The organism is Bradyrhizobium sp. R2.2-H (assembly GCF_004346455.1).
In the GTDB taxonomy this organism is placed as follows: domain Bacteria; phylum Pseudomonadota; class Alphaproteobacteria; order Rhizobiales; family Xanthobacteraceae; genus Bradyrhizobium; species Bradyrhizobium diversitatis.
The window spans coordinates 56401-151863 of the sequence record NZ_SMBR01000018.1 but is presented as its reverse complement, the minus strand read 5'-3'; the positions used below and the strand labels follow the sequence as shown (position 1 = coordinate 151863).

Annotated in this window: 74 protein-coding genes and 1 tRNA gene; 51 read left to right on the top strand and 24 right to left on the bottom strand. The window is 63.4% G+C overall.

Annotated elements, in window-relative coordinates; all coding sequences use genetic code 11:
* Window positions 1–116: 116 nt before the first annotated feature.
* Complete coding sequence (locus tag EDE08_RS38735) at window positions 117–1007, top strand: recombinase family protein (protein WP_165936319.1); 891 nt, start codon at window positions 117–119, stop codon at window positions 1005–1007.
* 214 nt (window positions 1008–1221) lie between these two features.
* On the opposite strand, the gene EDE08_RS33795 is transcribed toward EDE08_RS38735, so the two are convergent.
* The 6 genes from EDE08_RS33795 to EDE08_RS33775 all read right to left on the bottom strand — a co-directional run bounded on the left by EDE08_RS33795 (window position 1222) and on the right by EDE08_RS33775 (window position 7338).
* Complete coding sequence (locus tag EDE08_RS33795) at window positions 1222–3375, bottom strand: exonuclease domain-containing protein (RefSeq protein ID WP_131873596.1); 2154 nt, start codon at window positions 3373–3375, stop codon at window positions 1222–1224.
* A 74-nt stretch (window positions 3376–3449) separates the two neighbouring features.
* Window positions 3450–4169, bottom strand: a complete 720-nt coding sequence (locus EDE08_RS33790) for an SOS response-associated peptidase (protein WP_131873598.1) — start codon at window positions 4167–4169, stop codon at window positions 3450–3452.
* Between the two features lie 118 nt (window positions 4170–4287).
* Window positions 4288–4488, bottom strand: a complete 201-nt coding sequence (locus tag EDE08_RS39440; RefSeq protein ID WP_283810587.1) for a hypothetical protein — start codon at window positions 4486–4488, stop codon at window positions 4288–4290.
* A gap of 7 nt (window positions 4489–4495) precedes the next feature.
* Complete coding sequence (locus EDE08_RS33785) at window positions 4496–5188, bottom strand: tyrosine-type recombinase/integrase (RefSeq protein WP_283810585.1); 693 nt, start codon at window positions 5186–5188, stop codon at window positions 4496–4498.
* Window positions 5189–5194: 6 nt separating this feature from the next.
* On the bottom strand, window positions 5195–6118 hold the full coding sequence (locus EDE08_RS33780; RefSeq protein ID WP_131873600.1) for a tyrosine-type recombinase/integrase: 924 nt from the start codon (window positions 6116–6118) through the stop codon (window positions 5195–5197).
* A complete protein-coding gene (locus EDE08_RS33775) occupies window positions 6115–7338 on the bottom strand; it encodes a site-specific integrase (protein WP_131873602.1) in 1224 nt (407 codons plus the stop codon). The genes EDE08_RS33780 and EDE08_RS33775 overlap by 4 nt, the downstream gene beginning before the upstream one ends.
* 291 nt (window positions 7339–7629) lie before the next feature.
* On the opposite strand from EDE08_RS33775, the gene EDE08_RS33770 reads away from it, so the two are divergent.
* The 9 genes from EDE08_RS33770 to EDE08_RS33725 all read left to right on the top strand — a co-directional run bounded on the left by EDE08_RS33770 (window position 7630) and on the right by EDE08_RS33725 (window position 16910).
* Window positions 7630–8184: a sigma-70 family RNA polymerase sigma factor gene (locus EDE08_RS33770; RefSeq protein WP_165936318.1), complete on the top strand. Its 555-nt coding sequence runs from the start codon at window positions 7630–7632 to the stop codon at window positions 8182–8184.
* Window positions 8181–8822 (top strand): NrsF family protein, encoded by a 642-nt coding sequence (locus tag EDE08_RS33765; RefSeq protein WP_131873606.1) that lies wholly within the window; start codon window positions 8181–8183, stop codon window positions 8820–8822. Before EDE08_RS33770 ends, EDE08_RS33765 begins: the two co-directional genes overlap by 4 nt.
* Window positions 8823–9274: 452 nt before the next feature.
* Window positions 9275–9772, top strand: a complete 498-nt coding sequence (locus EDE08_RS33755; protein WP_131873610.1) for a DUF411 domain-containing protein — start codon at window positions 9275–9277, stop codon at window positions 9770–9772.
* Between the two features lie 544 nt (window positions 9773–10316).
* A complete protein-coding gene (locus EDE08_RS33745) occupies window positions 10317–10724 on the top strand; it encodes a FixH family protein (protein ID WP_131873614.1) in 408 nt (135 codons plus the stop codon).
* Window positions 10721–12163, top strand: a complete 1443-nt coding sequence (locus EDE08_RS33740) for an efflux RND transporter periplasmic adaptor subunit (protein ID WP_131873616.1) — start codon at window positions 10721–10723, stop codon at window positions 12161–12163. Before EDE08_RS33745 ends, EDE08_RS33740 begins: the two co-directional genes overlap by 4 nt.
* Complete coding sequence (locus EDE08_RS33735) at window positions 12160–15345, top strand: efflux RND transporter permease subunit (protein ID WP_131873618.1); 3186 nt, start codon at window positions 12160–12162, stop codon at window positions 15343–15345. Before EDE08_RS33740 ends, EDE08_RS33735 begins: the two co-directional genes overlap by 4 nt.
* 9 nt (window positions 15346–15354) lie before the next feature.
* Window positions 15355–15483, top strand: a complete 129-nt coding sequence (locus tag EDE08_RS39435; RefSeq protein WP_283810586.1) for a hypothetical protein — start codon at window positions 15355–15357, stop codon at window positions 15481–15483.
* 185 nt (window positions 15484–15668) lie between these two features.
* Window positions 15669–16202: a c-type cytochrome gene (locus tag EDE08_RS33730; protein ID WP_502700662.1), complete on the top strand. Its 534-nt coding sequence runs from the start codon at window positions 15669–15671 to the stop codon at window positions 16200–16202.
* 96 nt (window positions 16203–16298) lie between these two features.
* Window positions 16299–16910: a class I SAM-dependent methyltransferase gene (locus tag EDE08_RS33725; RefSeq protein ID WP_131873620.1), complete on the top strand. Its 612-nt coding sequence runs from the start codon at window positions 16299–16301 to the stop codon at window positions 16908–16910.
* A 373-nt stretch (window positions 16911–17283) separates the two neighbouring features.
* Here the strand turns inward: EDE08_RS33725 and EDE08_RS33720 are convergent, their stop codons facing one another.
* Window positions 17284–17733 carry a hypothetical protein gene (locus EDE08_RS33720; protein WP_131873622.1) on the bottom strand — a complete coding sequence of 150 codons (450 nt, stop codon included), beginning with the start codon at window positions 17731–17733 and terminating at the stop codon, window positions 17284–17286.
* Window positions 17734–17741: 8 nt separating this feature from the next.
* Window positions 17742–18119, bottom strand: a complete 378-nt coding sequence (locus EDE08_RS33715) for a hypothetical protein (protein WP_245524973.1) — start codon at window positions 18117–18119, stop codon at window positions 17742–17744.
* 650 nt (window positions 18120–18769) lie between these two features.
* Between EDE08_RS33715 and EDE08_RS33710 the strand changes: the two genes are divergently transcribed.
* From EDE08_RS33710 to EDE08_RS33660, 10 genes are all read left to right on the top strand, one after another.
* A complete protein-coding gene (locus EDE08_RS33710; protein ID WP_245524972.1) occupies window positions 18770–21121 on the top strand; it encodes a TerB N-terminal domain-containing protein in 2352 nt (783 codons plus the stop codon).
* A complete protein-coding gene (locus EDE08_RS33705; protein ID WP_131873628.1) occupies window positions 21118–22449 on the top strand; it encodes an ATP-binding protein in 1332 nt (443 codons plus the stop codon). The genes EDE08_RS33710 and EDE08_RS33705 overlap by 4 nt, the downstream gene beginning before the upstream one ends.
* Window positions 22418–24655 (top strand): DEAD/DEAH box helicase, encoded by a 2238-nt coding sequence (locus tag EDE08_RS33700; RefSeq protein ID WP_131873630.1) that lies wholly within the window; start codon window positions 22418–22420, stop codon window positions 24653–24655. Before EDE08_RS33705 ends, EDE08_RS33700 begins: the two co-directional genes overlap by 32 nt.
* A 222-nt stretch (window positions 24656–24877) precedes the next feature.
* The gene (locus EDE08_RS33695) at window positions 24878–27526 is read left to right on the top strand and encodes a PD-(D/E)XK nuclease family protein (RefSeq protein ID WP_245524971.1); all 2649 of its coding nucleotides are present in this window, start codon (window positions 24878–24880) and stop codon (window positions 27524–27526) included.
* Window positions 27523–30858 (top strand): UvrD-helicase domain-containing protein, encoded by a 3336-nt coding sequence (locus EDE08_RS33690; RefSeq protein WP_131873634.1) that lies wholly within the window; start codon window positions 27523–27525, stop codon window positions 30856–30858. The genes EDE08_RS33695 and EDE08_RS33690 overlap by 4 nt, the downstream gene beginning before the upstream one ends.
* Window positions 30859–31071: 213 nt before the next feature.
* On the top strand, window positions 31072–32487 hold the full coding sequence (locus EDE08_RS38730) for a Wadjet anti-phage system protein JetA family protein (RefSeq protein WP_165936317.1): 1416 nt from the start codon (window positions 31072–31074) through the stop codon (window positions 32485–32487).
* Window positions 32477–33118: a DUF4194 domain-containing protein gene (locus tag EDE08_RS33675; protein ID WP_131873636.1), complete on the top strand. Its 642-nt coding sequence runs from the start codon at window positions 32477–32479 to the stop codon at window positions 33116–33118. The genes EDE08_RS38730 and EDE08_RS33675 overlap by 11 nt, the downstream gene beginning before the upstream one ends.
* Entirely contained in the window at window positions 33115–36615 is a 3501-nt protein-coding gene (locus tag EDE08_RS33670; RefSeq protein ID WP_131873638.1) for an SbcC/MukB-like Walker B domain-containing protein, read from the top strand. The genes EDE08_RS33675 and EDE08_RS33670 overlap by 4 nt, the downstream gene beginning before the upstream one ends.
* Entirely contained in the window at window positions 36612–37889 is a 1278-nt protein-coding gene (locus EDE08_RS33665; RefSeq protein ID WP_131873640.1) for a Wadjet anti-phage system protein JetD domain-containing protein, read from the top strand. Before EDE08_RS33670 ends, EDE08_RS33665 begins: the two co-directional genes overlap by 4 nt.
* Window positions 37890–37910: 21 nt before the next feature.
* Window positions 37911–38834 carry a DUF3800 domain-containing protein gene (locus tag EDE08_RS33660; protein ID WP_131873642.1) on the top strand — a complete coding sequence of 308 codons (924 nt, stop codon included), beginning with the start codon at window positions 37911–37913 and terminating at the stop codon, window positions 38832–38834.
* A 167-nt stretch (window positions 38835–39001) separates the two neighbouring features.
* Here the strand turns inward: EDE08_RS33660 and EDE08_RS33655 are convergent, their stop codons facing one another.
* The 3 genes from EDE08_RS33655 to EDE08_RS33645 form a co-directional block, all read right to left on the bottom strand.
* Complete coding sequence (locus EDE08_RS33655) at window positions 39002–39904, bottom strand: hypothetical protein (protein WP_131873644.1); 903 nt, start codon at window positions 39902–39904, stop codon at window positions 39002–39004.
* Between the two features lie 140 nt (window positions 39905–40044).
* Window positions 40045–40560: a hypothetical protein gene (locus EDE08_RS38725; protein WP_165936316.1), complete on the bottom strand. Its 516-nt coding sequence runs from the start codon at window positions 40558–40560 to the stop codon at window positions 40045–40047.
* Window positions 40561–41003: 443 nt separating this feature from the next.
* Complete coding sequence (locus tag EDE08_RS33645) at window positions 41004–41195, bottom strand: hypothetical protein (RefSeq protein WP_131873646.1); 192 nt, start codon at window positions 41193–41195, stop codon at window positions 41004–41006.
* A 1216-nt stretch (window positions 41196–42411) separates the two neighbouring features.
* Between EDE08_RS33645 and EDE08_RS33640 the strand changes: the two genes are divergently transcribed.
* The 6 genes from EDE08_RS33640 to EDE08_RS33615 all read left to right on the top strand — a co-directional run bounded on the left by EDE08_RS33640 (window position 42412) and on the right by EDE08_RS33615 (window position 50744).
* Window positions 42412–42765, top strand: a complete 354-nt coding sequence (locus EDE08_RS33640) for a hypothetical protein (RefSeq protein WP_131873648.1) — start codon at window positions 42412–42414, stop codon at window positions 42763–42765.
* Window positions 42766–43715: 950 nt separating this feature from the next.
* Window positions 43716–44552 carry a hypothetical protein gene (locus tag EDE08_RS38720; RefSeq protein WP_165936315.1) on the top strand — a complete coding sequence of 279 codons (837 nt, stop codon included), beginning with the start codon at window positions 43716–43718 and terminating at the stop codon, window positions 44550–44552.
* A gap of 32 nt (window positions 44553–44584) precedes the next feature.
* Complete coding sequence (locus tag EDE08_RS33630) at window positions 44585–44857, top strand: hypothetical protein (protein WP_131873652.1); 273 nt, start codon at window positions 44585–44587, stop codon at window positions 44855–44857.
* Window positions 44854–47286, top strand: coding sequence for an integrase catalytic domain-containing protein (locus EDE08_RS33625; RefSeq protein WP_131873654.1), 2433 nt, complete (start codon window positions 44854–44856; stop codon window positions 47284–47286). The genes EDE08_RS33630 and EDE08_RS33625 overlap by 4 nt, the downstream gene beginning before the upstream one ends.
* 6 nt (window positions 47287–47292) lie before the next feature.
* On the top strand, window positions 47293–48252 hold the full coding sequence (locus EDE08_RS33620; protein WP_131873655.1) for an ATP-binding protein: 960 nt from the start codon (window positions 47293–47295) through the stop codon (window positions 48250–48252).
* 5 nt (window positions 48253–48257) lie between these two features.
* Window positions 48258–50744, top strand: a complete 2487-nt coding sequence (locus EDE08_RS33615) for a hypothetical protein (RefSeq protein ID WP_131873657.1) — start codon at window positions 48258–48260, stop codon at window positions 50742–50744.
* Window positions 50745–51149: 405 nt separating this feature from the next.
* On the opposite strand, the gene EDE08_RS33610 is transcribed toward EDE08_RS33615, so the two are convergent.
* Both EDE08_RS33610 and EDE08_RS33605 read right to left on the bottom strand, forming a co-directional pair.
* A tRNA-Ile gene (locus EDE08_RS33610) sits at window positions 51150–51225 on the bottom strand.
* A 360-nt stretch (window positions 51226–51585) separates the two neighbouring features.
* Window positions 51586–52560, bottom strand: a complete 975-nt coding sequence (locus EDE08_RS33605) for a Bug family tripartite tricarboxylate transporter substrate binding protein (RefSeq protein ID WP_131873659.1) — start codon at window positions 52558–52560, stop codon at window positions 51586–51588.
* 106 nt (window positions 52561–52666) lie between these two features.
* Between EDE08_RS33605 and EDE08_RS33600 the strand changes: the two genes are divergently transcribed.
* A complete protein-coding gene (locus EDE08_RS33600) occupies window positions 52667–53641 on the top strand; it encodes a TAXI family TRAP transporter solute-binding subunit (RefSeq protein WP_131873661.1) in 975 nt (324 codons plus the stop codon).
* 128 nt (window positions 53642–53769) lie between these two features.
* On the opposite strand, the gene EDE08_RS33590 is transcribed toward EDE08_RS33600, so the two are convergent.
* From EDE08_RS33590 to EDE08_RS33580, 3 genes are all read right to left on the bottom strand, one after another.
* Entirely contained in the window at window positions 53770–54984 is a 1215-nt protein-coding gene (locus EDE08_RS33590) for an ABC transporter substrate-binding protein (protein ID WP_131873665.1), read from the bottom strand.
* Between the two features lie 99 nt (window positions 54985–55083).
* A complete protein-coding gene (locus EDE08_RS33585) occupies window positions 55084–55977 on the bottom strand; it encodes a substrate-binding domain-containing protein (protein ID WP_131873667.1) in 894 nt (297 codons plus the stop codon).
* Window positions 55978–55995: 18 nt separating this feature from the next.
* Complete coding sequence (locus EDE08_RS33580; RefSeq protein ID WP_131873669.1) at window positions 55996–56232, bottom strand: hypothetical protein; 237 nt, start codon at window positions 56230–56232, stop codon at window positions 55996–55998.
* Window positions 56233–56262: 30 nt separating this feature from the next.
* Between EDE08_RS33580 and EDE08_RS33575 the strand changes: the two genes are divergently transcribed.
* The 4 genes from EDE08_RS33575 (at window position 56263) to EDE08_RS33560 (ending at window position 60669) form a co-directional block, all read left to right on the top strand.
* Complete coding sequence (locus EDE08_RS33575) at window positions 56263–57090, top strand: ABC transporter substrate-binding protein (protein ID WP_131873671.1); 828 nt, start codon at window positions 56263–56265, stop codon at window positions 57088–57090.
* A 54-nt stretch (window positions 57091–57144) separates the two neighbouring features.
* The gene (locus tag EDE08_RS33570) at window positions 57145–58251 is read left to right on the top strand and encodes a molybdopterin-binding protein (RefSeq protein ID WP_131873673.1); all 1107 of its coding nucleotides are present in this window, start codon (window positions 57145–57147) and stop codon (window positions 58249–58251) included.
* A 12-nt stretch (window positions 58252–58263) separates the two neighbouring features.
* Complete coding sequence (locus EDE08_RS33565; RefSeq protein ID WP_131873675.1) at window positions 58264–60216, top strand: molybdopterin biosynthesis protein; 1953 nt, start codon at window positions 58264–58266, stop codon at window positions 60214–60216.
* A 153-nt stretch (window positions 60217–60369) separates the two neighbouring features.
* Complete coding sequence (locus tag EDE08_RS33560; protein ID WP_131873677.1) at window positions 60370–60669, top strand: hypothetical protein; 300 nt, start codon at window positions 60370–60372, stop codon at window positions 60667–60669.
* A gap of 5 nt (window positions 60670–60674) precedes the next feature.
* On the opposite strand, the gene mobA is transcribed toward EDE08_RS33560, so the two are convergent.
* Both mobA and EDE08_RS33550 read right to left on the bottom strand, forming a co-directional pair.
* Window positions 60675–61331 carry a molybdenum cofactor guanylyltransferase MobA gene (gene mobA, locus EDE08_RS33555; RefSeq protein WP_207913166.1) on the bottom strand — a complete coding sequence of 219 codons (657 nt, stop codon included), beginning with the start codon at window positions 61329–61331 and terminating at the stop codon, window positions 60675–60677.
* Window positions 61312–62202, bottom strand: coding sequence for a formate dehydrogenase accessory sulfurtransferase FdhD (locus tag EDE08_RS33550; protein WP_131873679.1), 891 nt, complete (start codon window positions 62200–62202; stop codon window positions 61312–61314). The genes mobA and EDE08_RS33550 overlap by 20 nt, the downstream gene beginning before the upstream one ends.
* Before the next feature lie 209 nt (window positions 62203–62411).
* Here EDE08_RS33550 and mobB point away from each other — a divergent pair, with 209 nt between their 5' ends.
* The 15 genes from mobB to EDE08_RS33475 all read left to right on the top strand — a co-directional run bounded on the left by mobB (window position 62412) and on the right by EDE08_RS33475 (window position 81068).
* Window positions 62412–62939, top strand: coding sequence for a molybdopterin-guanine dinucleotide biosynthesis protein B (gene mobB, locus EDE08_RS33545; RefSeq protein WP_131873681.1), 528 nt, complete (start codon window positions 62412–62414; stop codon window positions 62937–62939).
* A 9-nt stretch (window positions 62940–62948) separates the two neighbouring features.
* Window positions 62949–64205 (top strand): molybdopterin molybdotransferase MoeA, encoded by a 1257-nt coding sequence (locus EDE08_RS33540; RefSeq protein WP_131873682.1) that lies wholly within the window; start codon window positions 62949–62951, stop codon window positions 64203–64205.
* Between the two features lie 46 nt (window positions 64206–64251).
* Entirely contained in the window at window positions 64252–64485 is a 234-nt protein-coding gene (locus tag EDE08_RS33535; protein ID WP_061024365.1) for a sulfurtransferase TusA family protein, read from the top strand.
* Between the two features lie 142 nt (window positions 64486–64627).
* Complete coding sequence (locus EDE08_RS33530) at window positions 64628–66061, top strand: sigma-54-dependent transcriptional regulator (protein ID WP_131873685.1); 1434 nt, start codon at window positions 64628–64630, stop codon at window positions 66059–66061.
* Complete coding sequence (locus tag EDE08_RS33525; protein WP_131873687.1) at window positions 66054–68078, top strand: sensor histidine kinase; 2025 nt, start codon at window positions 66054–66056, stop codon at window positions 68076–68078. The genes EDE08_RS33530 and EDE08_RS33525 overlap by 8 nt, the downstream gene beginning before the upstream one ends.
* Before the next feature lie 340 nt (window positions 68079–68418).
* Entirely contained in the window at window positions 68419–70071 is a 1653-nt protein-coding gene (locus tag EDE08_RS33520) for an OFA family MFS transporter (RefSeq protein WP_131873689.1), read from the top strand.
* A 311-nt stretch (window positions 70072–70382) separates the two neighbouring features.
* Window positions 70383–72086, top strand: coding sequence for an NADH-ubiquinone oxidoreductase-F iron-sulfur binding region domain-containing protein (locus EDE08_RS33515; protein WP_131873691.1), 1704 nt, complete (start codon window positions 70383–70385; stop codon window positions 72084–72086).
* A complete protein-coding gene (gene fdhF / locus EDE08_RS33510) occupies window positions 72083–74851 on the top strand; it encodes a formate dehydrogenase subunit alpha (protein WP_131873693.1) in 2769 nt (922 codons plus the stop codon). The genes EDE08_RS33515 and fdhF overlap by 4 nt, the downstream gene beginning before the upstream one ends.
* A 250-nt stretch (window positions 74852–75101) precedes the next feature.
* Entirely contained in the window at window positions 75102–75575 is a 474-nt protein-coding gene (gene ybaK / locus EDE08_RS33505) for a Cys-tRNA(Pro) deacylase (protein WP_131873695.1), read from the top strand.
* A 12-nt stretch (window positions 75576–75587) separates the two neighbouring features.
* Entirely contained in the window at window positions 75588–76673 is a 1086-nt protein-coding gene (locus EDE08_RS33500; protein WP_131873697.1) for a HupE/UreJ family protein, read from the top strand.
* Window positions 76674–76849: 176 nt separating this feature from the next.
* Window positions 76850–77293, top strand: coding sequence for a hypothetical protein (locus EDE08_RS33495; protein WP_131873699.1), 444 nt, complete (start codon window positions 76850–76852; stop codon window positions 77291–77293).
* Entirely contained in the window at window positions 77290–78147 is an 858-nt protein-coding gene (locus EDE08_RS33490) for an alpha/beta fold hydrolase (RefSeq protein ID WP_131873701.1), read from the top strand. Before EDE08_RS33495 ends, EDE08_RS33490 begins: the two co-directional genes overlap by 4 nt.
* A gap of 16 nt (window positions 78148–78163) precedes the next feature.
* On the top strand, window positions 78164–79360 hold the full coding sequence (locus EDE08_RS33485; protein ID WP_131873703.1) for an ABC transporter substrate-binding protein: 1197 nt from the start codon (window positions 78164–78166) through the stop codon (window positions 79358–79360).
* A gap of 62 nt (window positions 79361–79422) precedes the next feature.
* Window positions 79423–80304: an NAD(P)-dependent oxidoreductase gene (locus EDE08_RS33480; RefSeq protein WP_131873705.1), complete on the top strand. Its 882-nt coding sequence runs from the start codon at window positions 79423–79425 to the stop codon at window positions 80302–80304.
* 8 nt (window positions 80305–80312) lie between these two features.
* On the top strand, window positions 80313–81068 hold the full coding sequence (locus EDE08_RS33475; RefSeq protein ID WP_131873707.1) for an IclR family transcriptional regulator: 756 nt from the start codon (window positions 80313–80315) through the stop codon (window positions 81066–81068).
* 5 nt (window positions 81069–81073) lie between these two features.
* On the opposite strand, the gene EDE08_RS33470 is transcribed toward EDE08_RS33475, so the two are convergent.
* The gene (locus EDE08_RS33470) at window positions 81074–81757 is read right to left on the bottom strand and encodes a GntR family transcriptional regulator (RefSeq protein ID WP_131873708.1); all 684 of its coding nucleotides are present in this window, start codon (window positions 81755–81757) and stop codon (window positions 81074–81076) included.
* A gap of 150 nt (window positions 81758–81907) precedes the next feature.
* Between EDE08_RS33470 and tcuA the strand changes: the two genes are divergently transcribed.
* Together tcuA and tcuB are read left to right on the top strand one after the other, a co-directional pair.
* Window positions 81908–83299, top strand: a complete 1392-nt coding sequence (gene tcuA, locus EDE08_RS33465) for an FAD-dependent tricarballylate dehydrogenase TcuA (RefSeq protein ID WP_131873809.1) — start codon at window positions 81908–81910, stop codon at window positions 83297–83299.
* Window positions 83286–84386 (top strand): tricarballylate utilization 4Fe-4S protein TcuB, encoded by a 1101-nt coding sequence (gene tcuB, locus EDE08_RS33460; RefSeq protein ID WP_131873710.1) that lies wholly within the window; start codon window positions 83286–83288, stop codon window positions 84384–84386. The genes tcuA and tcuB overlap by 14 nt, the downstream gene beginning before the upstream one ends.
* A gap of 168 nt (window positions 84387–84554) precedes the next feature.
* Here the strand turns inward: tcuB and EDE08_RS33455 are convergent, their stop codons facing one another.
* The gene (locus tag EDE08_RS33455; protein ID WP_131873712.1) at window positions 84555–87959 is read right to left on the bottom strand and encodes an acyl-[ACP]--phospholipid O-acyltransferase; all 3405 of its coding nucleotides are present in this window, start codon (window positions 87957–87959) and stop codon (window positions 84555–84557) included.
* A 679-nt stretch (window positions 87960–88638) separates the two neighbouring features.
* Here EDE08_RS33455 and EDE08_RS38710 point away from each other — a divergent pair.
* Entirely contained in the window at window positions 88639–89259 is a 621-nt protein-coding gene (locus EDE08_RS38710; protein WP_207913170.1) for a TetR/AcrR family transcriptional regulator, read from the top strand.
* 15 nt (window positions 89260–89274) lie between these two features.
* On the opposite strand, the gene EDE08_RS33445 is transcribed toward EDE08_RS38710, so the two are convergent.
* The 3 genes from EDE08_RS33445 to EDE08_RS33435 all read right to left on the bottom strand — a co-directional run bounded on the left by EDE08_RS33445 (window position 89275) and on the right by EDE08_RS33435 (window position 93128).
* Window positions 89275–90579, bottom strand: a complete 1305-nt coding sequence (locus EDE08_RS33445; RefSeq protein ID WP_131873716.1) for a GGDEF domain-containing protein — start codon at window positions 90577–90579, stop codon at window positions 89275–89277.
* Window positions 90580–90817: 238 nt separating this feature from the next.
* Window positions 90818–92122: a nicotinate phosphoribosyltransferase gene (gene pncB / locus EDE08_RS33440; RefSeq protein ID WP_028178239.1), complete on the bottom strand. Its 1305-nt coding sequence runs from the start codon at window positions 92120–92122 to the stop codon at window positions 90818–90820.
* Between the two features lie 79 nt (window positions 92123–92201).
* A complete protein-coding gene (locus tag EDE08_RS33435) occupies window positions 92202–93128 on the bottom strand; it encodes a LysR family transcriptional regulator (RefSeq protein WP_165936313.1) in 927 nt (308 codons plus the stop codon).
* A 95-nt stretch (window positions 93129–93223) separates the two neighbouring features.
* On the opposite strand from EDE08_RS33435, the gene pcaH reads away from it, so the two are divergent.
* Complete coding sequence (gene pcaH, locus EDE08_RS33430; RefSeq protein WP_131873719.1) at window positions 93224–94012, top strand: protocatechuate 3,4-dioxygenase subunit beta; 789 nt, start codon at window positions 93224–93226, stop codon at window positions 94010–94012.
* A gap of 3 nt (window positions 94013–94015) precedes the next feature.
* A complete protein-coding gene (gene pcaG / locus EDE08_RS33425; protein ID WP_131873721.1) occupies window positions 94016–94642 on the top strand; it encodes a protocatechuate 3,4-dioxygenase subunit alpha in 627 nt (208 codons plus the stop codon).
* A gap of 22 nt (window positions 94643–94664) precedes the next feature.
* Here the strand turns inward: pcaG and EDE08_RS33420 are convergent, their stop codons facing one another.
* On the bottom strand, window positions 94665–95276 hold the full coding sequence (locus tag EDE08_RS33420) for a LabA-like NYN domain-containing protein (RefSeq protein WP_131873811.1): 612 nt from the start codon (window positions 95274–95276) through the stop codon (window positions 94665–94667).
* Window positions 95277–95463: the final 187 nt, after the last annotated feature.

Genomic DNA, 95463 nt, shown 5'->3' with positions numbered 1-95463 from the left:
TCTTTCCCGCCATAGACGCCACCGAACCAATTCGATGGCATCGACCCAATCATCGGCGAGAAGTTGTCCAGTAACATTCTGGGTGAGGCAATGCGAGGGTCTAGTTTAGACGCCGATTGACAAACTACATCGGCAAGACGATCTACAATCGCACCTCGCGACGCTTGGGGCAGAAGCTGGTCAAGAATCCGGATCATGCCTGGGTCCGGGGCGCTGCGCAGATCGAGCCTATCGTGGACCCCGGCATCTTCGCACGCGCACAGAAACTGCTGGCCGAACGGCGCGTGGAGATTCCCGAAAATGAGATGTTGTTGCGCCTGCGCCTCACGCTGCGCCGGCGCGGAAAGCTCAACTCGCGCATCATCAATACGACGCTCGGTCTCAATCACGTCTCGGCGTACGTGAAGCATTTCGGATCGCTGCGGAAGGCGTATGCGCTGATCGGATACGAGTCGCCGCGCGACTGCGACTGGATCGACACCCGGGAGTTTTGGGCTGCCGAACAGGCGAAGCTCGCAACCGAGCTCGCGGAGGTGTTGCGAAACGACCTTGGTCTTCGGCCGGAGCTCGCTCCGGACGGGATCGGCGTCGATGTCGAAGGCAGGCGGGTAGTTTCGTTTCTCGTCGCGAGACGGCTGGCGCGACGGGGAGAGGATCACGCTGCGCAATGGAAGGCCTATCGAAGGCAGATTTCATCGGGCCTCCTTGCCGTGATGCGGTTGGATGCGGCAAATCGCGAGATCGAGGATTACGTTCTACTGCCTGGCTCGCTGAGGTTGGGACGCTACGTCTGGCTCTCATCAGGCTCCCTTCGCCGCCATCGCGGGCGCTTTACAGGGGAAAGGGGGGCACTGTTCGCCGCCATCAAAGCAACGCTGGCAAAGACCACCCGTGCCGCCCTAACCAGCTCAGCACCGCCGAAAAAGCGATCGAGATCAGGCCAGCCCAAAGCCAAGGGCTTCGGCGGGCGGCGCTCACGGTGCGGAGGTACAAAATCGCACCGATGAGAGTGCCGTAATTCCTTCGGAAGTCACCGTTCAGTTTCGCGATCTTGGACAATTCCGAGGAGGTGTCCACGTCATTCGCCATCGGGCTGGCTCCTTCGTCTCGCTAGGACCAGCGTCTTATGAACCACTGTTTTGCCCGACGGAGCAAGACAAATTTCGTCTTATCGGAATTTTTTCCGGAGCCGTTTCCAAGCCACCCCATCGGCTTGAACCCCTAGGCGGCCTCGCCGATATATCTCTCCTCACTCCGCTTCTGATTGATGAGGTTCAACAACTGGGCGGAGGCCCGCGCGTCGCATAGGGCGCGATGGTGATTGTCGAGCAATATGCCGTAGATCTCGCAGAGCTTTCCTAGTCCGTAGGATTTGTGTCCCGGAAAGCGCCGCCGCATCCCGGCACATGTGCAGAGCTTCGGAAATCTGAAGCGACGCCCGATCCGCTCGAATTCGTAGGAGAGGAAACCGTAGTCGAAGCTGACGTTATGGGCGACGAAGATGCCGTCGGCCATGAACTGCATGAAGGAATCCGCGACTTCGGCGAACAAAGGCGCGTCGCGAACCATCTCGTTCGTGATGCCGGTCAGCTGGACGATCTTGGCGGGAATGGAACGCTGCGGGTTGAGGAGAGAGTGCCACTCGTCCACGACCTGGTGGTTGCGGACCTTCACCGCGCCGATCTCGGTGATGCGGTCGCCGTTCGACCATGAGCCGGTGGTCTCGATGTCGACCACCACGTAATCCTGCTCGGGGTCGAAGCGGTAGTCGACCCGACCGATCTCGGCCACAATGCCGGCGTCGCCGAGTTGGCGGAGGCGAGTCAGCTGGTTGCGGCGGATCACGTCCCCTTCGGCCTTGACCTCCATGAAGGACGCCTTGCCGTCCTGAACCAACATGAGGTCGGGAAAGCCGTCTCGCATCCCGCGGAAATCGTCGCACATGCTGCGGACGATAATGGCGATACCGGCCGGATCGGATCCCTCGAGCAGCGCGCGCAGCGCCTCCACTTGCACGTGATCCCAGCTGAAGATCCCGTTCGGGCGGCCCCATCTCGCTGCGACGGTGCGGAGGATCAGCGGGAGGGCGGATCCGGACGCGATGGCCGCTATTTTCTCGTCGATCGTCGCGGCGAACAGCCGACGGAAGCTGCGGTCCTTCAGGCAGTGAGGTAGCCAATCGAACCCGCTGGGCATCCGGGTGCTCTCGAAGAGCTCGTCCCAGAAGAGCAGGCCGAACAGGGTGTGCCACAGCACATTCTCGGTGAAGTAGACCTTCGTGCCTTCGCGCCGCAGCACGCCGGCGACGCCCGCTTCGGGATTGCCGCGATGGGTGTCGTCGACGGTGATCGTGCGGCCGGACCGCAGAAGTTCGGTGTAGAGCCCTGTACGCCAGCCGCCGAACTTGCGGGCATAAAAGTCCGTAGCGAAGAGGTGTTCGCCATCGCTGGCGGGATCGTCGATCATCCGCTGCAGCAGTGCTTCGGCCTCTGTCTTCTCACCCGTGTTGTAGAGCAGGCGAACCAAGCGCTCGTTGCAGTCCGGCGACGGCCCTGCACGGTAGAGCTGCCGAGCGAGATCGCTCTCGCCCGTCTCGAAGAAAAGCCCAGTTTGATACGCGGCTCGGCTGCGGAGATCGGCGGCGAACTCGGTCGTGCAGGCGGGTCCGCCGAGCACGTCGATGGCCGCCCGTCTGTGGGCAGCCTCCGATCCGTCCTCCAGACTGTCCAGAACCTGGCTGTAATGGAACGAGGCCAGCGCCTCCACGGCATCGGTGAAGCGCGCGCTGAACGAGGTCTCTCGGTTGGTGCGTAGGATTCCCAAATCGCGCAGCGCGAAGTTCTTCAGGCTCACCTCGGTCTTACCGAAGTAGAGGTAGAGCAGGAACTCGATCGGTCGCGTCCCGTCGAGCGCGATGAAGTTCCGGGCCCCGCAGTGCTGCGCGGCGACCGAAAAGGGGATGCGCTCCAGATAGTAGTCGATGAACTTCGGCTTCGACCAGGATTTGCGCACATCACCTCGGCCAGCAGCTTGCGCCCCAGTGACGAGGACGTCCTTCGACAGACACGAGACGAAGGCCGCATAGTCGGTCTCGCCAAGCGCGCGGGCGTGACCGGCCGCGGTCAGATCCGATGCCGCCCGCTCGACGTCATCGATCTCGGGGTAGTTGAACAGCGATCGGTTGAATATGGCACCGCGCCGGTTGATCATGCGGACCAACAGGCATCTCGCATCCATCGAAAGCCCCTCGAACCGCCCTATGAAGGCGTGATGCTCCGGACCAAGCACGGGGGCGTACGTCCGCCGCACGAACCCTAGCATTTCGGCGAAGTGGTCGAGATAATAGTAGGGGGGCAGTTGCGGCAATTTGGCCAAGCGGACCTTCGGGGCAGAATCGTTCGTTCTATTTTTGTTCGAGGGCCACCCTCAGAGTCAAGCGCCTCGACAGGCTACGGGTGACAAGAGCCGTCCATCGGCGCCGTGGCTTCCTTCACGCCGCGAGCGACGATCCGGAGCGTCTTGTCCGGAAGAGGCCGCTGCAGCTTCAGGGCTTCCTCGGCGGGCGCGGTCATCCAAGTTTCGACCTCATCAGGTGTCGTCAGGATCACCGGCATCGCCTTCGGATGGATGGCGCCGACCTCGGCGTTCGGCTCGGTCGTGAGGAACGCGTAAAGGTCGTTGGTGGTCTCGCCCTCCCTCACCTTCCGGACCGATGTCCAGTTGGTCCAGATGCCGGCGAAGCACAGGAGTGGGCGGAACTCGTCGAGCGCAAACCAGATGTCGCCGCCTTCGGCCTTGTTGAATTCGGAGAAGTTGTTGAACGGCACCACGCAGCGGTTCTCGACGCCCAGCCAGCGCGTCCAGTGCTTGCTCTTGACGTTGCGGATGTTGGTGGTTCCGGAATCCGGCTCCATCCGGAGCAGCTCCTTGAAATCGACGGTCTTGCCCTTGGCCTGCAGCTTCTCGGCGCGCTTCTTCGTCGCGTCCATCAATGCCTTCGACGACGACGGCATACCCCAGCGCGCAGTCGCGAGCTCGCGGCCCTCGGCACCGGTCCGGACGATCGGTGCCCTATAATCCGGAAACACGCCGGGCATCGGCGCGAGGTTGCCGACGTACCGGTTGACGACGCGGAACAGCGAGCTGATGGCCGCCTGGTTGGTAGTGATTGAATAGAGGTTATGCCGACATCGGCATAATCTCTACTATGCCGACCTCTGAATTATGCCGACCATTGGCCCAGAACGGGCTTAGGGGCGGCGATCGCTGCGATGGAAGTCGGCATAATCACAGTGCCTCCAGAAATGCGAGAAGCTTGTCGTTCGGTCGAAAACGACCGGGAGTGGCGACCGCTGGAGCTGTGGCGGCCAGTGCGCGTTCCTTTAATCCCATATCAGCGTGTAGGTAGATGTGGGTGGTTTCGACCTGCTCATGGCCGAGCCAAAGTGCTATCATCGAAGTTTGAATTCCTGCCCGCAGCAGTCGCATCGCGGCGCTATGACGCAACACATGCATGCTGATGGTTTTGTGTCCAGGCGCGGGTGGCGATCTGAACGTATTTGGCGAGCCGATGTTCGACGGCGTCACGGCTGAGTGACGTCCCCGACTGGGTGACGAAAAGTGGCTGCGTCGGCTGACCAGCGCGCTCGGCGAGCCAAACACGCAGGAGGGCAACCATACCCGAGGTAATCGGTGTAACCCGCAACTTCCGTCCTTTCCCCATGCAACTGACATGTGCGCCAGTGCCGAGATGAACATCGCTGATGCGAAGGCCGATCAATTCTGACGCACGCAGGCCCGTTTGAGCCGCGAGCGTAAGCAAGGTATGGTCGCGCCGCCCCGTCCAGGTCGAGCGGTCGGGCGCGCGGAACAGCGCATCGAGTTCCGGTTCGGTCAGGAAGGTGACGAGCCTTCGGTCGAAACGCTTGCTTGGAATGGCGAGCACGCGCTCGATTACGGCGGCATGCTCTGGATGTCGCAGCGCTGCGTACCGGAACAGCGAACGGACGGCCGCAAGTCGAGCGTTGCGGGTGCGCGCACTATTTTCCCGCTGCTTCTCAAGATAGTCGAGGAAGGCGCCGATGAGCGGCGCATCAAGATCGCCGATGTCCAGCTTCGACGGCTCGACGTCCTTCCTCGCGGATGCGAAGACGAGCAGCAGCCGCAGCGTGTCCCGGTAGGCCGGCAAGTGCCGTCATGCGGCACCTCCGAGGTGCCGCTCCAAACGATTACCAACCAACGTCAGCAACTCTGGCGCAGCCGAGAGATACCAGTATGTGCTGACGGGATCGACGTGGCCGAGGTAGGTCGACAACAACGCGATCCGGTTCCCCGGCTCCCTGCCATCTCGATATCCGTCAAGGATGGTATTGACGGCGAATCCATGCCGTAGGTCATGCAGCCTCGGACGGCATGACGCCGAGCGCGGCCTGAGGCCGGCGCGGTCGACAATTTGACGAAAGACGGGCTGGACACTCATGTAGTGGAGCCTAGTGCCAACCGTAGTGACCAGCAATGCTTGAGTATTCGACGAGTTTCTCGGTCGGTCGTCTCTACGCAGATAATCAACCAGTGCGACCACGGTACTTGGATGTAGCGGCAATTGGCGAGACTTGCCGAACTTTGCGTTCCGAATGGTGAGTAGTCCAATGATGGGGTCAAAATCGTCGCGGTCGAGAGCGATGGCTTCCCCGACTCGCATTCCGGTCACTGCAAGCAAAGCGATCAATGTACGAAATGTCGCCACTCGATGCGGTGTCCGCAGCGTCCCGGCTGCGGCAATGAGAGCCGCGATATCCGACTCCGAATATAGGTAAGGCGTGGCTCGGCCTTTTTGCTGCACCAGCAAGTGGGTCGGGGGCACCTCGGTCGCGGGATCGATCCCGCGCAGGTGATTGGCGAAGCGGCGAACAACGGAAAGGCGGGCAAACGCCCAGGTTCGACCGCCCTGAGGGAATGTCGCCCAAGCGAGCGCCGTCTCGGTTGTCAGATGTTCTTCGCCGCGATCCTCGACGAAGGTGAGAAACTGACCGAGGAGTTTCTCGGCTCGATAGAGCTTAAAGCCGAGGGCCCGGCGAACCGCAAAATAGTCTGCGAGAGCCTTGCGGAGAGCGTTCATGCCTCGTCTCCCGGCCAAGGACGGGCGATCGACCGCAGAGCATCGCGGTCAACCTTGGCGTAAATCGATGTCGTAATGGCGTTGCGGTGGCGCAGGAGTTGTCCGATCTCGGGCAGCGAGGCACCGCCGCGTAGCATCAGAGTCGCCGCGGTGTGACGCAGCCGGTGAGCATGGATCGGTTCAAAGCCGCACCGTTCGGCAGTGTGGCGAACAATCTGCGTTACCGCGCCGGTGGTGAGAGCATGATGCGGAGCTGTGATCCGTGCAAACACTGTGCGGCTTTGCGTGCTTGCGGGACGGCCGTAACGCAAGTAAGCCGCAATTGCTTTGCCGACGTCCGCGGGCAAAGGCAATCGTTCGGTGCGATTGCCTTTGCTGTGGGCAATCACGATCTCGCCGGCTCGCCAATCGATGTGCTCGAGTTGCAGTTTGGCGACTTCGCCTGCCCGCAAGCCCAGGCGAACAAGCATAGTCAGGACCGCGAAGTCACGACACCCGCTTCGGGTGCTGGTGTCGCAGGAAGCCAGAAGGCGCTGCACTTGGTCAGAGGCCAATCCCTTCGGCAATCCGGTTAATCGCCGACCGGGAACGGTCGGTACCGCAGACACCAACGACCGATCGATAGCGCCGTCGACGTAAAGAAAGCCGAGTAGTGATCGAAGGGCCGTCACCGTCAGCCCGGCCGTCCCAGGGCTGAGGCGGGAGCACTTTATCACCACATAGGAAATAACGTCCGCCGCTGTCAAACTTCGAAGGTCCAGAGCAAGGCCGTCCGGCAAGACCCTGGTTTGAATGAAGGGACGCGTCAGTTCAATATACCTGGACGCTGACGCATCCTTGATGCCACGTTCAAGTATCAAGTAACCTCGGTATCGCGCCAGGGCCTCTTCAAGCACTCCGCTGGCGGGAGGCAACAAAGCCGCAGGTGCGATCCCAAGACCGCGCAGGTATCCGAGGATCGGCTGCATCGCTCTGATAGAGCGAAGAAAACTGTAACCCGCTTCATGACGGCTGCGCTGAAACCGCTCTACTTCCTTTGCGGATAGTTCCCCTACATTGAGCCCCTCTCTCACAAGCCAATTGCTCAGGTGATTTAGCAGCAATAAATGAAAGCGGGCCTGCTGTGGGCCATAGCCTTGTCGTGTCATGTGGTCGGCAAACCCAGTCGCGAATGCCGAAAGCGGACCCGAAACCCTAACTCGTGACAGATCAATCAACATCAAAGCCTCCTTTCGATTGGCGAGAGGGAGGCTATACGCTGTAGCCATCAATCGGATTATGCAGACTCCATCGCAGCGATCGCCGCCGCCTGAGCCCGTTCTGAGCCAATGGTCGTCATAGCAGAGGTTGCCGCAAACGATCGGGTCGCTTGTCGTTTCAGATGCCTGAGGCGGGCCTGATGCTAGATGCGGAAAATTGACGCTGCCCCGCGTGGTTCCCGGCAGTAAGATTTTGCGGTCGGGCTGTAACCGAAACGACGGCGTAACCGAACTTAGACATAGATGGCGAGCATGACAGCGGAAACGGAGCTGAAGGAGCTTATGCTCGCCAGTCAGGAGGGTGACGCGGCCGCGCATCGAATGCTGCTTGAGCGGCTGAGCCGGCATTTGCGCGCCTATTACAAAGGCAAGCTCACGAAGCTCGGTCGAGGTGCAACGGAAGCGGAGGATCTGGTTCAGGAGGCCGTCTTGGCCATACACACGCAGCGACATACCTATGATCCGGCAGAGCCGTTGACGCCCTGGGTGCACGCGATTGCGCGCTACAAGCTGATCGATTTCCTGCGCCGGAACCGGGCGTCTGCGGCCGATGTGCCAATTGACGAAGCCGGCGAGCTCACGGCGCGGGACGATCACGTCAGCGCAGAGAGCAGCTTTGACCTCCGGCGTCTACTAGAGCGGCTGCCGGAAAAGATGGGATGCGCAATCGAGGCCGTGAAGGTGGACGGCCTGAGCGTAGCCGAAGCCGCAAGAAGGTGCGGGATTTCGGAATCGAGCGTGAAGGTCAATATTCATCGTGGATTGAAAGCCTTGGCGACGTTGATCGCCCAGAGAGCGCGAACATGAAGACAGACGAATTGATCGCGGCACTCAGCACGAATGTCGAGCCGGTCAATCGGCGGCTGGTCAATCGGAACGTGGGCATCGCGCTGGCCGTCGGAATTGTGATTGCGATCGGGATTACGTTCACCGCGCTGGGCGTGCGTGCCGACTTGGCTACGCCGCGCGCCGCGATTTTCCTGTTCCTGAAGCTCGCGTTCGCGATCGGAACGGCGGGCGCGGCGTCTGTCTATTTGGTGCGACTTGCCCGTCCGGGAGGGGAGCGAAAAGTTTCGCCGGGACTCGCCGCGCTACCGTTCGTGGCGATCCTGCTGCTCGCCGGCGTCCGTCTTGGACAGGCGCCTAGCTCGCACTGGGACGAGATGGTGATGGGGAAAGACTGGCTTGAATGCCTCATTTCCATTCCGGTCATTGCCGTCGTTCCGTTTGCGGTCGTTATCTGGGCGGTGCGGCAGGCGGCTCCGACCAACCTGGTGCGCACAGGCGCGTTCAGCGGGCTTGTCGCAGGTGGTGTGAGTGCGATCGGCTATGCGCTTCACTGCACCGACGACTCGTTGCCCTTCGTCGCGCTCTGGTATGGCGGCACGATCGTGCTGTGCACGCTCGCGGGCGCAATCCTGGGGCCGCGGATCCTGCGCTGGTAACCCCTCTCACGTCGGCGTGAGCTTGTAACCGTCGGACGATTGGCTCCGAACTCCTCATTAGAAGCGCAACGCATGCGTTTCAGCAAAATGATGGAGCCGGGACTATGTTGACGAAAAGCCTTCTCGCAATCACGCTTCTGACGGCGTTGTCCGCGAGCGCCCAGGCGGGCTCGACGATTTCCGACAGAAGCTATTGGCCAGACGAGGCCAAGCAAACTGCGCAAGCCAGAACCACCGTCCTGCCGCGCAGTCCATATTCGGCGTTCGCCTATGATCGCGGAACGTTGGGATATCAGTCCGCAACCCCTCCGATGGCCGGTGAATCCCCCTGGCGCTATCAGGGCGGACCCAAATCCCGCTAGTTTCCGTGGCCGACGTCGCTGATTGGCCCGTAGAGGGATCGCGGATACAATAAGGTCCGCAATCCCTCTACCTTCTCGAAGAGGCGTCTGATGACTGACCAAAAACGAAGCGCCGAGAAGGACGGCTTTGCGCGACGATCCTTTTTGGCCCTGATCGCTGCCGCGACGCTTGGAGCAGCAGCTCGCCCCGCCGTTGCCGCTGAATCCGTGATCAAGGTCCACAAGGATCCGAACTGCGGCTGTTGCTCGGGCTGGGTACAACACTTGCGCGACGCAGGATTCACGGTCCAGGTGGACGATGCTTCCGACCTTCCGGGCGTCCGGAAACGCCTGGGCGTCCCGGCCGATCTGGCCGCGTGCCACACTGCAGAGGTGGATGGCTACGTCCTTGAGGGACACGTCCCAGCGCCGGCGGTGCGGCGGCTGCTGACGGAGCGACCGAAGGCTTTGGGGCTTGCCGTACCCGGCATGCCCGTAGGATCGCCCGGGATGGAAGGTGGACACCCGCAGCCTTACGCGGTCGTGCAGTTTGGACCGGCAGGTCGGACGACGTTCATGCGTTTCGTCGGCAAGGAAGCCGTCGGCTGATCGTTTGAAAAGGTTTAACCACCAGGCGCCAGGCTCGCGCATTTGTGAATCGGGGCACTTTCCAGCGTTCCGCCCCTGTGAGACTGTGACACGATGAATGCTCGCCGCTTCCTCAGGTTCCCGCTCGCGGTCCTTGTGACCGTGGGACTGACGGTCGCGCCGCTTGTGACACCGGCGGCGGCGGGGCATTCAATGGGCGCGATGCAGATGGCAGACGCGCAAGACATGCCGGATGACATGGCGTGCTGCCCCGACAAGCAGAACAGCAAGCAATGCCAGGACTGTCCTCTCATCGCGATCTGCATGTTGAAGGTACTCCAGACTGGGCCTTCGTCAGGGACGGTAAGCATAAGGCAGCCTGTGCGTGAACTGCTTCGGCCGCGCGATGAAATGATTGCCGACGGCCTGACCCGCCCCCCTCCAGACCAGCCCCCTCGATCGATCGTCTGACCGGCGCTGCGGCGCCGGAACGCTGGCGCGCGTCCATCGCGCGCATCTCGCATGCCGCTTCGGCGGTTCAACAGACGTTCGAGGAACAGACATCATGAAGATCTCCACTGCTGCGCGCGGGTTGGCCGCCGCGCTGGTCGGCCTTTCGCTTACGGCAGCGCCGAAGTTCGCCTTCGCCGACATCAAGGACTACGAATTCCAGCTCGTCGAGCCGACGGTTCAGACCGGCCCCGAGAAGGTCGTGACCGTGCGGCTGGTGAACAAGAAGACCGGTAAGCCGGTTCCGGATGCCGTCATTTTCGCGAGCCGATTGGATATGGCTCCGGACGGCATGCAGGAGATGGTCACCAAGGTGACCTCGATGCCGGGGACCGAGCCCGGCACATACCGGTTCAAGGCCAACTTCAGCATGGCCGGACGCTGGCAGCTGTCCCTTGGCGCCAAGGTACAGGGCGAGACCGGCACGGTCGAAAACAAGCTCGTCGTCACGGCGAAGCAATGAGGCGCGCCATCGCGATAGGTGCGGCCGCTGCGATTTGCGCAGCGGCCGGCGCCGGCCTTTACGTGGGCGCGATCCCGCGCGTGAATCCGTTCGCCGGCCCTTTGACGTCTGTCGCCGCGGCGGCCGAGGTCGGTGCGACGATCTACTATCAGGATCCGGACGGGAAGCCGTTCTATTCGCTCGAGCCGAAGAAGACGTCGGATGGGCGCGCCTGGCGCGCCGTGCCCGCGCGTGCCGATATCAGCTTCGAGGAGCCCGAGGAGGCGCCGGCGCAGACCAAGGCGGCGGACGCGAAAGCGGAGCGCAAGATCAAATACTACCGCAACCCGATGGGGCTGCCCGACACCTCGCCGGTGCCGAAGAAGGATTCGATGGGGATGGACTACATCGCCGTCTACGAAGGCGATGACACCGACGACGGCTCCGTGAAGCTCTCGCCGGGCAAGATCCAGCGCACTGGAGCCAGATCCGAGCCGGTCGTGAAGCGGCCCGTGACGTCGCTGATCCGGGCTCCAGGGACCGTCCAGGAGGACGAGAGGCGCGTCTCGGTGGTCGCGCTGCGCTTCGAGGGATTCGTCGAGAGCGTGGCCAACGTGACGACCGGCGATCACGTTCACAAGGGGCAAGTCCTGATGAACGTCTACAGCCCGGCGTTGTCGAGCGCCGCCGCCGAATATCTCTCAGCCTTCAACGCCGGCGCGACCGGAAAAGAACTGAAGGGCGCACGCCGCAGACTGGAGAACCTCGCGACGCCGGAGGCGGCGATTAAGGAGCTCGAACGCACAAAGGAGATCTCGCTCTCAATTGCGTGGCTTGCACCGCAGGACGGCGAGATCCTGGAGCGCAACGTCGTGCCCGGCATGCGTGCCGGGCCCGGAGACGTATTGTTCAGGATCGCCGACCACGGCCTGGTTTGGGTGCTCATCGACGTCGCGGAGCGCGACCTGCCGCAGATCGCCGTCGGCACGAAGGTGACCATCAGGCCACGCGCGCTCGTCGGCCAGAGCCTCAGTGGCACAGTGGCGCTGATCTATCCGCACCTCAACGCCGCGACGAGAACAGCGCGGATCCGAATCGAGGTGCCCAATCCCGACGAACTGCTGCGGCCCGAGATGTACGTCGATGCCGAGATCGAAGCCGGTACGCCGGGACCGGTGCTGGCGGTGGCGGAGAGCGCCGTGCTCGACAGCGGAAGCCGCCAGGCTGTTCTGGTTGACAAGGGGGAAGGCCGGTTCGAGCCGCGTGAAGTGAAGCTCGGCCGTCGCGGCGGCGGCTTCGTCGAAGTGACCCAAGGCGTGTCGGAGGGCGAGGCCGTCGTCACCTCGGCCAATTTCTTGATCGACGCCGAGAGCAACCTGAAGGCCGCGTTGAAGGGGTTTGCCTCTCCCGAGGGTACGCAACCTGCCCAATCGGTTGGCAGCACCGGAGCGCGCCCATGATCGCCCGCGTCATCGCCTGGTCCGCCCGCAACCTACTGCTGGTGCTGTTCGGCACCGGCTTCGCCGCTGCGGCCGGAATCTACGCGCTGGTCCACCTGCCGCTCGACGCCATTCCGGACCTCTCCGACACCCAGGTCATCGTCTACACGGAATATTCCGGTCAGGCGCCGCAGGTGATCGAGGACCAGGTCACCTATCCGCTCGCAACGGCCATGCTCACCGTGCCGAAATCCAAGGTGGTGCGCGGCTTCTCCTTCTTCGGAGTCTCGTTCGTCTACGTGATCTTCGAGGATGGCACCGACATCTACTGGGCTCGCTCGCGGGTGCTCGAATTCCTGAACGCCGCCACGGCGCGCATTCCTGCCGGTGTCACGCCCACCATCGGTCCGGACGCCACGGGAGTGGGTTGGGTCTACCAGTATGCGGTGGTGTCGAAAGAGCTGAACCTCGCAGACACGCGCACCATTCAGGACTGGAATCTCAAATTCGCGCTGGCCAAGGCGGAAGGTGTCGCCGAGGTCGCGAGCGTCGGCGGTTTCGTCAAGCAGTACAACGTGATCCTCGACGCGCAGCGGATGCGCGACCTCGGCATCAGCATGCAGAAGATCCGGGACGCGATCCGCGCCAGCAACGCCGATGTCGGCGGGCGTACGGTCGAGCTGTCGGAGTTCGAATACGTCATCCGGGGCCGGGGCTACCTGAAAAGCATCGACGATCTCGGCAACATCGTCCTCAAGACGGACAAGGGCACCCCGGTGCTGCTGCGGGACGTCTCCCGCGTCGAACTGGGGCCGGACGAGCGGCGCGGCATCACCGAACTCAACGGCGAGGGGGAGGTCGCGAGCGGGATCGTGCTGCAGCGTTTCGGCATGAACGCGCTGGACGTCATTGAAAACGTCAAGAAGCGGTTCAAGGAGATCGCCACCAGCCTGCCGAAGTCGGTCGACATCGTGCCGGTCTACGACCGGTCGAACCTGATCTACGCCGCCATCGACACGCTCAAGCATACGCTTGTCGAGGAGAGCATCGTCGTCGCGCTGGTCTGCGTCGTGTTCCTGCTGCACGTCCGCAGCGCGCTGGTCGCCATCCTGATGCTACCCGTCGGCGTGCTGATGGCCTTCGGGGCTATGAAGCTGCTCGGCATCGGCTCCAACATCATGAGCCTCGGCGGCATCGCCATCGCGATCGGCGCCATGGTGGACGCCGCCATCGTCATGATCGAGAACGCCCACAAGCACCTCGAGCGCGCGGAACCGGGCAAGCCGCGGATCGCGATCCTGATCGAGGCGGCCTCGCAGGTCGGGCCGGCCTTGTTCTTCAGCCTGCTGATCATCACGGTATCTTTCATGCCGATCTTCACGCTGGAATCGCAGGAAGGGCGGCTGTTCAGCCCGCTCGCCTTCACCAAGACCTTCGCGATGGCGGCGGCCGCGCTGCTCTCGGTGACCCTGGTGCCGGCGCTGATGGTGATCTTCGTCCGGGGACGAATCGTTCCGGAGCACCGCAACCCGATCAACCGTTTCCTGATCTGGATCTACCGCCCCGTCATCAAGGGGGTGTTGCGCGCGAAGACGCTTGTCATTCTGCTTGCGCTCGCCGCGCTCGCCGTCACGGTTTGGCCGGCCCGTCAGCTCGGCACCGAGTTCATGCCGAACCTCAACGAGGGCACGCTGCTCTACATGCCGACGACACTGCCCGGCATCTCGGTCACCAAGGCCGCCGAACTGATGCAGACCCAGGATCGCCTCATCCGCTCCTTCCCCGAGGTCGCGTCCGTCTACGGGAAGGCGGGCCGGGCCTCCACGTCGACCGATCCGGCGCCGACCGAGATGTTCGAGACGGTGGTCAATCTGAAGCCCAAGGAGCAGTGGCGGACGGGTCTCACCATCGATGGCCTGATCGCAGAGATGGACAAAGCCCTGCAGTTCCCGGGCGTCTCCAACGCCTGGACCATGCCGATCAAGGCGCGCATCGACATGCTCTCGACCGGCATCCGGACCCCCGTCGGCGTCAAGGTGATCGGCACCGACCTCGTGGAGATCGACAAGCTCGCCAAGCAGATCGAGCAGGTGCTGCGGACCGTGCCCGGGACGTCGTCCGCCTACGCCGAACGAGCCATCGGGGGCTACTACCTGGAGATCACGCCGGATCGGTCGGCGCTCGCGCGCTACGGCATCATGGTCCAGGACGTCCAGGACACCATCGCGACGGCGCTCGGGGGGCAGGCGGTCACGACCACCGTCGAGGGCCGGCAGCGCTTCACGGTCAACATGCGCTACCCGCGCGACCTCCGGGACAATCCGAAGAAGATCGCAAGCGATGTCCTCGTTCCCATGCCGGCCGGCGGCGCCGTCCCGCTCGCAGAAGTCGCGACCGTGCAACTCGCGCGCGGCCCGACGTCGATTCGGACGGAGAACGCCCAGCTTGCGACATACATCTACGTCGACATCCGGGACCGCGATCTCGGCGGCTACGTCGCGGAGGCGCAGCGCGCCGTCCAGGCCAGCATCCAGTTTCCGGCAGGCTACTACGTGGTCTGGAGCGGCCAGTACGAATATCTGGAACGCGCCATGGCTCGCCTGAAGATCGTCGTACCGGCGACGCTGCTCATCATCTTCCTGCTGCTCTACCTGAATTTCAGGTCGGTGACGGACACGATGATCGTCATGCTGTCGCTGCCGTTCGCGCTCGTCGGCGGGCTTTGGCTGATGTGGTGGCTGGGGTTCAATCTCTCGGTCGCGGTCGCCGTCGGCTTCATCGCGCTCGCCGGCGTCGCTGCCGAGACCGGCGTGGTGATGCTGATCTACCTCAACCAGGCGCTTGCGGAGATCAGGGCGCGCCGCGCCGCCGAGGGCTGGACATTGAGCCGGATCGACCTCCGCGAGGCCATCATGGAGGGCGCGGTCGAGCGCGTCCGGCCGAAGATGATGACCGTGGTCGCCATCATGGCGGGACTGCTGCCGATCATGTGGAGCACCGGTACCGGCTCGGAGATCATGCAGCGGATCGCGGTGCCGATGATCGGGGGCATGATCTCTTCGACCCTGCTCACGCTGATCGTGATCCCGGCGATCTTCGGCCTGATCAAGGGCTTCCGTCTGCCTCCTGCTGGGAAACCACGACTGACGGCGAAGTCGAACGCGGTCGTCACGAAATTCCGAGTCCCGGAGCCTGCCAAATGAGGTGAGCCGATGATGCACGATATGATGTCTGGAATGATGGGCGGCATGGCGCTGATCTGGGTCCTGGTCGTCGTCGTGCTCGCGCTGGGCGCGGCCGCGCTGATCAAGTACCTGTTCTTCTCAGGCCGAGGAGATTGATCATGCATCGCATTCTACTTGCGGCCCTCGCTGCTGTCCTCGTCTCGCCGCCGGCTCGCGCGCAGGACAGCGTAGCTCGCGGGGAGCAGGATTTTCGGGCCTGTGCAGCATGTCACTCGCTCGAGTCCGACCGCAACATGACGGGGCCAAGTCTTGCAAACCTATGGGGCAGGAAGGCCGGCAGCTTGCCGAGCTTCGAACGCTACTCCGACGCCCTGAAAGCTTCGGGGATCATTTGGGATGACCGCTCGCTGGATGCCTGGTTGACAGACCCGGAACGCATGGTGCCGGACAACGCCATGCCGTTCGAGGGCATCAAGGATGCGCGCGCGCGCGCCGATCTGCTCGCCTTCCTAAAGGAGGCGACCAAGCCAGGTGCAGCGCCGCGGCAATCGGCGCAAGGAATGAGTGGCATGATGCGCGGTGGCATGATGGGCGGAATGATGGGAGGTGGTCGCGTTCCAAATCTGAGGAGCATTCAAGCTTCCGAGCGCGTCACTGGCATTACTCACTGCCGGGACACCTATCGTGTGACTACGGCCGACGGCAAGACGCGCGCGTTTTGGGAACGCAATCTCCGGATCAAGACAGATTCCAGCAAGGACGGTCCGGAGAGCGGGGCTCCGGCCATCGTGCCGGCCGGAATGATGGGCGATCGCGCCGATGTGATTTTCGCGGCGCCCGAGGAGATCAGCAAGATGATCGAGCCGCGGTGCTGAGCCTTGCCGGCATCCCGAGCGGCTCGGTTCGGGCGCGTTGGCGGTGCACACTCCAATCGTCTCCGAAACCGCGGTTACAAGCTCCGGGAGCGTTCGATGGGTTTCTACAACGACTTGGTGCTCCCGAGGCTTCTCGATCTCGCGATGAGCAACAAGCAGCTCCTGCCTTTTCGCGAACGCGTGATCAGTGCCGCCGGGGGTCGCGTGTTGGAGATCGGCGTTGGCTCGGGCCGCAACCTACCGTTCTATCGTTCGCCGGCGAAGGAAATATTGGCGCTTGAACCTTCTCCGAAGCTGGTCGCCATGGCTCGCGGAGCCGTGCATGCGAGCTTGCCCGTGCAATTCCCAGAAGCTTCCGCCGAAGCCATTCCACTCGACGATGGCACCGTCGACAGCATCGTGACCACCTGGACCTTGTGCAGCGTTCCGCAGGCTGCTGTAGCGCTTGCCGAGATGCGTCGGGTGCTTCGCCCCGGCGGCAAGCTCCTGTTCGCCGAGCATGGCCTGGCGCCTAGTGCGAGCGTGCGTTGGTGGCAGGACCGCTTGACGCCGCCATGGCGGCGCATCAGCGGCGGCTGTCACCTCAACCGTCCGATCGGCTCACTCATCGAGGATGCAGGGTTTCGGATCGACCGGATCGAGACCGGCTACATAGCGGGACCGAAGCCCATGACCTTCATGTACGAAGGCAGCGCCCGGCCAGGCTGATTCAAGCTCGCGCGACGCATGGAGCGGTTCTGGCCGATCTGATCGTGCGTTCGGTCCTCCATATCCGCGGCAAATACGACGGACTGAAGATGGCCGCATTCCTGTTCGCCCCACGCTGGAGATGTTGGGAAAGATGAACCGACCGGCCGAGCGGCCCGCCGGTGGTTTGCCCGCACGGCGGACATCGCGCAACTGGCCGCGACGGCTCCAGCGCTCGCCACTCCCGGTCGTTTTCGACCGAACGACAAGCTTCTCGCATTCTGGAGGCACTGTGATTATGCCGACTCCATCACAGCGATCGCCGCCGCCTGAGCCCGTTCTTAGCCAATGGTCGGCATAATCCAGAGGTCGGCATAGTAGAGGTTGCACATCGTCAGGTCTCCGGAGCGGCCTGGCGAGGGCGCTGCGCCAACTGTAGCAGCGTGGCAGCAGGTCGGCGATTGGTCTTGGCGCATTTGCTGCAGCGAAGCCGGCTCGCCAGATCATGGACGAACGTGGTCGGCGGATGGCGCAGCGCAGCCAGATCCACGTCGCGCTTGTTCTTGCAACGCGAGCACTCGATCTCGAGCCATGAATAGGTCCCGTTCACGGCTTGGTCGATCGTGAGAGACGGATCGATCGGACCGCCGTCCGCCCACATCCGCTCATTCCAGGACTCGCAGAGAAGCCTGTCGGCCTGCCGGATCAGGGCCTCGCCTTTGGCACGGGCTTCGGCCGACTGGGCTGCCAAAATCGAGGTCATCGCCCGAGCCTTGCCGAGTTCCTTGGCCAGCGCCTTGCGGTCGCCTCCGGAAAGCGGCGTCGGGTGATGCTTAGGCGCCATCTCGGCGCCTACTCGAATTCCGGCCAGCAGCCGTCTTCCTCATGCCGCCCGGTCGGGACCCTGCACGTATTGTCCAGCAGCCGCTGGCCGACGTCCTTCCAGACCGCGTCCGGACCGTACAGCCGGGCGGCGTCCGCCTTCTGAATCTCGACGGTCCGGCCGCAGCGCGGGCAGGCGACCCGCAGCACGTGCTGGGGAATTTCGTCCAGCCGCAGCGCGCGGCCGGATGCACGGGGGGCGGGATTGGCCCGGTCGGCGCAAGGGTCGTCTAGGAGCGCCTGCCAGTATTCAGGCGGCAGGTCGTCGGCCGGCGCCAATCCGCGCGCGGAAGGCACCTTTCTGCCGACGGCGGCAGCCATCTTCTCCATTTGGGCTTTGGTCGGCATGCGCCAGCTCGCGGGTCGGTCGCTCATCACCGAACTAGAACATAAAGAGAACAAATGTCGAGTCCGCTTGGATGATGGAACTCGAAAGTGGTCCTAGTCGGGATGCCAGCTTGCCATGTCCTGTGCGCATTCGGGGCACGTGTCGCCAAATTCGTCGAGAACATCTCTTATGAGAGCCACGGCGGCTCGATCTGGCTGCGGGCCTATGGGTTAACGAAGACTTCTCGCGCAGCGGACGGATGGATGGTCGGAAAAAGGAAGGCGCCGAAACGGGGAAAGCGAACCCCCCAATCGGGAACAGGGTTCAGTTTCTGACGATGATGCATCCGGACGCGTGATCGCGGACATCAAGCAGGCTGCGAATGAAGAGCACAGGGCCGCTTGGGACATCTTGGAGCAGGCGGCGAGGGAGTTCTTGAAGCGAAGGAAGAGGCGCTCCGCAGGCAGTGGGCGGGCCTAAATCCCGCTGCTAAGTCAACACGATAATATCGTCGCGCTTATGGAAAGGCGTGGAAACGGGAGGGACCTCCCGCGATTGCACTTGCGGCTGCCAGCAACTCCATGGGACTTTCCGCGCGGACCCGCGTTCAGCGGGACCGAATAGCATCACGAATAGAGCGATGGGGCGACGCAACAGCAATTCCCTTGGAATGGGTATACTCGTCGTGGTGGGCCTCGTTTTCTGGGCTCTGAGCGAGGCGTATCACTTCGTCCAGCAGCATGGCGCGGCCATCGCAGCGTTTGCGATCGTTGCCGGGGTGATACTCCTGATTTGGTCGATCGGCTCACGGGCGCTATCTTCAGGTAAGGCTCCCCCGCCATTACCAGCGCAGACCGAGCGGGGTTCGACTGCCGCACCGATGAACCGAGCATCGTCGAAGCGGATTCCCGCGCGGTGGGTGAGTCCTTCGGAGCCTGTCGTCGTTCAGGGCTCACAGATCGTGGGTGGATTGTTCTATCTGGGCGATTTCGTGCAGTTCGACGACGGGCGTACGACGGATCAGTACGCGATCAATCCTAAGCTTTCAGCAAGTGCAGCTCGACCGGACATCGACGGAAGCTCTATGCCGTATTGGCCCTCCTTTGCTGGCATCACACCTGCGGCCCGCAGGGCTTTCATCAACTGGATGGCCGAAGGGCGCCGCAGCCGATCTTATGGTCTGGGGCACGTTTTTCTTTTCTTCTACGGCCTGGAGCATCGCGCCTTCATCGATACGGATTCCGCGTCCTTACCTGCGCTAATTGAAGAAGTGGAACGGCTGCTGGCTATCTACGCGGACAACAACTCCTTCCGCGGCTACGCCACGCGCTTTTTGAGCTATGCGAGGACAGCCGCCGGTATTCCGATCTTGCCGCCAACTCCTTCGTCGGAACGGGCCGCCTCTTCCGAAATGGACGTGGCTACCCGATTGCACTTGGGGCGGGCGCTTCAGCAGAACAGAGTCCTGGGGCCGGATGATGCCTTGCTGTGGGTCCTCGCAATTCCGGACGTCTATCTCCGGACGCCCGCAGTCCGGTGCTTCGACGAGTTTGGACGGCTCTTTCGTTATCGATTCAACGAGCGCTATCCCAGCGGCCTGGCGCTTCGGGCTACCGGCAACATCCGCCTCAGCTACAAGGCTGCCAGCGGCGCGTTCGAGGCTCCTATAGCGGGCAGCCATGAGCGGTATCCGGACATTTGTCAGGTTTCGGGAAAGGCTCAGGACGATCTGAAGAGGATGGTCCAGGAGTGCACGGACGAACTCGACGGCTTCAGCCGGTTCGTGGGGCGGCGCCCGGATTCCCGCGAGTCCATGCAGGCCGCACTTTTGCTTCCGGAGCCGCTGCAGCGGGACCCGGCGGATGGACGCATTCATCTCTTCGGCCAGAAGATGCATCGCTCGATGGGCGAGCATAAGCGCGCCAGCACGAAGATGCGCAATATGCTCGATGCGGCGGGCTTCGATATGCCGGCCAATGGCAAAGTCACGCCTGGGCTTGCCGACCAGCTAGGTTCGGCTTTGGACCGCATCGACATCGCGATCGAGCCTGATCGCCGTTACGGAAGTGGCGTTCCCCAGCTCGACGACCAGGTCATCATTTTCAAGGCGGATGGCGGCGGAAAGGTCGATGCCGAACGGCCTGGCTACAGAGCCGTGAAGGCCCAAGTGGAGGTGGCCGTGTTGGCCGCGGCGGCTGACGGAGATGCCTCGGCCGACGAGTTGAAGCGCGTGGTCGCGGGCGTTCGAGACGCGCCGGGTCTGTCCCCGATCGAGCAGGCGAGGCTGATCGCCTATGCCGCGACGGTGTTCAACAGTCCGCCCAAACAGGACCGGGTTATGCGCAAGCTCGGCGAGCGCAGTCCAGATGAGCGCACGGCCATCGCGGACGCCGCACTCGCGATCATCGCCGGAAACGACAGTGTCGACGCCGGCGAAGTGCGGTTCCTGGAGCGACTCCACAAGGCGCTCGGGCTTCCGAAGGAGCGTGTGTATTCCGCCCTGCACCGCGCAAGTCCGCCCCAGGAAGTCGACGAGCCCGTCGCCATTTCACAAGAGGTCCGTGCCAAGGCGGTGCCGATACCCGTCTCGGAGAAGGCGCCTGTTGTTGTGCCGGAGGTGGAGGCAGCGCCGGCATCGACGATCCGCATAGATGCCGCTCGGCTCGCGCGCACGCAACGCGAGACCCAGACCGTGTCCGCGCTGCTGGCGAACATCTTCGAGGAAGATGTTCCGTCTCCGCCCGAGACGGCCGCAGTCGCGCCGGTCGCAACGGGCTCGCTCGACGGTCTCGACGCCGCCCATACCGAACTGGTCGAGCTTCTGGAGATCAGGGGATCTCTGCCGCGGAGCGAGTTCGAGCAGCGTGCGAAAGATCTCAAGCTGCTCCCGGATGGTGCAATCGAGCGGATCAACGATTGGGCCTTCGACCGGTTCGAAGAGGCGATCATCGAGGACGGCCATGACGTCGTCATGATAGAGCACATCCGCGAGAGGCTGGTTGAACTGAGAGAAGCGGCATGAATCCACCAACTGCACGCCCCATCAAGGCGAAGGATCGAGACACCATCATCCAGGCGCTCGCCGCCGGCGTGGTGCCGCGCATAGGACTCCCGCACATCCAGGTGGGTCGTGCTGCGGAGATCTCTGCGCTGGTGCGCGACATCCAACGTATCTCCGAGGGCGGGGCCGGTGTCCGCTTCGTCATCGGCGAATACGGCGCCGGCAAGACTTTTTTCGCCAATCTTATCCGCCTCATCGCGTTGGAGCGGAAGTGCGTCACTGTCCATGCCGACCTCGCGCCCGATAGACGTATCCACGCGAGCGGCGGACAGGCGCGTGCGCTGTACTCCGAGGCCATTCGTAACATGGCCACTCGCACGAAGCCCGACGGCGGCGCGCTTGGGCCGGTGGTCGAGCGGCTGGTGACCGACTCCGTTAAGGAGGCCGCCGATAGGCAGCTTCCAGTCGAAACCGTGATCGATCAGAAACTCGCTCCCATTCAGGATTTTGTCGGAGGATACGATTTCGCCGTTGTGCTGAAGGCGTACTGGCGCGGCAGCGAACATTCCGACGAGTCTTTGAAAACCGCGGCCTTGAGGTGGCTCCGGGGGGAGTTCTCGACCAAGACGGAAGCCCGTCAGGCCCTTGGGGTGCGGACCATCATTGACGACGACAACGTCTACGACTCGCTGAAAGCTCTCGCTTGCCTGACGCGGTTGGCTGGATATGCCGGCCTGGTCGTGATGTTCGACGAGATGGTCAACATCTACAAGCTGCAGAACTCTCAGGCCCGGAATCAGAATTTCGAGGAGATCCTCCGCATCGTGAACGACGCTCTGCAGGGCAATACGGCCGGCATCGGCTTCATGATGTGCGGAACGCCGGAATTTCTCCTCGATACTCGGCGCGGCCTCTACAGCTACGAAGCGCTTCAGTCGCGCTTGTCCGAAAACCGCTTCGCCGCGAACGGGCTGGTCGACTATAGCGGACCGGTCATCCGGCTGCAGAGCCTCACGCCGGAGGATCTTCTCGTGCTGCTATCCAACATCCGGAACGTCTTCGCTGGCGGGGACCCGGCGATGTTCCTGGTGCCGGACGAGGCATTGACCGCTTTCATGGACCACTGCAATCGCCGCATCGGGGAGGCGTATTTCAAGACGCCGCGCACGACGGTGCGAGCATTCGTCCAAATGCTCGCCGTTCTCGAACAGAATCCTGGCGCACGCTGGCAGGACCTTATCGGCGGAATCCAGATCGCGCCCGATGCGCCGGATATCGCCGCCACCGAGGAGGCGCAGCCAGTCGGAGGGGAAGGCGATGAACTCACCAATCTCCGGATCGGTAGCTGAAGGGGCCTACGATCGGCTCCACCCGAAGATCCGCCGCTGGATACGCGAACAGGGATGGGATGAACTTCGCGAGATCCAGGCGCGCGCCATCGGGACCATTCTAGACGGGACCGGGGATGTCGTAATCGCTGCTGCAACCGCCGCAGGAAAGACCGAGGCGGCATTCCTTCCGATCCTCACCTTGATCGCGGAAAGGAAGGGCGGGGGGTTCTCCGCTGTCTACGTCAGTCCTCTGAAGGCGTTGATCAACGACCAGTTTCGGCGGCTGGACGAGCTATGCGAAGCGATGGAGCTACCCGTCGTCAAATGGCACGGGGACGCATCCCAGGCGGAGAAGAAGAAGGCCCTCGCGAAGCCTTCCGGCATAGTGCTGATAACACCTGAGTCCATCGAGGCCATGTTGGCGCGGCGCCCGGGCGACGCGGCTCGCCTCTTCGGATCGGCAGATTTCATCGTCGTCGACGAGCTCCACGCCTTCCTGCAGGGGCCTCGCGGGTTGCACGTCGCCAGCCTGCTGAAACGCATCGACGCAATGGCTCAGAAGCCGGCTCGCAGAGTCGGACTGTCGGCCACCATCGGCGATCTCGATCAAGCTATGGCCTGGCTTCGTCCGACGGCTCCGCAGACCGTTGATCTCCTCCTGGCAAAGGCTGACGCGCCCGAGTTGAGGCTTCAGATACGCGGCTACGTAGAGCCGCCGGATCTCGACGACCCCGATCATGCGGAAGGAGCCGGGCAAGACGTCCAGATGCCCAAGCGAATTGCGTTGGACGCGATTTGCGACCATTTGTTTCCGACCTTGCGTGGGACGAACAATCTGGTCTTTGGCGGTTCTCGTCGCACGGTCGAGTCGGCGGCAGATCGACTTAGGCGCCGATGCGAAAAGGCGGGGGTTCCGAATGAGTTCTATCCTCACCACGGCAGTCTCTCGAAGACCTTCCGGGAAGATCTCGAAGTCCGGCTGAAGGATGGAAGTCTACCGACAACCGCGGTCTGCACGTCGACCCTGGAGCTTGGCGTCGATATCGGTTCCGTCAAATCGGTCGCGCAGATCGGCGCCCCTCGCTCTCTGTCATCGCTGCGGCAGCGTCTCGGGCGAACGGGCCGGCGGCTCGGCACCCCTTCCATCCTTCGGGTCTACGTTCGCGAGCCCTATGTCGACGTCAAGTCGAGTATTCTCGACCAATTGCGTCCGAACACCATCCGATCGGTGGCCGTGGTCCGCTTGCTGCTGGCCGGGTTTGTCGAGCCTGCCGGGCCTAGTCCGGAGACGGTCTCCACTCTGATCCATCAGGTTCTTTCCGTTATAGCCGAGCGGGGCGGCATCCGTGCGAAGCCGTTGTTCGATCTGCTGTGCGGACCGGGGCCATTCAATTCGATCGAACCGGCGGATTTCGCACAGCTGCTGCGTCATCTTGGATCTCCTGAAGTTCGGATGCTCGAGCAGGCGCCGGACGGTGTCCTGATGCTCGGTCCGCAGGGCGAGAAGATCGTGCAGTCGCGCGATTTCTTCGCTGTGTTCGAGAGCTCGGAGGAATGGCGTCTCACGGCGGCCGGACGCGCGCTCGGCACCCTCCCGATCTCCTTCCCCGTTCACAAGGACAGCCTGGTGGTATTCGCCGGGCAGCGGTGGATCGTTCTCGACGTCGACGAAGGCGGCAAGGTCTTGTCCGTGGCCCCGCACCCGGGAGGCATGGTGCCACGGTTCGAGCCGTCCAGTGGTGAGCCCGCGCATGACCGACTGTTGGCCGAGATGAGAGCGGTCTACCTCGACAACGATGTTCCGGAATACCTGGATAAGGCAGCCCAAGAACTCTTGGCGGAAGGGCGCGATACCTTCCGGGCGCTCGATCTCGATCGGCGCTCCCTCATCCAGGAAGAGCGCGACCTCCACCTCTTCGTCTGGAGGGGCTCGCAGACGACTGCCGTTTTCGGCGCGGCGCTCGGAATGGCCGGCTTGGAGTGCGGCGTCCACGATTTGGGGGTGACCGTGCCAAAGACCACGTCGGCGGAGATGCTGCCCATTCTCGAGAAGCTCGGCAGCATGTCCGCACTCGACCCGATGGACGTCGCAGCTTTTGTGAAGAACGTACGAGCAGGCAAGTTTCAGGACTTCGTACCGGAGGCGCTCGCTCAGAAGCAGTGGGCTCTTCAGAACGGACAGTTCGTCGGCACGGCCACGGCAATCGCTAAGACTCTGCGCTGACGGAACGCGCGGAGGGTAGATCGGACCGTCCGGCGAGAGGAGCGGCATTTTCTTACCGTGACATGGATTCCTTGAAAGTGGTGGAAACCAGCGCCTTCGCGCTTGAGCGAAGTTGCTGAAAGACTCAACCCGTGAGAGCATCGCGCGTTTTTCAAGGATTCAGGCTGCGCCAGATAATTCTCCGGGCGCACCTAGCGCGAGGCTTTTCGTCAGCAGATGCAAGTGCGCAGAACGGTGGTCGTCCATACGACTCTCGCCGGTCACATGGTGCGGGTGAATGCGGCGCGTCGGAACGAAGCCGGCGTGCAGGTCATGACCATGGGGCAACTCGCCGCGAGGCTTGCCGGGGGCCTCCTTCAACCAGTCGATCTGAACGTCCTCACGGAAGTCATCGGCGCCGCGCTCCCGGACATCCTGATGGGCGAACTCGAGCCCATCAAGGGTCTGCCGGGAATGGCGGCCGCCGTCTGCTCCACCTTTGACAAGGCCTGGCGTGCCGGGATTGATCTGTCGAAGGTCGGCCATCCTCGAACCGACGCGTTGGCCGCGCTGGAGCAGGTGGTCATCGATCGCTTGCCCGCATCGATGAAGCGCCCGTCTGATCTGATCGAGATGGCGCTGCGACGCATGGGGCATGCCCCGGTCATAGTCGGCGCTCTGGAAGTTCAAGGGCATAGCGAAATGTCGCCGTGCTGGCGGCCCCTCCTGACCGCGCTTGCGGAGACCATTCCGGTGTCATGGAGCGCCGGTCCGAGACATGTGCCGGATTGGCTGAAGAGCACGAAAGTCGAGGTGTTGGCCGCGCCGGCGACCGATCCACAACCGCGGGTCTTCTCCTGTGCGAATCCGATTCATGAGGTCGGCGAGGCTTTCCGCTGGATGAGGGCGCTGCTGGCTAAAGGGATATCGGCTTCGGACATCGCCATCGTGGCGGCCAGTCCGGGGGACTACGACGACCACGTATTCTCGACGTCCCGGGACGCCAATATCCCGATCCATTTCGTGCACGGGATAAAGGCGCTGACCGGCGCCGACGGTCAGGCGACCGCAGCTTTGGCGGAGGTGCTAACCAAGGGGCTGTCTCAGGAACGGGTACGGCGCCTGTTCACGCTTATGCGAGGGGGGCCGCTCAGCGACTTGCCTGGCGGCTGGATGCGACTTCTTCCGGTCGATGCCCCGCTGACCTCCGAGGAGCGCTGGGAAAGGGTACTGAAGCAACCGGAGGACTCGGATTGGCCGGACGGCAAGAACCGGACTGCCGAGGTCTTGGAGGTGATCAGGCTGCTGGGTCAGGGCACCGATGCGGCCGAGTTGGCTGGCGAAACCTTGCTGATTGGCGTTCAGAGATCACTGTGGCGTCGGGCGCTGCGCGAGGGACCAGCGCAGGCTCTGTCTGTCACATTGGCCGGATTGCGCATCGAGGACGGTATCGAGCCCGCCGCGAACGCCATCTGGACGTCGGCAATCGCACTTGCCTCTGCACCCAGACCGCACGTGTGGTTGCTGGGGTTGAACGCTGGCCGCTGGCCGCGGCGGATTTCGGAGGATAGGCTCATCCCGGATCACGTGTTGCCGATCGACCAGCTTGATCCTTTGCCAGTTGCTGATGGCGACAAGCGCGATATCAAGACGATCGTAGGCACGGCGCAAAGCGTTGCCATTTCCTTCAGTCGACGCGACGCCGAGGGTCGCATGCTCGGCCGGTCGCCGATCATCTCCGACATTCCTGATCCGGAGACATATCTCGATCGCGCCGGCGCTCCCGAGCATGCCTTCAGCGAAGCTGATCGCCTTCTGGCTCGTCCTTCCGAGTTCTCGACCTTGCCCATCGCCATTTCGGGATTGTCGTGCTGGCGAGACTGGCATCGCAGCGAGATCACGGCGCACGACGGCTTGATCGCGGCGGAGCACGCGCGATTGAAGAAATTGCTGGAGCGGCCGTTGTCGGCGACCTCGCTCAAATTGCTGTTGCGGGATCCGATCCGCTTCGTCTGGCGCTATGCTCTCGGTTGGAAAGCCCCGGAGGATGCAGACGAGCCACTGACGCTGGAAGCGAACGCCTTCGGAAATTTCGTCCACGCCCTGCTTCGCGACGCAGTTGAACAATTGGAAGGAAATGGCGGGATTGCCGCGGCTGAACAGGCACAGATTGAAGCTGCGCTTGTCGGCGCCCGCGAGCGCGCCGTCGCCCTGTGGGAGAGCGCCCAACCGGTCCCGCCGGACGTGATCTGGCGCAACGCCGTAGCACGCGGGCATGCGCTCGCGGCTGCTGCGTTGGCGTACGGACTGGAGCCCCTACCGAACCAGAAGACTTGGTGCGAAATCCCGTTCGGAAAGGTCGACCCGAAGAGCGAGGGCCGCGAGCTGCCCTGGTCGCTGGGCGCCCCTGTCGAGATCCCGGGGACCGGTTTGCTGGTCGAAGGACAGATCGACCGCCTCGACCTGTCGGGCGACGGCGCGCGCGCACGCGTCACGGACTACAAGACAGGCAAGCTCTCCAAGAAGATGGACGAGGTGGTCATCAAGGGAGGTGCCGAGCTCCAGCGGTGTCTTTACGCCTTCGCGGTCAAGACGCTGCTCGGCGACGGCGTGACGATAGAGGCCTCGCTGCTCTATCCGAACGCCCCCGAAAGCGATCAGGCGCTGTTCCCGTTGGCGGACCTCGATGGAGCCTTGGCGAAGGTGTCGACCGCAGCCGTTGCCTCCCGCACCGCAATGCTGGGCGGCCTGGCTCCTCCAGGGGAGGACGCCGCAAGCGACTACAACGATCATGCCTTCGCGCTGCCGGCCAACGCGGGGTACCTGCCACGCAAGTTGCCACTCGCGATAACCGCCTTAGGACCCGCCGCAGCGGTGTGGGGGGAGCCATGAAGATCATCCCGGATCTCGCGGCGCGCCTCACCGCGCTGACGGCCGTCGACCGGACCCTGCTAGTGGAAGCAGGCGCCGGTTCGGGCAAGACGTCGATCATGGCCGGCCGGGTCGCGGTGTTGTTCGCGCGCGGCGTCGCTCCGAAGAGCATTGCCGCCATCACGTTCACCGAATTTGCCGCCAGTGAGCTCCGTCTCCGGATCGAGAAGTTCACGATGGCGCTTGCCAACGGCGAGGTGCCTCGCGACTTGGCCCAAGCGTTTCCGGGAGGCGTTCCCGAAGCAGAGAAGGCGAACATCTATCGCGCCTACCAGTCTTTCGATCAACTCACCTGCAGTACCATCCACGGCTTCGCGCAGGCGCTGATTAAGCCTTATCCGGCCGAGGCTGGCATCGACCCCGGTGCCGACATTGTCGATCCCACTGAAGCAGATCTTGCCTTCAGGGAGCGCTACGATGCCTGGTTGAAGGGAAGACTTTCCGGCGACGCCGGCGATGGACTGGTCGCCCAGATTATTCTTGCAAACGAGACCGGCGGGCTGAAGCTCATCGAGGAGGTGGTGCAGTTCCTGCGCAAGAATAGGGACGCCAGCTGCGCGCGGACGGCATGGTCTTCCCGGATCATGGGGGATTTCGCAAAAGCGGCAGAGCAGTTCGAAACGGACCTTCGCGGCTACGCATACGCCGAGGAGAAGACGGCGGCAGCCTGTCGAGCGTTGCGTGTGCTCGCCGATCTACTGAGCGGCTCGGGACTGGCCGAGCCCGCGCCGAGCAACGCCGCCCTGATCGCTGCGCTCGATTTTGAGCGCGACGAAAGCTGCTTCACCCAAGCGGGCGGGCGAAGGGTCTTGCAGACGAAGACCAAGTGGCAGGATGCCGCCGCAAAGGCGGGCCTCTCAAAGGCCAGCGGAACCGCCGCGTTCGATGCGGTCCTCCCTCGATACAGTGCCTGTCACGACGCCCTCGAGGTATTGCTCGGAGCCGTCGCCGGCGAACTGCTCGGACGGCTGTGCGAGGAAGCGCGTGGACTCCTGGAGGATTGGCGCGACTACAAGCGGAGTGCCGCGCTCCTCGATTTCGACGACCTGCTCTACACCGCGCGCGACCTGCTGCGCGACCACGAACCCGTGAGACAGGCCCTGTCACAGCGTTTCCAGCACGTCATGGTCGATGAATTCCAAGACACCGATCCGCTGCAGACTGAGATCCTATGGCTGATCTGCGGGGATGATTGCGCCGGAAGCGATGCGCTTGCACGTCCGCTTCGACACGGCAGCCTTTTCATGGTGGGCGACCCCAAGCAGGCCATCTACAGATTCCGCGGCGCCGACGTGAACGCCTACATCGCCGCTCGTTCGGCGGTCGAGGCCGGTTCGCAGATCAAGATCACCGCCAATTTCCGGTCGGTGGAGCCGATCCTCGATTTCGTCAACACACGGTTCGAGCCGGCTCTTTCCGCAGCCGGGCAGCCGGGATTCTCCGAGCTTTCCCCGATCCATCCTGCGATCGGAGGCCGGCCCGGCGTATGCGCACTGGACGTGGTAGTCGATGGCGAAAAGCCCAAGGCCGCTGCTATCCGCGACGCCGAGGCGGTCGCGGTCGCGGGCCTGTGCGACAGGATGGTCGGAAATCTGGAAGTCCGCGATCATCGCACAGGCGAGATGAGGCCCTGCCGGTTCGGCGACATCGCTTTGCTGGCACCCGTCGGCACCGAACTCTGGCGCTTCGAGGAGGCGCTCGAGGATCTGGCGATCCCGGTCTCGACCCAGGCAGGCAAAGGATTCTTTCGGCGGCAGGAGATCCAGGATCTGATCGCGCTGACCCGCGCGCTTGCCGATTCGCGCGACACCCTCGCGTTCGGCTCGCTGCTACGCGGACCTCTGGTTGGTCTCTCGGAAACCGACCTACTCGACATCTCGGAGGCGCTTCCGTCCGATCCGGATCGTCAAGGCCTGCCGATGCTCACGATCCGGACCGATCCGGGGAGCGTGACTCATGCGCTTGCCAAGGACGTCCTGGCCAAGCTGTCCTCGCTGCGGAAGCGGGTGCGTACCACGACGCCGTACGCGCTCCTGGCCGACGCCATCGCGGCGCTCCATGTCCGCGCGCAAATCCGGCAGCGGTTCAAGGCGGGCGCCGAACGGGCGGTCGCCAATGTCGATCTCTTCCTCGACATGGCGCGGGCCTACGACGTTCGCGGCCTGCGGGCGTTCGCGAGCGACATGCGGGCGAACTGGGAGGAGGCGGTCCGTCAGGTCGAGGGTCGGCCCGACGCGGAGCAGGAAGCGGTCTCGCTGATCACCGTCCACGCGGCCAAGGGCCTCGAATGGCCTATCGTCATCCCGATCAACATGACCGGCACGCCCAAGGCAGAATCGGGGCTCGTTCAGGACCGCTCGAAAAACCTATTCTCGATTCCGATCCTCGGCGTCTGCCCGGCGGATCATGGGGACCTCGAGGCGCGCGCTGACGAGGAGCAGCGGCGGGAGCGCGTGCGTCTCTGGTACGTGGCCGCGACCCGAGCGCGCGACCTGCTGGTCCTGCCCCGGCACTCCGCCGGTCTGTCGGACAAGTGCTGGGCGAAGCTCGTCGATCTGGACGTCGCCAGTCTACCGGCGATCAAGCCGGAGGACGTGGGCGCCGTGAAGGAACGGAACATCGCGCACCGGGAGAACGGCCAGACGCGTGAGGCCTTCGCCGCGGAGGCGACCGCAATATTCGATGCGCGTCGGACCGTGGTCTGGCATCGCCCTAGTCGGAGCGAAGTGGGTGAGGCGGGCGAGGGTGATGTGAAGATCCAAAGCGGCGACCTTCCGGAAAGCGCCATCCTTGAACCCGCTGCCGTCCTCGGCAGTTCGACGCGGGGCACCGTCCTTCACAAGCTGGTCGAGGAAGTGTTGACCGGGGAAACCTCCGACGCCAGGGCGGACCTCGAAACGCGGGCCGCCGAACTGGTCCGTCAGGTGGGGCAAGAGCCCGCGGCGGATCCGAAGGACGGCATAAGCGCCATCGAGCTGGCCTCTACGGTGCTGCGGACGCTCGCCCTTCCGGACGTCGCGACGCTACGGCCGCGCCTCGTCCCCGAACTCCCGCTGTTCGGAGCCCAGACCCACGAAGGCAGGGAAATCCTGCTCTCCGGCCAGGTTGACGCGATCGCGTTCGATGACACCGGTGCCATCGACGCCGTAGTCGATTGGAAGAGCGACGTGGCTCCGGACGCCTCCAGCATCGGCCATTACAGGCAGCAGATCGCCGACTATCGTAAGCAGACCAAGGCCAAGCGGGGGCTGCTGGTCTTCATGACTACCGGGCAGGTCGTCGATGTCGCTTGAAGACGCCTGTTGCTCAGCAAAACAATAAGTCCAGCCCCGCTTGAGACGAAGCCAGCCGCAATTGCGGAGCATGTTACCACCGTCAGGGTGCGATGAACCGGACCGCCGGAATTATTCAAAGGTCGACGCGAACAGAACGTCCTGAAAATCCTCAGTTTTTTCTTGCGGTTGCGCAGTCGCCGCGGTTCAATCCACTGGCTGAGGAACCGATAGATGAAGCTGTTTGGTTACCTTCCGGAGACCCTGTTCAAGCCCTTGTCCGGGCCGAAAAAGCACGTCTATGCCCGCCTGCTCATGCGGCTGTACGACCGGGTCTATTCCGCTCGCATTCTTGAGACCCCGCTCAGGGAAGAGGTCGTCAAGCAGATCGAGATCGGACTGTCCGACTTCGGCATCGGATCGATGGGCGATCTCACCGAGGGAGATCCGGATGAGGATCAGACCACGAGCCAGGCCCATTATCTGGCCTACTACCGCCTGCGCGATACCGGCTGGCTCACGGAAGAGATCGAGAAGTGGCGCACCTACGTCGACATGAACCCGGACGCATTCATGGTGCTGGGGGCGATCACCGACTTTGGCAACAGCCGGGTCCGTGTCGCCGGAGCGGTGGTCGACGTCAAGAACAACCTGGAGGCTGCGTTCCGAGAGCCGGAGACCATGGCCCAAGGTCTCGCCAACGCGCACGACACGGCTGCTCGGTTCGCCCGCAGCATGCGACGCATCCTGGCCGGCATGCGCGAGGTCGAGGATCGAATTCTGGGCAACCCTAATGCGGCTGCTATCCTTCGCACGTTCTTCCAGGACTTCGTCGACGGACTGCTGATCGCCGACTACAAGCAGCTCAAGACGTCCAACAACCCGTACCGTCACCGCCGCACCATCGCCTCTCTGGCGGCCGACATGCTCGCGGACGCCGGGGTCATCGGCAAGATCTCGCGCGCTTACATCGAGCAGGGGGTCATGGCCCCTGGCGCCACGATCGTTACGGCCGAAGAGCGCGTCATCGCGGAGCTCGGAAAGATCAAGAGCGTCTTTGAGGACGTCGGTCCCTTCATGGACAAGATCGAGGATTTCCGAGACCGCCTCGAACGCCGCATCCGCACGACTGTCCACTACATGGACGTCATGGGAGAGGGGTCGGCGGAACGGATCGTCCGGCTGATCGAGCAGCTCTCGAAGATCGGCAGCGATGAGGTGGAGATCCGTCTGAGGTCGCCGGATGTCGGCCTGCCGATCACCTCGCTTGCGTTGTACACCCCGCCGCCGCCGAAGGCTCCGCCGGAGCGGACGCGCTTCAAGGTGCCGAAACAGGATCCCTATCTCCGCGCTTACGTCCAAGCCACGACCGAGTTCGATCGGATGGTGCGCGTGTCGGACCAGAAGCTACTCGAGTTCGCTCGCCGGCAGATGCAAGGTCGGGATGTTCTGTCCTCTGCCGAGATCGCGATCGAGAGCATTCCGGACTTCTTCGCCTACCGCGCCCTTCCCAACTTGGCGGCGGTTGGCCGGTCCGTGCGCCTGGGCGAATTCACGATCACGCTGGAGAACGCGCGTACCGCCAACGACTGGATCGACGTGACCGCCTTCCGGATCGAGAGAACGAAGACCACGGCCGATGCTGCGTGATCTCTCCAAAATCATCGACGATGCGGACTCCGAAGGTCAGGATGGCGATCATCTGCAGAAGGAGTTGCGACAGGCGGCGCAAGCCCTTTGGCGCGCTCAGTTCATTTACGAGAACGACTGGGGCATGAAGACCTCCTACGAGGTGCTCCGCCGCTACATGGGCTATTTCGAGAATCTGTTCGACGCGCTCGGCTACCGCGTAGTCGGGAGGCCGAACGACGGTTATGTCGGCCTGGTGGCGAATGAGCTGCCTCCCCGTCAGAGCATGAAGCTCGACGAGAGTCTGCTGCTGTTGGTCTTGCGGCTCCACTACGAAGAGGCCTTTACGCGGTTCGAGGCCAAGGAATTCGGCGAGGTGGAGGTCGAGAGCGAGCAGATCCTCCAGATCTACGAGGACCGGACGCATCGCGAGCGGCCGAATTTCGGGAGGGTCAAGGAAATCCTGGCTGGCTTCAGGCAGCGCGGCCTCGTCCGGATCGAGGATCGTGACGACCGGAACTTCACCCTATTCCTGCGGCCGGCCCTGCCGATCGTTGTCTCCAAAGACACCCTTGGCTCTCTGGAGGAGTTCGTGTCGCGCTCCACCGCGGCGACGGCAAAGGCCGACGCCGCGAGCGAGGTGCAGGCGTGATCGAACTCCGTCGCATCATCCTGATCGATTGGTACCTGTTCCGCGCGCAGCAGGTAGACATGCGCGGCATGACCGCAATCATCGGCCCGAACGGCGCGGGAAAATCGGCGATCATCGACGCCGTTCAGACCGTGCTCTCCGGCGCAAGCATGGCCAGCATCCGGTTCAATCCGAGCGCCCAGAGTAACGTCAGGAGCAAGCGCACGCTGCGTGACTACTGCCTCGGCGTGGTCTCGCTCGACGAGAAGGGCGAGCGCTCGGAGCCGACGCGCCAGCATGCCTACACCTACGTCGTCTTGGTCTTCGAGGATCTGGCCGACGGTTCGGCAGTGAGCCTTGGGGTGGCATTTTCGGCATCGGCATCGAGGAGCGAGGAGGCGTGCGAGGCGCGCTTCATCGCCAAGGGGGCGCTGACCAAGGACGATATTCTCGTTGGCGTCGGCGATGACGAGGTCGAGGCGCTACAGTGGCACGCCGTGCGCAACGGCTTGCGCGCACGAAAGATCGAAGTCGACGACGCGTTCTCGAGTGCGACGGAATTCGTGGCGGAGTCGCTCAGGGCCTTGTCGCCGTCAGGCTTCCCGCTCGACCCTAGGCGCTTCCAGAGGGCGTTCCGGAATGCGCTGTTGCTGAAGCCCGTGGACAACCCGACCGAGTTCGTGCGGAACTATGTTCTCGATGTTCAGCCGATTCAGGTCGACAGGCTGCGGCGGGGCATCGAGCATTGGCGTTCGCTGACTCGCCGCATCGAGGAGTTGAAGGCCCAGAGCGCGAGCCTCGCCGGGATCCTCCGCATTGTAGCCCGCGCCGTCGAAAACGAGCGGATCATCGCGACCAGCGGCTGGCAGATCGCTCGCTTGGAATGGGAGAGATTTCGGCGCGACGCTCGGCGCCAAGAAGAGGCTCTGGTTTTGCTTCGGGCCGCTGCGAGCAACGCAGAGGTCGAGGCGACCCGGGCCGCAACCCGGCATGCCACGCTCGACGTCGAGCACAAGAACGTGGAGCTCTCGATCAAGACTAGCGACGGCGAACAGCTTGCCCTGATGTATGAATCGGACAGGAATCTGACTTTGGGCCAGCGGGCCAACGCCATGGCGCCGGTCAAGGAGATCGATAGCCTCGTCGCTTCCATCAAGAGGGCGGTGGAGCTCAATCTACTGGTCCGCCGCGACGATCTCTTGCACGCGCTGTTGAGCGCAGTCGTTGTCGCTCGAGGAAGGGCTCCGCTCTCAGAGTGGGATAAGCCGCTGCCGGAAGACTGGAAGGACAGTGCATCGCACCTGGATGCGGCCCTTGTCGCGGTCGATCCGGAGCGACTTGAGGCGGCTCGAAAGACGTTTTCGGATGCCCATTTCCACGCGCGAATGGCGACCAAGGCCCTGCAGGACCGCATCGAACTGATCGACAGCAATCTGAAGCGGATGGAGCAAGGGTTAAGTCCCATCGAGGGCGGCACCAGGGATCTCATCAGGCAGCTCGCCTCCCACGGTATTGAGGCTACCCCGCTGTGCGAAGTCGTCGAGATACGTGACGATAAATGGCGGATGGCGGCCGAGGCCGTACTTGGTCGTTCCCGGGAAGCCTTGATCGTCGAGCCATCGAGGGCGGTGCGCGCGCTCGAGATCTTCCGGGAAGGCGGAGAGCATTCGTACACGGATGCCGAGGTCATCAATACTACCAAGACTGACAATACTCGGCCGGCCGAGAAGGGCTCTCTGGCGCAGATCATCAGCACAGAAAACCGTCACGCCAGAGCCTTTCTCAACTATCGAATCGGCCACCTAATGTTGGTCGAGGCAATGGACAGGATGGTGGCCGCTGAGAACGCCATTACCCCGGACTTGATGATGCAGGGCGGGCGTACGGTCCGGCGGCTGCAGAAGCCCCGCTACCTGAAACTCGGTCGCGCCACGCAGGACCAGATGCGCCAACAGCTCCTGGCCGAACGGCAGCAGTTGGAGCAGGAGCTTGCCCAATCGGCCGGCGATGTCCGGAGGGCGGAAGAAGACGCCCGTTTGTTTGAGGGCATGTTCGGGCAATTCAAGGCGATGCGGAGCGCTGGTCTGACGTGCCTCGAGAGCGGCGCAACTCTGGTTGCCTTCGATCGGAAGCTGGAGGACATCGGGAAGAACATCGAGGATGCCAGGCGGAATCGCGATCCGAAGCTTGTCACGGAACTGGAGCGCCTTGTTATCGAGCTCAAGACAGCAACTCGGGTGAAGTCAGAGACCCAACAAGCCTTTCACGCTGCGCAAAGCGCGCGAGACCGCGCCGAGGGCGCGTATGACGACTACATGCAAAAGAATCGCGATGTCTTGGCCGCGGCGCGGCGTGCCCGCGCACGCCAGATGCGGGACGGATTCCCGCAGTCGACAGACTTGCGCGACTACCGGACGAAGGTGACCGAGATGGCCACCGAATCGATCGCGGCCGGTATCGCGGGCCTCACAGCGGACAGGGAGACTAGGTCCACGACTCGTCGCTCCACGCTCATGCGCGAAATGACCAATGCGATGAACAAGCACGGTCAGGACTTCCATGTCGTGCCACCGTTCACCGCCGAAGAAGCGACGCCTGCGGCGGTCGAGCAGTGGGCTGCGGTCGAAAAGCAACGTCTCGATACCCACGAATTGGTCCAGTACGAGGAGCAGTGCCGGAACGCCGCGACCGAGATGACCTCGGCGTTCCGAGACGACCTTCTGCACCGTCTGGACGACGCCTTTACGGGCATTAAGACCACGCTGAATGAGCTCAACCGTCACCTGAAGGACCGACAATTTCACGGGCGGGACTACTACTCGTTCAAGGCGCTGGAGGCCCCGACCCATGTCGACATGATCGAGCTCGTCGAAGAGTCCAGGAAGCCAGAATTCAATCTGCCTCTCTTCGGGGATCGCACCGGGGACGCGACTTCCCCCATGATGCGGGCGGTCCGCCAGATCGAGGAGATTTTGGCGAACCCGGAGGCACGGACCGAAGATATCGAGGACCCGCGCAAGTATTTCAATTTCGAACTCTACATCCAGGACGCGGAGGGCAAGATCCGCTCGTCGCTGACGAGCCGGGCCGGCACGGGATCCGGAGGCGAAGGGCAACTGCCGTTTTATATCGCCATAGGGGCCTCTTTGGCTGCCACGTACCAGAACCGACGCACCGGCGAGAGCGGGCTCTCGCTCGCCATCTTCGACGAGGCCTTTAACCGCCTGGACACCAAGGCAATCGGCCAGTGCTCGGAATTCATGCGTGCTTTGGGCCTCCAAGTCATGCTCGCCACCCCAGACGAAAAGCGGCACGTCTTCATGGAAGTGGTCGACACCGTGGTCAACGTGAACCGCCTAGGCAATCAGGTGATGATCGACACCGAATTTCCGACCGAGATGGCTCGCGACGCGGTCGTTGCCGCCGATCCCTACCGGAAGGGCTTCGACGTCTTCAAATCCGAGCGCATCGCGGCTGAGAAAGCTGCGGCTATCCCGCAGGACCAGGCGGCGGAATGATCGACCTTCGCACAGCGGACGCCGGCGTCGAGCTTCTCGGGCTTCTGCTCGAGCGCAGCGAGCGTAACCCCGATCGCTCCCGACCGGCTTCCGCAGCTCCGGATTACGACCGCCTGTCGACCGCGCAGCAGGTGAGCCGCTTCCACGATCAGATGGCAGCGGCGGAGAAGTTCGGCGCTGTCGAAGTGCTACGCGGCAAGAGGGACCGGAGCCACCTGATCGAGCGGGTCCGCGTTCGCGACTCTGAACTGCTCGCAAGACACCTCGGGCGTCCGACCGCGCCGGCGACCGCCCAGCGCCTCAGGAGCGAATTACTCCCGATCGCTGTGACCGGTGAGCCTTGGGTGGCTGGCCTTCTGGATGAGATGAGCGAGAGGTGGGCGCGTGGTGAAGCCGCGTACCGCCTGACGGCCGGCCAAGCCGATGCGGCCAAGGAGTTCTTCACGCTGCTGTCGTCCATATCCCGACAGGAGGCTCAAGGATTGGATGCGCGAACCTTCTCCCAAAAGGCAACGAACGACACGAAGGCCTTCGATCGGCACGCTTCGCGGCTCGCCGCCGTGCTCGGCGTCCGTATCGGACAGCCCGGCGCAGCGGCGGACGTGGTCTGGGCGCACATCGGGCTGGAGCGCTTCAGCCATCCGGTCCACTTGAAAGGGCCTGTTGCCGTGACCGGAGCCAGCGAGTTCCTGGTCGACGGCCGCGCCAAGCCGTTCGTTTCGATCCATCCGGAGATGATCTCACAACTGTCTGTCTTGGAGCGGCCAACGGCGGTGCTGACGATCGAGAACTACGCAAGCTTTAATCGGCAGGTCCGCGAGATCGAGGACGGCAGCCTGGTCGTGTACACCGGCGGCTTCCCCGCTGCCGGAGTGGTCGAGCTTCTGTCGAAGGTTCTGGCGACGGTGGCGACCGACGTGCCGTTCCTTCATTGGGGCGACGTGGACGCCGGCGGCGTGCGCATTTTCAGGTATTTGGAAGAGAGCCTGCCCCGCGGGCCGCGGCCGCACTTGATGACCAAGGAGCTCGCCGAGAAATCTGGCCAGCCGGCGGATGCGGATCCGAGCTTGATATCGATCGCGAGGTCCGAAAGCGCGATCCGCGAGCTGGCGGAGTGGCTGGCCTTCGGATCGGATGTGCGCCACCTGGAGCAGGAGGCTCTGGATCCGCAGCCCTCCCTAGCAAATGCGAAGATCGACAAATCCTTCGCCACCGAACAGCGCGCGCAGCCGTCCATTCAATCGACTCCAAATGCGCGACCAAGTGTCCCGTGATAACATCAACAGATTTCCGGCATGTCGTCGCCATCGAGTGGTGCATGGAAATGCAACCGCACCAATGGTATCGCTGAAGCCATGCCGACAGCATCGAACCCCAAGCAGCCGCTGCTTCACCTGTATTTGGACGAAACCGGACCGCGCCATCCGGACCGTGCGGCCGTCCAGACCAAGCACGGCAACGATTGGTTCGCCATCGGCGGGATCCTGGTGAAGGCGGAGGACGAAGACGCCGTCAAGGCCGCGCTCGCGGCCTTCAAGAAGCAATGGCCGCAGATCACGGCACCTCTCCACCTCACTGACATGCGGTCGGAGAAGAAAAAGTTTGCATGGATCGGCAGGCTTTCCGGGATCGACAGAGACAGGTTTTGGTCGGGCTATCGGACATTTCTGGCCGGCATTCCGGTCGCTGGCACGGCCTGCGTGATCGACCGGCCTGGATACGTGGCTCGGGGATACGGAAAGCGGGACGGCGACTCCAAGTGGCTGCTGTGCCGGAGCGCCTTCGATATCGTCGTGGAGCGGGCGGCCAAGCTCGCCAAGCAGCAGGGACGGCGCCTGAAGGTTTTCTACGAGATGGCCGATCCAGCGACGAACGAGATGATCGAGGGCTACTTTTACAACGTCAAAGACTACGGGATGGGCTTTGACGCTCAGAACTCAGCCAAGTATCTGCCGCTCTCGGCAGCTGAGTTCCAACATCTGCTGCTGGACATCGAAGGTAAGGACAAGTCCAATCGGCTGATGCAGGTCGCCGACACCTACGTGTACGCCATCGCCCGCGGCAGCTACGACCGGAAATTCGGTCTCTACCGCCGCTTGGCGGAGTCTGGCCGCCTGGTGACCAGTCAGGTGGCATCCGAGCACGCCGGGATCCTCGGCGTAAAAACCTATTGTTTTGAGCTGGTTACGGCCGCCAGAAACAACAAAGGTCGGGTTTGACCCCGACCTTTGTTGCGGCCCCCATACGGAAGACCTGCAGGCAATGCCTAAAGACTAAATACATCGGATTCGTAAAAGTTCAATGTACTTTCCAGCCAACTAGCACCCTGTAAGTGCCTGGAACGAAGACTTGGAGGCAGGACCATGGGCGGATCGGCCACCCGTTCTCATGGTTCTGCCCAGTCGATGTCGCGGATGGCAAAACCCAGGACGTGGAGTGCCAATTCGGCGTCCTCTTCGACGGGATCGCGTAGGCTTCTAGCATGCACTTCATTGCCCTTACCGCGGCTGTGAAGCCGGGCAACGAGCTTCCCTACCAGGCCAACGCAGCCCCTTTCGTACGGCGCTTTGCTGATTGCATCGACTACCCTGCCGAGATCTTCTCTGAGGATCGATTGATCATGCCCCTGATCGACAAGCCATCGAGATAGAATGACTGTGAGAGCATTTCGGCACTGATCGATAACCGAGACGGGCGTTTCTCTGAAGGCGGAATCGAGGGCTCTGTCCATTGCTTGCTGGACGGGCTTCCTGAAATTTTCGGAAATCTTGGCAAGGTTAATTTCCGGCAAGATGCCGAAGGCTGAGAGGGCCTTTAGCGTAACCATTACGTCCCCGTTGGCGACCACCTCAGCCTGAATGATACGCCAGGCCGAAGCTGCGCTACGCGTACCAAGAGCAATCTTTAGCCCCTTGCCTTGGTGAGGTTCTGACAAAAGTGCTCTGCACGACTTGTAGACAAAAAGGTTTTTGGAGGTTCGGCCGCCAGCTCCTGCGCTCCGGCCAGACGGGTCTTCGTGCGGATGCGGGACCACACGATGAGTAGTGGGTTGTGTCGGTTGGGATTCGTAAAGCCTTCCGCGGCGCGTGCGGGCTACTGGGTCAAATGTATCCTCGCGAAAGACCCAAGAGGTCGGAGAATCCGGGAGACCCAAAGTCAAATCGTTCCAGTCGCCTTCCGATTTGATCAGCTTGGCTTGCGTCACGATCGGAAACGGCACGATAGGTCGCGTGGGACCATCGGACCCTTCGTAAACGAGGCCGGTTTGTTGCTCCAAGCCCAGAAACATCGCGAGCATTCCCTAGGTGGCTAGTCTCGGCAGACCATTATCAGTTCCGTCAAATAGTTGCTGACGATCAATAGCGCATGAGCTTGGCCACTGTGTAGCCGAAGGGTGGGGCAGCTACGCGACGATCGTCCTCTGATCAGCTAAAGCCCAAACATAACTTCCGACATCCCCGGCCGCGCCGGCTCCTCGGAAACGACCTGCTCGGCCCAGTGATCAAGCGATGCGTCCTCCCTTCGGAAAACCGCAGCGCGGATCGGATCGTGGAGCATGATCTGCTTCAATGTTTGTCCAGCGATTGAATCCTCGAATGCCACCTGATGGTCGAGGCTCTCCAGGTTGTGGAGGCCGAATTCGTGCGCCAGAAGCCGCACGTCGTCGGTGTGAAGGTGCCCGAGAAACATCCGCGGCTCCCGGGCGGTATCGTGGCAAACGGCCCACCCGGGCGGTCCTGACAAACTCCCACGGCGCTTCCAGCCACCTTCGGCGTAGCAAAGGCACGGGAGCGCGAATGCCTTCCCGATGAGATCGACGCTGACCTCGCGACCGCTCGAATTCCGCATCTGCAGCACGACCCGGCCAGTCTCCACGACGGCTCGGAACGTGACGCCGCCGACTTCCTGCTGATGGAACACGTACTCTGTCGCTGGATGCTTCATGACTTCCTCGATCGGTGATTGCACCAATTGCGCAAGTGCGGAGGACGGCGAGAGTCTGATTAGACCCCCCTGACTTTTTCTCAAGCTCAAAAAGTGACGAAAAAAACGAGGGAAATTCGCCAGTGCTGTCAGGAGGATCTCAGATCGAGTTGTTTTCAAAACGAAATCGAGTCGTTCTTAAAGCGGAAATCGAGTCGTTCTTAAAGCGGAAATCGAGTCGTTTTCAAAGTGTCCGCATATACGAACCGCTTTCCGCTGGCCGGGCGGAGCTCGAACCCACATCCATACGCTTATGAGTGGGCCGCTCTGACCATTTACTTCAGTGCTAAACGAGAAGGGGTTCACCCCATCCGAAGCTAGACCGGTCGGCTACAACGTTGCAGAGCTTGCTCAAAGTTGACCGGAATACAAATCGGCATTCACGCGATTGATTTACCGGAAACTCATCGCTTCTTTCGCCGCTCCAACCACTCCCGCGCTGCTTCCTCCATAACAGACCAAGCCGCGCGATCTTCCGCTATGGCAGCCATCTTAATTGCCCTGATGATCTCCGGGTCCATCATCATGAGGAATTGGCGGCGATCTCCTACGGGCGATCTACGTCCTCGCTTCACCGATTTCTTCTTCTCGATCATCCGAGGTTCGCATCTGCCAGTTTAACCGCTGGAAGGTCCCACGCCTAACACATCGCCACAAGTGCAGGCCGCTGCTCCGGCCACCGCCGAAGGCTCGCGCGTGAAACTGCAGCTCGCGCGACTTGTAATGGATTGAATTTATTACGATTTTTGATCCTCTTGCAACAACTTATATATTTATATAGATATATAAGAATGGGATTTTCGTGGGAGACTGCAGATGGGGGATTGGCGAATCGCTTTGATCGAGGCTCATCCGCAAGTGTTCCATGCGGTACCAGGCAAAGCCGCGGCGTCCCGCGCCTACCCACGATGCGGTGATGGATGGCGTGGTCTCCTAGAGCGTGCCTGCGAGAGGATCGAGGGCGCAATTGTAGGAGGAGACGCGTTTGTAGCGAGACAAATTAGTCAAAGGCTCGGGACCCTGCGTTTCTATTGGAGTGGCAAGCTCGGGACCTCATCACAATCCCTGATCGCCGATGCGGTTAGCCGGGCCGAGGCATGTTCGCATTGTACGTGTGAGGAATGCGGTGCGCCCGGGCGCCTCTATCGAGCCGAGAGGTTCTTAGTGACTAGGTGCATCGTACACGCCATCGGAATCGTCGCACCGATTGAGCCTGGCTTTGAGAACGTCCACCTGGTCCAGAAGATAGTTGATAGTCGCGCATCTATTGCAGCTTGCCGCTATGACCAAGCAACCGATGCATTCATCGAAATTGGGTGCGGATCACAGCACAAAGACGAAGTGCCTGGACAGTGTCTTGAGAACCTCATGGGACCAAGGAATGGGATCGATTGGCTCAGATGCACGAAGCAAGGTGCTCGGCTGCTAGTTTCCCACCGTCGCAACTACAGCCGCGCCAGAAGATACTTTTAAGGCTATCGCGCATCGACGCCCAACCGGAACGATATTCCACGCACCATTCCGGTGCATTCGAGAACAAACATGCTCGACAATAAAACCGCAAGCCCGCTCGAGCAATTCACCTCGACCAAGACGGCAGCGGCGATTCCGATTTCACATCCTGCAATACGGGATGCCCTGATCCAGTTCTCGCTCGACGCCGCAGTTCGCTCAATTGACGTACATACGAGGTGCTACCGTTGTCTCGGAAGGTGTGGATGTCGACGCTATCGTGGTCCAGCGCGAGAGTGGACGAACTCTTCTCGACATCATTCCCGCTCGACCGCTCAGAGACTCAGAATAAGAGGCCTGGTGCTGATTGCCATTCGGCAGCTCAAAATTCCGACGCAGGCTCTAACCGTCGAAGATCTCAGCCGCGAGCCTCGTTTCAGCAACTCAAGACTGGTCTGGTTATATAACCGACATCACGTGCCGCTCGCACTCCGGCTGGGTATACAGAAGCTGCTTTCCGAACGAGAATCACGGGAACTGGGTCAAATCCAAGAAATCCGAGAGCCTGGTTTCCGAGGAAGCCGCGCCATCATGGCGATGGCCTGCGCCAATCTCTTATTACTGGATCTAGAGCCCCAGCCGCTCAGTCCAAACACGGCTGTGAGGCTGCGTGATCACGGTGGTGTTCGTTCTGAGTCCGTTGGGGCGCAATGATTAAGCCGGTCTAGGCAATCCTTCGTCATCGCGCGATCTTTTTGCGACGCCCATGCTAGCGGGCGAGGAATTGACGCGTGCTGATTTCATGGCCCCATCAATCTGCTTCGCTCTTTGATTCATCGCTTTTGATCAGCGCCCCATTTCACGGATTCGTTACCGGCGGCAAGATCTGGTCGATAGCGCAAGGATTCGTAGCACCTCCGAGCAGGAAATATGCGGTGATCGTCTCGATCGATTTCTATAAAAGCGAATCAGTAACTGTCGAGCAAACTTAAGATTTTTAGCGCGACAGTTATTCGAATCCTTGCATCGGGTCGTGAGCCAACGAACATTCCGTACCGGCTTACATTGGGGTGAGGTCTGGAGTTGGTTTCAAGGATTCGACTGCTTAACTCCTTGATCCGCCGATAATTTTCCTTGCCGAAGGTGCGGCCCGTTCAGTAGACTTTGGCCTGCGATGCGGAGCGCCTAACAAGCGGTGTTCCACGGCCGGAGGCACAGCAACGCTGCCGCCAATATCGACGGGGCAGTTTAATCGTCCTCGTCATTTGAAAAAGGCTGAACCACCAAAGCTGGTGAAGGCTTTTGCCTGCGTGCAGGCAAGGCAATAGAGCTCTGTTGTGCGGAGGTGATGATGTGATCAAGGAATCCTCAGCCCCGATTAGAGAAGTCGAGCGCGACCGCTGCCTCTGGATGCCGGACGGAGATTAATCCAGCAGCGCTGGCGCTGCCCATTGAGCACGCGGGTAATCGGAAAGTGGCCTGGCCTGCACCGTCGAAAGCATCGTTCGGGTCGATCCGCCCGCCGGTGAGTGGGCAAGCTTTCACGCCGTGGCAGGAAGATCATGGGAGTCGACCAAGTCGAACGCTTTGCGCCACGTACGGGAGGAACTACGCCTTTTATAATCGCGAAATTCAACGTTTGTACGCGTGTGAGGGCACTTAATATGAACGGCTTGCGCAAGCTGATCCTCAAACGAGAGGTCGAGCTTCTCAACGAACGAACCTTCGCAACCATCCAGGAATCGGACACGGGCGGACCGGTACGCCCGCTGATCACCGGACGCGAACCGCATCCGACAGGGCGTCCGCTTTGCATTAAGGCTGGCCACCGTTCGCTGCCCTGGGAGTCCATGAAGGTCGAATACCCTTTCATGGAAATCGTCGAGGTTGCCAGTCCGGTGCGGTATTTTATGAGCCAACCGCACAAGCTGACGATGAGGGTCACCAGGTTTGCAACGACTCTCGATTTTTTTCCCGACTTCGAACTCATCGCGGATGCACGGTTCGTATGCGCATTGAACAAAGGCGCGCCGTTCTGGCTCGCGGCGATGCAGTGGAAGCCCGACGGGTCGCCGTTCGACGGCCGCCATCTCGTCGTTGAAGCGAAAGAGGACAATGATCGTCGGAATAAGGATCCTGATTACCAGCACAAGCTCGAGCTGGCGAAGGACGTATACGGTCGCATCGGCTACTCGTTCTTCACGATCTTTCGTTCTCGCGACCTTCCCACGGCGGGCGATTGGACCGCTGGTCACGAAGTATGGCTCGATCGGAAGACCGCGGTAACCGCGATCGACGTCGCCCGCGTCGTGCACGTGCTGACGGCGGTGGGGGGCTCGGCTCCGTACTCGACCGTGGCGGCGGCGATCGCGGCAGGTCCTGCCGGACGTGCCGCGCTCGCGGCGTTGCACGTCCGCCGGATGGTCAGCATAGATCTGACGATAGACATCAAGCGTGATCCGACCGTGCGCTTGATGAACGATGGTGGAGCGCTGTTGTGACGTTCCATTGCCTCGAACCGAAAGGAAAGCCGATGTCGTTTCGCGCGCTCGAAAGGTTGTCGAAGGCTGAATTGTTGTCGTTCTTGGTTTCTCGATACGACGCCGATCCCGTCGCACGCAGCAATGCGGCGTTATCCAGATTCATCGACGAGATTCTCGAAGGTGCCGATCTCGATTGGCGGCCTTCGCCGAGAAGGTTGTGCCGCGCGTTACAGAGGCGCGGCGATCCCAAGCGCAACATGACATTGGTATTGGGTAACGATTCCCGCGTTCCGCCGGCCGACGACGGTGAAGCGCTGCCATGACAGCCATACAGATACTGAAGCGTCCTGACCTGAACGGCGGGCCGCCGGCTGCCGACGATCATATCGATCTGACTCTGCTCGATGTCACGGTCGACGAGCCCTATGCCGTCTGGCTGAACGACGAACCTGCGCCCGTTACGCTGGAATTCAAGAAACTATATACCAACGGCGTTCTGAAGTTCGTGAGAGCTTCCACCGACCTCGAAGTGTTCATCCCGACGGATGAATGGGAAACCATGCGGTCCGACGGCCGCGCTTGCCGCATTCAGGTCGTGGGCCGCGGTGCCGGAGCGATCGAAGACATCGACCCCCTGAGCCTGCTCAATCCCGACGAGCCGAACATTAAGCCTGTGGAAAAGAAGAAGCGTTTGCTGGCGAAAAAGCGGCTCGATGAGGCTCGCGTTCTTCGCTTCCTGGCGATGGCATACGACGAGACGCCAGCGGGCTACGGTCACAAGGGCGTTAACGATTTCATCAAGACCGCGCTGGAGGGCACCAATTTCGGATGGACGCCTTCCGCGGGTGCGCTGCTTCGCGCGCTCGAGCGCTGCGGCGAGCCCGGGAATCGTTCCTTGTCCGCCTTCTTGAGCAAGCGCGGGCAGAAGCATGGAGGTCAGCGCTGGCCGGACCGCGTCCTCGAATACGCCGTCGAAATGAACGCGACGTTTTGGGCGAAACGGGAAGAGCGCCGTTGCGGCGTCATCGCCGAGTTCTACGATCGCTTGAAAAAGGAAAACGAACGACGCCAGGTCGAAGTGGCCAAGCTGAACGAGACGCGCAGCGAGAGGGGGCTCCCCCATCTGCGCGCCGAGGAGATTTCGTTCGATCTGAAAGCGCTTCCCCGCCCGTCGAAGGAAACGCTCCGTCTCTGGATCAACGCGGGCGAAAACTACTGGTCCTGCAAGGCCAAGTACGGCGAAGAAAGGGCGCGACGTCGTTTCATCGGTCGTGGTCGTCCGATCAAGGCGACGAGAGCCCTCGAATTCGTGATGATCGATCATACCAGGATCGACGCGTGGGCCGTGATCTACGACGAGGACGGCGTGAAGGTGCTCGTCGAACGTCCTTGGCTGACCCTCGCCTTAGACGTCTATTCGCGGATGATTGTAGGCGCCGTCATCACGTACGAAAATCCGTCAGTCTATTCGGCTCTCCTCTGCCTGCGTCAGGTCGTTCGTAGGAAGAACTTCCTCATCGATCGCTTCGGACATCACAAGGGGGCTACGGACGGTTGGGGCAAGCCCGGTACGGTCATCGTCGACAATGGGTGGGAATTTGTCGGAATGAGCTTCCAGGTCTGCTGCGAAGCATGTGGCATCGATGTGATCTGGGCGCCCGTTAAGTCCGGGGAATTCAAGAGCTACGCCGAGCGTGCATTCGGCACGCTCAACACGATGCTGTGGCATAGGCTTGAAGAGGGGATTCCGCTCAAGCCAGACGAGATGAGTGCGCTCAACCTGCATCCTGAGATCAAGGCTATCCACACGAAAGAGTGGCTCTTCGACAAGATGTGGGCGGCGATCGTCACGATCTACCACGTCGAGCCGCACGGGGAGGAGCAGATTGTGCCCGCCATTCGATGGCGTGCCAGCCTGCTCGACAAGGGGAGGTGGACTGTCGACGACGTCACCGAGTTGGACAAGGTGCTCGGTCGGTCCGACATCGTCCTCCTGACTGCAGAGGGCGTCAGGTTACACAACCACCGCTTCCACGACCAGGTCATCACAACTGCATTGTTGGACCGGCTGCTTCGCTTCGCCAAGAAGCGGGATCAGCGGAAAGGACCAAAGTCGAGTGGCACCATTCCCCTGCTATGCACGTGGGATTCGTCCGACTGCTCCTTCATCCACGTTTGGGATTTCGTCCAGAAGAAGAATGTCAGGCTGCCGAACATTCATCCGAAATTTTCGAGCGGACTCTCGTGGAAGACCGCGGCGGAAATCATGAAGTTCAGGGACGAACGGAATTTGGCGTTCCATACCGACGACGAACGTTACGCCGCGCGGGCGGCCTTCAGCCGCACGCTCAGGGAGAAGATTCCATTCATCCCGTATCGTGATGCGCGCAAGACTGCGGCCGAACTCGACCGTCCGCAGCTGGTCGACGGCGACACCGTGGTGCGCGTGAAGGCGCCGCCACCGATCGACGGATCCGAGCCGACGGATATTCCGCAGGGCTTGCCCGCGCGGGAACGTGAGGACGACCGCTTGCGCGACAAGGCACCTCGCAGAGGCGGCGCTGCCGCGTCGCGGAAAGCCAACAAGTATCGTGCCCGGAACCAAGCCCGTAGGGATGCGGAACGCGCCAGCGTGAGCGATCCGGTCAAGAAGCCGGAAAAGCAGGGAGGTGAGATCGCGGCATCGTACGCGATGACCACGGAGGAGTCGCTGGCCAGGTTGGCGGCTCTCAAAAAGAAAATGGGGGCTTAGTGGGCTATGTCCAAAAGGGGGAAGATATGGTCGGCCTTCAACGACATCCGCATATTCAACGCCAGGCTCCTTGATGCTCACGATATATTCGACGATCTGAGACAGGTCACTCGCGAGTCGCCTAACGAACCGAAACGTTGCGCCACGATATTCGCTCCGACGCATAGCGGCAAGAGCATGTGCGTGAAGACGTATCTCGAGACGAGGGTCGTGGACGAGGCGATCAAGCGCGGGCTATTTCCCAAGGATGTGGAACGTAAAGAGATCGCGAGCAAGCAGCGTATCGTCGTCTATATCACTTTAGAAGGCGTGACGACGATCAAGAATCTCGCCGAGGAAATTCTTCGCGCCTTGAACGTCGAAGCGGAAGGCAATACCCAGCAACTCCTTAAGTTGTGCTACGATCATATCCTTGCGCTAGGAGTGGAATTGATCATCGTTGACGAAGTTCAGCATCTAAAGCCGACGAAGCAGCGCAGCAAGTTTGCCGAGAGGCATGAAAACGATGCCGGCATCGCGAACACGCTCAAGGTCATGCTGATCCGCGGCGTGTGCCCCATGGTTTTCATTGGCGTGACGGAAGCCCGCACCCTGTTGCTCGGCGACGACCAGCTCGACGGCCGGGTCTTGGAAGAAATTTCATTTGATCGCTTGGACTACGGTGTCGCCGCTCAGCGCGAGATGTTCATCGAGTATTGCGGCATGCTCGGCCTGAAGCTGAAGGAGCATGGCATGTTCGAGGAGGACTCCAACTTTCTCGATGGCGACATCCCCGCGTGCCTGTACGTCGTGTCGGGAGGCCGTGTCGGCTATGTTTCGCGCGTTGTCGAACAGGCGGCCGTCGTAGCCGCGAGGGCTGGAAGCCCCTGCGTCTTGCGCTCGCATCTCGAGGCAGCAGTGAACAAGTGGGCGATTCCGCGCATCATCGACTACAATCCCTTCGCAACCGGCGTGCGTAAGGCCTAGCGGAAGTGAAATTCGCTTTCCCCGTCGATCCGATACCGGACGAGTGCCTCGGCGGACTCGTTCTGCGAGCCACTGCGGCCAATTTCCGCCGAAATCCCCTAAGGGCCTTGCATCGGATAGGTGTCGTTACGCATGCGCCGCAGTCCCTTTGCAGTCGCTCGCCCGCCCTCGCCAAGACAATAGCGGATTTCGTTGGCACGGCGGACGTCGCGAGCGTGGCGGCAAAGTTTCATCCACGACTGGAGGGGAAAAGTAGTAGGATAGATTTCTTCGGAGAGCCGCTTCGTGCGTTCTATCGTGATGCCCAACGGCGTCGCGTTTCCCCACGGGCGCTCAAAATCGGTGAATGGATGCGCGCTCTTTGGTCTGTAAAATTGTTCGGGTTCGATCCTGTCACAAAGGAAGTTTTGATCGATTCCTGCCCGGTATGCGGCAAGCTGCTCGGGTGGACACTCACCTACGGAGTTGCCTTTTGCGATCATTGCTATCGCCCGGAGGAGTTCCTGGGCGCAATCTGGAAGTACCCGGGAGTGGATTTGCGTGACTTCCCGCAGCCGCTCGTCGAGGTCGATGATACCCAGGCCCTGGATTTTGTAACGAACTTGATCGACCCGGCGCCGGGGAAGAAAGAGGCCGCTCGGCGGCTCGTGCCAGAAATGTGGTCCCCCTTGTCGAACGGAGAAATCTTCGAGGTTGTGGTCCACTTCGCGAGCATGCAAAACGCCGAACGCTGGGATGCAGAGCGCAAGGGTATCCGCAGAAGAACGAAGTCTGGAGAGGGGTGGGAAAAGTTTGAGCCCGAGGTGTTGTCAGTAGCGGGGCGGGCTCTTCTCGATGGGCGTGCGGGCCTCGACCGGTTCGGCGACTTCCTACGTTGCCAAAGTCGCGACAAGCCCCGCGAGAAAACCTATGGTTGGCTGTGCGAACTCGGGCCGCTCGGCGTCATGGACCCGAACCTGAGTACTTCAGCGAGAAAGATACTCGGCGACGCTGTGGCGGCTTATTTCGAATCGCGTCGCGACCCCGACATGAAGCCGATGGCCTATCTCGCCGAGAAATACGGTGTCCACCGGTCGGGGCTTAGCGCTCTCGCCAGAAGCGGTGTGATTCCGGCGATCACGTTTGACAACCTTGAACAAGCTCCCGTCCTAGTCTCGGAGAAGGCCCTGAAGCCGATCGTGGAGCGGAAGCGGGAGGTGATCTCCGGAACGTTGGCTGCACCTAGGATCGGCGTCCATCTGAAGGACCTCGAAGAACTCGAAAGGCTTGGACTCATCGTTCGTGTCGATGGCCCAGTGCTCAAGCTTCTGCAATCGTCCGTCTACTACACAAAGAGTTCCGTCGAGGCCGTGGTCACGAAGATCTCGCAGAATGCAATGCTCGACAAGGGCGGCGATGCCATCAGGATGAGGGTCGCTCTGCGGTCGCTCGGGGCCCGAAGTGTGCCATGGGCAATGCTCGTGGCGGCGATCGTCGATGGCCGCCTGACCGTGACCACCATGAAGCCATCCGCCAGTTCGCTGGGTGAACGGCTTGCGGTTCGCGACGTGGGCTTGTTGCAGAAGTTGGTCAAGGCACATCTGACCGAAGGTCCCGTATCGGCCGAATGGGTGTCCAAGTTCGAGGCGGCGGAATTGTTGGGCACGAACGATGTAGCGGTCTGGCGCTTGGCGAAGGTCGGAAAGCTGAAGCAGTACGATCTCGCACCAGCGAATTCGCCCTTCAAGCGTATTGAAGTCGAAAAGCTGGCGAAAGAAACGATCTTCACGCCAGAGATCGTTCGGATCGGCCGATTCCGGACTTATCGCGAAGCGTCGAAGTGGCTCGGGAAGCATGGGCTTAACCCTGTCCTCCAACTCAAGCAGGCCGGGTGGAAGGTGTATGCTCGTGAGAACGTCGAGAGGGCTCTGAAAGCCAAAGTCCAAGATATGCCGAAGCCCAACCTGCCTCCTGGTCGCCCGAAAGGCTTTCTTCACGGACCGGAATCGCCGGAGGGACATGAGGCCGCGACGCGGGAAGTGCAAGACCGGTCACGAATCGGCTTTGCGACCGCGGCCGCTGTGCTCGGTTGCTCGATTTTTGCTATTCAGAGATTGGTTGCCATCGGAAAGCTGTGTGCCGAAGAAACGGTTACCCCGTTCGAACGCCGACATGTCGAGGCGCTAGCGAAAAGGGCCATTTTCCTACCGGAGATCATGGCGCGCTCGGGATATAAGCTACACCGGAACGTCATGAAATGGCTGAATGCCAACAAAGTCCGGCCAATGCTCTGGCTTAAGAAGAACAAGGTGCCGATGTTCGATCGGAGAAGCGTCGAAAAGTTCCTGGAACGGCCCATCTCTATAGGAAGAGCTTATCCGAAAGAGACAAAGCGCAGGCTGCTTTTTATAGTCGATAGTGGGAGCAGCGTTCATCAAGCGTCGAAGATTTGCGATGTCACATACCCGACTGCAAAAGCTTGGGTTAGGGCAAGGCGAAACGCTACTTCTTGAGACGCCGGTCGTTCGTTTGTCGGACGCATTCTAGTAGATCGGAAAATCTCTCAGGCGAGCCAGTGCGCCAAAGCTTCGCCCAAAAGCTGCGATCTCGAAATTCGGTCGGACCGAGTCTTCTAGCGTAGCACGATCCAATTCGCGGAGTGGCGCGTCTTAGGATGGCCCTCCTCGCTTGGATCACTTCGGGAGGGAGGATTTATCACTTCGTCGGCACTTTTGCTAATCTAGGCCTCACCCGGCGCCCGGAAGGCGGGAATGGCCGGGGCCAATCACATCATTCATCAAAATCGACTCGGGATTTCTTGGAAATCGGCGAAATCGACTCATGATTCTTGGGAAATCGAGTCACGGTCCTTTGGAAACGACTCGGACCAAATTTGGCGCGACACGAAGGGCGAAGCGTGGTGGGCCCGGCAGGACTCGAACCTGCAACCAGACCGTTATGAGCGGCCGGCTCTAACCATTGAGCTACAGGCCCCGCCGCGGGGCGGCCGCTTTGATCGCGGCCGGCAACGGTGCGCGGTTCGTTTACAGGGCCTGAGGCGGGGGTGCAATCCTCAAGCGTTTTCAAGGCGATCCAGGGGAGCGCTAGGTTGCGCGGAACGCGCGGCGCGATGATAGTCGTCGAATTCGGAATAGTCGCATTCTGCCACTGTTTTGCCCGACGAGTCAAAGGACGAGGCGGTCGGCGGGTGCCTGTGCGTGACGCTTCGTTAAGCCCCTGCGATTGCTCGGGTCTTCTACTGTGCATGGGGTTGTTTTCGCACTTTTGTTGTGAGGAGGCCTGTTGGCCCCCTCACAACGTTGTTGCCGGCGCACGGCGCGGCGGCGGCGCCGCCTAGTCCACCGACACCCCGGCGAACTCGACCACCTTGCGCCACTTCTCGGTCTCGCTCGCGACCAGCTTGCCGAACTCGGCCGGCGTCATCGGCTTGGGGATGCCGCCGGTCTCGGCGAGCTTTGCCACCAGCTTCGGATCCTTCAGCGCTTCGCCGACGGCCTTGTTGAGGATCTCGATCACTTCGGGCGGGGTGCCCTTCGGCGCGGAGATGCCGTAGAAGCCGACCGATTCGAATCCCGGCACGGTCTCGGCGATCGCGGGCACGTCGGGCACGCTCGGCCAGCGTTGCGGCGAGGTCACGCCCAGCGCGCGGACGGTGCCGCCTTTCACCTGCTCCATCGCCGAGGGCAGATTGTCGAAGATCAGCTGCACCTTGTTGGAGATGATGTCGGGGAAGGCGATGGCCGAGCCGCGATAGGGCACGTGCACCATGTCGCACTTCGTCATCACCTTGAACAGCTCGGCCGACATGTGCACCGAGGTGCCGTTCCCGGAGGAGGCATAGGAGATCTTGCCGGGGTTGGCGAGGCAGTAGTCGATGAACTCCTTCACCGTCTTCGGCGGGAACGCGTTCGAGACGACCAGCATGTTGGTGAGCTGCATGATGCTGGCCACCGGCACGGTGTCGCGCAGGAAGTCGAACGGCAGCTTCTTGTAGAGCGAGGTCGAGATCGCGTTGTTGGGCGCGACGAACAGCAGCGTGTAGCCGTCCGGCGGCGAATTGATCGCGGCGGCGGCGGCGATGTTGCCGCCGGAGCCGGTGCGGTTCTCGACGATGACCTGCTGCCCGAGCCGCTCCGACAGCCACTGCGCCATGATCCGCGCGACGATGTCGACCGGGCCGCCGGCGGAAAAGCCGATCAGCCAATGTATCGGGCGGTCGGGATAGGCGGCGGAGGCGGGAGGGGTGGTGCCGAAAAGACCGAGGAGGATTGCGAGCCCGAACAACCCGTGACGCAAATTTCGCACCATGACGTCTCCCATTGCTTTATTGTCGTTGGCTGCATGCTTTCACAAAATCGGGTCGCTGCCTATATCGTCGCAAGTCGGTGTTGACGCAGGTCTGCCAGGAGCGACCATGAGATTCGCTATGATCCTTCTCGGTGCGGCGCTGCTCGCAAGTCCCGCTGCCGCCCAAACCGGAGGCGCGGCCATTCCGACCACGACGATCAGCCAGACAATCAGCCTCGGCACCGCGACGCCCGGCGGCGGCTTTCCGCTCTATGGCAACGCCTTTGCCGAGGTGATGAACGCGGCCGATCCGCAGATGTCCATCGTCCCGCGCAACACCAGGGGCAGCAACGAGAACATCCCGCTGCTCGAGAAAGGCGAGCTCGATCTCGCGCTGGTCGCGGGCGAGCCGGCCTATGAGGCCTTTGCCGGCATCGGTCGCGCACCCGTGCGGCTGAAGATCCTCACGGCGATCTATTCCAACCCCGGCATGTTCGTGGTGCGCGCGGATAGTCCCTACAGGACGATCCGCGATCTCGTCGGCCAGCCCGTCGCGTTCGGCGCAAAAGGCTCGGGCCTGCCGATCCTGGCGCGCTATGTGCTGGACGGGCTCGGCCTGAAGCAGGACGAGGACTTCAGGGCGATCTATCTCGACCGCGCCGGCGATGGCCCCGCGATGGTCGAGGATGGCCGCGTCGCCGCGCTGTGGGGCGCCGGCATCGGCTGGCCCGGCTTTGCCGCGGTGGCATCGAGCGCCTCAGGCGCGCGCTTCATCGCGCCGAGCACTGAGGAGATGACGCGCATCCGCGCCAGGCACGCCTTCCTCAAGCCGCTCACCGTGCCGGCGGGCAGCTATCCGAACCAGACGGAGCCGATTGCTTCGCTGGGGTCGTGGAGCTTCATCCTCGCGCGCGAGGATCTGCCCGACGATGTCGCCTACCGCCTCGCGAAGACGCTGCATGGCGTCGAGGCGACGTTCTGCAGGAAGCTCGCCCAGGCCTGCGAGACCAATGCGGCGAACACCGTCGCGGCAGCGCCGAGGCTGGAGCTGATCCATCCGGGCGTGATGAAGTATTTTCGCGAGATCGGGGTGAAAAAATAGGACGCAGCCACACCCGCTGCCGTCATGGCCGGGCTTGACCCGGCCATCCACGCGTCACCGAGATTAAGGAGAGACGTGGATGCCCGGGACAAGCCCGGGCATGACGAGTTGTGTGCTTTGCGAGACCGTTATTTTTTCACCAGCGGGCACGCGGGGTCCGGCGGGCCGAACGCCTTGTCGCCGGAGATCGTGGTGAGGATCTTGTAATAGTCCCACGGATATTTGCTCTCCTCCGGCGTCTTCACCTGCACCAGCCAGAGGTCGTGCACCATCAGATTGTCCTCGCGCAGTTTTCCGTTGCGGGCGAAGAAATCCTCGATCGGCTTCTCCCGCATCTTGGCTGCGACCTTGAGCGGATCGTCGGTGCCGGCCGCCTTGATGGCGTTGAGATAGTGCATCACGCTGGAATAGACGCCGGCCTGCCACATCGACGGCATCTTGTTCATCTTGGCGAAATAGCGCTTCGACCATTCGCGGGTCTTGTCGTCCATGTCCCAGTAGAACGACGTGGTCAGGAGCAGGCCTTGCGCCGCCTGCAGGCCGAGGCCGTGGATGTCGGTGATCAGCGCGAGCAGCGCCGCCATCTGCTGGCCGCCCTTGAACACGCCGAACTCGGCGCCGGTCTTGATCTCGTTCATGTTGTTGGGGGGACCGGCGGCAATGCCGATGATCTTGGCCTTGGAGGCCTGCGCCTGCAGCACGAAGGAGGAGAGGTCGGGCGTCGCCAGCGGCGGCCGCACCGAGCCCAGCACCTTGCCGCCATTGGCGGTGACGACGGCGGAGGCGTCGCGCTCCAGCGAGTGGCCGAAGGCGTAGTCATCGGTGATGAAGAACCAGCTGTCGCCGCCGCGCTTGACCACCGCATCCGCGGTGCCGACCGCGAGCGCGCGGGTGTCGAACACCCATTGGATCGCGTAAGGCGAGCAGAACTTGCCGTGGAAATCGGCGGTGCCGGTGGAATGGGTGATGAACAGCCGCTTCTTCTCGTTGGCGATGTTCTGCACCGCGAGCCCGACCGCGGAGACCGGAACGTCGACGATCAGATCGACCTGCTCGACGTCGTACCAGCGCCGCGCGAGCGAGGCGCCGATATCGGCCTTGAGCTGGTGGTCGCCGATCACGACGCTGATCGGCTTGCCGAGCACGGTGCCGCCGAAATCGTCGATCGCCATCTGCGCCGCCGTCACCGAGCCCTGGCCGGTCGGCGCGGAGGCGGGACCGTTCATGTCGGTGAGCACGCCGATCTTGACGACGTCGTCGGAGACCTGCGCCATTGCGGCACCCGGCAGCAATGCCGTCACCAAGGCAGCCGCGACCGGCAGTCCAAATCTGGTTGGATTCACGCTTGTCCTCCCTGAGCCGGCTCGTTGGCCGGTGTTGCGTCCGGGTACGGCCCGGCTGAATTGGTTTCTTTTGCAACTATTCGGGGGTGGGCGTCAACGTCAGGCCGCGAAGCGGATCCGTCCTGCGGGCGAGGGATCGTAGCCGGTCAGTTCCTCGGCGCGCTGGCGCAGCCGCCGCTCGTTCAGGAAGCGGAGCATGGCCTGCATCGCCGGGCGGAAATAGCTGCGCTGCCGCATCGCGAGGTCGAGATTCTCCCAGACCAGCGGCACGAAATCGAGACCGGCCGAGCGCGCCGCGGCGCGGGTCGCGATGCCGCAATCGGCCTGGCCGGCGCGGACCAGTTCGGCGAGATCCGGCCCGGTCAGGGCCGACGTTTCGATGCGGCGCAGATCGCGCGTCGAGGCGCCCGCGCGCTTCAGGAGCACGTCGAGCAGCATCTGCGCGCCCGTGCCCTGTTGCCGCATCGCCATGCGGGCGCCGAGTGCGAGCACGTCGGTCAGGCCGTGCAGCCGCTTGGGATTGCCGTGCGGCAGCACCAGACCCTCTTCGCGGCGCACGAACGCGACCAGCACCACATCATGCAGGTCCGGCGTGGCCCGCAGGGCTTCGATACTGGCATCGCTGGCGAGATCGTCCGAGGCGGTCAAGGCGTGGAAGTGCACCGCCGCAGCCATCACCTCGTCGCGCTGCAGGCGCTCCAGCCCGCGCGCGCTGCCCTCGCTCATCGATCCCAGGCCAGAGCCGGATTCACGCAGGCTCCAATCCAACAGTTCGTCCTGGCTGCCGCCGACGACCGGCGGCGGCTCCGCGATCAACATGCCGGCCGGACGTGCCAGTCCCGACAGGACCCAGAGGTCGAGCTCGTGCCGCGGGAAGAGCCATTTCCCCGTCACTTTGGTGCAGGGGATCGCACCGGTGGTGACGAGTTCGTAAAGCTTGCGTTCGCCGAGCCGAAGATATTCGGCGGCTTCGCTGGTCGTCAGGAATTCCATCCTGCATTCCTATGCAAATTATTGCTTCTTTTTGACGCCCGACGCAGGTGGAATTCTGCATTTCAGATTTTTTGCCGGCGGGAACCATGCCCGATCATCTCGCCGCTTTGCAATACATCCCGCACGCGCGTTTCCTGCTTTGGTGAACGATCCTGAATCAATCGCTCGCGCGGTGCGCGCCGCGGCGTTGCCGAAATTTCCCGGCCAGGCCGCGCGAAGACGCGTCACGAGTGCGGCGCAATCGCTCATCATCATGATATCGTCATAGCCAAGGGAACCCCGATCATGGGCCGCCTGTCCGTTGTATTTGCGCTTCTCTGCGGGCTTGCCGCGGGCGTTGCGGCGTCATCCGCGGAGGACCGCGGCATCGTCCTCGCCACGACCACGGCGACGCAGGAGTCCGGCCTGCTCGATCATCTGCTGCCGATCTTCCGCGACAAGGCCGGCATCGAGGTCACCGTGATCGCGCGGCGCGCCGACGAAGTGCTCGACGGGGCGCGACGGGGCGAGATCGACGTCGTGCTGATGCACGCGCGGCCTCAGGAGGAGAAATTCGTCGCCGACGGATTTGGCGTGAAGCGCTACGACGTGATGTACAACGATTATGTGTTGATAGGGCCGAAGAGCGATCCCGCGGGCGTGAAGGGCAAGGACATTGCAACGGCGCTGAAGGCGATCGAAGCCAAGGGCGCGCCGTTCGTGACGCGCGGCGATCGGTCAGGCACCCACGCCGCGGAACTCGCGCTCTGGATCGTCGCCGGCATCGACATCGCCGCCGCCAAGGGCGCCTGGTATCGCGAGGCCGGGCAGGGCATGGCCTCGGCGCTCCACGCAGCGCGCGCCGCGAATGCATATGTTCTGGCGGACCGCGGCAGCTGGATCGCCTTCAAGGATCGCGGCGATCTCGACATCGTCGTCGAAGGCGACAGGCGCCTGCTCAACCAGTACGGCGTGATGCTGGTCAACCCTGAGAAGTTTCCGAACGTGAAGAAAGACCTCGGGCAGACCTTCATCGACTGGCTGACATCGCCGGAGGGGCAGACGGCGATCGCCGGCTACAAGGTCGATGGCCAGCAGCTGTTCTTCCCCAACTCCGACAGGTCGGGCGGTTGAAGCCCGCATCGCCGGCGGTTGCCAAAGCGGGCGATGCATGGTCCATCATGGCGCATGACCCAGCGCCTGCCGCCCTCGCTGACGCCGCTCGACACCGCCCTCGCCGCGTTGCTGCGAGGCGTTGATCCCGTCGCGCCGGTGGAGGTGCCGTGCGCAGAAGCGATCGGCTGCATCGCGGCGGGCACTCCGCTGCTTGGCGCCTATCCTTCGCGCGACATCGCCGCCGCGGACGGCTGGGCGCTTTGCGCCAACGATCTCGTCGGCGCGTCCTCTTATTCGCCGCTGCCTTTGACAGGCGTGCCGGTGTGGGTCGATGCCGGCGACGCGATGCCGGCAGGATCCGACTGTGTGCTCGATGCCGATGCCGTGGAGGTGTCGGGCTCTCTCGTGCAAGTGCTGGCGGAGGGCGTGCCCGGACAGGGGGGCCGGCGTGCCGGCAGCGACATCGCAGACGGCACGCCTGCCGGCGCCGAGGGCCATCCGATCGGTGCGGCCGATCTCTTGATGGCGCGCGTTGCGGGTCTGGAGAAGCTCGGCGTGCGGCGGCCCCGGCTGCACGTTGTCAATGTTCCGGGCGCAACGGCAACGATGCATATGGTCGCCGGGCTCGCGCGGGCAGCGGGACTCGATGTGGAAACGCGTCAAGCTCGGGCACGCGACGAAGCATCGATTGCCGATGTGCTTGATGCGTCCTCCTGCGATCTTCTACTGATGATCGGCGGCAGCGGCGTTGGCTGCCAGGACGCCGCCATCACGGCCCTGGCCCGGCGCGGTGCGGTGCTGGCGCACGGCCTTGCGCTCCAGCCCGGACGCACTGCCGCGGTCGGTCGGCTCGGACAGGTTCCCGTCGTCGCCTTGCCCGGCTCGCCCGATCATGCGCTTGCGGCCTGGCTCGCGCTCGTGCTGCCGCTGGTCGATCATCTGTCGGCGCGTCGGCCGCGCCGACGGGTGACCTTGCCGCTCGCGCGAAAAATCGCATCCGGTGTCGGCATCGCCGAGATCGCTTTGCTGGCCGGGGAACATCGCGCCTGGATGCCGCTTGCCGTGGGCGAATGGCCGCTTCAGGCCATCGCCCGTGCGGACGCGTGGCTGCTCATTCCCGCCAGTCACGAGGGATTTGCGGCAGGTACGCCCGTCGATGCCCATCTGTTGCGGGAATGATATGGCCCTGGCATGACGATGATCCCGAAATCACCGGACCGCAGCGCGCTCGAGCAGGAGCAGTTCCTCGATATCCTCTCGCGCGAGGAGGCCTTGGCGCGCTTCGAAGCGGCCTTGTTCCCGCGCGCGCTTTCGAGCGAATCGCGCAAGCTCGCTGCCGCGCTCGGTGCGGCACTCGCCGAAGACGTCACCGCGCCGATCGACGTGCCGCCGTTCGACCGGTCCAATGTCGACGGCTTTGCGGTGCGCGCCGCGGATCTTGCGGCGGCCGGCGAGGGCGCGCCCGTGCGCCTCGCGCTGAATGGCGAGACCATTCATTGCGGCACCGCGCCGACGCTGCAGGTGGCGGCGGGTACCGCGACGCCGATTGCCACCGGCGGTCCGCTGCCGCGCGGCGCCGATGCCGTGGTCATGGTCGAGCACACCCAGCCGGCCGGCCTCGATGCGATCGACGTCCGTCGTGCCGTCTCGCCGGGGCAGTTCGTCTCATACGCGGGATCCGACATCGCGCGCGGCGAGGCGCTGCTGCGCGCCGGCACGCTGATCGGCTCGCGCGAGATCGGCATGCTGGCGGCCTGCGGCATTGCCGAGGCGAGTGTCGTGCGCAAACCGCGGATTGCCGTGATCTCCACCGGCGATGAACTGGTTCAGCCCGGCCAGCCGCTCGCGCCTGCCGAAATCTACGATACCAACGGCGCCATCGTCGCGGCCGCGGTCGACGAGAATGGGGGCGAGGCCGTCTTCCTCGGTGCCATTCCCGACGATGAAGCCAGGCTCGACGCGGCCATGCGCCGCGCGCTCGCGGACTCCGACATGCTGGTGCTGTCGGGCGGTACGTCGAAAGGCGCGGGCGATCTCTCCCATCGCATCATCGGCCGGCTCGGCGCACCCGGCATCATCGCGCATGGTGTTGCGCTCAAGCCCGGCAAGCCGCTGTGCCTTGCGGTGTGCGACGGCAAGCCGGTGGTGATCCTGCCGGGCTTTCCGACCTCGGCGATGTTCACCTTCCATGACATGATCGTGCCGGTGCTGCGCAAGATGGCCGGCCTGCCGCCGCGCTCCGATGCCAAGGTGAATGCGACCGTGCCGGTGCGCATCGCCTCCGAGCTCGGTCGCACCGAATTCATCATGGTCTCGCTGGTCCAGGGCAGAGACGGCCTGATCGCCTATCCCTCCGGCAAGGGGTCCGGTGCGATCACGTCATTTGCGCAGGCGGACGGTTTCTTGCGCATCGATGCGCTGGCGGACCAGATGCCGGCCGGGACTGAAGCCGAAGTGACGCTGTTCACGCCGCATGTGCGCGTGCCCGATCTCGTCATCGTCGGCAGCCATTGCACCGGCCTCGATCTCGTCACCGCACCGCTCGCGCATGCCGGCTTGACGGTGCGCTCAATCGCGGTCGGCAGCCTCGGCGGGCTTGCGGCGGCCAGGCGCGGCGAATGCGACCTCGCGCCGATCCACTTGTTCGACGACAGAAGCGAGACCTACAACACGCCCTATCTCGTCGAAGGACTTGAGCTCGTCCCCGGCTGGCGGCGGATGCAGGGCATTGTGTTCCGCAAGGGCGACACACGCTTCGAAGGCCTGAACGCGAAGGATGCGATCACTGCCGCGCTCGCTGACTCCGCCTGCATCATGGTCAACCGCAACCAGGGCGCCGGCACACGCATCCTGATCGACCGGCTGCTCGGCGGCGTGCGGCCGGAGGGCTATTGGAACCAGCCGCGGTCGCACAACGCGGTGGCGGCGGCCGTCGCGCAGCACCGCGCCGACTGGGGCATGACCATCGCGCCGGTCGCCCATGCGGTCGGCCTCGGCTTCATTCCGCTGGCGGAAGAGCATTATGACTTCGCACTGGTTACTGCGCGCAAAGACCGGCGGGCCGTGCGGGCCTTTCTCGACGCACTCGGCTCGGAAGAGGCGCGCGCGGCGCTGGAGCGGGCCGGATTCCGGCCTGCTCGGTGACGTTGCAGGAGACCTCGCGACACGAGCAGGGTCTATGGTGATGGGGCTGGTGGGTGCCGATGGCGGCCTGAGCGGAGCGCTCCCGTGCTCGGTCTGGTCTAGGGCCATGAACTTAGACGGCCGCCGCAGCGACCAAGGGACGTGAGCCAGATCATGACCGCGTCAACATCCGCAAATTTCCGCAAGATTGCTGCACTCGTCGCAGCGGCCGGCACGCTGTTCTGGCTCTACACCTTCTACTTCATCGCTCATGTCCCGCCCGGGGACGGCACCGGCTTTCAATGGCTCGCGGTGTTTCCGCTGGGCATGATCTTCATGCTGTTCTTCGTGCCGGCCTGGCTGCTGATCGCGATCGGCCGCTTGCCGCGGTTCACCATCGTCGTCGGCCTCTGCGGCCTGGTTGCGTTCGCGATCATCTGGTCGCAGCTGCTCAACGAGTTTCCGAAATCTTGAAGCTGCTAGGATGCCTCATCCAGCGCCGCCAGGCGCTCGGCTTCGGAGATGTCCTCGACCGTGTTGGCATTGAAGAACGGATCGAGCGGCTCCGCCGGCCACGTCACCGTTGCGAGTGGATAGCGCGCGGTCCAGCGGTCGATCTTGCGGAGATCCTCGACGACCAGCGCGTGGCGCAGCTCGTTGCGCAAGGCGACGCGCCACAGCCCGATCACCGGATGCGACTGCTGGCCTGACGCGGCGACCGCAAGCTGCGCGTTCTCTCGCGCGCGTGCGTCATGCAGCCGTGCGACGAGATCGCGCGGCAGGAACGGGCAGTCGCCGGCGGCGCTGACCACCCATTCGATCTCCGGCCGGTTCGTCGCGGCCCAGTCGAGCGCAGCGAGGATGCCGGCGAGGGGGCCGGGAAAGCCGGGCACGTCGTCGGCCACGACGTGCAGGCCGAACGCAGCAAAGCGGGCGGGATCGCCGTTCGCGTTGAGGATCAGCCCGCTGCACTGGGGCGAAAGGCGCGCGATCACGCGCTCCAGGATGGTACGCCCGCCAATGGTGCGCATCGGCTTGTCGCCGCCGCCCATGCGCCGTGCGAGGCCGCCGGCGAGCAGCACGCCGAGAGTCGATGGAACGCCCGTTGCCGAAATCCTAGTCGTCACCACCTTCACCCTTGCGCTTGTGCCTGGCCGACTCCTCCTCGACGTAAGCAAGGTTCTGGTCGTAGACGATGCGCTCCTCGCCTGCGAGCGCAATGAAGCGCTTTCCGCGGGTGCGTCCCACCAGCGTCAGCCCGACCTGCCTTGCGAGATCGACGCCCCAGGCGGTGAAGCCGGAGCGCGACACCAGAATCGGAATGCCCATGCGGACGGTCTTGATCACCATCTCCGAGGTGAGACGCCCGGTGGTGTAGAGGATCTTGTCGCCAGGCTCGACGCCGTGGCGGTACATCCAGCCCGCGATCTTGTCGACGGCGTTGTGGCGGCCGACGTCCTCGGTGTAGCAGAGTGGTTCTCCCGCCTTGCACAGCACACAGCCGTGGATCGCGCCGGCCTCGAGATAGAGCGATGGCATGGTGTTGATGGTCTGCGTCATCTGGTAGAGCCAGGAGGTGCGCAGCTCGGCTTTCGGCAGCGCGACGCTCTCGACGGCCTCCAGCAGATCACCGAAGGCGGTGCCCTGCGCACAGCCCGAGGTCTGCGTGCGCTTCTTCAGCTTGGCCTCGAAATTGGTGTGATGTGCGGTGCGCACCACGACCACCTGGAGGTCGTCGTCGTATTCGACCTCGGTGACCACGTCGTTGAATTTCAGCATATTCTGGTTCAGCAGATAGCCGAGCGCCAGATATTCGGGATAGTCGCCGATCGTCATCATTGTGACGATCTCCTGGGCATTCAGGTAGAGCGTCAGTGGCCGCTCCATCGGGACCTTGATCTCGACCCTGGCGCCGGTCTGGTCGGTCCCGGTCACGCTCTGGGTCAGGCGCGGGTCGTCGGGGTTGGGGATGATCAGGGGTACCGGGGCTTTGTCGATCTTCATCATGGCGGCGAGGTTAGCATGACATTCGGGTCAAGCCGATATATGCATGGCGGGAAAGAGCGAAATGCCGCCTCGGCGTCATTGCGAGCGGAGCGAAGCAATCCAGGATCTTTCCGCGGCGGCAGTCTGGATTGCTTCGCTGCGCTCGCAATGACGGGGTTGGACCGGCGGTTCCACCCAAGGACCGAGTCGTGCGCAGCGACGGAGCTGGAATGAAAGTCATCGGCCTTGCAGGCTGGAGCGGTGCGGGCAAGACAACGCTATTGACGCGGCTGATCCCGCATTTCAACGCGCAGGGCCTGCGCGTCTCCGTGATCAAGCATGCGCATCACCAGTTCGACGTCGACGTGCCGGGCAAGGATTCCTGGCGCCATCGCGAGGCCGGCGCGGCGGAGGTGCTGGTCGCCTCGGCCAACCGCTGGGCGCTGATGCATGAGCTGCGCGGGGCGGCGGAGCCGCGGCTGCCGGAGCTGCTCGGCAAGCTCTCCGCCGTCGATCTCGTCGTGGTCGAGGGTTTCAAGCGTGAGCCGCATCGCAAGATCGAGGTGCACCGCGCCGGCAACGGCAAGCCGCTGCTGTTTCCCGATGATCCCGGCATTGCCGGGATTGCGAGCGACGTCGCGATTGACACAAGGCTGCCGACTGTCCATCTCGACGATATCGCGGCTGCCGCGGAACTGTTGCTGCGCGCGGCGATGCCGGTCGAGGAGGCGGTGGCAAAGAGCGCCGCGATACGCTGACGAGGCACCATGGCGCAACTATCGGACGATTGCTTTGCCTTCGGCGGCCCGATGATGTCGGTCGACGAAGCCGTTGGCCTCATCACGACGCGCGTCAACGCGATTGTCGATCTGGAAACCGTGGCGCTGGTCGACGCCGACGGGCGCGTGCTCGCGCGCGATGTGGCCGCACCTTTGCCGCTGCCGCCGTTCACCAACTCCGCCGTCGACGGTTACGCCCTGCGCAACGCCGACCTTCCGGAAAGCGCCGAACGGGCGTTCCCGCTCGACGGTCGCATCCAGGCCGGCGGCGTTGCACAGGCACCGATCAAGTCCGGTCACACCGCGCGCATCTTCACCGGCGCGCCGATGCCGCCCGATGCGGACACCGTCTTTATGCAGGAGGACGTTCGCATCGATGATTCCGGCAGGATCGTGCTGCCGCCGGGGCTGAAGCGTGGGGCCAATGTCCGTCCCGCAGGCGAGGACATTCCGCAAGGTCACGTCGCGCTGCGCGCCGGCCAACGCTTGCGACCGCAGCATGTCGCCCTTGCCGCCGCGTTCGGCCTGACGGGGCTCGATGTCGTCAGGCGCATCCGTGTCGCCGTGTTCTCGACCGGCGACGAATTGGCGTCGCCCGGCGAACCGCGCGCCGCCTCGCAGCTGTTCGATTCCAATCGTTTCATGCTGCTGGCGATGCTGCGTCGGCTCGGCTGCGAGGTCAGCGACCTCGGCATTCTGCGCGACGAGCGGACGTCGCTCGCGAACGGCTTGAAGCAGGTCGCAGGTCACCATGACCTGATCCTCACCACCGGCGGTGTCTCGACCGGCGAGGAGGATCACGTCAAGGCGGCGGTCGAGAGTATCGGCTCGCTGGTGCTGTGGCGGATGGCGATCAAGCCCGGCCGTCCCGTGGCGATGGGCATCATCGGCGGCACGCCGCTGATCGGATTGCCCGGCAATCCCGTCGCGAGCTTCGTGACGTTCGTCCATGTGGTGCGACCGACGGTGTTGGCGCTCGCGGGTGGCTTGCCGGAACCGTTGACGCCCATCCCGCTGCGCGCGGCGTTCACTTACAGGAAGAAGGCCGGCCGGCGGGAATATGTGCGCGCCTCGCTGCGGCGCGCGCAGGACGGTGCGCTCGAGGCGATCAAGTTTCCGCGCGAGGGGGCCGGGCTGCTGTCGTCGCTGGTCGAGACCGATGGCCTCGTCGAACTCGGCGAGGACATCACGAATGTCGAGCCGGGGCAGGACGTCGGCTTCCTGTCCTACGCGGGTCTGCTCTAGGCGCCCTTGCGTTGACGTGATCGACCGGTCCCGCCATGTTGCGGCCATGACCAGAACCATGCTCGATCTCACCGGACTGAAATGCCCGCTGCCCGCCCTGAAGACGCGCAAGGCGCTCAAGCCTTTGCAGCCGGGTGATCAGCTCGAGGTTCACTGCACCGATCCCCTGTCGGTGATTGACATTCCGAACCTGATCCGCGAGACCGGCGACAAGGTCGAGATCACCGAGCGCAACGAGGCGCGCATCGTGTTCCTGGTCGAAAAGAGCGGCGCCCCGTAAAAAGGCGAATATTCACGGCGGCGACGTTTGACTATGCTGCGCCCGCGGGGGAACGGCCGTAGCTTTCGCTGCAATGCGAAAGACGCCGATTGTTGCGGTGAACGATCTCAAACCCAAGATTCTCAAACCTAAGACATCGGGCATGACTTTCTCAACATCGAGGGTAAGCGCAGCCGCAAATCCCGCGGTGGGACGCGAACCTGACGTCAAGCTCGGCAAGGCGGCTGCAGGACCGGAGTTCAGCGCGCTGGCGCAGGCCTCCATCCTGATCGTCGACGACGAGCCGGGCATGCGCAATTTCCTGGTGCGCACGCTTGCGCCGCGCTGCAAGCTGGTGGACGAGGCGGCCGATACCGACCAGGCCTCGCGCAAGCTCGATTCAAACCGCTACGACGTCGTCATTCTCGACAACATCATGCCCGGCAAGAATGGCGTCGACTGGCTCGCCGAGCAGCGCGCCGTCGGCTTCTTTGCCGATGCCATCCTGATCACCGCCTATGCCGACCTGGACACCGCGATCCAGGCCCTGCGCGCCGGTGCGGCCGACTTCGTGCTCAAGCCGTTCCGCTCCAACCAGATCCTCAACGCGGTGGCGCGATGCCTCGACCGCGTCCGCCTCCAGCGCGAGAATTATGTTCTGCGCTACGCTCTGCGTGCCTCGTCCGACCGCACCTTTCTGCGCGACAATCTGATCGGACAGTCGGCAGCGACGCTGCGCGTGCGTGAGACCATTGCGCGCGTCGCGCGCCTGCCGACCTCGATTCTCCTCACCGGCGAATCCGGCACCGGCAAGGAAGTGGCAGCGCGCTCGATCCACTCGCTGTCCGACCGCGCCGACAAGCCCTTCGTGCCCGTGAATTGCGCGGCGATCCCGCCCGACATGATCGAGGCCGAGCTGTTCGGACACATCAAGGGCGCCTTCACCGGCGCCGATTCGGGCCGCGAGGGCTTGTTCCTGTATGCCCATGGCGGCACGCTGTTCCTCGACGAGATCGGGGAGCTGCCGCTGCCGATGCAGAGCAAGCTGCTCCGCGTGCTCGAAGACCGCCGCGTCCGTCCGGTCGGCTCCGAGCGTGAAGTTCCGGTCGACCTGCGCTTCATCTTCGCGACCAATGCCGAACTGGAGAAGGAGGTCGAGAAGGGCCGCTTCCGGGCCGACCTGTTCTACCGGCTCAACGTGATGCAGATCCGCCTGCCGCTCCTGAAGGATCGCGGCGACGACGTGCAGGAGCTCGCCACCATCTTCATGAGCAAGCTGTCGGTGCAGCTCGGCATGCCGCCGGTGCCGATCGACGCCTCGGTGCGGGCGGCGCTCGCAAGCTATGACTGGCCGGGCAATGTGCGCGAGCTGCGCAATTTGATCGAGCGCGCGCTGATCCTCGGCGCCTTCCCCGACGATTTCGCCGGTCCCCGCAACAACGGTCAGTCGGCGCCAGCCGACAGTCTCGCGGAGCTCGAGCGCCGTCACATTCTCGGCGTGCTGAAGGAGGTCAATGGCAACCGCGAGGAGGCGGCTCGGCGTCTCGGCATCTCGCGCAAGACCATCGACCGCAAATGCGCGTTGTGGGATGTCTGATGCTGCCGGCCGCAGCGGCGAGCCCGTGCGGGGACGCTCCGTCCGCTTCCGGCTGCTCGCGATCGCGCTGCTGCCGATGCTGGTCATCCTGCCGCTCCTGCTCGGCGTTGCGATCTATCGCTGGAACGCGAAATTCGACGCGACCCTGATCTCCAAGGTGAACGGCGATCTCACCATCGCCCACCAATATCTCGCCCGCATCCTGGAAAGGACCGGCGCCCAGCTGCGGGCGCTCAGCCTGTCGGCCCGCTTCCACGAGGTGCTGGCGCCGGATGCGCGCAGCTCATTGCAGGATCTGCTCGAGGAGACCCGCAAGGAGATCGGTCTCGATTTCCTGTATCTGACCAACGATCGCGGGGATGTCCTGGCCTCGTCGCCGCCGTTGCAGCGTCGACCGAGGAGCGACTGGCCGATCATCACCTCGGCGCTGTCGGGCCAGGTCCCTGCAACAGGCGTCGACATCTTCGGCAATGACGAGCTCGCCGCAATTTCGCCGGCCCTCGCCGAGCGCGCGCGATTGGACCTCGTGCCGACCCCGAACGCAGTGCCGACCGACCGCAGCACGGAGACGCGCGGCATGGTCGTGCATGCGGCGAGCCGGGCGATGCTGCCTGACGGTGGCGCCGCTGCGCTGGTCGGCGGCACGCTGCTCAACCAGAACCTGGAATTCATCGACACGATCAACGATCTCGTTTATCGCGCGGCGAGCCTGCCGGAGGGCAGCCAGGGCACCGCGACGCTGTTCCTGGACGACGTGCGGATATCGACCAACGTCCGCCTGTTCGAGGGGCGGCGCGCGCTCGGCACGCGCGTGTCGGCGGCGGTGCGCTCGGCCGTGCTGGGCGAGGGGCGCACCTGGCTCGACAGCGCCTTCGTGGTCAACGACTGGTACATCTCCGCCTATGAGCCGCTGGTCGACAGTTACGGCAAGCGGGTCGGCATGCTCTATGTCGGCTTCCTGGAGAAGCCGTTCAGCGAAGCCAAATACCAGACATTGGTGATCATCGTCGCAGCGTTCATCGCCATCACCGCCGCGACCGTGCCGATCTTCCTGCGCTGGGCGAGCTCCATCTTCATGCCGCTGGAGCGCGTCACGGCGACGATCAGCGAGGTCGAGCGCGGGAATCTCTCCGCCCGCACCAAGATGCCGGTGCTGGGTGACGAGATCGGCCGCGTCGCGGTTCATCTCGACAGCCTGCTCGACCAGATCCAGGAACGCGACCGACAGCTCCGGGAGTGGAATGAGGAGCTGAACATCCGCGTGCGCGAGCGCACGCGCGACCTCGAGCACGCCAATCTCAAGCTCGAGGCCACCACCAAGCAGCTCATCATGTCCGAGAAGCTGGCTGCAATCGGCGAGATCACCGCCGGCGTGGCCCATGAGATCAACAATCCGATCGCGGTGATGCAGGGCAATCTCGACGTCATCCGCAGCGTGTTCGGCGCCGATGCTGACAAGGCGAAGGTCGAGTTCCGCCTGCTCGACGAGCAGATTCACCGCATCAGCCAGATCGTGACCAAGCTGCTGCAGTTCGCAAGGCCGGAGGAATATGCCGGCTATGTCGAGCGCCATGCGCCGGCCAGCGTCATCTCCGACTGTCTGCCGCTGGTGCAGCATCTTCTGAACAAGACCGAGATCGGCGTGGTCAGGGACGACCGCGCCAACCGGCTCGTGCTGATGAACCGCAACGAGCTGCAGCAGGTCCTGGTCAATCTCATCGTCAACGCGATCCACGCCATGCCGGACGGCGGAACCCTGACGCTTCGCTCCTTCGATGCCGAGCGCGACGGCCATCGAGGCGTCGCCATCGAAGTCACTGATACCGGCATCGGCATGAGCACCGAGGTGATCGAAAAGATATTCGATCCCTTCTTCTCCACGAAACAGCGGCAAGGCACCGGGCTCGGCCTCTCCATCAGCCAGACGCTGATCAAGCGCCAAGGCGGACAGATCACGGCCGAAAGCCGCGTCGGCTCCGGAAGTACATTCACGGTGTGGCTGCCGGAAGCGGCCTGATTGGACATTTTGTCCGAGGGATTCAGGACATTCTGTCCCCTGCAATATATTGCGTTGCGGGAAGTCGTTGAACCGTCACGATGCGGCTTCTGGCACGTGTGTTGCTCATCTCATGAGAGGGTGTTGAGGGGGATGAGGGCGCGATAGCCGTCACGGCAACGCTGCTTGCGAGGCGAAGGACAACCCGCGATCGGCTGCTTGTTCGGCGCATATGAGGCGATGCGCATCAGACGATTCTCCTTCGACATGAAGTCCGACCTGTCATGCGCGGCTGCCAAGCACGCACACGACCGGTCTCAAACCGATGTGCCGGCAAGGCCGCGCTTGGGAGGGAATGCTTATGACGACTGCCGATACCGTTCTTGCACCGGTTGGTGCCTCCGGCTTCCTCGATCGTGAACGCACGATCGCGACGGCCGGTTTCAATCGCTGGCTGGTGCCGCCGGCAGCGCTGTGTATCCATCTGTGCATAGGCATGGCCTACGGCTTCTCGGTGTTCTGGCTGCCGCTGTCGCGCGCGATCGGCATCGCGGCGCCGAAGTCATGCCCGGACATGTCGCTGTGGCAGGAGCTGTTCACAACGAGCTGCGACTGGAAGGTCGCCAGCCTGGGGTGGATGTACACGCTGTTCTTTGTCCTGCTCGGCGTCTCCGCCGCGATCTGGGGCGGCTGGCTCGAGCGCGCCGGTCCGCGCAAGGCGGGCGTCGTCGCCGCCTGCTGCTGGGGCGGCGGGCTTCTGATCGGTGCCTTCGGCGTCTACGTCCACCAGCTCTGGATCATGTGGCTTGGTTGTGGCGTGATCGGCGGCGTCGGACTCGGGCTCGGCTACATCTCTCCGGTGTCGACTTTGATCAAATGGTTTCCGGATCGCCGCGGCATGGCGACCGGCATGGCCATCATGGGATTTGGCGGCGGTGCCATGATCGGAGCACCCCTGGCCAATCTCTTGATCAACTACTTCAAGACGCCCACCTCCGTCGGTGTCTGGGAGACCTTCGTCACGATGGGGGTGGTCTATTTCGTCTTCATGATGATCGGCGCCTTCGCCTATCGCGTGACGCCGGCCGGCTGGAAGCCCGAGGGCTGGACGCCGCCGAGTGAGAAGAAGTCGATGATCACCGAGCACCACGTGCACCTCGACAACGCACACAAGACGCCGCAATTCTGGCTGATCTGGTGGGTGCTCTGCCTCAACGTGTCGGCGGGTATCGGCGTGATCGGCATGGCCTCGCCCATGCTCCAGGAGATCTTCGCAGGCAAGTTGATCGGGCATCCGGAGCTGACCTTCAGCCAGCTCTCGGTTGAACAGAAAGCTGCGATCGCGGCGATCGCTGCCGGCTTCGCCGGTCTCTTGTCATTGTTCAACATCGGCGGCCGCTTCTTCTGGGCCTCGATGTCGGACCTCATGGGGCGCAAGAACACCTATTACACCTTCTTCATCCTCGGCATCGTGCTCTACGCGCTGGCGCCGACCTTCGCGGCGATGGGCTCGAAGCTGCTGTTCGTGCTCGGCTTCGGCATCATCCTGTCGATGTATGGCGGCGGCTTCGCCACCGTTCCGGCCTATCTCGCGGACATGTTCGGCACCCAGTTCGTCGGTGCCATCCACGGCCGGCTGCTGACGGCATGGTCGACCGCGGGCATCATCGGCCCGGTCGTGGTGAACTACATCCGCGAGTTCCAACTCGCGGCCGGCGTTCCCCGCGACCAGCTCTACAACACCACCATGTACATCCTCTGCGCGATGTTGATTGCGGGCCTGATCTGCAACTACCTGATCAAGCCGGTCGATTCGAAGTGGCACATGAAGGACGCCGATGTCGCCAAGTTGCAGGCGGCGAGCGCCAGCGCTGCAGCTGCGGGGCCGCATGGCTCCTACGGCATAGGCTTTGGCGGGCTCGACGCCAGGGCGGCGCTGTTCTGGGCCTTCGTCGGCGTTCCCTTGGCCTGGGGCGTGTGGAAGACGCTGGAGAGCGCGGTCAAGATCTTCTGATCGCGCATTCATCGCGAGCGGGAGCGCACGATGGGCGCTCCCGCCGTAGCTTCGGAGCGGGACTTCGATACGATTTCGCTATCGCAGCATAGGAAGCCTTTATTGATTCTCCAGACCAATTCAGGCTTCGTTCTGTCAGTTGGCGCGTTGGACGAACGCAAGGCCGTGTCCGGGCAGCGATCCACAGTTGTCCTTGGGGCTGCTCGTGGGCTGCACTTAACTGCTTCCTTGAGCATGATAATTTGATTGGCATTTGGCATGCCAGAAGCTAGAACTGGAGCCGTTCTAAAAGACGAGGTCGAGACGAATCGATGAGCCACGACGTGCACAAGGTCCGACCGTTCGAGCATCCCGGTGAGGGGCGCCGACGCGCCAAGGCGACCCCCAAGGGGCGGCAGGTCGATCCCACGGCCGCGCACGAGATCGAGCTATTGCTCGGCGACAGGCCGCGCCGGCGCGATCTCTTGATCGAATATCTGCACCTGATCCAGGACAGATATCACCAGATCTCGGCCGCGCATCTGGCCGCGCTCGCCGACGAGATGAAGCTCGCCTTCGCCGAGGTGTTCGAGACGGCGACCTTCTACGCGCATTTCGACGTGGTGAAGGAAGGTGAGCCCGATATCGCGCCGCTAACGATCCGCGTCTGTGATTCGCTGACTTGCGCGATGCTTGGTGGCGAGAAGCTGCTCCAAGATCTGCAGAGCGCGTCAGGTCCCGGCATCCGCGTCGTGCGCGCGCCCTGCGTCGGTCGTTGTGATACTGCGCCCGCCGCGGAAGTCGGTCACAACTTCGTCGATCACGCCACCGTCGCCAATGTGATGGCGGCGGCCAAGGCCGGCGCCACTCACGCGCATCTGCCCGAATATGTCGACTACGACGCCTATGTCGCCGGCGGCGGTTACAAGCTGCTGGGCCGCCTGCGCTCCGGCGAGTTGTCGAAGGACGATCTCCTGAAAGCGCTCGACGATGCCTCGCTGCGCGGGCTCGGCGGCGCCGGCTTCCCCACGGGACGCAAATGGCGCGCGGTGCTGGGCGAGCCCGGCCCGCGGCTGATGGCGATCAATGGCGACGAGGGCGAGCCCGGTACGTTCAAGGACCGCTACTATCTGGAAACCGATCCGCATCGTTTCATCGAGGGCATGCTGATCGGCGCGCATGTGGTGCAGGCGAGCGACGTCTACATCTATCTGCGCGACGAATATCCGGCCGCACGCGAGATCCTCCAGCGCGAGATCGCAAAGCTGCCGCCGGGCGGCCCGACGCTGCACATGCGGCGCGGCGCCGGCGCCTACATCTGCGGCGAGGAATCCTCGCTGCTCGAAAGCATCGAAGGCAAGCGTGGCCTGCCCCGGCACAAGCCGCCTTATCCGTTCCAGGTCGGCCTGTTCGGCCTGCCGACGCTGATCAACAACATCGAGACGCTGTGGTGGGTACGCGACATCGTCGAGAAGGGCGCCGACTGGTGGAAGGGCCATGGCCGCCACGAGCGTCACGGTCTGCGCAGCTTCTCGGTCTCGGGGCGCGTCAAGAATCCCGGCATGAAGCTCGCGCCATCAGGCATCACCGTGCGTGAGCTGATCGAGGAATATTGCGGCGGCATGGCCGACGGCCATCAGTTCTACGCGTATCTGCCGGGCGGTGCGTCCGGCGGCATCCTGCCGGCATCGATGGACGACATCCCGCTCGATTTCGGCACGCTGGAGAAATACGGCTGCTTCATCGGTTCGGCCGCGATCGTGATCCTGTCGCAAAAGGACAGCGTGCGCGCGGCGGCGCTGAACCTGATGAAGTTCTTCGAGGACGAGAGCTGCGGCCAGTGCACGCCTTGCCGCGTCGGAACCCAGAAGGCGGCGCTGCTGATGCAGAAGCCGGTCTGGAACCGCGCCTTGCTGGAAGAATTGAGCCAGGCGATGCGCGATGCCTCGATCTGCGGGCTCGGACAGGCGGCATCGAATCCGCTGTCCTCCGTGATCAAATATTTCCCTGACGAGTTCAAGGAAGCGGCCGAATGACGAAGATTACGTTCGAGCTCGACGGCAAGCAGGTCGAGGCCAATCCCGGCGAAACGATCTGGCAGGTGGCTAAGCGCCAGGGCCGCGAGATTCCGCATCTGTGCTATTCGCCGGCACCGGACTATCGTCCCGACGGCAATTGCCGCGCCTGCATGGTCGAGATCGAGGGCGAGCGCGTCTTGGCGGCATCCTGCAAGCGCACCCCGTCGGTCGGCATGAAGGTGAAGACCGAGTCCGCGCGCGCGGTGTCGGCGCAAAAGATGGTGATGGAGCTGCTGGTCGCCGACCAGCCGGCGCGCGAGACCTCGCACGATCCGGATTCGAAGTTCTGGCACTGGGCCGAGACGACAGGCGTCACCGAGAGCCGCTTCCCCGCCGCCGAGCGCTGGGCGACCGACGCCAGCCATCCGGCGATGCGTGTCAATCTCGATGCCTGCATCCAGTGCGGCCTGTGCGTGCGCGCCTGCCGCGAGGTCCAGGTCAACGACGTCATCGGCATGGCCTATCGTAGTCACGGCTCGAAAATCGTGTTCGACTTCGACGATCCCATGGGCGAATCCACCTGCGTCGCTTGCGGCGAGTGTGTGCAGGCCTGTCCGACCGGCGCCTTGATGCCGGCCGTGATGCTGGACGAGAAGCAGACCCGCGTGACCTATGCCGACAGGAAGGTCGACTCGCTCTGCCCGTTCTGCGGCGTCGGCTGTCAGGTGACCTACGAGGTCAAGGACGAGAAGGTGATCTATGCCGAGGGCCGTGACGGTCCCGCCAATCACAATCGTCTTTGTGTGAAGGGCCGCTTCGGCTTCGACTACATTCACCATCCGCATCGCCTGACCAAGCCGCTGGTGCGGCTGCCGAATGCGAAGAAAGACGCCAACGACCAGGTCGATCCGGCCAATCCGTTCACCCATTTCCGCGAGGCGACCTGGGAGGAAGCGCTCGACATCGCGGCCAGGGGCCTCGTCAAGATCCGCGACGAGAAGGGCGTGAAGGCGCTGGCCGGCTTCGGCTCGGCCAAGGGCTCGAACGAAGAGGCCTATCTGTTCCAGAAGCTGGTGCGCACCGGCTTCGGTTCGAACAATGTCGACCATTGCACCCGGCTCTGCCACGCCTCGTCGGTGGCGGCGCTGTTCGAAGGTCTGAGCTCGGGCGCGGTGTCGGCGCCGTTCTCCGCCGCGATGGATGCCGAAGTGATCTGGGTGATCGGCGCCAACCCGACCGTGAACCATCCGGTCGCCGCGACCTTCATCAAGAACGCGGTCAAGCAGAACGGCGCCAAGCTGTTCGTGATGGATCCACGCCGGCAGACGCTGTCGCGTCATGCGACCAGGCATCTGCAGTTCAAGCCCGGCTCGGACGTTGCCATGCTGAACGCGATGATCAACACGATCATCACCGAGGGCCTGACCGACGACCAGTACATCGCCGGCTACACCGAGGGCTTTGAGGACCTCAAGGAGAAGATCAAGGAGTTCACGCCTGAGAAGATGGAGCCGATCTGCGGCGTCCCGGCGCAGACACTGCGCGAGGTCGCCCGCACCTATGCGCGCGCAAAATCGTCGATCATCTTCTGGGGCATGGGCATCAGCCAGCACGTCCACGGCACCGACAATGCGCGCTGCCTGATTGCGCTGGCGCTGATCACCGGCCAGGTCGGCCGTCCCGGCACCGGCCTGCATCCGCTGCGCGGCCAGAACAACGTGCAGGGCGCCTCCGACGCCGGGCTGATCCCGATGTTCCTGCCGGACTACCAGCCGGTGGGGCGCGATGATTTGCGCGGCAGCTTCGAAAAGCTCTGGCAGCAGGATCTCGATCCCGTGCGCGGCCTGACCGTGGTCGAGATCATGAACGCGATCCATGCCGGCGAGATCAGGGGCATGTATATCGAGGGCGAAAACCCGGCGATGTCCGATCCCGATCTCCAGCACGCCCGCCAGGCGCTCGCGATGCTCGATCATCTCGTGGTCCAGGATCTCTTCGTCACCGAGACCGCGTTCCACGCCGACGTCATCCTGCCGGCCTCGGCCTTCGCCGAGAAGGAGGGCTCGTTCACCAACACCGACCGCCGCGTCCAGCTCGCGCGCCAGGTGATCAAGCCGCCGGGCGATGCGCGGCAGGATCTCTGGATCATCCAGGAGATCGGCAAGCGCATGGGCCTGCCGTGGAATTATTCCGGTCCCGGCGACGTCTACACCGAGATGGCGGAGCTGATGCCGTCGCTGAAGAACATCAGCTGGGAGCGGCTGCTTCGCGAAGGCGCGGTCACCTATCCGGCCGACGCGCCTGACCAGCCCGGCAACGAGATCATCTTCACCACGGGCTTCCCGACCGCGAGCGGCCGCGGCAAGATCGTGCCGGCCAAGGTGATCCCGCCGGACGAATTGCCCGACGACGAATACCCGATGGTGCTGTCGACCGGCCGCGTGCTGGAGCACTGGCACACCGGCTCGATGACGCGCCGCGCGCAGGTGCTCGACCAGATCGAGCCGGAGGCGGTCGCCTTCATGTCGCCGAAGGACATGCGCAAGAAGAAGCTGGTGCCTGGCGATTTCATTCGCCTGGAGACCCGCCGCGGCGCCGTCGAGGTCAAGGTCCGCTCCGACCGCGACGTGCCGGAGAATATGGTGTTCATGCCGTTCTGCTATGCGGAAGCGGCGGCGAACCTGCTCACCAACCCGGCGCTCGATCCGTTCGGCAAGATCCCGGAGTTCAAGTTCTGCGCAGTGCGTGCCGAACGCGCCGAGATGCGGGACGCGGCGGAGTAGGACGTTCTTGTCGGGTTTGGCAGCCTAGCGCCGCCAAATCCGGCTGTCGTGCCTGCGCATGCGGGGACCCATACTGCGTGATCTCGCGATTGCGGACGGTCGTAGTCCCGACTAGGAGCCTTCGCCAAAACTCCTCCCTGGGGTTATGGGTCCCCGCGTTGCGCGGGGACGACAGCTGAATTTGTGACGGGCATCGTACCCCCATCCCCCACCGCTTCGCTCTTCGCAATGACGGTGCTACATGTGACGCATGTCCAAAGTCACCCCAGCCACGCGCGCGCTTGACGCCGCCGGTGTCGCCTTCACGGTCCACGCCTATGAGTACGATCCCGATGCCGAAAGCATCGGGCTGCAGGCCGCCGCCGCGCTTGGTGAGGACCCGGCGCGCGTCCTGAAGACGCTGATGGCGCAGGTTGACGGCAAGCCGGTCTGCGTGGTCGTGCCGTCCGACCAGGAGGTCTCGATGAAGAAGCTCGCCGCGGCCGCGGGCGGCAAGTCGGCGCAGATGATGAAGCCGCCCGAGGCGGAGCGCGTCACCGGCTACAAGGTCGGCGGCATCAGCCCGTTCGGGCAGCGCAAACCGGTGCGCACCGTGATCGAGCAGAGCGCGCTCGCGCATGAGTCGGTCTATCTCAATGGCGGTCAGCGCGGATTACAGGTGCGGCTGAAGCCGGCCGATGTGCGGGATGTCCTCAAGGCGGTCGTGGCGGATGTGCTGGCGTGACGGAGCGGGATCGTGAGGTGCGCGCTGCTGCTGTGGTTCGCGGCGCTGCTCGGCATCGCTCTCCCGGCTGAAGCGCACCAAGTCAACCTCGTCACGGCGCGCGTGGCGCTGACCGACGATCGCATCGTGAAGGTCGAGCTCGGATTGAAGGGCAGCGATGTCGATCGCCTGATCGGCACGAGGACCTATGATGCGAGACAGGATACGGTCGATCCTGCGGCGGTCGAAGCTGCCAGATCCGCCATCCTGGTCTATATGAGCACGCACCTCAATGTGACAGGTGGCGCCAGGGCTTGCTTGGCCGGAGATGCAGCGATCCTGGCGGACGGCGACGGCATCATCTATCGCAAGAGCTTTGCCTGCGCCGACGCCCCCGGCGACCTCATCTATCGCTCAACCGTGCTGACCGAGAAAGACCCGGCCGCGCGGCAGGTCGTGCTGATCGCGCAGGGCAGATCGGAGGCGCAGGCCTTGCTCGACGCCGGCAACACGACGGTCACGCTCTCGACCGCGCCGCCGCCGCTGTGGTCGACGATGCAGCGCTATCTCCTCACGGGTATCGAGCACATCTTCCTCGGCTACGACCACGTCGCATTCCTGATTGCCGTGGTGCTGTGGGCAAGACGGCTCATTCCGGTCGTCAAGATCGTGACGGCCTTCACCATCGCCCATTCGATTACCTTGTCGCTGGCCGCGCTTGATGTCCTCGTCATGCCGAGCAGCGTTGTGGAGCCTGCGATCGCGGCCTCGATCGTCTTCGTGGCCGTGGAGAACTTCTTCTCGCGCGATGTCGACAAGCGCTGGCGCATGGCCTTTCTGTTCGGGCTGATCCACGGTTTTGGTTTCGCCGGTGCGCTTCGCGAGATCGGGCTGCCACCCAACGCAGCGGTGCCGGCGCTGGCCGCCTTCAACATCGGCGTCGAGATCGGGCAGGTCGCGATCGTCGCAGTCGCGCTGCCGATCCTCCGCGTGGCCGATCGACTGAGTGCTCAGGACCGGTCCGAGCCGGTGAGGGCGGCGGGGCTGGTCTATGCAGTGTCCGCGGTGATCGGCCTGCTCGGCGGCTATTGGCTGCTCGCGCGCGTCCTCGAAGCTTGATCTCGGGCTGCGCCGGCGGCGAGACAAAGCTTCATCCCTGAACGGGCGGCGTCCCGCGGCACCGCATGCGGGCCCCATGCACTTGAGTTCGCCCACAAGCTCTGTATAGAAGCGAAGCTGAAATAGAATAGTGTTCTGTACAACAGAACGATGGAGAGGGAGGGAGGGACGGAACGATGGAATCCGAACACGTCCATCAAGGCGACGGCCAGCCGGTGTTATTCACGCCCGACGCCGTCATCGCGGCTTTCACGGCGATCCCCGACTTGCTGGCACGCGATGTTGCTCTGACCGCCCGCGGGCGCTGGCTCGACGTCGACTGCCTGCTCGGGCCGAGCACGCAGCCATTTCACGTTGCCATCCGCGCCGGGCAGATCGTGGATATGACGTCGGCTCCTGTCCTGATGCGCTCGTGGCGGTTCGCCTACCGTGCGACGCCGGCTGCGCTTGCCGCCTATTGGCAGAAGATGCCGCCGGCGGGCTGGCATGACCTGCTGGCGCTGACCAAGCGCGGACATGCGACCCTTGAGGGGGATCTGCACCCCTTCATGACGCATCTTCAGTACTTCAAGGATCTCTTGGCGCTGCCCCGACAGAACGGCTTTGGAGGCGCGTCATGAGCGGCTTCATCGAGCCGATCGTCGGTCGCTACGTGCATGTCGAAATCGGCGGCGAGATCAACCGCATCTACTTCGAGGAAAACGGCAGCGGCATTCCACTGGTCTGCCTCCACACCGCCGGCTCCGATGCGCGGCAATGGCGACATCTGCTCGCGGATGACGAGTTCACCAGGCATTTCCGCGTCATCGCCTTCGACATGCCCTGGCACGGCAAGTCCAATCCGCCGGACAGCCAATACGGCACCGAATATCGGCTGACCACCGCGAGCTACACCGCGACCATCCGTGCGTTCTGCAACGCGCTGAAGCTGGAGCGCCCGGTGGTGATGGGCTGCTCCATCGGCGGCCGCATCGTGCTCAATCTCGCCATCGAGTACGCGCGCGAGTTTCGCGCCCTGATCGGGCTCGAGGCGGCGGACTTCCAGCAGCCCTGGTACGACACGGCCTGGCTGAACCGGCCCGACGTTCATGGCGGCGAGGTCTGCGCCGCCCTGGTGTCCGGGCTGATCGCGCCTGGCGGCCCGGAAGCTTCGCGCAACGAGACGCTGTGGGGCTACAAGCAGGGTGGCCCCGGCATCTTCAAGGGCGATCTCTATTTCTATCGCGTCGATGGCGACCTGCGCGGGCGCATCCGTAACATCGACGTCAACCAGTGTCCGCTCTATCTCCTCACCGGCGAGTACGATTTCTCCTGCACGCCGGAGGACACGCTGCGGACCGCGGCCGGCATTCCCGGCGCGAGGGCGACCGTGATGGAGCGGCTCGGCCATTTTCCAATGAGTGAAAATCCGGAACAGTTCCGCCGCTACATTGCGCCGGTGCTGCAAGACATCCTCAACAAGCAAAATTCGTAAACGGGAGGCGTATCTTATGAAGTTGCGTTGGATCATGGCGGCAATTCTGGCCGCACAGGCGAGTACCGCGCTTGGAGCCGACAATGTGATCAGGATCGGCGTGCTCAACGACCAGTCCGGCGTGTTCGCCGACAATGGCGGGCGAGGCTCGGTTGCCGCGGCAAAGCTCGCCGCCGAGGACTTCGGCAACGAATTGCTCGGCAAGAAGATCGAGATCATTTCGGCCGACCACCAGAACAAGCCGGATATCGCATCGGCCACCGCGCGCAAATGGTTCGACAACGAGGGCGTCGACATGATCGCGGACGGCGCGGCCTCTTCGGCCGGCTTTGCCATCCTCGAAGTCGCCAAGCAGAAGAACAAGATCTTCGTCATCTCGGGCCCGGGCTCGTCCGACTTCACCGGGAAGTCGTGCTCGCCGGTCAGCTTCCACTTCAACTACGACACTTATGCGCTGTCGAAGCTCACCAGCGACGCGATCACGCGGGCCGGCGGCAAGACCTGGTACTTCGTGACGGCCGACTATGCCTTCGGCCACGCACTTCAGCGCGACGCGACCAGATTCATCGAGGCCGCCGGCGGCAAGGTGACCGGCTCGGCCGCTCATCCGCTCGGCACCGCCGATTTCGCGTCGTTCCTGTTGCAGGCGCAGGGCTCCAAGGCCGACGTCGTCGGGCTGGCGACCTCAGGCGCGGACGTGCAGACCGCGATCAAGCAGGCGGGCGAGTTCGGCATCGTCGAAGGCGGTCAGAAGCTCGCCGGTCTTCTCGTCTTCATCACGGACGTGAATTCCCTCGGCCTGAAGGTCACTCAGGGCTTGCAGGTGACGACTTCGTTCTACTGGGACCTCAACGAGCAAACCCGGGCCTGGTCGAAGCGCTACGCCGCTCTGATGGACGGCAAGGTCGCGAGCATGGTGCAGGCCGGTGTCTATAGCGGCGTCCACCACTACCTTGCCGCGGTGAAGGCGGCGGGCACGACGGATGCGACGGCTGTTGCCGCCAAGATGCACGAGATGAAAGTCAACGATATGTACAACAAGGACGTTGCGATCCGCCCCGACGGGCGCGTGCTGCATACGATGTATCTGGTGCAGGTGAAAAAGCCGGAGGAGTCCAAGTACAAGTTCGACTATTACCGGATCGTCAGCTCCAAGCCGGGTGAAGAGGTATTCCGGCCGATGAGCGAAGGCGGCTGTCCGCTGGTGAAATAAATGCGTCGGCCGGGCGGGCTCGCACCCGCCCGGCCGCAGGATTTTCGAAGGAGAATAACGGAATGTCTGGTTCGATCGGGTTCATCGGTCTCGGTGTCATGGGAGAGCCGATCTGCCGCAACCTCTTGCGCAAGAGCGGACGGCCGGTGCTGGCGTTCGACCTCGCCGCAGAGCCGCTGGCGCGGATCGCTGCGGATGGGGGCACCGCGGCGAGGTCGGTCGAAGATGTCGTCGGCGGCACCGAGACGATCTTCCTGTGCCTGCCCAGCGCCAGGCATGTGATGTCGGTGTTCGAAGCTATCCTGCCGGCCATCGGAAGCGGCCAGACCGTGGTCGATCTCGGCACCTCCGATGTCGGCCTGACGCGGTCGTTCGCGAAGCAACTCGCCGACAAGGGTGCGCTCTGGATCGACGCACCGATCGCGCGCACGCGTCAGGCCGCGCAGGACGGCACGCTCAGCGTCATGGTTGGCGCGACAGTCGAGCAGTTCGCGAAGGTCGAGCCGCTGATCCGGCATTTCGCCACGGATGTCACCCTCTGCGGCGACACCGGGGCCGGGCAGGTCACGAAGATCCTCAACAACATGGTGCTGTTCGAGACCGTCAATGCGCTGGCGGAGGCGGTCGCGATCGCCAAGCACAGCGGCGTCGAGCCGAAGCTGCTGCTGGAGACCCTGTCCAAGGGGTCGGCGGACAGTTTTGCCCTGCGTAACCATGGCATGAAGGCGATCGTCGCCAGGGAGTTTCCGCTGCGCGCCTTCTCGACCGAGTATGCAATGAAGGATCTCTCCTACGCGCTGGAGCTGGGTGCGCAGACCGGGCTAGATCTGCGCGGCGCGGCGCTCATGCGCACGATCTTCCAGGAGACGATCGACAAGGGCATGGGCGACGCCTATTTTCCCGTCATCGCAAAGCTCATCGATCCCTCCGGATTCCCTGACTAGGAGACCGCATGCCTTCGTCCGGTGTCGCCGCCGTCGACCGCGCCCTGAGCATCCTTGCGGCCTTCGAGGATGCGCCGGAGCCGATGACTCTGGCCGAGCTCGCCCGGCGCACCAAAATGTACAAGAGCACGCTGCTGCGGCTGATGACGTCGCTTCAGGAATTCGGCTATCTCGTGCAGTTCGCCGACGGCCGCTATCACCTCGGCCCGACGCCGTTCCGGCTCGGTGCGGTCTACCAGCGCAGCAACAATCTGCATGATCGGGTGGTGCCGCTGTTGCGGCAGCTCGTGGCCGACGGCACCGAAAGCCCGTCGTATCATGTGCGGCATGACGCCAAGCGCAGGCTCTGCGTCTTCCGTGTCGATTCCGGGCATTCGACGCTCGACCGGGTCGAGGCGGGCATGCTCCTGCCGCTCGACCGCGGCGCAGCCGGCCGCGTCATTCTCGCCTTCGACGGCGAGAAAGGCGAGGGCTACGACGAGATCCGAAAGGACTGCGCCGCCGTGTCCTTTGGCGAGCGTGATCCGGATTGCGCCGGACTTGCCTGCCCGGTGTTTGGCCCCGCTGGCAAATGCGTTGGCGCCCTGTCGCTCTCGGGACCGAAGCTGCGCTTCACGCGGGACAATATCAAGGCGATGACGTCGCTGTTGCTGAAGGCTGCCATCCGCCTGACGCGCACGCTGGGCGGTCCGACCGACCTGCTTGACGATGCCTTGCGGGCCTCGGCTGAAGAGGCGCGTCCCGCGCGCAGGGTGAGGCGGTAGGCGGCCTAGTGCTTCTGCAACAATTTCAGCCGGCAGCGCAGCGCTTCCCGGATATGCGCGCGCGCCAGCTTTTCCGCCTTGTCGCCGTCGCGCGCGGCGATGGCCTCGATGATGCCTTGGTGCTCGCCGTGACTGGTCGAGGGGCGGCCCGATACGGTGAAGGTGGTCGGGCCGAGCAGGGCGATCCAGTCCTGCAATTCGCGCGAAGCGTTGTCGAGATAGCGGTTGCGCGCGGCGCGGCAAATGGCCTCGTGGAAGGCGCGGTTGAGCCGTGCCATCTCCGCGGCGTCGGTCTGCGGCGCCTCGACAAAAGCCTGCTCGATGTCTCGGAGCGCGTCGATCTCCGTCGTTGAGGCGTGCTCGGCGGCAAGGCGCGCGGCGGCGCCTTCCATGATCTCGCGCATGGCGTAGAGCTCGAGCACCTCGGAGATGTCGAGATTGCGAACGATCAGCCCGCGGCCAGCGGCAGGCTCGACGAAGCCGCGTGCCGCAAGGCGGCCCAGCGCTTCGCGAACCGGGGTGCGGCTGACCTTCAGCCGCTGGGCGACTTCCTCCTCGCGCAGGCGGTCGCCCGCGCGGTAGCTGCCGGCTTGGAGCGCCTCGCACAGCGAGCGGAACACGGCTTCCCCCAGCGCAACGCCGGCGCTGCGCGAAATCGACTCGCCTGTCCTTGCCGGGCGTCTGGCCATTGTCCCTCGATGCGCATCCTGCCCATGCAGAGACGCAGCTTGCCGATCTATGTATATCTTTGTATACAAACGTGCGCAATGGTGGAATTGGTCGAGCATGCCGCTGACGGACAGATGGTCTCCAATCTCGGCCGCCATCGGGCAGACGGCATGAGCAGCAAATACGACGTGCTGGTGATCGGCGGCGGCAATGCGGCACTGTGCGCGGCCATCAGTGCCCGGCGCGGCGGCGCCTCGGTGCTGGTGCTCGAAGGAGCACCAAAATTCTATCGCGGCGGCAATACCCGCCACACCCGCAACATGCGTTGTGCCCATGACGCGGCGACCGAAATCCTGACCGGTCCCTACACGGAAGAAGAGTTCTGGGAGGATCTGCTGCGCGTCACCGGCGGACAGACCGACGAGGTGCTGGCGCGCCACATGATCCGCGAATCCAAGGACATCCTGAACTGGATCGTGGAGCAGGGGGTACGCTGGCAGCCTTCGCTCGGCGGCACGCTGAGCCTCGGCCGCACCAACTCCTTCTTTCTCGGCGGGGGCCGCGCGATGCTCAACGCGCTCTATCTCACCGCCGAACGGCTCGGCGTCGAGGTCGAATACGACGCCGAGGTCACCGACCTCGTGATCGAGGACGGCATGTTCCTGGCTGCCCGCCTCAGGCGGCCGATCAAGGGCGAGACCGAGATCCGCGCGACCTCGCTGGTCGCCGCCGCCGGCGGGTTCGAGGCCAACATCGAATGGCTGAAGCAATATTGGGGCGAGGCCGCCGACAACTTCCTGATCCGCGGCACGCCCTACAATCGCGGCTCGATCCTGAAGATGCTGCTCGACAAGGGCGTGCAGGAGGTCGGCGATCCTACCCAGTGCCATGCCGTCGCGATCGACGCCCGCGCGCCGAAATTCGACGGCGGCATCATCACGCGGCACGACTCGGTCGTGTTCGGCATCGTCGTCAACAAGCACGCCCAGCGCTTCTACGACGAGGGCGAGGACATCTGGCCGAAGCGCTATGCGATCTGGGGCCGGCTGGTCGCGGCGCAGCCCGACCAGATCGCCTACATCATCTTCGATTCCACCGTCGTCACCAGCTTCATGCCGACGCTGTTCCCGCCGATCGCCGGGCAGACAATCGCGGAGCTCGCCCGCAAGCTCGAGCTCGATCCGGTCGCATTGGAAAAGACCGTCATCGAGTTCAACGCCGCGGTGCTATCAGGCACCTTCGACCATACCATCCTGGACGACTGTCGTACCGAAGGCATCACGCCGCCGAAGACGCACTGGGCGCGCCGGATCGAGACGCCGCCTTTTCTCGCCTATCCGGTCCGGCCCGGCATCACCTTCACCTATCTCGGCACGCGCGTGAACAAGGAGGCGCGAATGCTGATGAAGGACGGCAAGCCGTCAGGCAACATGTTCGCGGCCGGCGAGATCATGGCCGGCAACGTGCTCGGCAAGGGCTATGCCGCCGGCATGGGCATGACCATCGGCAGCGTGTTCGGGCGGATCGCAGGACGGGAAGCGGCGAAACATGCACGGAACTAGGATTCTCGACGAAGCCGACCGCCTGATGACGGTCTGCAATTCCTGCCGTTATTGCGAGGGCCTGTGCGCGGTGTTTCCGGCCATGGAAATGCGCCGTGCCTTCTCCGACGGCGATCTCAATTATCTCGCCAATCTCTGCCATTCCTGCGGCGCCTGCTACGTCGACTGCCAGTTCTCGCCGCCGCACGAGTTCAACGTCAACGTCCCCAAGACGCTGGCGGTTGCGCGCGCGGAATCCTATGCGGCCTATGCCTGGCCGCAGGCCCTGTCCGGTGCCTTCGCGCGCAACGGCGTCGTCATCAGCGTCATCACCGCGCTCAGCATGGCCGCCTTCATCCTCGGCTTCGCTGCGCTCAACGATCGCAGCGTGCTGTTCGGCGTGCACACCGGGCCGGGCGCGTTCTACAAGCTGATGCCGCATAACGCGATGGCCGCGCTGTTCGGCGCCGCTTTCCTCTACGCCGTCCTGGCCCTCGCCATGAGCGTGCGTGCCTTCTGGCGCGACATCGGCGCACCCATCGGCGGGCGCGCGGACGGCGGCTCGATCTTTCAGGCCATCCGCGACGCCGGCGAGTTGCGCTATCTCCATGGCGGCGGCGTCGGCTGCTACAACGAGGACGACAAGCCCACCGACCGGCGCAAGCTCTATCACCACCTGACCTTCTACGGCTTCCTGCTGTGCTTCGCCGCGACGTCGGTGGCGACGCTCTACCACTATCTGCTCGGCCGCGAGGCGCCATATCCGTGGTGGGACCTGCCCGTGGTACTGGGCACGCTCGGCGGCGTCGGCCTGATCGTCGGGCCGATCGGCCTGTTCGCCGCCAAGATGCGCCGCGATCCAGCGTTGCTCGACGAGTTCAGCTACGGCATGGATGTCGGCTTCATCGCCATGCTGTTCCTGACCGGGCTCACCGGGATGCTGCTGCTGTTCCTGCGCGAGACCGCCGCGATGGGGCCGCTGCTCGCGCTGCATCTCGGCGCCGTGTTCGCATTGTTCATCACCATGCCCTACGGAAAGTTCGTGCACGGCATCTATCGCTTTGCCGCCTTGGTGCGCTATGCGCAGGAACGGCGGACCACGGCGTGATCAGGCATGATGGGATGAGGCTTGGTCGGCTCAACGATGGAAGTGCGCTCCCTCTCCAGCTTGCGGGAGAGGGTCGCTCCGCAGTGGGACAACCCTCAAGCGGAGAAAGCCCTCACCCGCGCCTTCGGCGCGACCTCTCCCGCAAGCGGGAGAGGTGAACGAGCCGGGTTACGCTACCTCGCGCTCCGGCGCTGGCGCCTGCTCGCGGGCCATCGCCGTTGCCGTGACATAGTCGGTCTTGCCGGTGCCGAGCAGCGGCACCTTGTCGACCACCATGATCGCCGCGGGCACCGTCAGCTCGGAGGCGCCGATCGCCTTGGCCTGGGCCTGCATCGCGCTACGCTCGGCGTTCTTCTGCGTCGTCAGCAAGACGATGCGCTCGCCCTTGCGCGGGTCGGGGATCGACACCGCGATCGATGCGGCTTGCGGCCACAGCGTCGTCGCGATGGCTTCGACCGCCGACAGCGAGACCATTTCGCCCGCGATCTTGGCAAAGCGCTTGGCGCGGCCCTTGATGGTGATGAAGCCGGCGGCGTCGATCGCCACGATGTCGCCGGTGTCATGCCAGCCTTCGGGAAGCGTTTCGAGCACGCCGGGATTTTCGGCCCGCAAGTAACCGAGCATCACGTTCGGCCCGCGCACCGAGAGACGGCCGCCTTCCTCGATGCCGGGGACCGGATCGAGGCGGCTTTCCATCAGCGGCGACAGGCGGCCGACGGTGCCGGGACGGTTGGCCATCGGCGTGTTCATCGCCAGCACCGGCGCGGTCTCGGTGACGCCATAGCCTTCGAGAATGCGGATGCCGTAGCGCTCCATGAACACCTGCCGCGTGCGGTCCTTGACCGCTTCGGCGCCGGCGATGACGAGGCGCAGGGTGCGGAAGTCGTAAGGGTGCGCCGAGCGGGCGTAGCCGGTCAGGAACGTGTCGGTGCCGAACAGGATGGTCGCGCCGGTCTGGTAGATGAGTTCAGGCACGATCCGGTAATGCAGCGGCGAGGGATACATGTAGATCGGAATGCCCGCCAGCATTGGCATCATCATGCCCCCGGTCAGCCCGAACGAGTGGAACACCGGCAGCACGTTGAACACCTTGTCGTTGGCGTTGGCATCGACCCGCGCCAGCGCCTGCGCCGCGTTGGCGAGGATGTTGCGGTGGGACAGCACGACGCCCTTGGGCGTGCCTTCGGAGCCCGACGTGAACAGCACGACGGCCGGGTCGTTCGGCTGGCGCGCGACGCGCGGCGCGGTGCCGGCGAGCAGGCCCTTGATCTTGTCGGCAGTACCGATCGAGGCGCGGACATCCTCGAGATAGACGACGCGCGCCTCCGCGGAGATCGCGGTCATCAGCTTGTCGAGCTTGCCCTTCTCGATGAAGGCCTTCGAGGTCAGCACGGTCTTGACCTGCGCAGCCTTCATGGCGGCGAGCACGTTGACCGGACCGGCCGAGAAGTTCAGCATCGCCGGCACCCGGCCGATGTTCTGCAGCGCCATGAACACGACGGCAACGCCCGCCGAGTTCGGCAGCAGCACGCCGACATTCTCGCCGATCGCGGTGCCGTCCTCCAGCTTGCGGCTCAGGACCTGTGCGCCGAGGATCAGCTTGCGATAGGTCAGCTTGGTGCCGAGCGCGTCCTCGATGATGACCTTGCCGGTGTCGCGGTCGCGGTAGGCGTGTCCGAGCGCCTCGAACAGCGTGTGATCGAGCATGGCGTTCTTCACGAGCGCATCGATCATGACGTCCTGCAAAGCGGCGCCGGCGGCATTGCGACGCGCCTTGCCCTTGAGCGTTTCGTCAACCGGGAGCTTGACGGGCGGCAGGATGGTGACCGTCACCCGCGGAAACCAGGACCGCTTGATCTGGCTGGAGGTGAGATAGCTGAGATAGGAGCGCTGTGCGCCTTCGATGCGAACCGGCACCACCACGGCATCGGCCTTGTCCGCGATCATCGCGGTGCCGTCATAGACCTTCATCAGCGATCCCGAGACGGTGATGCGGCCTTCCGGGAAGATCACGACCGACTCGCCGGCGGCGACGAGCTTGATCAGGTCGCGCGCGGCCAGCGGCTTGCTCGGGTCCATGGTGTAATGCTTGACGGCGCGCAGGAACGGCTTGGCCCACCAGGCCTTGGCGATACCGGTATCGACCGCGAAGCTGGCGTCGATCGGCAGCACGGCATGCAGCAGCGGACCGTCGACCAGGCTGACATGATTCGGCGCGATCAGCATGCGCGTGCCCGGAGGCGGCAGGTTTTCGAGCCCGCGCACCTCGGTGCGGAACAGGGCGCGGAACAGAAGTCCACCGGCATCGCGCACGCCTTCCTTGCCCCACTTGGTCAGCACGAACCACACCGCGCCGAAGCTGGCGAGCCCGAGGCCGAAGAAGATCCAGCCGATATGAAGACCCGCCGCCTGCAACAACGCGACGAACAGCGAGCCGACCACCATGAAGGCGGCCTGAAGCACGTTGCCGGCCGCGATGATACGCGCGCGTTCGGAAGGTTGCGACCAGGCCTGGACCGCGGCAAAGGACGGCACGACGAACAGGCCGCCGCCGAATGCGAAGGCGACGAAGTCGGCCAGCATGCGCAAGCCCGCGAACGAGGTCGCAAAGCCGAGCGCGGTGATGTCCTGCCCCTTGGCGGTGACGCCGATGGCCCAGGCGAGATCGAGGCCGGCAAAGCCCATGATGATGGCGCCGATCGGCACCAGCGCGAGGTTCGGGCGGACATGGCTGAGGCTCGCGGCAAACAGCGAGCCGATCGCGATGCCGATCGCGAAGATGGCAAGGCACAGCGTCACCACGCCTTCGGTGCCGCCGACGACCTCCTTGATCAGCGCCGGCAGCAGCGACAGCACGATGGCGCCGACCAGCCAGAACCAGGAGACGATCACGGTGCCGTCCCACAGCCGATGGTCGGCGTAGAGCGTCCTGAGCAGGCCGACCGTCGAGGTCCAGGGATTGGCATCGACGCGCAGGTCGGGCGCCGAGGGCGTCGTCTGCGGAATGCGGGCGGCGAACGCCCAGGACAACAGCGCCAGCGCGACCACGGCGGAGGCGACCCAGCCCATATGCGCCGAGCCGGCCACGAACTGGCCGCCGGCGACGGTGCCGAGCAGGATCGCCATGAACGTCGCACCTTCGACCAGCGCGTTGCCGGTCGCGAGCTCGCCGAGCTCGAGCTGGTCCGGCAGCATGGCGTATTTCACGGGGCCGAACAGGGCGGCGATGGTGCCGAACAGCGCGAGCGCTGCGAACAGGAGCGGCACCGAATGCAGGAAGAATCCGGCGGCGGCAAAGCAGGCGGCGAAGATCTCGACGAATTTGAGCCGCCTTGCGACGACCGATTTGACGTATTTGTCGGCGAGCTGGCCGCCGACCCCGGACAGGATGAAATAGGGGAAGATGAAGACGGCGCCTGCGACCGTCACCAGGGCATCGCCGTGGCTGGTCGCCGCGCTGTAAAGCAGGATGATGACGAGTGCGTTCTTGAGCACATTGTCATTGAGCGCCGAGAAGAATTGCGCCCAGAACAGCGGCGCGAAGCGGCGTGACGACATCAATTCCCTGATCATGACTAGTCCTGCTTTGGAAATACAGATTGAAATTGTTGAATTGCCGGTGAGACGGTCAGACCGGAAGGCATTTGGGACGAACGCGTGCAGGATAACGACATCGCCGCCTGCTCTGTCCTCTCAGTCCTCTGATCCTGTTGGTCTCCAAGTGGTCTCGTCAGGTTCGCAAATATCTGGTCGGGGCCACGTCGAGCTCGGGCGGAGCGGCCGCGCTCGCCCGGATATCGCGCCGGGCGATGAGGAAAAGCTGAACCGCATCGCCGAGGGCCGCGCTATCAGGCGCGAATGTCGGGGGGCATGGTGAGTCCAACATTGTAAGCGGCTCTTGCATTCGAACCGATCGGAACGTGCCGGCTGCGTCTCAGGTGAGATGGGCGAGGTGCCGAAACGGCGAGAAGCGACCGAGCAGGCTGAACCGGCGCCGCTCGTGGCGGGCACGGGCGCGGTTCGTGCGCCACATCCGGAAGGTCGCGCGGCGCTCGGCAAGCACGCCGGCAATGTCGCAGGCATTGGCAATGCGATCGATCGGCGCCATCACGATCTTGAGGGCGGCCCGGCCGAGGCCGGTCACGAGAGCCGTGGCGTCATCGACGAAGGTGGCGGCGATATCAACAGCGAGAGTTTGCATTTCGTAGGTCTCCGAGTTAAATTGAACAATGTTCATATGAGTAACCTGAAAATGAACAATGTTCAAGATGAATCGCTGCGCGACCAGAAAAAAAGCCGGCGACGGCGCCAGATCCTGGAGATCGCCCGCGGCATTATCGCAGCTAAAGGGCTGAGATCATTGAAGGTTCGGGACGTTGCCGAGGCTGTCGGCTGCTCGGTTGGCAGCGTCTATAACGAGTTCGGCGACTTCGACGGGGTCATCCTGACCGTCAATCGGGAGACGGTTCAGGCGCTCACGGCGCGGCTGCGGGGCGTTCCCGCCGAGGATCCGGTTCGCCAGCTCTACGGGCTTGCCGAGACCTATCTCGATTTCTTTGCAGGACACGCCAATCTGCTGCGCTCCTTGTTCGAGCATCGGATGGAGGACGATCGACCTTATCCGGACGACATCCTTCAGATGGTGATGGATGCCTTTGCGCTGATGCATCCACCCTTGGTGCGGCTATTACCGGATGCGGATGACGTGAAGATCGCGCTGCTGTCGCGCACGCTGTTTTCCGCGGTGCATGGCATCATCTCGCTCGGCCTCGAGGAGCGCATGGTGGCCGTACCGCCGCAGATGCTGCGCCAGCAGATCGAACAATTCCTCGACGTGCATCTCGGAGGGCTCGGGATTCTGCCCCAGCGCTGACAGCGGCGAGCCGCGTCAGGCGCGCGCAGCTTCGCGCGGGCGGGTTGCGACGGCGACGGCGCCAGGGCTTCCGCTCTCGACCTGAACGCGGTTGCGTCCCTTTTCCTTGGCGCGATAGCAGGCAGCATCCGCGTGCCGCATCGCATCCTCGAGCGTGATGTTGCGGTCGACGATGCAGGTCACGCCGATGCTGGCGGTCACCGCAAAGCAACGATCGTCCCAGGCGAAACTGAGCAGCTCGAGCGATCTGCGCAGTTGCTCGGCAATGTCGACGGCATCGAAGGGCGAGCATTGCGGTAGGATCAGGGCGAATTCGTCACCGCCGAGCCGGGCCACCAGATCACGCGGGTGCCGGCCCTGTTGCAGGAGGCGCGAGACATCGCGGAGAAGCCGGTCGCCGGCAAGGTGGCCGCAGCTATCGTTGACGCTCTTGAACTGGTCGAGGTCGAGCAGGATCAGGCCGAGCGCACCCGCCCCGGCATTGTCCAGCTCGCTTTGCAGGCGCGCCTCGAAGGCGCGACGGTTCGACAGGCCGGTCAGCCAGTCGTGCGATGCCTGCCAGGCCAGGCGTTGTGTCTCGGCATGCAGTGCGTTTTCGAACGCCTGCCGTTGCAGCACCAGCCGCCGCGTATGCCAGATCAGAAGCAGGATCAGCGCCGCGGCGGTGACGATGTTGACGCAAGTCAGCGTCACCTTGATGGTGCGGGAGCCTTCGCCGAGGACGGTGGAGAAACGCTGGGCATGCACCGTGAACTGGGTATTGAGCTCCGAGAGCCGCGACGATAGGAATTGCAGGCGGCCGTCTTGAATGGGACCGTTCTCCAGCTCGGAGCGGATCAACTCGCCGAACACACTCAGCTCCAGCAGCATGGGATCTGTGGCCGCCCATTCGCGGATCGCGTCCTGGAGGAAGCTGACGCGGTTGAAGTAGCGAAAGAGCCAGATCAGTCCCGGGACGTCATCGGGATGGTTGCCGCCCTGGAGAAAGCCGATACGGGCGGCCTCGACGTCGACCGGATCGCGTTCGAGCGCCCAGCGCGCGAACTCGTCCCCGATGGGAACGGCGAGCGCGGCCTGGTACTGCGCGAACTGGCTGGCCTCGCCCGAATGCAGGTAGCGATTGAGGAAGTAGACGGCGTTCTTCTGCGAGCGCGACCATAGCGCTTCGCCCGCGACATAGGCGCGGACCGAAGACATCACCTCGAGACTGAATCCCGCGATCGCCGCCTGGAGCACGACGACCATCACGAAAGGCGAGACGAGCTTGATGACGTGAAGGAAGCAGCGTCCCTCCACCGACGTCGCTGTTCTGCGAAACACCTTATTCCCCAAGTCGATCAACGATCCCAACGGAACGTTGCGCCTGCAACGCCAAGTAGACGGGATGGTTGCTTAACTCGACCTGAATGGTGCGGAGGACTCCGTCGCAGGGTGAAGCCGTCGTGAAGCAGGTGCCCGCAAATCGCTTCAAATGCCGGCGAACCGGGACCGGCGCGGCGTCGGCGAGCCAATGCAGCGCATTCGTCGTGCGCGGTTCACCTGATCAAGGGGAGGTCGGCTAGACCAGCACCGGCTTGCGGACGCGGCCCGCGTCACCGAACACGCGCAGGTAACGCTCGATCTCCGAGGGAAGGCCGGTCGCCTTCTCCGGATTGTCGGAGAGCTTGACGGCCGGATGACCGTCGACGGACGAGACCTTGCAGACCAGCGAGATCGGATCGAGGTTGAACGAGCCGTCCGGCGTGCAGCCGACGAAGTCGTTGGTGAGGTTGGTGCCCCAGCCAAAGGAGAGCCGCACGCGCCCGGTGAAGTGGTGGTAAGTCTCCTCGATCGAGCCGACGTCCATCGCGTCGGAAAAGACGAGAAGCTTGTCCCTGGGGTTGCGGCCCTTCTTGTCCCACCAGGCGATGATCTCCTCGCCGGCCTGGATCGGCGGCGCGCTGTCGGGGCGGAAGCCGGTCCAGTCGGCGACCCATTCCGGCGCATCGCGCAGGAAGGCCTTGGTGCCGAAGGCGTCGGGCAGCGCGATCAGGAGGTTGCCGCCATAGGTCTGGCGCCACTGATCGAGAATGCGGTAGGGCGCCCAGCGCAATTCCTCGTCGTCCCTGGCGAGCGCGGCCGCGACCATCGGCAGCTCATGCGCATTGGTGCCGATGGCTTCGAGATCGTTGTCCATCGCGAGCAGCACGTTGGACGTGCCGATGAAGGACGAGCCCAGGCCTTCCTTCACCGCCTCGACGCACCAGCGCTGCCAGAGGAAGCCGTGGCGGCGGCGGGTGCCGAAGTCGGACAGCCGCAGGTTCTCGAGCTTCCGCAGCCGTTCCACCTTGGTCCAAAGCTTGGCCTTGGCGCGGGCGTAGAGCACGTCGAGCTCGAAGCGGCCGCGGCCTTTCATCGCCGCGCGCGAGCGCAGCTCGTTGAGGATGGCCAGCGCCGGAATCTCCCACATCGTGGTGTGGGTCCAGGGGCCGTGGAAATGCAGCTCGTACTGGCCGTCGACCTTCCGCAGCTCGTATTCGGGCAGGCGGAATTCCGCCAGCCAGCGGATGAAGTCCGCCGAGAACATGTGGGTCTTGCCGTAGAAGGTGTTACCCGCAAGCCAGATCAGCTCTTTCTTGCTGAAGCGGATGGTGCGGGCGTGGTCGAGCTGGGCGCGCAGCTCGCCCTCGTCGATGATCTCGGCGAGTCGCACATGGCGCGAGCGGTTGATGACCGAGAAGGTCACCTGCTGATCCGGATAGTCCTCCCGAATCATCTGCAACATCAATAGCTTGTAGAAGTCGGTATCCAGCAGGCTGCGGATGATGGGATCCAGCCGCCAGCTGTGATTGTACGTCCGGCTCGCAATGTCGGTCACTGTCATGGGGGGATTTTAGCGTGGCTCCCCTTGCGCAACCAGTGGGTTTGGCGGGAATCAGGTTATGCGGCGGAGGGCCCATCGTTCAGGCGGCGGCCGTCGCCGCGACAGTCTCGAGCTGGCTCCTGATCCAGCGATGGGCCGGGTCTTTCTGATAACGCTGGTGCCAGACCATGAACATCGGCAGCTCGGCCAGCGTTCGCGTGCGGGAGGCCAATGGAATTCGCGTGTGCGCGAAACCGCGCATCACGCCGGGCGCGAGCAGGCTCGGCATGCTCGCAAGCATCTGCGAGCCGCGCAGGAACGAGGGCACGCCGGAGAAGCTCGGCACGGAGATCGCGATGTCGCGGTGCAGCCCGTTCGCTGCCAGCCGGCGGTCGAAGTCGAGCCGCTCATTATCGGTATAGACCACGGTGATGTGACGCGCCGCGAGATAGGCGTTGCGGCTGGCAGGCGCGGCACGCGCCTTTGCATCATAATAGCAGACATAGTGATCCCTGAGCAGCCGCTTCTGCACGATGTCGACGCCCGACGGCGGCAGCGGCGTGATCAGGAGGTCGCAGCGGTTCTCGCGCAGCATCGCGGGCGAAGGCGACTGCGAGGGGATCACGCGCAGGTTCAGGCTCTTCACCTGTCCCGCGACATGATCGAAGAAGCGCGGCAGCAGCAGGTCGCGCTGGAAGTCATTGGCGGCGATCGTCAGCGACAGCTGGGCCTGCGCCGGCGCGAAGCTGACGCCGCCGGCAAAGCTGCGCATCTCGTCGATCAACGCGCGCGCCTTCGCGGCGAGGGCCTGAGCGTGCGCCGTGGCGACGATGCCGCGGCCGGATTTGGCGAACAGGGGATCGCCGGCAATCCGCCGCAGCTTGTTCAGCCCGTGGCTGACCGCCGATTGCGTCAGGCCGAGCCGTGTCGCCGCCGCCGTCACCGAACCTTCCTCCAGCACGGCGAGGAACAGCTCGAGCGCGTGGCCGTCGAGGGCCAAATGATCGATTTCCTTCATGGAATTCATTATAATCGATCTATTTATCTTGAGAATAGATCGTTCCATGATCTCCCGACAAGCCGCGCGCCCGGACCCGGGCGCCACAGGGAGAGACAACGCCGATGAATGCCCAGGCGCCAGCCTTGCGGGATCCCCGCCTCAATCGCCCCGAGCCCTTTACGCCGCCGCTCGGCGACGGCGGCTTCTTCCAGCGTGACCGTTCCATCCATCCGCCGGCGCATGCGCCGGGGTACAAATCCTCGGTGCTGCGCTCGCCGCGCCAGGCGTTGTTGTCGCTGGAGAACTCGATCTCGGAGATCACGGGGCCGGTGTTCGGGCACAATGATCTCGGCCCGCTCGACAATGACCTGATTCGCAACTACGCCAAGGACGGCGATCCCGTCGGCGAACGCATCATCGTCCATGGCCGCGTGCTGGACGAGACCGGCCGGGGCGTTCCGAACACGCTGGTCGAGTTCTGGCAGGCCAATGCCGGCGGCCGCTACCGGCACAAGAAGGACACCTATCTGGCGCCGATCGATCCGAATTTCGGTGGCTGCGGCCGCGCGCTGACCGACGAGACCGGCTACTACTATTTCCGCACCGTGAAGCCGGGTCCTTATCCCTGGCGCAACTACGTCAACAGCTGGCGCCCGGCCCACATCCACTTCTCGGTGTTCGGCTCGGGCTTCGCGCAGCGGCTGATCACACAGATGTATTTCGAGGGCGATCCCTTGATCCCGGTCTGCCCGATCCTGACGACGATCCCGGACAAGGACGCGCTCGACCGCCTCGTCGCGCCGCTCGACCTCAACGCCTCGTCGCCCTTCGACTCGCTCGCCTACCGCTTCGACATCGTGCTGCGCGGCCAGCGCTCCACCTATTTCGAAAATCGTACCGAGGGGAACTGAGCCATGCCGCAGCCGCTCAACTATCTCAAGGAAACCGCCTCGCAGACGGCCGGGCCCTACGTCCATATCGGCTTGATCCCGGCGATGGCCGGCTTCGACATTTTCGAGAAGAACTTCTCCAATGTGCTGGTGACGCCGAACACTGCAGGTGAACGCATCACGCTGGAAGGCAAGGTGTTCGACGGCACCGGCACGCCGCTGCGCGACGTCCTGCTGGAGATCTGGCAGGCCAATGCGGCCGGCCGCTACAACCATCCGGCCGATCGCTCGGCCGGCGCGCCGGAGCCGGAGTTTCGCGGCTGGGGCCGCGCCGGTTCCGACTTCGAGAGCGGCCTCGTCACCTTCGAGACCATCAAGCCGGGCGCGATCACCGACAAGGCGGGGCGCAAATGCGCACCGCACATCAACGTCTGGATCGTCGCGCGCGGCATCAATATCGGCCTCAACACGCGGCTCTATTTCTCGGATGAAGAGGCCGCCAACGCCGCCGATCCCGTGCTCAACCTGATCGAGCAGCCGACCCGTCGCAAGACGCTGATCGCAACGCGCAGCGAGCGCGCCGGCAAGATCGTGTACTCCTTCACGATCAATTTGCAGGGGCCGGAGGAGACGGTGTTCTTCGACGTCTGAGGTGCCGGCGGCCGGCCCCGGTTCATTCCACCCGGTCGCTCCGATTGATGGATCCGCGCGCGAGGAATTGCGGTGGCTGCCGCACCTCGCGCGTTGCCGGCCGGTCGACCGGATCGCGCGCCACTTTCGGTTTCAGGTCTGCCAGGTCGATGAACACGTCCGCCTGCCGGCGCAGGTCGTCGGCGACCATGGGCGGCTGAGTGGAGAGTGTGGAGACGACCGTCACGCGGACACCGCGGCGTTGCAGGGCCTCGACCAGCGACCGAAAGTCCCCATCGCCCGAGAACAGCACGATCTGATCGACGTGTTCGGCGAGTTCCATTGCACTCACGGCAAGGTCGACATTCATGCTGCCCCTCACCTTGCGGCGGCCGGTGGTGGCGTCGACGAACTCCTTGGTGAGCTTGGTGACGACGGTGTATCCGTTGTAGTCGAGCCAATCGATCAACGGGCGGATTGACGAAAACTCCTGATCCTCGACGACGGTCGTGTAGTAAAAGGCGCGCAGCAGCGTACCCCGGGCTTGAAACTCGCTGATCAACCGCCTGTAATCGATGTCGAAGCCGAGCGCCTTGGAGGTGGCATAGAGATTGGAGCCATCGATAAAGAGCGCGATCTTCCCAAACGAAGACATTATGTACAAATCCCGAGTTCGACACGACGCGATCCGGCCGAAATGGCGCGATGTGTCGGCCGAAAAATACTGAAGGCGCCGATGGCTTGCCGAAAAGGCGGCGCAGACGACCGGACAGGGGGGTCGCCTTGCGCCGAGGTTAGGGAGGTTCCATGCCACCAGCGCCAGGGCGCCGAATGCAGACACG

Bases quoted from the DNA above. Each gene is read 5' to 3' on its own strand.
- EDE08_RS39440 (WP_283810587.1), bottom strand. From the start codon at position 4,488: ATGCGACTGCTGCGGGCAGGAATTCAAACTTCGATGATAGCACTTTGG.
- EDE08_RS33780 (WP_131873600.1), bottom strand. From the start codon at position 6,118: ATGAACGCTCTCCGCAAGGCTCTCGCAGACTATTTTGCGGTTCGCCGG.
- EDE08_RS33775 (WP_131873602.1), bottom strand. From the start codon at position 7,338: ATGTTGATTGATCTGTCACGAGTTAGGGTTTCGGGTCCGCTTTCGGCA.
- EDE08_RS33770 (WP_165936318.1), top strand. From the start codon at position 7,630: ATGACAGCGGAAACGGAGCTGAAGGAGCTTATGCTCGCCAGTCAGGAG.
- EDE08_RS33765 (WP_131873606.1), top strand. From the start codon at position 8,181: ATGAAGACAGACGAATTGATCGCGGCACTCAGCACGAATGTCGAGCCG.
- EDE08_RS33755 (WP_131873610.1), top strand. From the start codon at position 9,275: ATGACTGACCAAAAACGAAGCGCCGAGAAGGACGGCTTTGCGCGACGA.
- EDE08_RS33745 (WP_131873614.1), top strand. From the start codon at position 10,317: ATGAAGATCTCCACTGCTGCGCGCGGGTTGGCCGCCGCGCTGGTCGGC.
- EDE08_RS33740 (WP_131873616.1), top strand. From the start codon at position 10,721: ATGAGGCGCGCCATCGCGATAGGTGCGGCCGCTGCGATTTGCGCAGCG.
- EDE08_RS33735 (WP_131873618.1), top strand. From the start codon at position 12,160: ATGATCGCCCGCGTCATCGCCTGGTCCGCCCGCAACCTACTGCTGGTG.
- EDE08_RS39435 (WP_283810586.1), top strand. From the start codon at position 15,355: ATGATGCACGATATGATGTCTGGAATGATGGGCGGCATGGCGCTGATC.
- EDE08_RS33725 (WP_131873620.1), top strand. From the start codon at position 16,299: ATGGGTTTCTACAACGACTTGGTGCTCCCGAGGCTTCTCGATCTCGCG.
- EDE08_RS33720 (WP_131873622.1), bottom strand. From the start codon at position 17,733: ATGGCGCCTAAGCATCACCCGACGCCGCTTTCCGGAGGCGACCGCAAG.
- EDE08_RS33715 (WP_245524973.1), bottom strand. From the start codon at position 18,119: ATGCCGACCAAAGCCCAAATGGAGAAGATGGCTGCCGCCGTCGGCAGA.
- EDE08_RS33710 (WP_245524972.1), top strand. From the start codon at position 18,770: ATGGGTATACTCGTCGTGGTGGGCCTCGTTTTCTGGGCTCTGAGCGAG.
- EDE08_RS33705 (WP_131873628.1), top strand. From the start codon at position 21,118: ATGAATCCACCAACTGCACGCCCCATCAAGGCGAAGGATCGAGACACC.
- EDE08_RS33700 (WP_131873630.1), top strand. From the start codon at position 22,418: ATGAACTCACCAATCTCCGGATCGGTAGCTGAAGGGGCCTACGATCGG.
- EDE08_RS33690 (WP_131873634.1), top strand. From the start codon at position 27,523: ATGAAGATCATCCCGGATCTCGCGGCGCGCCTCACCGCGCTGACGGCC.
- EDE08_RS38730 (WP_165936317.1), top strand. From the start codon at position 31,072: ATGAAGCTGTTTGGTTACCTTCCGGAGACCCTGTTCAAGCCCTTGTCC.
- EDE08_RS33675 (WP_131873636.1), top strand. From the start codon at position 32,477: ATGCTGCGTGATCTCTCCAAAATCATCGACGATGCGGACTCCGAAGGT.
- EDE08_RS33665 (WP_131873640.1), top strand. From the start codon at position 36,612: ATGATCGACCTTCGCACAGCGGACGCCGGCGTCGAGCTTCTCGGGCTT.
- EDE08_RS33660 (WP_131873642.1), top strand. From the start codon at position 37,911: ATGTCGTCGCCATCGAGTGGTGCATGGAAATGCAACCGCACCAATGGT.
- EDE08_RS33655 (WP_131873644.1), bottom strand. From the start codon at position 39,904: ATGTTTCTGGGCTTGGAGCAACAAACCGGCCTCGTTTACGAAGGGTCC.
- EDE08_RS38725 (WP_165936316.1), bottom strand. From the start codon at position 40,560: ATGAAGCATCCAGCGACAGAGTACGTGTTCCATCAGCAGGAAGTCGGC.
- EDE08_RS33645 (WP_131873646.1), bottom strand. From the start codon at position 41,195: ATGATCGAGAAGAAGAAATCGGTGAAGCGAGGACGTAGATCGCCCGTA.
- EDE08_RS38720 (WP_165936315.1), top strand. From the start codon at position 43,716: ATGAACGGCTTGCGCAAGCTGATCCTCAAACGAGAGGTCGAGCTTCTC.
- EDE08_RS33630 (WP_131873652.1), top strand. From the start codon at position 44,585: ATGTCGTTTCGCGCGCTCGAAAGGTTGTCGAAGGCTGAATTGTTGTCG.
- EDE08_RS33625 (WP_131873654.1), top strand. From the start codon at position 44,854: ATGACAGCCATACAGATACTGAAGCGTCCTGACCTGAACGGCGGGCCG.
- EDE08_RS33620 (WP_131873655.1), top strand. From the start codon at position 47,293: ATGTCCAAAAGGGGGAAGATATGGTCGGCCTTCAACGACATCCGCATA.
- EDE08_RS33605 (WP_131873659.1), bottom strand. From the start codon at position 52,560: ATGGTGCGAAATTTGCGTCACGGGTTGTTCGGGCTCGCAATCCTCCTC.
- EDE08_RS33600 (WP_131873661.1), top strand. From the start codon at position 52,667: ATGAGATTCGCTATGATCCTTCTCGGTGCGGCGCTGCTCGCAAGTCCC.
- EDE08_RS33585 (WP_131873667.1), bottom strand. From the start codon at position 55,977: ATGGAATTCCTGACGACCAGCGAAGCCGCCGAATATCTTCGGCTCGGC.
- EDE08_RS33580 (WP_131873669.1), bottom strand. From the start codon at position 56,232: ATGATGATGAGCGATTGCGCCGCACTCGTGACGCGTCTTCGCGCGGCC.
- EDE08_RS33575 (WP_131873671.1), top strand. From the start codon at position 56,263: ATGGGCCGCCTGTCCGTTGTATTTGCGCTTCTCTGCGGGCTTGCCGCG.
- EDE08_RS33570 (WP_131873673.1), top strand. From the start codon at position 57,145: ATGACCCAGCGCCTGCCGCCCTCGCTGACGCCGCTCGACACCGCCCTC.
- EDE08_RS33565 (WP_131873675.1), top strand. From the start codon at position 58,264: ATGACGATGATCCCGAAATCACCGGACCGCAGCGCGCTCGAGCAGGAG.
- EDE08_RS33560 (WP_131873677.1), top strand. From the start codon at position 60,370: ATGACCGCGTCAACATCCGCAAATTTCCGCAAGATTGCTGCACTCGTC.
- EDE08_RS33550 (WP_131873679.1), bottom strand. From the start codon at position 62,202: ATGATGAAGATCGACAAAGCCCCGGTACCCCTGATCATCCCCAACCCC.
- mobB (WP_131873681.1), top strand. From the start codon at position 62,412: ATGAAAGTCATCGGCCTTGCAGGCTGGAGCGGTGCGGGCAAGACAACG.
- EDE08_RS33540 (WP_131873682.1), top strand. From the start codon at position 62,949: ATGGCGCAACTATCGGACGATTGCTTTGCCTTCGGCGGCCCGATGATG.
- EDE08_RS33535 (WP_061024365.1), top strand. From the start codon at position 64,252: ATGACCAGAACCATGCTCGATCTCACCGGACTGAAATGCCCGCTGCCC.
- EDE08_RS33530 (WP_131873685.1), top strand. From the start codon at position 64,628: ATGACTTTCTCAACATCGAGGGTAAGCGCAGCCGCAAATCCCGCGGTG.
- EDE08_RS33525 (WP_131873687.1), top strand. From the start codon at position 66,054: ATGTCTGATGCTGCCGGCCGCAGCGGCGAGCCCGTGCGGGGACGCTCC.
- EDE08_RS33520 (WP_131873689.1), top strand. From the start codon at position 68,419: ATGACGACTGCCGATACCGTTCTTGCACCGGTTGGTGCCTCCGGCTTC.
- EDE08_RS33515 (WP_131873691.1), top strand. From the start codon at position 70,383: ATGAGCCACGACGTGCACAAGGTCCGACCGTTCGAGCATCCCGGTGAG.
- fdhF (WP_131873693.1), top strand. From the start codon at position 72,083: ATGACGAAGATTACGTTCGAGCTCGACGGCAAGCAGGTCGAGGCCAAT.
- ybaK (WP_131873695.1), top strand. From the start codon at position 75,102: ATGTCCAAAGTCACCCCAGCCACGCGCGCGCTTGACGCCGCCGGTGTC.
- EDE08_RS33495 (WP_131873699.1), top strand. From the start codon at position 76,850: ATGGAATCCGAACACGTCCATCAAGGCGACGGCCAGCCGGTGTTATTC.
- EDE08_RS33490 (WP_131873701.1), top strand. From the start codon at position 77,290: ATGAGCGGCTTCATCGAGCCGATCGTCGGTCGCTACGTGCATGTCGAA.
- EDE08_RS33485 (WP_131873703.1), top strand. From the start codon at position 78,164: ATGAAGTTGCGTTGGATCATGGCGGCAATTCTGGCCGCACAGGCGAGT.
- EDE08_RS33480 (WP_131873705.1), top strand. From the start codon at position 79,423: ATGTCTGGTTCGATCGGGTTCATCGGTCTCGGTGTCATGGGAGAGCCG.
- EDE08_RS33475 (WP_131873707.1), top strand. From the start codon at position 80,313: ATGCCTTCGTCCGGTGTCGCCGCCGTCGACCGCGCCCTGAGCATCCTT.
- EDE08_RS33470 (WP_131873708.1), bottom strand. From the start codon at position 81,757: ATGGCCAGACGCCCGGCAAGGACAGGCGAGTCGATTTCGCGCAGCGCC.
- tcuA (WP_131873809.1), top strand. From the start codon at position 81,908: ATGAGCAGCAAATACGACGTGCTGGTGATCGGCGGCGGCAATGCGGCA.
- tcuB (WP_131873710.1), top strand. From the start codon at position 83,286: ATGCACGGAACTAGGATTCTCGACGAAGCCGACCGCCTGATGACGGTC.
- EDE08_RS33455 (WP_131873712.1), bottom strand. From the start codon at position 87,959: ATGATCAGGGAATTGATGTCGTCACGCCGCTTCGCGCCGCTGTTCTGG.
- EDE08_RS38710 (WP_207913170.1), top strand. From the start codon at position 88,639: ATGAACAATGTTCAAGATGAATCGCTGCGCGACCAGAAAAAAAGCCGG.
- pncB (WP_028178239.1), bottom strand. From the start codon at position 92,122: ATGACAGTGACCGACATTGCGAGCCGGACGTACAATCACAGCTGGCGG.
- EDE08_RS33435 (WP_165936313.1), bottom strand. From the start codon at position 93,128: ATGAATTCCATGAAGGAAATCGATCATTTGGCCCTCGACGGCCACGCG.
- pcaH (WP_131873719.1), top strand. From the start codon at position 93,224: ATGAATGCCCAGGCGCCAGCCTTGCGGGATCCCCGCCTCAATCGCCCC.
- pcaG (WP_131873721.1), top strand. From the start codon at position 94,016: ATGCCGCAGCCGCTCAACTATCTCAAGGAAACCGCCTCGCAGACGGCC.
- EDE08_RS33420 (WP_131873811.1), bottom strand. From the start codon at position 95,276: ATGTCTTCGTTTGGGAAGATCGCGCTCTTTATCGATGGCTCCAATCTC.